Source organism: Oxalobacteraceae sp. CFBP 8761 (assembly GCA_014841595.1).
In the GTDB taxonomy this organism is placed as follows: Bacteria; Pseudomonadota; Gammaproteobacteria; order Burkholderiales; family Burkholderiaceae_D; genus Telluria.
In genome coordinates this window covers 862031-977373 of record JACYUE010000002.1, presented here as the reverse complement: position 1 = coordinate 977373, position 115343 = coordinate 862031, and the positions used below count along the sequence as shown (strand labels likewise).

General features: G+C 64.1%; 101 protein-coding genes, 1 tRNA gene and 1 pseudogene (1 of these 103 cut by a window edge). 55 read left to right on the top strand and 48 right to left on the bottom strand.

Going from position 1 to position 115343, the window contains the following annotated elements; translation table 11 throughout:
- Nucleotides 1–58 precede the first annotated feature (58 nt).
- From IFU00_16675 to IFU00_16645, 7 genes are all read right to left on the bottom strand, one after another.
- On the bottom strand, nucleotides 59–586 hold the full coding sequence (locus tag IFU00_16675; GenBank protein MBD8543920.1) for a GspH/FimT family pseudopilin: 528 nt from the start codon (nucleotides 584–586) through the stop codon (nucleotides 59–61).
- Between the two features lie 62 nt (nucleotides 587–648).
- Complete coding sequence (locus tag IFU00_16670) at nucleotides 649–1137, bottom strand: type IV pilin protein (protein ID MBD8543919.1); 489 nt, start codon at nucleotides 1135–1137, stop codon at nucleotides 649–651.
- 36 nt (nucleotides 1138–1173) lie between these two features.
- Nucleotides 1174–1749 (bottom strand): hypothetical protein, encoded by a 576-nt coding sequence (locus tag IFU00_16665; protein MBD8543918.1) that lies wholly within the window; start codon nucleotides 1747–1749, stop codon nucleotides 1174–1176.
- Between the two features lie 76 nt (nucleotides 1750–1825).
- Nucleotides 1826–2827, bottom strand: coding sequence for a PilW family protein (locus IFU00_16660; GenBank protein MBD8543917.1), 1002 nt, complete (start codon nucleotides 2825–2827; stop codon nucleotides 1826–1828).
- Entirely contained in the window at nucleotides 2824–3351 is a 528-nt protein-coding gene (gene pilV, locus IFU00_16655; protein MBD8543916.1) for a type IV pilus modification protein PilV, read from the bottom strand. Before pilV ends, IFU00_16660 begins: the two co-directional genes overlap by 4 nt.
- Before the next feature lie 103 nt (nucleotides 3352–3454).
- The gene (gene nrdR, locus IFU00_16650; protein ID MBD8543915.1) at nucleotides 3455–3922 is read right to left on the bottom strand and encodes a transcriptional repressor NrdR; all 468 of its coding nucleotides are present in this window, start codon (nucleotides 3920–3922) and stop codon (nucleotides 3455–3457) included.
- A 63-nt stretch (nucleotides 3923–3985) separates the two neighbouring features.
- On the bottom strand, nucleotides 3986–5233 hold the full coding sequence (locus tag IFU00_16645) for a serine hydroxymethyltransferase (GenBank protein ID MBD8543914.1): 1248 nt from the start codon (nucleotides 5231–5233) through the stop codon (nucleotides 3986–3988).
- A 393-nt stretch (nucleotides 5234–5626) separates the two neighbouring features.
- Between IFU00_16645 and IFU00_16640 the strand changes: the two genes are divergently transcribed.
- From IFU00_16640 to IFU00_16595, 10 genes are all read left to right on the top strand, one after another.
- Nucleotides 5627–6373, top strand: a complete 747-nt coding sequence (locus IFU00_16640; GenBank protein ID MBD8543913.1) for an SDR family oxidoreductase — start codon at nucleotides 5627–5629, stop codon at nucleotides 6371–6373.
- Nucleotides 6374–6619: 246 nt separating this feature from the next.
- Nucleotides 6620–7024, top strand: a complete 405-nt coding sequence (gene ybgC / locus IFU00_16635; GenBank protein ID MBD8543912.1) for a tol-pal system-associated acyl-CoA thioesterase — start codon at nucleotides 6620–6622, stop codon at nucleotides 7022–7024.
- Between the two features lie 23 nt (nucleotides 7025–7047).
- Nucleotides 7048–7731, top strand: coding sequence for a protein TolQ (gene tolQ, locus IFU00_16630; GenBank protein MBD8543911.1), 684 nt, complete (start codon nucleotides 7048–7050; stop codon nucleotides 7729–7731).
- 16 nt (nucleotides 7732–7747) lie between these two features.
- Entirely contained in the window at nucleotides 7748–8179 is a 432-nt protein-coding gene (locus tag IFU00_16625) for a biopolymer transporter ExbD (protein MBD8543910.1), read from the top strand.
- A 24-nt stretch (nucleotides 8180–8203) separates the two neighbouring features.
- Entirely contained in the window at nucleotides 8204–9277 is a 1074-nt protein-coding gene (gene tolA / locus IFU00_16620; GenBank protein MBD8543909.1) for a cell envelope integrity protein TolA, read from the top strand.
- Nucleotides 9278–9308: 31 nt separating this feature from the next.
- Nucleotides 9309–10580: a Tol-Pal system protein TolB gene (gene tolB / locus IFU00_16615; protein MBD8543908.1), complete on the top strand. Its 1272-nt coding sequence runs from the start codon at nucleotides 9309–9311 to the stop codon at nucleotides 10578–10580.
- Nucleotides 10581–10613: 33 nt separating this feature from the next.
- On the top strand, nucleotides 10614–11138 hold the full coding sequence (gene pal, locus IFU00_16610; protein MBD8543907.1) for a peptidoglycan-associated lipoprotein Pal: 525 nt from the start codon (nucleotides 10614–10616) through the stop codon (nucleotides 11136–11138).
- 130 nt (nucleotides 11139–11268) lie between these two features.
- Nucleotides 11269–12024, top strand: coding sequence for a tol-pal system protein YbgF (ybgF, locus tag IFU00_16605; GenBank protein MBD8543906.1), 756 nt, complete (start codon nucleotides 11269–11271; stop codon nucleotides 12022–12024).
- 73 nt (nucleotides 12025–12097) lie between these two features.
- Nucleotides 12098–12173, top strand: a tRNA-Lys gene (locus IFU00_16600).
- A gap of 70 nt (nucleotides 12174–12243) precedes the next feature.
- Nucleotides 12244–12501, top strand: coding sequence for a hypothetical protein (locus tag IFU00_16595; GenBank protein MBD8543905.1), 258 nt, complete (start codon nucleotides 12244–12246; stop codon nucleotides 12499–12501).
- 64 nt (nucleotides 12502–12565) lie between these two features.
- On the opposite strand, the gene IFU00_16590 is transcribed toward IFU00_16595, so the two are convergent.
- Genes IFU00_16590 through IFU00_16580 form a run of 3 tightly spaced genes read right to left on the bottom strand, consistent with a single transcriptional unit; the run spans nucleotide 12566 to nucleotide 15492 of the window.
- Nucleotides 12566–13375 carry an ABC transporter ATP-binding protein gene (locus IFU00_16590; protein MBD8543904.1) on the bottom strand — a complete coding sequence of 270 codons (810 nt, stop codon included), beginning with the start codon at nucleotides 13373–13375 and terminating at the stop codon, nucleotides 12566–12568.
- A 13-nt stretch (nucleotides 13376–13388) separates the two neighbouring features.
- Nucleotides 13389–14291 carry a nitrate ABC transporter permease gene (gene ntrB, locus IFU00_16585; GenBank protein MBD8543903.1) on the bottom strand — a complete coding sequence of 301 codons (903 nt, stop codon included), beginning with the start codon at nucleotides 14289–14291 and terminating at the stop codon, nucleotides 13389–13391.
- A 28-nt stretch (nucleotides 14292–14319) separates the two neighbouring features.
- Nucleotides 14320–15492, bottom strand: coding sequence for an ABC transporter substrate-binding protein (locus tag IFU00_16580; GenBank protein MBD8543902.1), 1173 nt, complete (start codon nucleotides 15490–15492; stop codon nucleotides 14320–14322).
- Between the two features lie 526 nt (nucleotides 15493–16018).
- Here IFU00_16580 and IFU00_16575 point away from each other — a divergent pair.
- From IFU00_16575 to IFU00_16555, 5 genes are all read left to right on the top strand, one after another.
- Nucleotides 16019–16213, top strand: coding sequence for a hypothetical protein (locus tag IFU00_16575; protein ID MBD8543901.1), 195 nt, complete (start codon nucleotides 16019–16021; stop codon nucleotides 16211–16213).
- 97 nt (nucleotides 16214–16310) lie between these two features.
- The gene (locus IFU00_16570) at nucleotides 16311–16640 is read left to right on the top strand and encodes a hypothetical protein (GenBank protein MBD8543900.1); all 330 of its coding nucleotides are present in this window, start codon (nucleotides 16311–16313) and stop codon (nucleotides 16638–16640) included.
- Between the two features lie 158 nt (nucleotides 16641–16798).
- A complete protein-coding gene (locus tag IFU00_16565; protein ID MBD8543899.1) occupies nucleotides 16799–17548 on the top strand; it encodes an ABC transporter ATP-binding protein in 750 nt (249 codons plus the stop codon).
- Complete coding sequence (locus IFU00_16560) at nucleotides 17545–18975, top strand: DUF3526 domain-containing protein (GenBank protein MBD8543898.1); 1431 nt, start codon at nucleotides 17545–17547, stop codon at nucleotides 18973–18975. The genes IFU00_16565 and IFU00_16560 overlap by 4 nt, the downstream gene beginning before the upstream one ends.
- Entirely contained in the window at nucleotides 18972–20342 is a 1371-nt protein-coding gene (locus IFU00_16555) for a DUF3526 domain-containing protein (GenBank protein ID MBD8543897.1), read from the top strand. Before IFU00_16560 ends, IFU00_16555 begins: the two co-directional genes overlap by 4 nt.
- A gap of 33 nt (nucleotides 20343–20375) precedes the next feature.
- On the opposite strand, the gene IFU00_16550 is transcribed toward IFU00_16555, so the two are convergent.
- Nucleotides 20376–22181, bottom strand: coding sequence for a Tar ligand binding domain-containing protein (locus IFU00_16550; protein MBD8543896.1), 1806 nt, complete (start codon nucleotides 22179–22181; stop codon nucleotides 20376–20378).
- Between the two features lie 253 nt (nucleotides 22182–22434).
- Here IFU00_16550 and IFU00_16545 point away from each other — a divergent pair, with 253 nt between their 5' ends.
- The 4 genes from IFU00_16545 (at nucleotide 22435) to IFU00_16530 (ending at nucleotide 26364) form a co-directional block, all read left to right on the top strand.
- Entirely contained in the window at nucleotides 22435–23835 is a 1401-nt protein-coding gene (locus IFU00_16545; protein MBD8543895.1) for a cation:dicarboxylase symporter family transporter, read from the top strand.
- Between the two features lie 95 nt (nucleotides 23836–23930).
- A complete protein-coding gene (locus tag IFU00_16540; GenBank protein ID MBD8543894.1) occupies nucleotides 23931–24692 on the top strand; it encodes a histidine phosphatase family protein in 762 nt (253 codons plus the stop codon).
- A gap of 11 nt (nucleotides 24693–24703) precedes the next feature.
- Nucleotides 24704–25681 carry an NAD(P)H-hydrate dehydratase gene (locus tag IFU00_16535; GenBank protein MBD8543893.1) on the top strand — a complete coding sequence of 326 codons (978 nt, stop codon included), beginning with the start codon at nucleotides 24704–24706 and terminating at the stop codon, nucleotides 25679–25681.
- Between the two features lie 281 nt (nucleotides 25682–25962).
- Nucleotides 25963–26364, top strand: coding sequence for a hypothetical protein (locus IFU00_16530; protein MBD8543892.1), 402 nt, complete (start codon nucleotides 25963–25965; stop codon nucleotides 26362–26364).
- A gap of 69 nt (nucleotides 26365–26433) precedes the next feature.
- Here the strand turns inward: IFU00_16530 and IFU00_16525 are convergent, their stop codons facing one another.
- The 4 genes from IFU00_16525 to IFU00_16510 form a co-directional block, all read right to left on the bottom strand.
- On the bottom strand, nucleotides 26434–30636 hold the full coding sequence (locus IFU00_16525; protein MBD8543891.1) for a response regulator: 4203 nt from the start codon (nucleotides 30634–30636) through the stop codon (nucleotides 26434–26436).
- Between the two features lie 304 nt (nucleotides 30637–30940).
- Nucleotides 30941–34147, bottom strand: a complete 3207-nt coding sequence (locus IFU00_16520; protein ID MBD8543890.1) for an efflux RND transporter permease subunit — start codon at nucleotides 34145–34147, stop codon at nucleotides 30941–30943.
- 28 nt (nucleotides 34148–34175) lie between these two features.
- Nucleotides 34176–35321: an efflux RND transporter periplasmic adaptor subunit gene (locus tag IFU00_16515; GenBank protein ID MBD8543889.1), complete on the bottom strand. Its 1146-nt coding sequence runs from the start codon at nucleotides 35319–35321 to the stop codon at nucleotides 34176–34178.
- A gap of 245 nt (nucleotides 35322–35566) precedes the next feature.
- Nucleotides 35567–35989 carry a divergent PAP2 family protein gene (locus IFU00_16510; protein MBD8543888.1) on the bottom strand — a complete coding sequence of 141 codons (423 nt, stop codon included), beginning with the start codon at nucleotides 35987–35989 and terminating at the stop codon, nucleotides 35567–35569.
- Nucleotides 35990–36122: 133 nt separating this feature from the next.
- Here IFU00_16510 and IFU00_16505 point away from each other — a divergent pair, with 133 nt between their 5' ends.
- Complete coding sequence (locus IFU00_16505) at nucleotides 36123–37178, top strand: DUF475 domain-containing protein (protein MBD8543887.1); 1056 nt, start codon at nucleotides 36123–36125, stop codon at nucleotides 37176–37178.
- Between the two features lie 134 nt (nucleotides 37179–37312).
- Nucleotides 37313–37735 carry a hypothetical protein gene (locus IFU00_16500; GenBank protein MBD8543886.1) on the top strand — a complete coding sequence of 141 codons (423 nt, stop codon included), beginning with the start codon at nucleotides 37313–37315 and terminating at the stop codon, nucleotides 37733–37735.
- Between the two features lie 27 nt (nucleotides 37736–37762).
- Here the strand turns inward: IFU00_16500 and IFU00_16495 are convergent, their stop codons facing one another.
- Entirely contained in the window at nucleotides 37763–40222 is a 2460-nt protein-coding gene (locus IFU00_16495) for a hypothetical protein (protein MBD8543885.1), read from the bottom strand.
- 117 nt (nucleotides 40223–40339) lie between these two features.
- A complete protein-coding gene (locus tag IFU00_16490; protein ID MBD8543884.1) occupies nucleotides 40340–41353 on the bottom strand; it encodes a serine/threonine protein kinase in 1014 nt (337 codons plus the stop codon).
- 156 nt (nucleotides 41354–41509) lie between these two features.
- Between IFU00_16490 and IFU00_16485 the strand changes: the two genes are divergently transcribed.
- Both IFU00_16485 and IFU00_16480 read left to right on the top strand, forming a co-directional pair.
- Nucleotides 41510–42550: an alpha/beta hydrolase gene (locus tag IFU00_16485; GenBank protein ID MBD8543883.1), complete on the top strand. Its 1041-nt coding sequence runs from the start codon at nucleotides 41510–41512 to the stop codon at nucleotides 42548–42550.
- A 130-nt stretch (nucleotides 42551–42680) separates the two neighbouring features.
- Nucleotides 42681–43367: a UPF0149 family protein gene (locus IFU00_16480; GenBank protein MBD8543882.1), complete on the top strand. Its 687-nt coding sequence runs from the start codon at nucleotides 42681–42683 to the stop codon at nucleotides 43365–43367.
- Between the two features lie 27 nt (nucleotides 43368–43394).
- Here IFU00_16480 and IFU00_16475 read toward each other — a convergent pair.
- Nucleotides 43395–45854 (bottom strand): annotated as a pseudogene (locus IFU00_16475) (PAS domain-containing protein).
- 142 nt (nucleotides 45855–45996) lie between these two features.
- Nucleotides 45997–46581, bottom strand: coding sequence for an oligoribonuclease (gene orn / locus IFU00_16470; protein MBD8543881.1), 585 nt, complete (start codon nucleotides 46579–46581; stop codon nucleotides 45997–45999).
- Nucleotides 46582–46628: 47 nt separating this feature from the next.
- Here orn and IFU00_16465 point away from each other — a divergent pair, with 47 nt between their 5' ends.
- From IFU00_16465 to IFU00_16440, 6 genes are all read left to right on the top strand, one after another.
- A complete protein-coding gene (locus IFU00_16465; protein MBD8543880.1) occupies nucleotides 46629–47891 on the top strand; it encodes a M48 family metallopeptidase in 1263 nt (420 codons plus the stop codon).
- Nucleotides 47888–48232, top strand: coding sequence for a 4a-hydroxytetrahydrobiopterin dehydratase (locus IFU00_16460; GenBank protein MBD8543879.1), 345 nt, complete (start codon nucleotides 47888–47890; stop codon nucleotides 48230–48232). The genes IFU00_16465 and IFU00_16460 overlap by 4 nt, the downstream gene beginning before the upstream one ends.
- A complete protein-coding gene (gene rsgA / locus IFU00_16455) occupies nucleotides 48229–49143 on the top strand; it encodes a ribosome small subunit-dependent GTPase A (GenBank protein MBD8543878.1) in 915 nt (304 codons plus the stop codon). The genes IFU00_16460 and rsgA overlap by 4 nt, the downstream gene beginning before the upstream one ends.
- Before the next feature lie 84 nt (nucleotides 49144–49227).
- On the top strand, nucleotides 49228–50151 hold the full coding sequence (gene argF, locus IFU00_16450; GenBank protein MBD8543877.1) for an ornithine carbamoyltransferase: 924 nt from the start codon (nucleotides 49228–49230) through the stop codon (nucleotides 50149–50151).
- Nucleotides 50152–50262: 111 nt separating this feature from the next.
- Nucleotides 50263–51495, top strand: coding sequence for an argininosuccinate synthase (locus tag IFU00_16445; GenBank protein ID MBD8543876.1), 1233 nt, complete (start codon nucleotides 50263–50265; stop codon nucleotides 51493–51495).
- Nucleotides 51496–51748: 253 nt separating this feature from the next.
- A complete protein-coding gene (locus tag IFU00_16440) occupies nucleotides 51749–53401 on the top strand; it encodes a DUF4832 domain-containing protein (GenBank protein ID MBD8543875.1) in 1653 nt (550 codons plus the stop codon).
- Nucleotides 53402–53804: 403 nt separating this feature from the next.
- Here IFU00_16440 and blaOXA (IFU00_16435) read toward each other — a convergent pair whose 3' ends face one another.
- From blaOXA (IFU00_16435) to murB, 6 genes are all read right to left on the bottom strand, one after another.
- Nucleotides 53805–54554, bottom strand: coding sequence for a class D beta-lactamase (gene blaOXA, locus IFU00_16435; protein ID MBD8543874.1), 750 nt, complete (start codon nucleotides 54552–54554; stop codon nucleotides 53805–53807).
- Between the two features lie 26 nt (nucleotides 54555–54580).
- Nucleotides 54581–55441, bottom strand: a complete 861-nt coding sequence (gene bla, locus IFU00_16430; GenBank protein ID MBD8543873.1) for a subclass B3 metallo-beta-lactamase — start codon at nucleotides 55439–55441, stop codon at nucleotides 54581–54583.
- Nucleotides 55442–55453: 12 nt separating this feature from the next.
- A complete protein-coding gene (gene blaOXA, locus IFU00_16425; protein ID MBD8543872.1) occupies nucleotides 55454–57178 on the bottom strand; it encodes a class D beta-lactamase in 1725 nt (574 codons plus the stop codon).
- Entirely contained in the window at nucleotides 57175–57558 is a 384-nt protein-coding gene (locus IFU00_16420; protein ID MBD8543871.1) for a BlaI/MecI/CopY family transcriptional regulator, read from the bottom strand. The genes blaOXA (IFU00_16425) and IFU00_16420 overlap by 4 nt, the downstream gene beginning before the upstream one ends.
- A gap of 92 nt (nucleotides 57559–57650) precedes the next feature.
- Entirely contained in the window at nucleotides 57651–58358 is a 708-nt protein-coding gene (locus IFU00_16415) for an SDR family oxidoreductase (GenBank protein MBD8543870.1), read from the bottom strand.
- A 10-nt stretch (nucleotides 58359–58368) separates the two neighbouring features.
- Complete coding sequence (murB, locus tag IFU00_16410; protein MBD8543869.1) at nucleotides 58369–59499, bottom strand: UDP-N-acetylmuramate dehydrogenase; 1131 nt, start codon at nucleotides 59497–59499, stop codon at nucleotides 58369–58371.
- A gap of 29 nt (nucleotides 59500–59528) precedes the next feature.
- Here murB and IFU00_16405 point away from each other — a divergent pair, with 29 nt between their 5' ends.
- The 9 genes from IFU00_16405 (at nucleotide 59529) to IFU00_16365 (ending at nucleotide 72080) form a co-directional block, all read left to right on the top strand.
- Nucleotides 59529–60014, top strand: coding sequence for a YajQ family cyclic di-GMP-binding protein (locus IFU00_16405; GenBank protein MBD8543868.1), 486 nt, complete (start codon nucleotides 59529–59531; stop codon nucleotides 60012–60014).
- 178 nt (nucleotides 60015–60192) lie between these two features.
- On the top strand, nucleotides 60193–61461 hold the full coding sequence (locus tag IFU00_16400; protein ID MBD8543867.1) for a nitronate monooxygenase: 1269 nt from the start codon (nucleotides 60193–60195) through the stop codon (nucleotides 61459–61461).
- Between the two features lie 202 nt (nucleotides 61462–61663).
- Nucleotides 61664–63979, top strand: a complete 2316-nt coding sequence (locus tag IFU00_16395) for an FdhF/YdeP family oxidoreductase (protein MBD8543866.1) — start codon at nucleotides 61664–61666, stop codon at nucleotides 63977–63979.
- Nucleotides 63976–64833 carry a formate dehydrogenase accessory sulfurtransferase FdhD gene (gene fdhD, locus IFU00_16390; protein ID MBD8543865.1) on the top strand — a complete coding sequence of 286 codons (858 nt, stop codon included), beginning with the start codon at nucleotides 63976–63978 and terminating at the stop codon, nucleotides 64831–64833. The genes IFU00_16395 and fdhD overlap by 4 nt, the downstream gene beginning before the upstream one ends.
- Nucleotides 64834–64946: 113 nt before the next feature.
- Nucleotides 64947–67310, top strand: coding sequence for an EAL domain-containing protein (locus IFU00_16385; GenBank protein ID MBD8543864.1), 2364 nt, complete (start codon nucleotides 64947–64949; stop codon nucleotides 67308–67310).
- 206 nt (nucleotides 67311–67516) lie between these two features.
- Entirely contained in the window at nucleotides 67517–68800 is a 1284-nt protein-coding gene (locus IFU00_16380; GenBank protein ID MBD8543863.1) for a histidine kinase, read from the top strand.
- A gap of 103 nt (nucleotides 68801–68903) precedes the next feature.
- A complete protein-coding gene (locus IFU00_16375; protein MBD8543862.1) occupies nucleotides 68904–69665 on the top strand; it encodes a response regulator transcription factor in 762 nt (253 codons plus the stop codon).
- Nucleotides 69666–69782: 117 nt separating this feature from the next.
- Nucleotides 69783–70889, top strand: a complete 1107-nt coding sequence (locus tag IFU00_16370; GenBank protein ID MBD8543861.1) for a PAS domain S-box protein — start codon at nucleotides 69783–69785, stop codon at nucleotides 70887–70889.
- 150 nt (nucleotides 70890–71039) lie between these two features.
- The gene (locus IFU00_16365) at nucleotides 71040–72080 is read left to right on the top strand and encodes a porin (protein ID MBD8543860.1); all 1041 of its coding nucleotides are present in this window, start codon (nucleotides 71040–71042) and stop codon (nucleotides 72078–72080) included.
- Nucleotides 72081–72193: 113 nt separating this feature from the next.
- Here the strand turns inward: IFU00_16365 and IFU00_16360 are convergent, their stop codons facing one another.
- Nucleotides 72194–73162 carry an IS1595 family transposase gene (locus IFU00_16360; GenBank protein MBD8543859.1) on the bottom strand — a complete coding sequence of 323 codons (969 nt, stop codon included), beginning with the start codon at nucleotides 73160–73162 and terminating at the stop codon, nucleotides 72194–72196.
- A 413-nt stretch (nucleotides 73163–73575) separates the two neighbouring features.
- Between IFU00_16360 and IFU00_16355 the strand changes: the two genes are divergently transcribed.
- The 5 genes from IFU00_16355 to IFU00_16335 all read left to right on the top strand — a co-directional run bounded on the left by IFU00_16355 (nucleotide 73576) and on the right by IFU00_16335 (nucleotide 78426).
- Nucleotides 73576–73998, top strand: a complete 423-nt coding sequence (locus tag IFU00_16355; protein MBD8543858.1) for a hypothetical protein — start codon at nucleotides 73576–73578, stop codon at nucleotides 73996–73998.
- A gap of 374 nt (nucleotides 73999–74372) precedes the next feature.
- Nucleotides 74373–74963: a class I SAM-dependent methyltransferase gene (locus tag IFU00_16350; GenBank protein MBD8543857.1), complete on the top strand. Its 591-nt coding sequence runs from the start codon at nucleotides 74373–74375 to the stop codon at nucleotides 74961–74963.
- A 220-nt stretch (nucleotides 74964–75183) separates the two neighbouring features.
- Nucleotides 75184–76455 (top strand): response regulator, encoded by a 1272-nt coding sequence (locus IFU00_16345; GenBank protein ID MBD8543856.1) that lies wholly within the window; start codon nucleotides 75184–75186, stop codon nucleotides 76453–76455.
- A gap of 109 nt (nucleotides 76456–76564) precedes the next feature.
- Nucleotides 76565–76975, top strand: a complete 411-nt coding sequence (locus tag IFU00_16340; protein ID MBD8543855.1) for a hypothetical protein — start codon at nucleotides 76565–76567, stop codon at nucleotides 76973–76975.
- Nucleotides 76972–78426 (top strand): AAA family ATPase, encoded by a 1455-nt coding sequence (locus IFU00_16335; GenBank protein MBD8543854.1) that lies wholly within the window; start codon nucleotides 76972–76974, stop codon nucleotides 78424–78426. The genes IFU00_16340 and IFU00_16335 overlap by 4 nt, the downstream gene beginning before the upstream one ends.
- Before the next feature lie 116 nt (nucleotides 78427–78542).
- On the opposite strand, the gene IFU00_16330 is transcribed toward IFU00_16335, so the two are convergent.
- Nucleotides 78543–78986: a PACE efflux transporter gene (locus IFU00_16330; protein MBD8543853.1), complete on the bottom strand. Its 444-nt coding sequence runs from the start codon at nucleotides 78984–78986 to the stop codon at nucleotides 78543–78545.
- A 138-nt stretch (nucleotides 78987–79124) separates the two neighbouring features.
- Between IFU00_16330 and IFU00_16325 the strand changes: the two genes are divergently transcribed.
- Complete coding sequence (locus IFU00_16325; protein MBD8543852.1) at nucleotides 79125–80018, top strand: LysR family transcriptional regulator; 894 nt, start codon at nucleotides 79125–79127, stop codon at nucleotides 80016–80018.
- A gap of 117 nt (nucleotides 80019–80135) precedes the next feature.
- Here the strand turns inward: IFU00_16325 and IFU00_16320 are convergent, their stop codons facing one another.
- The 6 genes from IFU00_16320 to IFU00_16295 form a co-directional block, all read right to left on the bottom strand.
- Nucleotides 80136–80426 (bottom strand): hypothetical protein, encoded by a 291-nt coding sequence (locus IFU00_16320; protein ID MBD8543851.1) that lies wholly within the window; start codon nucleotides 80424–80426, stop codon nucleotides 80136–80138.
- A gap of 133 nt (nucleotides 80427–80559) precedes the next feature.
- On the bottom strand, nucleotides 80560–81129 hold the full coding sequence (locus tag IFU00_16315) for a hypothetical protein (GenBank protein ID MBD8543850.1): 570 nt from the start codon (nucleotides 81127–81129) through the stop codon (nucleotides 80560–80562).
- Nucleotides 81130–81279: 150 nt separating this feature from the next.
- Nucleotides 81280–81726: a YaiI/YqxD family protein gene (locus IFU00_16310; GenBank protein ID MBD8543849.1), complete on the bottom strand. Its 447-nt coding sequence runs from the start codon at nucleotides 81724–81726 to the stop codon at nucleotides 81280–81282.
- Between the two features lie 30 nt (nucleotides 81727–81756).
- A complete protein-coding gene (locus tag IFU00_16305) occupies nucleotides 81757–82275 on the bottom strand; it encodes a GNAT family N-acetyltransferase (GenBank protein ID MBD8543848.1) in 519 nt (172 codons plus the stop codon).
- A gap of 2 nt (nucleotides 82276–82277) precedes the next feature.
- Entirely contained in the window at nucleotides 82278–82958 is a 681-nt protein-coding gene (locus IFU00_16300) for an L-histidine N(alpha)-methyltransferase (protein ID MBD8543847.1), read from the bottom strand.
- 17 nt (nucleotides 82959–82975) lie between these two features.
- Nucleotides 82976–83914, bottom strand: coding sequence for a CysB family HTH-type transcriptional regulator (locus tag IFU00_16295; protein MBD8543846.1), 939 nt, complete (start codon nucleotides 83912–83914; stop codon nucleotides 82976–82978).
- Between the two features lie 165 nt (nucleotides 83915–84079).
- Between IFU00_16295 and IFU00_16290 the strand changes: the two genes are divergently transcribed.
- Genes IFU00_16290 through cobA form a run of 6 tightly spaced genes read left to right on the top strand, consistent with a single transcriptional unit; the run spans nucleotide 84080 to nucleotide 90056 of the window.
- Nucleotides 84080–85768: a nitrite/sulfite reductase gene (locus IFU00_16290; protein ID MBD8543845.1), complete on the top strand. Its 1689-nt coding sequence runs from the start codon at nucleotides 84080–84082 to the stop codon at nucleotides 85766–85768.
- Nucleotides 85761–86312, top strand: a complete 552-nt coding sequence (locus IFU00_16285; GenBank protein ID MBD8543844.1) for a DUF934 domain-containing protein — start codon at nucleotides 85761–85763, stop codon at nucleotides 86310–86312. The genes IFU00_16290 and IFU00_16285 overlap by 8 nt, the downstream gene beginning before the upstream one ends.
- 9 nt (nucleotides 86313–86321) lie before the next feature.
- Nucleotides 86322–87038, top strand: a complete 717-nt coding sequence (locus tag IFU00_16280) for a phosphoadenylyl-sulfate reductase (protein MBD8543843.1) — start codon at nucleotides 86322–86324, stop codon at nucleotides 87036–87038.
- Nucleotides 87039–87062: 24 nt separating this feature from the next.
- Complete coding sequence (cysD, locus tag IFU00_16275) at nucleotides 87063–87995, top strand: sulfate adenylyltransferase subunit CysD (protein MBD8543842.1); 933 nt, start codon at nucleotides 87063–87065, stop codon at nucleotides 87993–87995.
- Nucleotides 87995–89320: a sulfate adenylyltransferase subunit 1 gene (locus IFU00_16270; protein MBD8543841.1), complete on the top strand. Its 1326-nt coding sequence runs from the start codon at nucleotides 87995–87997 to the stop codon at nucleotides 89318–89320. The genes cysD and IFU00_16270 overlap by 1 nt, the downstream gene beginning before the upstream one ends.
- A 16-nt stretch (nucleotides 89321–89336) precedes the next feature.
- Nucleotides 89337–90056 carry a uroporphyrinogen-III C-methyltransferase gene (gene cobA, locus IFU00_16265; protein MBD8543840.1) on the top strand — a complete coding sequence of 240 codons (720 nt, stop codon included), beginning with the start codon at nucleotides 89337–89339 and terminating at the stop codon, nucleotides 90054–90056.
- A gap of 47 nt (nucleotides 90057–90103) precedes the next feature.
- On the opposite strand, the gene IFU00_16260 is transcribed toward cobA, so the two are convergent.
- From IFU00_16260 to lptF, 3 genes are read right to left on the bottom strand one after another with little or no spacing between them, the layout of a single operon-like run.
- Nucleotides 90104–90493, bottom strand: a complete 390-nt coding sequence (locus tag IFU00_16260) for a CbiX/SirB N-terminal domain-containing protein (protein MBD8543839.1) — start codon at nucleotides 90491–90493, stop codon at nucleotides 90104–90106.
- A 2-nt stretch (nucleotides 90494–90495) separates the two neighbouring features.
- A complete protein-coding gene (gene lptG / locus IFU00_16255; GenBank protein MBD8543838.1) occupies nucleotides 90496–91680 on the bottom strand; it encodes an LPS export ABC transporter permease LptG in 1185 nt (394 codons plus the stop codon).
- On the bottom strand, nucleotides 91677–92831 hold the full coding sequence (lptF, locus tag IFU00_16250) for an LPS export ABC transporter permease LptF (protein MBD8543837.1): 1155 nt from the start codon (nucleotides 92829–92831) through the stop codon (nucleotides 91677–91679). Before lptF ends, lptG begins: the two co-directional genes overlap by 4 nt.
- Nucleotides 92832–92894: 63 nt before the next feature.
- On the opposite strand from lptF, the gene IFU00_16245 reads away from it, so the two are divergent.
- Nucleotides 92895–94388: a leucyl aminopeptidase gene (locus IFU00_16245; protein ID MBD8543836.1), complete on the top strand. Its 1494-nt coding sequence runs from the start codon at nucleotides 92895–92897 to the stop codon at nucleotides 94386–94388.
- A 367-nt stretch (nucleotides 94389–94755) separates the two neighbouring features.
- Here IFU00_16245 and IFU00_16240 read toward each other — a convergent pair whose 3' ends face one another.
- The 3 genes from IFU00_16240 to IFU00_16230 form a co-directional block, all read right to left on the bottom strand.
- On the bottom strand, nucleotides 94756–95142 hold the full coding sequence (locus IFU00_16240; GenBank protein ID MBD8543835.1) for a hypothetical protein: 387 nt from the start codon (nucleotides 95140–95142) through the stop codon (nucleotides 94756–94758).
- 124 nt (nucleotides 95143–95266) lie between these two features.
- Nucleotides 95267–95455 (bottom strand): DUF1653 domain-containing protein, encoded by a 189-nt coding sequence (locus tag IFU00_16235; GenBank protein ID MBD8543834.1) that lies wholly within the window; start codon nucleotides 95453–95455, stop codon nucleotides 95267–95269.
- Between the two features lie 13 nt (nucleotides 95456–95468).
- The gene (locus tag IFU00_16230; GenBank protein ID MBD8543833.1) at nucleotides 95469–95816 is read right to left on the bottom strand and encodes a hypothetical protein; all 348 of its coding nucleotides are present in this window, start codon (nucleotides 95814–95816) and stop codon (nucleotides 95469–95471) included.
- A 457-nt stretch (nucleotides 95817–96273) separates the two neighbouring features.
- On the opposite strand from IFU00_16230, the gene xth reads away from it, so the two are divergent.
- A complete protein-coding gene (gene xth / locus IFU00_16225) occupies nucleotides 96274–97041 on the top strand; it encodes an exodeoxyribonuclease III (protein MBD8543832.1) in 768 nt (255 codons plus the stop codon).
- Here the strand turns inward: xth and IFU00_16220 are convergent.
- From IFU00_16220 to IFU00_16190, 7 genes are all read right to left on the bottom strand, one after another.
- Complete coding sequence (locus tag IFU00_16220) at nucleotides 97038–99638, bottom strand: EAL domain-containing protein (GenBank protein ID MBD8543831.1); 2601 nt, start codon at nucleotides 99636–99638, stop codon at nucleotides 97038–97040. The two genes, xth and IFU00_16220, sit on opposite strands and share 4 nt — an antisense overlap.
- Nucleotides 99639–99760: 122 nt before the next feature.
- The gene (gene prpF, locus IFU00_16215; protein MBD8543830.1) at nucleotides 99761–100951 is read right to left on the bottom strand and encodes a 2-methylaconitate cis-trans isomerase PrpF; all 1191 of its coding nucleotides are present in this window, start codon (nucleotides 100949–100951) and stop codon (nucleotides 99761–99763) included.
- Nucleotides 100951–103551: a Fe/S-dependent 2-methylisocitrate dehydratase AcnD gene (acnD, locus tag IFU00_16210; GenBank protein MBD8543829.1), complete on the bottom strand. Its 2601-nt coding sequence runs from the start codon at nucleotides 103549–103551 to the stop codon at nucleotides 100951–100953. The genes prpF and acnD overlap by 1 nt, the downstream gene beginning before the upstream one ends.
- A 4-nt stretch (nucleotides 103552–103555) precedes the next feature.
- Nucleotides 103556–104716, bottom strand: coding sequence for a 2-methylcitrate synthase (gene prpC, locus IFU00_16205; GenBank protein MBD8543828.1), 1161 nt, complete (start codon nucleotides 104714–104716; stop codon nucleotides 103556–103558).
- Nucleotides 104717–104727: 11 nt separating this feature from the next.
- Entirely contained in the window at nucleotides 104728–105618 is an 891-nt protein-coding gene (gene prpB / locus IFU00_16200; GenBank protein MBD8543827.1) for a methylisocitrate lyase, read from the bottom strand.
- 234 nt (nucleotides 105619–105852) lie between these two features.
- Nucleotides 105853–107520: a cation acetate symporter gene (locus IFU00_16195; protein MBD8543826.1), complete on the bottom strand. Its 1668-nt coding sequence runs from the start codon at nucleotides 107518–107520 to the stop codon at nucleotides 105853–105855.
- Nucleotides 107517–107825, bottom strand: a complete 309-nt coding sequence (locus tag IFU00_16190) for a DUF485 domain-containing protein (GenBank protein MBD8543825.1) — start codon at nucleotides 107823–107825, stop codon at nucleotides 107517–107519. The genes IFU00_16195 and IFU00_16190 overlap by 4 nt, the downstream gene beginning before the upstream one ends.
- A gap of 175 nt (nucleotides 107826–108000) precedes the next feature.
- On the opposite strand from IFU00_16190, the gene prpR reads away from it, so the two are divergent.
- The 3 genes from prpR to IFU00_16175 all read left to right on the top strand — a co-directional run bounded on the left by prpR (nucleotide 108001) and on the right by IFU00_16175 (nucleotide 112362).
- Nucleotides 108001–109623: a propionate catabolism operon regulatory protein PrpR gene (gene prpR, locus IFU00_16185; protein MBD8543824.1), complete on the top strand. Its 1623-nt coding sequence runs from the start codon at nucleotides 108001–108003 to the stop codon at nucleotides 109621–109623.
- A 163-nt stretch (nucleotides 109624–109786) separates the two neighbouring features.
- Nucleotides 109787–111166: a cystathionine beta-synthase gene (locus tag IFU00_16180; GenBank protein MBD8543823.1), complete on the top strand. Its 1380-nt coding sequence runs from the start codon at nucleotides 109787–109789 to the stop codon at nucleotides 111164–111166.
- 23 nt (nucleotides 111167–111189) lie between these two features.
- Nucleotides 111190–112362, top strand: coding sequence for a PLP-dependent transferase (locus IFU00_16175; GenBank protein MBD8543822.1), 1173 nt, complete (start codon nucleotides 111190–111192; stop codon nucleotides 112360–112362).
- Nucleotides 112363–112389: 27 nt separating this feature from the next.
- Here IFU00_16175 and IFU00_16170 read toward each other — a convergent pair whose 3' ends face one another.
- Entirely contained in the window at nucleotides 112390–113955 is a 1566-nt protein-coding gene (locus IFU00_16170) for a HAMP domain-containing protein (GenBank protein ID MBD8543821.1), read from the bottom strand.
- 193 nt (nucleotides 113956–114148) lie between these two features.
- A protein-coding gene (gene clpA, locus IFU00_16165) for an ATP-dependent Clp protease ATP-binding subunit ClpA (GenBank protein MBD8543820.1) crosses the window boundary here: on the bottom strand, nucleotides 114149–115343 show its 3' portion. 1106 nt of this gene lie beyond the right edge of the window; the window shows 1195 of its 2301 coding nt (coding positions 1107–2301); its start codon lies off the right edge, out of view — the gene reads right to left on this strand; its stop codon occupies nucleotides 114149–114151.

Here is a 115343-nt window from a genome sequence, read left to right as displayed (position 1 = left end):
CTTTCATCGGTGCGCATCGTGCAATGCGCTTGTTTTCAAGCTTGTTGTCAGTCTTGTTTCAGGGCGGTGCGGCGACGCCATCGCAGCCGGCGTCATGCGCCGGGTTGCACAGGCGCGGGCGGCCAAGCAGATTGATTTTAATACGGCGTACCCCGCCGCCGTGGAACAGCGACAGCGTGCCCGGCCGTGCCGCGGCGCTGCTCGTATCGCTGCAACTGCGTCCCGCGCCATTGTAGGCGATGTATTGCGGGGCTGCAGGGCTGGCAAAGGAATAGCTCACCTGCACCCCCTGCGGCAGCGTGGCGCGCACGGCCAGAATCTCGTCGCCTGCGCCCGCCTGGCGATTGTTGTCGCGATCGACGTACACGGTCCAGCCGCGTGACCAGTCGATGCCGGCTGCGTCGTTCGCTGTGAGGATCACGGGTTCGTTGCGGGCAATCGCCATCGATCGGGTGAGCTGGACTGCACTGTAGAGGTCGCCTGCGGCCACGCGCAGTTCCTGGCCCTGCACGATCCGGTGCAGGCCGGGCGCCGCCAGCGACGACGTGATTGCCACCATGCCCAGCACGACGGCCAGTTCGGCCATCGACAGGCCGGTGCAGTGGCGGCGCAGGATCGCGCGGGCCAGCGTGGTATCAAGGCGCGTTGTCATGGCCAGCAGCGTGTGGACTGGCCACTTGCGCCAGTTGAGCCGCTCGAACCACCAGCCCCGCTGGCGCCCTGCGCGCCGGTGCTGTCCAGCGTCAGCGTGCCGCATTCCGGATCGGCAAATGCAGCATTGACATTGACCGTGCCGGGCCGCGCACGCAGCACGATGCAGGCCGCAATCGTCTGCTCGGGACAGGCCTCGCCGTCGAGCTCATAAGCGCTGGCGGCGGCGCTGTTGCCGAGCCAGGTGCGGAACTGGCCCGCATCAAAGGCGCCCGTGGCCATCGAGAACGCGACATAGCTGTGATGCTGGGCGCGGTATTGCTCCTGGCGCTGCATCAGGTCGAGCAGCGCCAGCTGGGCTTCGACCCGGCGCGCCTTGACGATCTGGCGCGCATACGACGGATAGGCCACCGATGTCAGGATGCCGACGATCGCCAGCACCATCAGCAGTTCGATCAGCGTGAAGCCATTGCGGTGTCGGGTCATGATGTGCTCCTGTTTACCCCTGTTTGCCCGGGTACGTCATTCGGATGCCGCGGCGACCAGCGCGGACCAGTTGCCGATCTCGCGCCAGCCGACGCGCCGGCCATGCCCGCCGGCGGGTGGCAGGCGGTAATAGGCCTGGACGGCGGCCCCGGCGCCCGGCATGCTGCCGGCGCCGCGCGCGGCGATACGGTAGAGCGGGCCGTCGGCGGACGCCGGCATCAGCTCGATCAGGTAGCGTGGCGTCTCGAGCGGCAAGCCGCCCTCCCCTGTGGGCAGCGTGGCGCCGGTGAAGGTGCCGAACGGGATGGCCGGGCCGTCGGCAAGCGCCAGCCGGGCCAGTTGACCATCGGCGTCGGCGTCGTGCGCGCACAAACCGTTGTACGGCCGGGTGCCCAGGCACGCGCCGACGAAGGCATCCGCACTGCCGCCGCGGATCGCGTTGGCGCGCGCCGAGTTTGGCGCTGCGCCGCCGTCGATATCGTGTTCGGCATCGAGCAAGGCGGCGTGGGCCATGTGCAGGGCCAGCGCGCGCTCGCGTTCGTATGCCGCGGCACGGGTGCTTTGCAGGGCGCCGCGCGCCGAGGCGATGCCTGTCATGAGCACGGCCAGCATCAGCACCAGCGCGGTGATGAGCGCGATGCCGGCCTGGCGCCGTGGGATAGGGAAACGCTGATGGCGCATACGCTGCTCAACGCGCCGCGACCGGCGGCGCAGATGGTGGCACGCCGGGCGGAGCGACAGGCACCGCAATTGGCACCGCGACTGGCACCCCGATGACCGCGCCATACACCTTGTGCATGCGCGCATCGCCGTCGCGATCGAGGTCGGCCGCCGCCAGCCGGACACCTGGATCGGCAGCCGCCAGCGCACCGTCATACCCCGGACCGAACAGCCAATGGACGAGGCCCTCACCGGCATCAGGCGCCTGACGCGGCCCATGCAGCAGCAAGCCGACCCGTACGCTCGCAACGTGCTTCCAGTGGCTGCGCGTACGCAGATCGGCGGCCCGCTCATCTGGAGTCGACCCGGCCAGCACCAGCGCCGCGTCGAGCGCCCGGATCGCGCTGGCGTTCACGTATCGATTGGGCGCGCCATCGCCATCGGTATCGAGTCCGTACAGCACCTGGAAGCTGTCGACGTGGCCTGCCACGGCATCGGACGACCAGTTGCCGGCGCCCCGGTATTTGCAGCGCAGTTCAGCGTCGCCCTGCGCATTGCGCGCTACATAAAAAATGCTCCAGCCTTCCTGATCGCGATGCACGGGAAAGCCGGCGCAATCGAGCGTGCCGCCGTCGCCATGCGGCGGCGCGCCGGTGCCGGCAAAGCGCAGCGCCAGCACATCGCTGCCGTTGACCGTCGCCGATAGCGGCGCATCGATGCCGGCGCCGGCATGGGTCAGCGAGGCAGCATCCAGCCCGGCGATCGCGGCAGGTAGCGCAGGATCGATCACCGGATGCGCCGCCCAGTCGACGTGGCCTGCCAGGCGCACGGCGCGCGCCAGCGCATCGAGCGCGTAGCGACCGGCGTCGTCCATCTCGGCCGCTTCGAGCAGCGCCGCGCGTGCACGTGTGGCGCCGATCAGCAGCGAGCCAGCCGCCAGCAGCACGGCCAGGCCAAGCGTCATCGCGACCATGAATTCGGCGATGGTAAAGCCAGCCTGACGCACACACCGGTACCGATGGATCCTCATCGCGCCACCATCAGCACGAATGCCGGCAGGTCATCGTTGCCGTGCCAGCCGATCTTGATGGCCACGGCCGCATGCGCCCCGCCACTGCACGCCCACCGATAGCGGCGACTGCCGGCATCCCACGGCGCCGCATCGCGGCATACGGCAATGCGCCCGCCGGGAAAACGCCGGTGAACGAGCAGGCGCGTCTCATCGAGATCGAAGGCCGCCAGCGCCAGCGGATCGCATGCGGCAGTGCCGAAGCACGCGGCGACGGCGACAGGCGGGCCGTCGGCAACGGCGTCGTAATCGAGCGACAGATAAGGATTGCCCGCATCGGGCAGGCTGGCCAGCGGCAGATTGGCGCCAATGCGCGCCGCCAGCGAGCTTGCCAGCTGGCCCGCTTCGGCCATCAGCGCTGCCTGCTGTTGCGTGCGCTGCGCCGCCAGCTGGGCCGCCCCGGCGCCGACGATGCCGATGGCGAGCACGAACAAGGCCACCAGCACTTCGATGAGCGTAAAACCGTGGTGTGAATGGTTGCGCACCCAAGCCTCCCGATAACGAGCTACGACGTTATCAGGCCGGCTTTGCACGCCCGTGCGTCGGCGCAAGCGTACGCCGCGCCAATCGGGGAACCTTGAAAAGGGATTAGTTGTCGAGCTTGCGCTGGTGCCCGACTTCGGCCAGCGCTGCCTGGAAAGAATCCAGGTCTTCGAAATTCTTGTAGACCGATGCGAAGCGGATATACGCGATCTTGTCGAGGCCCTTCAGCTCTTGCATCACGAGCTCGCCCACATGGCCGGTATCGACTTCGCGCAGACCGCTGGTGAGCAGCTTTTCTTCGATGGAGGCAACGGCCTTGTCGATCGCTTCGGCTGCCACCGGCCGCTTGCGCAGCGCCAGCATCAGGCTGCCGCGCAGCTTCGAGGAGGCAAACTCGGTGCGGCTGCCGTTCTTCTTGACGATGATCGGCATCGACAGTTCGATGCGCTCATAGGTGGTAAAGCGCTTGTCGCACTTGCCGCAGCGGCGCCGGCGCCGGATGGCGTCCCCCTCCTCCGATACGCGGGTATCGAGGACTTGTGTATCTTCATGCTGGCAAAAGGGACATTTCATGGCGCCGGGGCTGCAATACTACATGGGGTACTTCCGGGCCGGCGAACCGGCCCGGAAGGCAAATCAGGCAGCGTAGACCGGATACTTGCTGGTCAGTTTCTTGACTTCGCCCTTGACACGCTCGATGGTCGCAGCGTCGTGCGGGTTGTCCAGCACGTCGGCGATCAGGTTGCCCACGGTGACAGCGTCTTCTTCGACAAAGCCACGCGTCGTGAAGGCCGGGCTGCCCAGGCGAATACCCGACGTGACGAACGGCTTTTGCGGGTCGTTCGGGATGCCGTTCTTGTTGCAGGTCATGTGCGCCTGGCCCAGGATGGCTTCGGCTTCCTTGCCCGTCAGGTTCTTGGCGCGCAGGTCGACCAGCATCACGTGCGATTCGGTGCGACCCGACACGATGCGCAGGCCACGCGCGGTCAGCGTGTCGGCCAGTGCCTTGGCGTTCTTGACGACCTGCTGCTGGTAGGTCTTGAACTCAGGCGTCAGCGCCTCCTTGAACGCGACGGCCTTGCCGGCGATCACGTGCATCAGCGGGCCGCCCTGAATACCAGGGAAGATGGCCGAATTGATGATCTTCTCGTGCTCGGCCTTCATCAGGATGATGCCGCCGCGCGGGCCGCGCAGCGACTTGTGCGTGGTCGAGGTGACGAAGTCGGCGAACGGCACCGGGTTCGGGTACTCGCCTGCAGCGATCAGGCCGGCGTAGTGGGCCATGTCGACCATGAAGTAGGCGCCGACGGCCTTGGCGACCTTGGCGATGCGCTCGAAGTCGATCTTCAGCGAGAACGCCGATGCGCCGGCGATGATCATCTTCGGCTTGTGCTCGTGCGCCTGGCGCTCGAGCGCCTCGTAGTCGATGTCTTCTTCAGCGGTCAGGCCGTACGAGACGACGTTGAACCACTTGCCCGACATGTTCAGCGGCATGCCGTGGGTCAGGTGGCCGCCTTCGGCCAGCGACATGCCCATGATCGTGTCGCCTGGTTTCAACACAGCGAAGAACACGCCCTGGTTCGCCTGCGAACCCGAGTTCGGCTGCACGTTGGCGGCTTCCGCGCCAAACAGTTGCTTCAGGCGGTCGATTGCCAGCTGCTCGACGATGTCGACGTATTCGCAGCCGCCGTAGTAGCGCTTGCCCGGATAGCCTTCGGCGTACTTGTTGGTCAGTTGCGAGCCCTGCGCTTCCATGACGGCTGGCGAGGTGTAGTTTTCGGACGCGATCAGCTCGATGTGGTCTTGCTGACGGACGTTTTCCTTCTGAATGGCATTCCACAGATCCGGATCGACATTGGCCAGCGTATGGTCTTTAGCAAACATGTAAAACTCCAATCGATAGTAATCCAGGCAACGAGCGGCGCTGTGTGCGGGTGCGGGAGCCAAAGGGCGCGGGCAGCCGCGATCGAACGCGTACCGGTTGATGGCTGCCCAGGCGAACGGCGTATGGCGTCTCACGTTCCCCGGTGGGTACCCACCTTTGCCGCGCCGCGCACCAATCGGTGGCGCTTGTGCGGTGTTTCGCCAGTTACGTGAGACGTAAAGTCCGCAAATTGTACTGAACTCCCCATTGAAGGGCAAGGAAAGCGCCGTCCTGGTGACCCGCCGGGGCGTAATCGCCCGCCCGCCACGGCGTCCTGATCATTTCGGCTACAATTTTGCAACCCTGCATCTGCCTGCGCACTGCTCCCTCACTGCCCTTTTCAAGGATTCATCATGATCGTCCTCATCACCGGCGCATCGGCCGGCTTCGGCGCCGAAATGGCGCGCACCTTCGTCTCGCACGGCCACCGCGTGATTCTGGCAGCCCGCCGCACCGACCGCATCGCCGATCTGGCAGGCGAACTGGGCGACGCCGCCCTGCCGGTAACGCTCGACGTCACCAGCCGCGCGTCGATCGAGGCAGCGCTGGCCGGCTTGCCGGCCGACTGGAAGGGGATCGATGTGCTGATCAACAATGCCGGGCTGGCCCTGAATACGGTGCCAGCGCACGAAGTGCCGCTGGAAGACTGGGAAACCATGATCGCCACCAATTGCAAAGGCCTGGTGACGATGACCCGGCTCGTGCTGCCCGACATGGTCGCGCGCGGCAGCGGACTGGTCATCAATATCGGCTCGACTGCCGGCCACTACCCTTACCCGGGCGGCAATGTGTACGGCGCCACCAAGGCCTTCGTGGAACAGTTCACGCTCAATCTGCGCGCCGATCTCGTCGGCACCGGCGTGCGTGCCACCAATCTGGCGCCGGGTCTGTCCGGCGGTACGGAATTTTCCAACGTACGCTTCAAGGGCGACGATTCGGCCGCAGCCAAAGTGTACGAAGGCACGACGCCGCTGAGCGCAAAGGATATTGCCGACACCGCGTACTGGATTGCGACGCTGCCACCGCACGTCAACGTCAACAGCATCGAACTGATGCCGACCTGCCAGGGCTTTTCGCCATTCACCATCAAGCGCGCCTGACCCGGCGAGTGACCGCGCGGGCGGTTAGGCTGGCACGCTGAATGGCAACCGATAGCGTGCCCGCCATTTGTGAGAAAATGTTACAGTGATTGGTCTTTTTGCCAAGTTTCAAGTCTACTACCGCTCAAAAGCACGATTTTGTGCGAGGGGTACGTAAGTAATTTCCACGCTCGACGGCCGGAAACGGTGATATCGAGAAGGAAACTCGCGTAGAATGTTTCTCATGTTCATGTATCGGCAGTAACAATGTCTTCAGTATTTAACTGGCCAGTCAGGGTGTATTACGAAGATACCGACGCTGGCGGCATTGTTTTCTATGCCAACTATCTGAAATTCTTTGAACGCGCCCGCACCGAATGGCTTCGGTCACTCGGCGTGCAGCAACAATCCCTGCTCGACGCGGACAACACTGCCTTCGTCGTCAAGAACGTGACCCTCGACTATCACGCTGCGGCGCGCCTCGACGACCAGTTGACGATACAAACCAGTGTTGCCAGGCTGGGCCGCGCATCGGTCCAGTTTCTGCAGCAGGCCTGGTGCGGTGAAACCCTGCTCAATACGGCGAGCGTGACCGTGTGTTGTGTCGATATTGCAACAATGCGCCCGCGCCCCTTGCCTGACCACGTGGCTGCTAAAATGCGTGCCGCCTGAATACATACCTAAATAAATAGCCCATGACCGTCACCCCAGACCTTTCATTCGTCGCCCTGATCGGCAATGCCCACGTGCTGGTGCAATTGATTATGGCCTTGCTGTTGCTGCTGTCGATCGTGAGCTGGACGTACATCTTCCGCAAGGTATTCGCGATCCGCGCCGCACGTGCGCAGACCGAGCAGTTCGAGCGCAGCTTCTGGGCCGGCGGCAATCTGCACACGCTGCACCAGAGCGCCAGCAGCCAGCGTGACCAGAGCGGCGCCCTGGCCCGCATCTTCGAATCCGGCATGGGCGAATTCATCAAGGGCAAGCAAGCGTCGCGCGAAACGCTCGACATGAACTCGGTGCTCGACGGCGCCCGTCGCGCCATGCGCGCCTCGTTCCAGCGCGAACTCGATGCACTGGAATCGCACCTGAACTTCCTGGCGTCGGTCGGCTCGGTCTCGCCGTACATCGGCCTGCTCGGTACCGTCTGGGGCATCATGAACGCGTTCCGCGGTCTGGCCAGCGTCGAGCAGGCCACGCTGGCCATCGTCGCACCCGGCATTGCCGAAGCACTGATCGCGACCGCGATCGGCCTGTTTGCCGCGATCCCGGCCGTGGTGGCATACAACCGCTTCACGCACGATATCGACCGCCTGGCCAACCGCTTCGAGAGCTTCGTCGAAGAATTCTCGAACATTCTCCAGCGCCAGTCGCGCTGATCCAGGGAGCCTGACCATGGCCTTTTCCAGCAGCATGCGCGGCGGACGTCGCCGCAAGTTCAAATCCGAGATCAACGTCGTGCCGTACATCGACGTGATGCTGGTGCTGCTCATTATTTTCATGGCAGTGCCAGCCAATCAGGCGCCGAGCGTGGTCAACCTGCCGCGCGCCGAGAAATCGGCGCTGCCGCCGGACACCTATATCCAGATTTCGATCGAACCCGAAAATCGCCTGTCGATCGGCGTGCAGGGCAAGGGCCGCGTGGCCCAGGAAGACGTGGCCGACCGCTCTGCCCTGCTGCAGCGCCTGCGCGCGCTGCATGAAGAACATCCCGATTATCCGGTGCTGATCGCGGGCGACCGCGAGAGCAAGTACGACGACGTCATCCAACTGATCTCGGAAGCCAAGAAGATGGGTATCAACCGGGTTGGCCTGGCCACCCAGTGATGTCGATGCATTGATGCCTAGAATATGCCCGAAATAAAGCCAGACAACGCCGGCGTGCCGTACCACGTGCCGCCAGAACCGAGCCGCCTGCCATCGTTCCTGCTGGCAGTGGCCGTGCACGCCGCGTTGCTGGCGTTTCTGTGGATCGGCGTGAGCTGGACGGCCAAGACGCCGATCACCGTCGAGGCCGAAGTATGGGACATGTCGGTACAGACGGCCGCCGCGCCCGAGCTGCCGCCCGAGCCTACCCCGGAGCCTGAGCCAACCCCTGAACCGGAGCCAGCGCCCGAGCCGACGCCGGAACCCGTGCGCACACCGCCACCGCCACCGCCACCGGTGGTCGAAGAGCCAGCGCCAAAGCCGGCACCGGATATCGCGCTGCAGCGCGAAAAGGAACGCAAGGCCGAGGAAGCCAAGAAGAAGGCGCTGGCCGAGAAGCGCGACGCGGAAAAACGCGAGCGTGACGAAAAGCTCGCCGAGCAAAAGAAGAAGGACGAGGCAGAACGCAAGCAGAAAGAGAAAGAAAAAGAGCTGCTGGCGAAGAAGGAAGCGGACGAGAAGAAGAAAGAAGCTGAAAAGGAAGCCGACAAGAAAGCGGCAGCGCTGGCCGCGGCTGAAAAGAAAAAAGAAGCGGACGAGAAAAAGAAAGCCGAACAGGTCGCGGCGGCGGCCGAGAAGAAGAAGGCGGACGCCGCCAAAGCCAAAGCGGCCGCTGCCGAAGACGCCAAGCTCGCGAAGCTGCGTGCCGACGAACTCAAGCGCATGGCCGGCGCCATGGGCAGCGGCGGCAGCGCCGCCAAGTCGACGGGCCCGAAATCGGACGGCGGTTATATCGCCGCGATCACGGCGGCGATCAAGAGCAGCACGGCCTATCCGGGCAACACCGATGTGTCGGGAAATCCACGCGCCACGTTCCGCGTCGACCAGTTGCCGACCGGTGAAATCATGTCGGTCAGGTTGGTGAAAAGCAGCGGTGTGCCAGAATTTGACAGGGCAGTGGAAAATGGTATCAAGAAAGCATCGCCACTGCCCAAAAAGAAGGACGGGACGGTAGAGCGTACGCTTGACGTGAATTTCTCGATGCGCGATTACGATTGATTCGGTTCGAACCAGTTTTACAAGAGAAACTATGAAAAAAATCCATTTCCTGCTGTTTAGCGCTTCCCTCGCCATGGGATCGGCAGCCAATGCGCAGCTGCAAATCGAAATTGCCGGTGTCGGCAGCAACCAGATTCCGGTCGCCATTGCGGCCTTCGCTGACGAATCCGTCGCACCCGATAAGGTCTCGGCCGTCATCCGCGCCGACCTCGAGCGCAGTGGCGTGTTCAAGGTCATCGACGCTGGCCAGGTCATCAGCGACCGTGACGCCGGCAGCATCAACCTGGCTGCCTTCAAGGCCAGCGGCGCCGACGCGCTCGTGGTCGGCAGCGTATCGAAGCAGCCAGATGGCCGTTTTGCCATCCGCTACAAGCTGATGGACACCGTCAAAGGCGGCGAAATCTCGCAGATGGGCGGCGAAGTGCAGCCCCGCTACACGCGCCTGCAGGCGCACCGCATTGCCGATGACGTCTATGAAAAGCTGACCGGCGTGCGCGGCATCTTCTCGACCCGCATTGCCTACGTGAAGGCCGACAGCGGCGCCAAGCGCTATATCCTGGCCGTCTCGGATGCCGATGGCGAGAACGAAGTCATCGCCACCCAGGGCAAGGAACCGATCATTTCGCCATCCTGGTCGCCGGACGGCTCGAAAGTCGCCTACGTCTCGATGGAAGACCGCAAGCCGGTCGTGTATCTGCAAGACCTGATGACGGGTCGCCGCAACGTGATCTCGAACCAGAAGGGCAACAACTCGGCGCCATCGTGGTCGCCGGACGGCTCGACGCTGGCCGTGGCCCTGTCGAAGGACGGCAATACCGAGATCTACTCGGTCAATTCGGGCGGTACCGGCCACAAGCGCCTGACCAACAACCCGGCGATCGACACCGAGCCGCAGTTCTCGGCCGACGGCCGGACCATTTATTTCACGAGCGACCGCAGCGGTGGCCCGCAAATCTACAAGATGAGCGCAGCCGGCGGCAACGCCACCCGTGTGACGTTCAATGGCAGCTACAACATCAGCCCGCGTGTGTCGTCCGACGGCAAGACGCTGGCCTGGATTTCGCAGCGCGGCGGCGCTTACTCCTTATATGCGATGGACCTGGCCAGCGGCCAGGAACTGCGCTTGGCCGATGGGGCCACCGAACCGAGTTTTTCGCCTAACGGCAAGTACATCATGTATGCAACCAAGGGTGGCGGTCGCACCTCGCTGGCCGTGGTGTCTGTGGATGGACGAGTCAAGCAACGCTTGACGACCAAAGCGGGAAACATTCGGGAGCCCAGCTGGGGTCCCTTCATGAAGTAAGAAGTAAAACCTCAACATAACAGGAGAAAATCCATGCGCAACTTCAAGAGTGTAGCTTTCATCGTTTCCACCGCAGCCCTGCTGGCCGCTTGCTCGTCGCCAACCAAGCTGAACGAAACCCCGGTCGTCGAGAAATCGCCAACCCCGGCAGCGCCAGTTGCTGATCCACGCGACATCAACCCGGTCCAGACCGGCAGCGTCGATCCGCTGAACGACCCACAAGGCGTTCTGGCCAAGCGCAGCATCTACTTCGACTACGACAGCTTCGTCGTGCGCGCTGATGGCCAGCCAGTGGTCCAGAACCACTCGGCGTTCCTGACCAAGAACACGTCGCGTAAAGTCCTGATCCAGGGCAATACCGATGAACGCGGCGGCACCGAGTACAACCTGGCCCTGGGCCAGAAGCGTGCTGAAGCCGTCCGTCGTTCGATGGCGTCGCTGGGCGTGTCGGAAGGCCAGATCGAAGCCGTGTCGCTGGGCGAAGAAAAGCCAAAAGCCACCGGCAGCAACGAAGAATCGTGGGCTGAAAACCGCCGCGCAGACATCGTCTATCAATAATCGATTCGGCTGAACAAGCCGAACAGGTTCGATTGACAGGGGGCGGGACGCAGTGCAGACTGCTACCCGCCCCTTGTTTTATCTCAGCAACCGCCGAAGTCACCGGCTTAGTAGAAAGAACACAACGCTTATGCTCAAACTGTCCAAGTCCCGCCTCGCATGCCTCGTGCTGGCCCTGTCGATGCCGCTGCACGCCGTCGCCGGCCCGTTCGACGACGAAGAAGCGCGCAAGGCCATCCTGGACCTGCGCACCAAGGTCGACAACATCACGCGCGACCTGACCGCACGCATCGACAGCAAATCGGACAAGACGGTGCAGATCGAAATGCTCAACCAGCACGAGCAGACGATGCAGGAAATCGCCCGCCTGCGCGGCCAGATCGAAGTGCTGGCCAATGAAGTCGCCAAGGCGCAGAACAGCCAGAAGCAGCTTTACGCCGACCTCGACGCGCGCCTGAAAAAGGTCGAGCCACGCGCCGAAGTGATCGACGGCCAGGCCGCCGAAGTGCTGCCCACCGAAAAGACCGCGTACGAAGCCGCCACCGCGATGTTCCAGTCGGGCGACTACAAGGGCGCCTCGGTCGCGCTGCAGGAATTCGTGCGGCAGTTCCCGCAGTCGCCGTACGCATCGAACGCGCAGTACTGGCTCGGCAACACCTTCTACGCACTGGGCGACTACAAGAAGGCCATCGCGGCGCAGCAGGTCGTCACCACCACCTACGGCACCAGCCAGAAGGTCCCGGACGCGATGCTCAATATCGCCAGCAGCTACGCCCTGCTCAAGGACAACAAGAACGCGAAGAAGTCGCTCCAGACGCTGGTGTCTAAGTACCCGGATTCGAGCGCCGCGCAGACCGCGCGCGATCGCCTGGCGTCGCTGAAGTAACGACACGGAGATGCGATACGCCGGGCGCGGCATTTGACAGCGCCCGTATCGCCCCCTATAATCTTGCTTCTTCGGGTCGTTAGCTCAGCTGGTAGAGCAGCGGACTTTTAATCCGTTGGTCGCAGGTTCGAATCCCGCACGGCCTACCAAAGATTCAGCAGAAAAGCCAACCTTCGGGTTGGCTTTTTTGTGTTCCGCTCATATTAGGATGATCCCACCATGACTTATGAAGATTTTCTCGACGAGGTGACCACGCTCCTCACGGAGATGTATGACCTCACCGACGAAGCGGCGATCAAGCTGGTGGTCGACGCGCAAGCCAACGATTACTTTGTCGCACATGACGACAAGGAAGAACTACGCACCGCCGAGCAAGCCAAGCTGGACGCCACCGCGCTCCACGAAGGCAAGCAGAACCGCAACCAGACGCAGCGCAAGCAGCAGCAGCGTCAGGTGCAGAAGAAAAAAGCCGTTTAAGCAGACATCGCCGCTCAGTGAAGAACCGTAGGGTGGACGGCTCTGCCGTCCACCCTACCGCGTGTCAAGCCGCTACGGCCGGATGCGCTTGCTTTCGGTACAAGAACTCCAGCACCTGCCGCCGATGCTCGGTATAGCGCGCATCCTGCGCCAACGCCACCCGGTCACGGGGCCGCTCGAGTTCCACGGCGACGATCTCGCCGATCGTGGCTGCCGGCCCGTTGGTCAGCATGACGATCCGGTCGGACAACAGCACTGCCTCGTCCACATCGTGCGTCACCATCACCACGGTGGATTTCGTCGCCGCCACGATCTTGAGCAGCTCGTCCTGCAAGTGCGCGCGCGTGAGCGCGTCGAGCGCGCCAAACGGCTCATCCATCAGCAAGACCTTCGGCTGCATCGCCAGCGCCCGTGCGATGCCGACGCGCTGCTTCATGCCGCCCGAGATTTCATGCGGCCGCTTGGTTTCGGCGCTCGTCAGGCCCACCAACGCCAGCGCATCCATCGTCCGCTCGCGCAACTGCGCCCGGGTTTCAAGTGAGCCAAACACCCGCTCGACACCCAGATGGATGTTCTCGTAGCACGTCAGCCATGGCAGCAGCGAGTGATTCTGGAACACGACCGCGCGCTCCGGTGACGGGCCGCCGATCTCGCGGCCCGCGCAGATCAGCAGGCCTGCGGTTGGCTTGAGCAGCCCAGCGATCAGGTTCAGCAGCGTCGACTTGCCGCAGCCCGAGTGGCCGATCAGCGTGATGAATTCGCCCTTGCTGACCGTGAGGTCGATCCCCTGCAGCGCCGGGAACACGCCCTTCTTGGTGTGAAACGCCATCTCGACACCGGTGATGTCGATGAATTTCTTTTGCAGTTCGTCCATGATCGAAACCCTTTCAGTTAGCCACTTGTTCGTGGGTCAGTGCGCGTGCCAGCGACACCAGCGCCAGCTCGAGCAGCAGGCCGACCACGCCGATGATGGCAATGGCGATGATGATGTGCGCCACGTTCAGGTTGTTCCACTCGTCCCATACCCAGAAGCCGATGCCCACGCCGCCGGTCAGCATTTCGGCTGCCACGATGACGAGCCATGCGGTGCCAATGGCCAGGCGCACGCCGGTCAGGATGTACGGCAGCGCCGATGGCAGCAGGATCTTGGTGAGGATCTTCCATTCCGACAGGTTCAGCACGCGCGCCACGTTCATGTAGTCCTGCGGCACGCGCTGCACACCGACGGCCGTGTTGATGATCATCGGCCAGATCGAGCAGATGAAGATCGACCAGATCGCCGCCGGGTCGGCCGACTTGAAGACCAGGAGGCCAATCGGCAGCCAAGCGAGCGGCGAGACCGGCTTGAGCAGGCTGATGATCGGGCCGAACATGCGGCTGACAAACTGCACGCGCCCGATCACGAAGCCCAGCGGAATCCCGATCAGCGCCGCCAGGCCGAAGCCGATGGCCACGCGCTGCAGCGACGCCAGCACGTTCCAGCCGATGCCCTGGTCGTTGGGGCTGTTGCGGTAGAACGGATCGGCGAACAGTTCGAGCGCTGCCTGCCACGTGACCAGCGGCGACGGAAACGCCTCGTTCTGCGCGGCGATCACTTGCCATATCAGCAGCACGAGCGCGATGCCGGTCAGCGGCGGCGCCACGCGCCGGACTGCCGTGGCAAACGGCTGTGCGCGGCGCGCAGCGACGGCGGCGGCCGGCTTGCGCGGGGGCGCGGCGCGCGCCGGGCCGCTGACAGCCACCGGCACTGGCGCCGGCTCGTTGGGAACGGATTTCAACAGGGCATTCATGACGGCTCCTCGCAGTACGGGTGGATGGTCAAGCCTTGACCTTGAACGACGCGGCGTACGCCTGTGGGTTCTTGCCATCCCACACGGTGCCGTCCATCAGCTTCGATGTGCGCAGCAAGCCCGCCGGGACCGGCGTCTTCGTCATCGTGGCCGCGTCCTTGTACAACTGGACCTGATTGACCGCCGTGGCCACGGCCAGGTAATCCGGATCGCTCTTGAGCAGGCCCCAGCGGCGATGCTGCGTCATGAACCACATGCCATCGGACAGGTACGGGAAGTTGACCAGGCCGTCGTTGTAGAACTTCATGTGGTTCGCGTCGTCCCAGGTCTTGCCCATGCCGTTCTGGTACCGGCCCATGATGCGCTGGTCGATCGCATCCTTGCTGGTGTTGACGTACGACTTGGCGGCGATCACTTCAGCCATCTTGTTCTTGTTGGCCAGCGACGCATCGATCCACTTGCCGGCCTCCAGAATGGCGGCCATCATCGCGCGGCACGTGTTCGGATTGGCCTTGGCAAATTCCAGCGTCGAGCCCAGCACCTTCTCGGGGTGGTCGCGCCAGATGTCCTGGGTCGTCGTGGCGGTGATGCCGATGCCGTCCATGATGGCGCGGTGGCCCCACGGTTCGCCCACGCAGAAGCCGTCCATGTTCCCGATGCGCATATTGGCCACCATCTGCGGCGGCGGCACGGTGATGACCTTGGCATCCTTCATCGGATTGATGCCATTGGCGGCGAGCCAGTAATACAGCCACATCGCGTGGGTGCCGGTCGGGAACGTTTGCGCGAATGTGTAGTCGCGTTTTTCGGTGCGCATCAGCTTGGCGAGCGAGGCGCCGTCGACCGCGCCCTTGGTGGCCAGTTGCTTCGACAGCGTGATGGCCTGACCGTTGTTGTTCAGGCCCATCAGCACGGCCATGTCCTTCTTCTGGCCGCCAATGCCCATCTGCACGCCGTACAGCAGGCCGTACAGCACGTGGGCGGCGTCCAGGTCGCCGTTGGCGAGCTTGTCGCGCACGCCGGCCCACGAGGCCTCTTTGCTCAGCACGAACTTGACGCCATATTTCTTGTCAAAGCCCAGCACCGACGCCATCACGACCGATGCGCAATCGGTCAGTGGAATGAAGCCGATCTTGATCTCGGTCTTTTCGGGCTTGTCCGACCCCGCCGCCCATGCCCCGCCCCCGGCCAGCCCCAGCAGGCCACCGGCCGCTGCCAGCGAGGCACCCTGGATGATGTTCCTGCGCGTCCCATCGACGTTCGTACCGGTGGACGAATTGCCCTGCGCTTGACGCTGTTGATTTTCCATTGCAAATCCCAAAAAGTGATCAGGCAAAAAAAAACGGCTACCCCACATGAACGTGTTCATGCATTGGTAGACGTCGTTGTCCGGGGAGGCGGGGCCAGCGTTGGCATTCACCTCGTGCGCTCCGTTGCGCATTACTCATTACGCAAGCTTCGTGCCAGTGGCCGGCGCAGAGTGAGCGTGAGAATGGCCGCTGCTGCGGTGCACCGCAGCATGGCGCGCGGAGCGCACTACGATTGCGCAGCGCCTCTTTTTGGACGGCGCTGCACGCCGGACAAGCCGGCTGTCCGTACGCGCGCACGGTTGACAACGTGGCCTTCCACAACCCAATGCGTGCATGCTAGGATTGTTTATTGCCTCAAACACAAGCAGAAGCACAGTACTGACCGTGCACCGCCGGGGCCTGCAACTGGAGCCATCAATGCACACCGAACAAGTCCAGCGTCACCGCACGCCGATCCATACGGCGACCGCCGTCGACCGCAGCAATCCGAAGAAGCCGCGCCGTCATATTGCGCAAGACATCGTCTCGAGCAGCCGCCGCCTGCGCCAGCGCATCGGCGTGGTCGCGGTCGTCTGCATCGGCCTGGCCACGCTGCTGGTGGCGTTCGAGTAAGCCGCCGCATTTCGCCCCGCATTACGCCCGCATTGCGCCTTGCCCGCGCCGTAACGGCCGGGCTATACTGCGCCGTCACCCGTTCAGCCAGGATCGCATGTCGCTGTTGCACACGCTACGCATTACGCACACCAGCACGGCCCTGCGCCGGTTGCTCCTGTGCGTGTGCGCGCTGATCCTGGCACTGCAACTCATCGGCAGCTCGTACCACGACCATGACCTGGCCGAGCAGTTGTCCGACTGCGTCAGCTGCCAGGTTGCAGCCCATGCCACGGCCGACCTGCCGGCCGTGTCGCCACAATTGCTGGCCGTCTTCCTGGCGGTCGTCTACCTCCTCGCGCGCCTGCCGCGCCCTGCGCCGTTCTACCGGCGCCAGTACCTGATCCCTTCCCCCCAGGCGCCACCACGCCACCAGTCCGTCCACTGATCCGCTCGTGCGCCGCCGCGGCTACCAACGTGGCCTGACGGCGTAGCGGCGCGAGTCATCTCCGTCCCGTTTGCGGTCGCGGCACCTGTGCGCGTCTGCATCCGGCGCGCACGCTGCATGCGTGCGCCGGCATACCTTGTTTACCTTGAAAGAACACGATGACCATGACCACTCCTGCCATGGAAGCGACCGGCGTGACCGTCGCCTATGGCGCCACGACCGTGCTGCGCGACCTGAACCTGCGCGTTGCGCGCGGTGAAATCTATGCCCTGCTGGGCGGCAATGGCGCCGGCAAATCGACGACGCTCAACGCCTTTCTCGGCTTTCTCGCACCGCAAGCCGGCAGCGTGCGCGTGTGCGGCATCGACGTCGTCGCCGACCCGCTCGCCGCGCGCGGCCAGCTTGCCTACGTGCCGGAAAACGTCGCCCTCTACGAACACCTGAGCGCCCGCGAAAACATCGACTACTTCCTGCGCCTGGCCGGCAGTCACCCCATCGACGCCACCATCGACGATGCGTTGCGCGCGGTGCGGCTCGACCCGGCCGCATGGACGCGTCGCCTGGGCGGCTACTCGAAAGGCATGCGCCAGAAGGTCGCGATTGCGCTCGCCGTGGCGCGCCAGGTGCCGCTGCTGCTGCTCGACGAGCCGACCACGGGCCTGGATCCCCAAGCCACCAGCGAATTCAACACGCTGCTGCAGGACTTGCGCGCGCGGGGCAGCGCCATCTTCATGGTCACGCACGATCTGCTGGGCGCCGCCGAAGTGGCGGACCGCATCGGCTTTCTGGAGCGTGGCCACATCAGCCACGAAGTGGCCGCCAGCGGCGCCGAACGCTATGACGTGCGCGACCTGTACCGGCGCTACGCGGGTGCCACTAACGCTGCCGCCAGACCGGAGGCCGCATGAGCGTATTTCAAGCACTGCCCGCGGTTGCCGTGGGCGAGTGGCGCGCGATGCTGCGCAACCAGGTGGCCGTCGCCGCGGGCATCCTGATGCTGGCGCTCACGCTCGTGGCCATCGTTGTCAGTCATGAGCGCGTGGGCACCGTGAACGCCGAACGGGCGCGCTTCCAGAGCACGGTCGACGCCCAGTGGGCCAACCAGCCGGACCGCCACCCGCACCGTGTCGTCCATTACGGCCACTATGTGTTCCGGCCACTCAGCCCCCTCGCCTTCTTCGATTTCGGTGTCGATCCGTTCACTGGCAGTACGCTGTTTTTGGAGGGTCATCGCCAGAACAGCGCCAACTTCAGCGACGCCGCCCAATCGTCGGTGCTGCTGCGTTTTGGCCAGCTGACCCCGGCCTTCGTGCTGCAGGTGCTCACGCCGCTGCTGATCGTGTTCCTCGCCTTCGGCAGCGTCGCGCGCGAACGCGAGCGTGGTCAGTTGCGGCTGCAGATCGTGCAGGGTGTCCGCGGCGCGACGCTGTTGCTTGGCAAGCTCGCGGCCCACGCCGGTGTAGCGCTGCTGCTGGGTGCGCCGGCCTTCATCGCGCTGGTGGCGATCGCCGTCGTGCACCCGGCCGTCGCGGCCGAGGCGATCGCGCTATTGGCCGGGTATGCGCTGTACCTGCTGGTGTGGGTCGTGGCGGCCGTGCTGGTATCGGCGTCGCTGCCCCGGGCGCGCGATGCGCTGCTGGCGCTGGTGGCCGGCTGGATCGTCACGGCGATTCTGCTGCCGCGCGTGATGCCCGATGTCGCGGCTGGCGACGTGGGTCGCCCGAGCCGCATTGAAACCGAGGTCGCGATCCACGAGCGCCTGGCCGCGATCGGCGACAGCCACAATCCGGACGACCCGTACTTCAATGCGTTCCGGGCGCGCACGCTGCAACACTACGGCGTGACGCGCGTGGAAGACCTGCCGGTCAACTACAGCGGCCTGTTGATGGCCGAGGGCGAGCGCATGACGAGCGCCCTGTTCGATGAATTCATGCGCGCCGATTACGCACGTCAAACTGCGGAAAGCGCGATCGTCCATTCGGCCAGCGTGGCCAGTCCGCTGATCGCGCTGCGCCGCATGTCGACCGCGCTGTCCGGCACCAACCTCGACAGCCATGCGCGCTTCCTGCTCGAAGGTGAACGCTACCGCTACGCCTTCGTCCAGCGGCTCAACGGCCTGCACGTCAACGTCGTCACGCCCACCGGCGCCGGCGACGAGCGCATCGACAAGCACCACTGGGAAGACACGCCGCGCTTCGGCTACGCCCCCGCACTGTTCGCCGAGGTCGCCGCGCGCCATGCCTGGCCCGCGTTTGCCCTGCTGGGCAGCTGGCTGCTGGCGTTATTCGCCATCGGCGGCTGGATCGCCAAACGCCTGGAAAGGAATCCGGCATGAAAACGTACTTTCTTGAACTGCGCCAGATCGCGCACTCGCGCCTGGCTGTCGGCGCCGTCGTGCTGCTGGCGCTGCTGTCCGCGCTGTCGGTCTGGACCGGCCTGCACGCCGTGAACCAGCAGCGCGCCACGCTTGAGCGCATCGCCGCAAGCCACGCACATGACCATGCGGCCATCCTGGCTACGCAGTTACGCGCTGTCAGCAAAACCGGGAGCGCCGAAGCCGGCGCGGTCGGCTACTACCTGCCGCACCTGACCGTCAATCCGCCGTCGCCACTGGCGTTTGCCGCCATCGGCGGGCGCGATCTGCAGCCGTCGGCGCTGCGCGTGCGGATTCTCGGGTTGCAGTCGCAGCTGTATGAATCCGAGTCGATCAATCCCGAGCTGGCCATGCCGGGGCGCTTCGATTTTGCGTTCGTGCTGGTGTACCTGACGCCGCTGTTCGTCATCGCGCTGATGCATGATCTCGTCTCGAGCGAACGCGAAGCCGGCCGCCTGCGCCTGCTGGCGTCCCTGCCCAAAGGCGCGGCCGATACCTGGCGCCGCCGCGTCGGCCTGCGCTATGGATTGCTATGGCTCGCTGCGCTGCTGCCACTGGCCGTGGGCGCGTTCATCGCCGGCGCCGGCGTGACGGGCTTCGGCCAGATTGCGCTGGTCGCGACGCTGTACCTGGCGTTCTGGTTCGGTCTGGCGGCCTGGGTGGCGGCGCGTGCGCGCACGTCGGCCGGCAGCGCCGCGATCCTGCTGGCGAGCCTGGTGGGACTGACGATGATCCTGCCGACACTGGCCGATGCCGGCATCGCGCGCCTGTCGCCGGTGTCGAAGGGGGTCGAGCTGGCGCTGGCGCAACGCCAGGCCGTGCACTCGGCGTGGGACGTGCCCAAGATGGAGACGTTCGAGAAATTCTTCCGCACGCATCCCGAATGGAAGGACACGGCGCCGGTCACCGGGCGCTTCCACTGGAAATGGTATTACGCGATGCACCAGGCGGGCGACGACGCGGTGGCGCCAAGCGTGGCGCAGTACCGCGCCAGCATGATGGCGCGCGAAGACTGGACCGCGCGCGCCGGGCTGCTGCTGGCGTCGGTGAACGTGCAGGTGCTGCTGCACCGGCTGGCCGATACCGACCTGGCCTCGCAACTGGCGTACCACGACCGGATCGGGGCGTATCACACGCAGCTGCGGCAGTTCTTCTATCCGTACCTGTTCGAAGAGCGGCCGTTCACACCAAGCGATGCGGCGAAACTGCCCGTGTATGACGGTAGCGCGATGAAGGGGACGCTGGCGACGGGGCAGTTGCTGGCGCTGGCCGTGCTGGCCTTGCTGCTGCTGGCGGCGGGGCTGCGCACCTTGCGCACGGTACGGTAGGATTGGCGGCCGGGCCGCCAACCCCGGACTGCGTCAGAACTCTTCCCAGCCGTCGCCGGCGCTGGCGTTGGCGGTCTCTGCGTTCGCTGCCTTCGCTGGCTTCACCGGCTTCGCGACTGGCGCGGCGTCGGTGCGGGCTTTTGTCACGACCGGTTTTACCGGCGCCTTCGTAGACAACTTTGCAGGCAACTTCGCAGGCGCCTTCTCCACCGGCTTCGGCGCCGCGTTGGCCACTATCTTCGGCGCACCGGTGACCACGCGCGGCTTGGCCACGACTGCGCGCACGCCTGCCGGCGTAGCAAGCTTGAACGCCCCCACGGTCTGCGCCAGCTTGGCCGCTTCTTCCTGCAGCGACGTCGCCGCTGCCGACGCCTGTTCGACCAGCGCCGCATTTTGCGTCGTCACCTGATCCATCTGCGCCACGGCGCCGTTGATCTGCTCGATGCCGGCCGTCTGTTCCTGGCTGGCCGCGGTGATCTCGGACATGATGTCGGTCACGCGGTTCACGCTTTGCACGATTTCGGCCATCGTCGTACCGGCGCGGTCCACCAGTTCCGAGCCGTGGTGCACTTTCTCGACCGAATCGTCGATCAGCACCTTGATTTCCTTGGCCGCCGCCGCGCTGCGCTGCGCCAGGCTGCGCACCTCGCCCGCCACGACGGCAAAGCCGCGGCCCTGCTCGCCGGCGCGCGCCGCCTCGACGGCCGCGTTCAGGGCCAGGATATTGGTCTGGAACGCGATGCCGTCGATCACGGCGATGATGTCGACGATGCGGGTGGCCGACGTATTGATCGCGCCCATCGTCTGCACCACCTGCGCCACCACGGCGCCGCCCTTGCCCGCTACTTCCGATGCCGACGTGGCCAGTGCATTGGCCTGGCGCGCATTGTCGGCGTTCTGCTTGACGGTCGACGTCAGTTCTTCCATCGACGAAGCGGTTTCTTCCAGCGAGCCGGCCTGCTGCTCGGTGCGCGACGACAGATCCAGATTGCCAGCGGCAATTTCGCTTGAGGCGGTGGCGATATTGTCGGTACCGGTGCGGACCTGGCCGACAATGCGCACGAGCGATTCGTTCATGTCCTTGAGCGCCTGCAGCAGACGGCCGGTTTCGTCAGTCGACGTGACCTCGATGGTCTGGGTCAGGTCGCCCTGGGCGACGGCGCCGGCGATCTTCACGGCCTGCTCGATCGGGCGCACGATCGCGCGCACCAGCAGGTACCCAACCAGCGCGGCCATGATGAGGCCAAAGGCCAGGCCGGCCAGGCACACCGCGCGCACCAGTTCAAAGGTCGCCTGTGAGGCCCGGTATTCGGCCAGCGCCGCAGCCTGCTGCTCGTCGATCAGCCGGATGCCCAGCGTATTGAGCGATGCATAAAGCTGCGTCATCGGCCCGTTCAGCAGCTGGATCGCCTGCGCATTGTCATTGGCGCGGATCGCGGCCACTGCCGGCAACAGGCCGCCATCGAGGAACGCCTTGCGCGCCGCGGCGATCTCCGCGACCAGCGCCCGCTCCTTCTCGCTCATCGGGATTTGCGTGAACTGGCCCCACAGCTGGTTGATGGTGGCGCTCGTCGCTTGGACGGTGTCCATTGCAGCGCTGCGCTGGGCGGCATCGTCCATAGTGACCGCCTTGGCCACGGTCAGCTGGTTTGCCGTGATCAGCTGCGTGACCTCCCCGGCCTGGCTCAATCCGACCAGGCGGCGATCGTACATCTGCTTGAGCTCAGCGTTGGCTGTGCCGAGGTTGTAGATGCCGATGACGGCGCCGGCAATGAGTTCGACCGCAAGGAACGCGATGACGAAAATGAGGCGCGACTTGATGCTGAGATGTTTGAACATGTTCGCTAGGCTGACGTGAGGAGGAATAAGTTGGTGCTTTATTGGATTATAGAAACTTATCCTTATCCATGGGAAGTATCGAACGCGAGATTGACGGGTTCCCTGTACAACACGGGACAGGCGTCGCTGGTCCGCAACAACCTGCTGGCCGCCGGTCCAGGCTGTGCCTTGGCAAAAATGACAAGCGCACTGTGAACAGGCAACTTTGTCGATAAAATGACATGATTGTCCACGCCGTCCCAACGAAGCCCCCATGACACTTCCCGTCCTGCTCAACCTGGCCATTGCCCTGGCCGTCTGCGTCTTCCTGTACCGGTTGCAGGCCAATCACGTCTCGTTCACCAAGCGCGTGTTCGCCGGCCTTGGCCTTGGCGTCGTGCTCGGCGCCGCGTTACAGGTGATGTATGACGTGGGTGGGCCGGAAATCAAGGCCACCAATGAATGGCTGAACGTGATCGGCAGCGGCTATGTCCAGCTGCTGCAGATGATCATCATTCCATTGATCATGGTCTCGATCATCCAGGCGATCCTGAAGCTGCGCGATGCCTCGTCGCTCGGCAAGATCAGCACGCTCACAATCGGCATCCTGCTCATCACGACCATCGTGGCGGCCTCGATCGGCATCCTGATGGCCAAGCTGTTCGGCCTGACTGCGGTCGGCCTGACCTCCACCGCCGCCGAAGTCGCGCGCGGCGAATACATGCAGGGCAATCTCGCTGCGGCCAAGGAACTGTCGCTGCCGTCGCTGCTGCTGTCCTTCATCCCGGCCAACCCGTTCCTCGACATGACCGGCGCGCGCAAGACCTCGACCATCGCCGTGGTGGTGTTCGCGATCTTCATCGGCGTCTCGGCCACCGGCATCGCCGGCAAGAAGCCGGAAGTCTTCACGTCGTTCAGCAGTTTCGTGCACGTGGCGCACGTGATCGTGATGCGCATGGTCACGCTCGTGCTGCGCCTGACCCCCTACGGCGTGTTCGCGCTGATGGCCAAGGTCGTCTCGAGCTCGAGCTGGCAAGACATTCTTGGCCTGCTCAACTTCGTCGTCGCATCGTACGCCGCGCTGGCGCTGATGTTCTGTGTCCACCTGGCGATGGTCGCAGCGGCCGGCCTGAAGCCCTGGCGCTACGTGAAGAAGATCTTCCCGGTGCTGGTCTTCGCGTTCACTTCGCGCACCAGCGCGGGCTCGATCCCGATGAGCGTGGCCACGCAGACCGCGCGCCTGGGCACGCCGGAGGGCACGGCCAACTTTGCCGCGTCGTTTGGCGCCACGATCGGCCAGAACGGCTGCGCCGGCATCTACCCGGCCATGCTGGCGGTGATGATCGCGCCGACGGTGGGCGTCGATCCGTTCACGGCCGCGTTCCTGCTGCCGCTGCTGGCGATCATCGCCTTCGGCTCGATCGGCGTGGCCGGTGTCGGCGGCGGCGCCACCTTCGCGGCGCTGATCGTGCTGTCGGCGATGGACCTGCCGGTGGCGCTCGCTGGTCTGTTGATTTCGGTCGAACCGCTGATCGACATGGGCCGCACGGCGCTGAATGTCAGCGGCTCGATCGCTGCCGGCACCGTCACCAGCCGGGTCATGGGACAGACCGACATGCGGGTGTTTGACGACGATGCCGACATCAACCTGGACAGCGAGGCGCGGGCCGTCTGACGCCGCCTGACGGTTTCCGTGCACGGAACAATCGTGCGCTGAGGCCGTCGTGAAACCTTCTATGATGACGCCAAGATAACTTTTTGGCGGACTTCATGGAACAAAAATGGCCACAGGAAATATGGGTCGTGCGGCACGGACAAAGCGCCGGCAACGTCGCCCGCGACCTGGCTGAAGCAGCAGCAGGACACCGCATCGACATCGCCGAGCGCGACGTCGACGTGCCATTGTCCGACCTTGGCGAGCGCCAGTCCGACGCCCTCGGCGCCTGGTTCGCATCGCTCCCCGCAGCGCAGCGCCCGACCGTCGTGCTGCATTCGCCGTACGTGCGCGCCACCGATACGGCCAACCTCGTGATGCGCCACCTCGACCGCGACGGCCTGTGCGTGCGCGAAGACGAGCGCCTGCGCGAAAAGGAATTTGGCGTCCTTGACCGCCTGACGACGCACGGTATCGCGCACGACTTCCCCGATCTGTACGAGCAGCGCCATCACGTTGGCAAGTTCTATTTCCGCCCTCCTGGCGGCGAAAGCTGGTGCGACGTCATCCTGCGCCTGCGCAGTGTCATGGATACGCTGGAACGGGAATTTGCCGGCGAGCGTGTGCTGATCGTCGCGCACCAGGTCACGGTCAATTGCTTCCGCTACCTGTTCGAGCATCTCACCGAAGCGCAGATCCTCGAGTTCGATCGCAACGGCGATGTCCCGAACTGTTCCGTCACCTCGTACGAATTCGATCCCGAGGCCGGCAAGCGCGGCGATCTGGCGCTGCGCCTGGTCAATTTCGTCGCGCCGCTGGAGGAGACCGGCACACCGGTCACCGTGGCCAGGGACGTCGCATCCGCCCCCAACGCGTAAGGTCATCCGCCATGGACAAGAACCAGGTACACGATGTCGATGCAGGCATGCTGGCCGCCTGGCCGCTGCCGCAGCCGGGCACCGGAGGCGACAAGGAAATGCGCGGCCACATCCTGATCATCGGCGGCTCGCGCGAGATGCCGGGCGCCATCATCCTGGCGGCCACCGCCGCACTGCGCGCCGGGGCCGGCAAGCTCACGATCGCGACCGGCGCCAGTGTCGCCCAGCTGGTCGCGCTGGCAATGCCCGAGGCGCGTGTGATTGGCCTGACCGAGCACGATACCGATGGCTTCAGCCTCGATGCGGTGGCCAGCCTCGATCCGCTGGCCGATCGCGTGAATGCAGTACTGATCGGTCCCGGCATGCGCGACGAAGCGAGCACGGCGCGCCTGGTGCATGCACTGCTGCCCCGCCTGGTTGAAGCGGACGTCGGGCTGGTGCTCGACGCCTGTGCCATGGACATCCTGCTTCATCCACCAGAGGACTGGCCCGCGGGCAAGCCGATGCGCTTCGAGCGTCCCGTGATCATGACGCCGCACTGCGGCGAAATGGCGCACCTGACGGGCATCGACAAGGATTGCATCGCCGGCCTGCCCGATGGGCCGGCCCTGGCCGCGGCGCGCGACTGGAACGCCGTCATCGCACTCAAGGGCGCGCGCACCGTGATCGCCGCGCCGGATGGCACGCTGTGGCAGCACGAAGGCGCCGGCAATATCGGACTGGCCAGTTCGGGCTCGGGCGACGTCCTCGCGGGCATCATCGGCGGCCTGCTGGCGCGCGGCGCGACCGAAGCGCAGGCGGCCTGCTGGGGCGTCGCGCTGCATGCACGCGCCGGCGACCGGCTTGCAGAGCGCCTGGGAACGCTCGGTTATCTGGCCCGGGAACTTGCCGCCGAGGTACCGGTTTTACTGGAACAGCTTGGCCAGAAAGACAAGGCAACAGTGAACGATCCGATGTCCGTGGCGGGCGATGTTCACCTGGGCTCCTAGAACACCGGCGGTCACACGAAGTGTGTAAATAATGTTACCGATTCCCGTGAGTGTGCGGTATCTAACGAACCAGCTGTCGGGCTTGCGGTCTAATTGGCACAGATGCATTGAAGTCGAAACAGATTCACTGAAGTACGCACTGGGGCCGCGTATTGCGTCGGTACCCTCAACGTTTCACAAGCGACCATCGCGTCACAGTGGAACCGATCTGGCGCCGCAATGTCCCAACAAGCAGTCCGGGATCTGCGGCACACAAATAGACGTCAATCGAGGAGTAAAAAATGAATGCAATGACCAAGGCACCAAAAATTCTGCTGACCGCCGCCGTGCTGGCAACCCTGCTGGGCGCATGCAAGAAAGACGAAGCAGCGACCACCACGACCGTTCCAGCCGACACCTCGGCCACCATGCCAAGCGGCACTTCGGGCGCCACTGGCACCATGGGTGACACCGGCACTGGCGCAACGGGCACCGGCACCACCGGTACGGGCGACATGGGCACGGGCGCTGCTGCCGGCACCACCGGCACCACGACCGACACGTCGGGCGCAGCTGGCACCATGGGCACGACTGGCGCCACCGGCACCACGGGGATGACCGGCACCGCAGAAGGCGCCACCAGCCCACAGACCACCGATCCAACCAGCACCACCACGCCGCCAACCGGCACGACCGGCAAGTAATCGCGGTCACCAGCCGAACAGCGCCCTGCAGATCAGGGCGAGTTCGGCGCACCATCGCAGCCCGGCTTTTCAGCCGGGCTGTTTGTTTTGTGACGTTGTCGGACCAGATGCCGGCGTACGCTCCGCCACGTCGCGGATCAGTTGCTCCACAATCAAAAAATCGGCTGGCTTGGTCAGATGGTGATCGAACCCTGCCTGGCTCGAGCGCTTCCGGTCCTGCTCCGCACCCCAGCCCGTGAGCGCGATCAGCGTCGATGTCTCCATGCCGGCGATGCGCCGCATCGCTTCGGCCGCGTCGTAGCCGGTCATGTCGGGCAGCCCGATATCGAGAAACACCACTTGCGGCAACAGCGCCGCCGCCTGCAGCAGCGCCGAGGCGCCATCATGCACGGCCGTCACCGCGTGCCCGTTCATCTCCAGCAGGGCCTGCAGCGTCTGGGCCGCATCGACATTGTCGTCCACCACCAGGATACGCAGCATGCCCGGGTCGGTCTGCGCTGCCTGCAGCACAGTACCGGCCGCAGCGACAGGCGGCGTCGCGCTGTCGGCCGGCAGCGGGAGCCAGACCGTGAACTGGCTGCCCTGCCCGACCCCGGCGCTGGTGGCGGCCACGCGGCCGCCATGCAGCTTCACCAAGCGCTGCACGAGGTTCAGGCCAACACCCAGGCCGCCCTGCGCCATCTCGGCGCCCGCGTGGGCCTGCGCATACATGTCGAACACGCCCTCGAGCGCATCGGCGGCGATGCCGATGCCGTTGTCCAGTACCGAGATGGCCACGTCGTCGCCCTCGATCTGCGCGTGGATTTCCAGCGCACCGCCCGGCGGCGTGTACTTGGCCGCGTTGTTGAGCAGGTTGCTCAGGATCTGGGCCACGCGATGGCGGTCGGCGTGCAGGCCCACGTGCCCATCGGGCAGATGCACGGCCAGCGCGTGGCGGCCACGCTCGACCAGCGGCATGCTCATGTCGACGGCTTCGCGCACCGCGTCGGCCAGCAGCACACGCTCGCAGCGCAGCGTGACCTTGCCTTCGGCCAGGCGCGCCATGTCGAGCAGATCATCGACCAGGTGCACCATGTGATCGACCTGGCGCCGCATGATGGCCTGCACGTCGCCGCTGGCCGCGCCGATGCGCATCAGCTCCAGGCCCGAGCGGATCGGGGCCAGCGGATTGCGCAGTTCGTGCGCGAGCGTAAACAGGAAGTCGCTCTGCGCCCGGTTCTTTGCGCCCAGTTCGCGCGCCAGGCGGTGCAGTTCCTGCTCGGCGTGCTTCTGGCTGTCGATATCGAGCGTGACGCCGTCGAAGCGTTCGGGCTGGCCGTTCTTGTTCAGGCCACACCAGCCAATGGCGCGCAACCAGCGCGGCGTACCATCGCCGCCGTCCGCTGCGGCAACACGGGTGCGGAACTCGAGGTCCAGCGGCGCGCCGGCGCGCACCGCGTGCTCGACGCTCTCGGCCAGCCGCTCGCGGTCTTCCGGCTCCACCGCCGCCAGCAGTTCGCTCACCGACGCGGCGCGGCCCATGTCGACGCCGAAGTGCAGCGCCATCTCGGCATTGATCTGGAAATGCGTGAACGGCACGTCGGCATACCAGACGCCGATATCGCCCGCCTCGGACACGCGCTCGAAGCGCTCCTGCAACAGCTTGCGCGCATGGACGTCGATCACGGTGCCGACATACCCGTCCGGCTCCCCGGCGGCATTCACGCGCGGCAGGCCGGCGTCGATGAACCAGCGGTAGCTGCCGTCATGGCCGCGCAGGCGGTAATCGAACGAGAACGGCTGGCGGGCCGCACTGGCGGCCAGGAAGATCTCGCCCGAACGCGCGGCGTCGTCGGGGTGCACGTTCTCGAGCCAGCCCATGCCCAGGTCCTGCTCGGGCGTGCGGCCCGTGTAGTCGTACCAGCGCCGGCTCAGATAGGTGCACAGGCTGTCGTTGTCGGTGGTCCAGAGCATCGCGGGCGAAGCGTCGATCAGCGCCCGCACATGCGCTTCGCGCGCCTGCGCATCGCGCGCGTTCTGGCGCCGCTCGCGTCCCAGCGCCACCTGGGTGCCGATGCGCGCCAGCAGCTCGTTGGCTGAAAACGGCTTGACCAGGTAGTCGTCGGCGCCGGCCTGCAAGCCTTCGACCTTGGCTTCTTCGCCCGCGCGCGCCGACAGCAGCATGACCGGCAGATGACGCAGCAGTTCGCTGGCGCGCACCTTCGCGATCAGGCCAAAACCGTCCAGGCGCGGCATCATCACGTCCGACAGCACCAGGTCGGGCGGGTCCAGCAGCGCCATCTCGTACGCTGCCTGGCCATCGGCCACCGCGCGCACGTCGGCATGCGGTTCGAGCAGCGATTTCAGGTAGGCGCGCATGTCGTTGTTGTCATCGGCAACCAGGATGCGCGGGCGCGCTTCAGGCTGCGCGGGCGCGCTCGTGTCCATGTCCATATCCGGCGTCGGCTCCGGCGCCGGCGTCGTCGCTGCGCCTTCCAGCGTGTCGGGCAGCCAGCGCAGTGCTTCTTCGACGAACGCCGCGCCCATGCGCTGGCGGTCGGCCATCGTCTCCGGCGCCTGCACGATGCGATCCGCCGGCAGGTGTGCATCGCCGAACGGCAGATCGACGTCGAACCGGGTGCCTTCGCCGAAGGTGCTCGAGACTGCGATTGTCCCGCCATGCAGGCGCACCAGCTCCTGGATCAGCGCCAGGCCGATGCCGGTGCCTTCGTAGGTGCGGCCCGGCGCGCCTTCGATGCGGTGGAAGCGTTCGAACATGCGCGGCAGTTCATGCTCGGGAATGCCGGTGCCGGTGTCCTGCACCGACAGGCGCGCCATGCCGGCATGTTCACGCAACGTCACCGTGACGCCACCGTGCAGCGTGAACTTGAAGGCGTTCGACAGCAGGTTGAAGACGATCTTTTCCCACATGTCGCGGTCGACGAACACCGGCTGGGTCAGCGGCTGCAGATCGACTGTGTACTCCAGCCCCCCCTTGGCCATGGCCGACTCGAACACGCCGGCCAGGTCGACCGTCAGGCGCGTGAGATCGACCGGGACGTAGCTGGCCTGCACGCGGCCGGCCTCGATGCGCGAAAAGTCGAGCAGCGAATTGACCAGCTTGAGCAGGCGCAGCGAGTTGCGGTGGGTGAGCTCGACGCGCTGGCGCTGGATCGCATTCATCGACTCGGGCGCATCGGCCAGCGCATCGTCGAGCGGGCCGAGAATCAGCGTCAGCGGCGTGCGAAATTCATGCGAGACGTTCGAGAAGAACGCCGTCTTGGCGCGGTCGATCTGGGCCAGTTCTTCGGCGCGGTGCTGTTCCTGCTCGTAGGCAATCACATTGCCCACGGCGGTATTGACGGCCGCCCCGAGCAATGCATAAAAGTTGCGGTAGTCGGCATCGAGCGCGCGGCGCACGCTGACCCCGGCCACGACAAAGCCGAACAGCTCCTGCTGGCCGGGCAAGGTCATGGGCAGGACCAGCGCCGAGCGCGGCGCGTCCTCGTAGGGTCCGCAAGCGACACTCCCCAGGCGCGCGGCAACGTCGTCGGCCTGTTCAACCGAATGCGAACTGCTGCTGCGGGCAAATGGCCAGATGCTGTCGTCGAAGGCGGTTGCCAGCGGGGCCAATGGGTTGCCCGGCGCCAGACCAGCGTTGCCACGCAGCGCCAGCGTGCCGGTCTGGGGATCGATCTGGTAGAACAGCACGAACGGCACGTCGGCCGTCATGTGCGCGCAGTGGCTCGCGAGCTGCGTGCCGATGTCATCGATCGAGCGCACGCCCGCCAGGCTCGCGGTCAGGTCACGCAAGCCCTTGCTGCGGCGCGCACTGAGCACCTGTACCGTGGTTTCGGTAATCGGGTGGAATATCCCGCCGATCGCGCCCGACTCGTCGCGGATTGGCGAGAACGAAAACGTCATATTGGCTTCTTCGAGATAGCCACTGCGGTCGAGGAACATCTGCTGGTCGCGGATGTACGCACCGGAGCCCTGGTGCGCAAGTTCGAAGGCCTCACCCACGACCGGCAGGGCCGAGGCCCAGACCACCTTGAATGGCGCGCCCATGGCTGCGGGATGCAGGTCGCCGCAGATCGGGCGGTAGGCGTCGTTGTAGATCTGGATGTCGTCCGGGCCCCAGCAGACCAGGATCGGGAACGTCGACGACAGGCACAGGCTGACCGATGTGCGCAGGCTCTGCGGCCAGCCGGACAGCGGTCCGAGCGGCGTCGCCGACCAGTCCATACTGCGGATCAGTTCGCCCATCTCGCCCCCACCGGCGAGCCAGTTCATGTCGTCGTTCACGAACAAGGCAATGGGCTGGGCTGCGGGCATGGGGCTGGACCTTACGGAGGAAAATGGAGATGCGGCGTGGCGTCATGCGGAGGCACGCCACCGTTGCACAGGCTGCCTGATGGCAAAGTGCATGGCAAAACAGCCGCTATTAGACCATAAGCCGTCGTCCGTTGGTTGCCGGGGTGCTATTTTACAACCCCGGCAAACCAACCATTAGTCACGCATAAAAAAACACGGCCAGTTATCACTGGCCGTGTCCGGAAAATCCGGCAAGGCGCGTGCGGCGCCCTGCCGTGGGGGATCAGACCGGCGCCACCTTGGCACGGCCGCGCCCCGTCACCATCTGCACGAGGCGCATGACCAGTCGATAGACCAGACGCACCAGCGTCAGCGCCAGGATGGCTTCGACGAACGTCATCAGGAACGCCACCAGCGCATTGCGGTGCTCGGCGCGGCGGCCGTACTTGGCCACCATGCGGTCGCGGGCAATCTCGATGCTGTCATAGAACGTTGGCACCACCAGCAGCGTCAGGATGGTCGAGGTGATCGTGCCGCCGATGATCGCAATGGCCAGTGGCTGGTAGAACTCGCCCGAGTCGCCCAGGGCCAGCGCCACCGGCAGCATGCCGGCGATCAGTGCGAAGGTGGTCATCAGGATCGGCCGCAGGCGCTTGCGCCCGGCCGCCATCAGCGCTTCTTCGCGGTCCATTCCTTCGTGCTCGAGCGCCCTGGCCGCGTCGAGCAGCAGGATCGCGTTCTTGGCCACCAGCCCCATCAGCATCAGGATGCCGATCATGCTCATCAGGTTAAGCGTGTTGCCGGTCATGATCAGGGCCAGCACGACGCCGATCAGCGACAGCGGCAACGACAGCATCACGCCGATCGGCGCCGTGAACGAGCCGAACTGCATCACGAGGATCAGGTACATCAGCGCAATGCCCGAGAACAGCGCAATGACCATCTCCTTGAACAGTTCCTGCTGGTCTTCGCCCGAGCCGCCCAGCGCCAGCCCGTAACCCGGCGGGAAGTCGAAGGTGCGCGCCAGTTTCATGGCGTCGGTCGTGACTTCACCGGCCGAACGGCCTTGGGCATTGGCCGACACGGTGATCATGCGCTCGCCATTCTTGTGACGGATCGCCGATGGGCCCTTGCCCATCGTGATCGAGGCGATCTGCTCGAGCGGCACCATCATGCCGGTGCCGGCGACCGGGATCGGCAGGCGCTCGATGCTGTCGGTATTGACGCGGTCGTCGGGATGCAGGCGCACGGCGACGTCGCGGGTTTCGCTGGTCGGATCGACCCAGTCGCCCACTTCGATGCCGGCAAACGCCACGCGCAGCGACTGCGCCGCATCGCCCACCGAAATGCCCAGGGCATTAGCCAGACCCCGGTCGAGCACGATCTGCAGTTCGTTCTTCGGATCCTGCTCGGACAGCGCGACGTCGACCGCGCCCGGCACTTCACGCAGTTTTTCCATGTAGGCGGTGGTCAGCTCCATGAGTTTACGCGAGTCGGGACCGGTAAATTCCACCTGCACCGGCTTGCCGCCGCCGGACAGGTCATCGATGACCGTGTATTCAGCGCCCACCAGGCTCGAGATTTTGGCGCGCAGTTCGACGGCAACTTCGGATGCAGAGCGCTTGCGCTCGCTGCGCTTGCCGATGTCGACGTAGATCGAGCCGCCGCTGGTCTTGACGTTGCTGTTGGTGTCCTTCGTTTCAGGCAGGGTGCGGGCCAGCACGGCGGCCGCTTCGAGCTTGCGGCGCGCATACTCGATCGACGACGAGGCCGGCGTGCGCACCTCGATCTGCAGGTTGCCCGAGTCCTGCTTCGGCAGGAAGCTCGACCCGCCAAAGAAATGGTGCATGGCCAGCGCGCCGATCAGGCTGGCGACTGCCAGGAATGCCATCGCGCGGCGGTGATGCAGCGCCCAGGCGATCACGCGGCCGTAGCGGTCGGCCTGATGGTCGAACCAGTGGTTGAAGCGGTCGAGCACGGCGCCGATGCCGGTCTTCGGGCGGCTGTGGTGATCCGGTGGGTCACCCCAGTAGGCCGACATCATCGGGTCGAGCGTGAACGAGATGAACAGCGAGACGATCACCGAGCAGGTCACGGTCAGCGCAAACGGGCGGAACCACTCACCGGACACACCCGGCATGAAGGCCACCGGCACGAACACGGCCATGATCGAGAAGGTGGTTGCGGCCACTGCCATGCCGATTTCGGCGGTGCCTTCGAGCGCCGCGGTGCGGCGGTCGGAACCCATTTCCATGTGGCGCACGATGTTTTCGCGCACCACGATCGCATCGTCGATCAGCACGCCAATGGCCAGCGACAGGCCCAGCAGCGTCATGAAGTTCAGCGTGAAGCCGCACAGCCAGACCGCGATGAACGCCGCCAGCACCGACGTCGGCAGCGCCAGCGCGGTGATCAGCGTCGAGCGCCATGAATTGAGAAACGCGTAGACGACGAACACGGTCAGGACGGCCCCCAGTACCAGCGCCTCGATCACGTTGTTCAGGCTCGACTGCGCATCCTTGCCGCCGTCAATCACGACCTCGAGTTTGGTGCCGGCCGGCAGCAGTTTGCTCTGCGCTGCCACCACTTCGTGGACGCGCTTGGCCAGCGACACGGTCGAGGCATCACGCGAGCGCGAAATCTGCAGGCCCACATTCGGCCTGCCGCTGCGCACCGACAGCGTGTTCACGTCGGCGAAGCCATCGCGGATCTCGGCCACCTGGCTCAGGCGCACGATCTGGTCGCCATTGCGCTTGACAACGATCTGCGAAAAATCTTCGGGACGCTCGATGCGCCCGACCAGGCGGATGCCTTTTTCGTCCAGTTCGCTACGCAGCTTGCCCACCGGCGCATTGGTATTACCGTTGCGCAGCGCGTTGGTGACATCCGACGCCGAGACATTGAATTCGCTCAGCTTCTCGGCGCGCAGCAGCACCGACAGCTCGCGCCGCAGCGCGCCGTTGACGACCACAGTGGACACGCCATCGATGCCGCGGAATTCGTCAGCCAGCACGTCTTCGGCGTAGCGCGAGATTTCGGCGTGGGTCTGGGTGCTCGACGACAGCGCCAGCGACATGATCGGCTGGGCCGACGGATCGATCCGGCGCAGCACCGGCTCGCGCATCTCGATCGGCAGCTTGTAGCGCACGGCGGCAATCGCATTGCGCACGTCGTCCGATGCTTCGATCAGGTCGCGGTTGAAGTCGAACTCCATCCAGATCGAGGCGCCGCCTTCGTAGGAGTTGGAATTGACGTCCTTGACGCCCTGGATCGCCTGCATCTGCTTTTCGAGGCGGTTGGTGATCTCGCGCTCGGCGGTCTCGGGCGATGCGCCCGGATACGGAATGTCGACCACGATGATCGGAATCTCGACATCCGGGTTCTGGTTGACCTTCAGCTTGGACAGGGCCAGCAGGCCGATGGCCATCATCGCGACGATGATGACGATCGTCGCGACCGGTTTCTTGACACTAAAATTGGACAGGAACATGGTGGGTTTTCCTTAAGGGTTCCTGGATTTACTTGCCCTGGACTGCGCCGGCGCCCGCGCCAGCGCCATTTGCGCTGGCCACACGGGCGTTCGGCATGTCGACCTTCTGGCCGTCCTTCAGGTTCGACGTCGGCGCACGCAGCACCACGTCGCCGGCTGCGAGGCCCTGCTTGATCTCGACATTGCCGGTACGGGCGTCGCGCGCGCCGACCACCAGCTTGACCTTCGACAGCGTCTTGTCCTTGATGCGCCAGGTGTGGCTGGCGTCGCCCACGCGCACCAGCGCGCTCTCTGGCAGCATCAGCGCATCGCTCGCGGCGGCGTCGACACGCCCTTCGGCGTACAGGCCGGCCACGCGCGGCTGCGCATTGTCGACAAAGCCCACCAGCACCTCGACCTGGCGCGTGACCGGATTGGCGGCCGGGTCGATGCGCTTGACGACGCCGGCAAACGTCTGGTCGGCGTAGCCATTGACGCGGAAGTTGACCTTCTGGCCGATCTTGACGGTGCTGACCGAATCGGCCGAGACTGCGCCTTCGAAACGCATGCTGGTCGGGTCGATGACCTTGACGAGTTCCTTGCCGATGGTGGCGGTGTCGCCATTGGACACCTTGCGCTCGGAAACGATGCCGTCGAACGGCGCGCGCACGGTGGTGCGGGCCAGTTGCTGGCGCGCGGTGGCCACGCGGCTGCGCGAGCTCGACAGTTCACTCATCGCGTTGTTGCGCGCCATCTCGGCGTCGTCGAGCGCCTTGGCCGACGTCATGCCCGACGCCGTGAGCGTCTTCAGGCGCTCGAGCTGGCGATTGGCCTGGTCGACCGCCAGCGACGCGGCGCGCTGCATGTCTTCGGCCGACATCAGGGTGTCGCGGATCGAGGTTTCGTCGAGGCGCACCAGCACGTCGCCGCGCTTGACCGGTTCGCCGTTTTCCTTGAGCACCTGCAGCACGATGGCCGAGACTTCGGCGCGCAAATCGGCGCGGCGCTCGGGCTCGATCGAGCCGGTAATCACCGGCCCCGACGACACCGACGCACTCTGGATCGTCAAGACATCCTCCTGCGCCACGGTCAGTTGCGTCGGCTTGTTGTCCTTGCCCTCGGGGGCTTTGGAATCTTTGCCGCAAGCGACTAGGCTTGATGCGATGGCTAGAACGAGGAGTGTTTTGCGCAGCATGGTGGTTCTCCGGAAATGGACTCGGTGTTTTTATAAAAATAAGTTCAGATACATCCAGCGCGCAGTATTCAGGAGGTCTCCAGCAGCGTCAATTGACGATCCTGTGGTTTGCGGAATTGGATGGATGAAGTGCGGAATCTGGCGATGAGCTGCATTCCGTCCGGGATGGAATGCCGTAAAAAACGGACAGACGATGGACGCCCGGACGTCCACGGGATGCGCGGCGCACGCACCCCGTACATACACTAGAACCCGCCCAGCACGGTGTAGATCAGAAAGCCCATGCCGATGCCGGTCAGGATGCCGCCGGCGATCTCGAACCGGGTGTGCCCCATGCGCTCGCGCAGGATCACATAATCCTCTTTGCCGTCATGCAGGCGGTTCAGCGTGACAGCGTGGCGACCGACGTGCTGGCGCAGGCTGTTGGCGTCGATCATGACGATGAAGGCGAGCGTGACGGCCACGCCGAACGCCGGATGGCCCATGCCTTCGCGCAGCGCGATCAGCGTGGCCATGCTGGAAACGACGGCGCTGTGGTTGCTGGGGAAGCCGCCATTGCCGACCAGGTCGAAGGCCCAGCGCCGATAGCGGACACTGGATATGAGGAACTTGATCGGGCCGACTACCATCCAGGTCAGTACCGGTGTGACGAGATAAATGATTTCCATGATTTCTTAGAGTGAAAAATGCTGGGCAGAATTATCTCAGAAGCAAGGCTCGGCGGGCGACTTTCGGTACAGCCCATTTTGGCAGGGACACGGTAATATTGTCCCAACAGATACCTGCACACAAGAGGCGCATATGCGGCATTTCCGGTGGTCGTTCGTCGTAACGGCAGTGCTCATGGTGCTCGCCGGCTGGTGGGGCTATGCGCACCGGGGCTGGCCCGGGCTGCTGCAAGCCTTGTGGATCACGGCCATCCTCGGCGTGCTGGAAGTGTCGCTTTCTTTCGACAATGCGGTGGTCAACGCCTCGGTGCTCAAGCACTGGAACGAATTCTGGCGCAAGTTGTTCCTCACCGTCGGCATCCTGGTGGCGGTATTCGGGATGCGCCTGCTGTTTCCGCTGATGATCGTGGCGGCCGCAACCGGGCTGGGGTTGCCGGACGTCTGGCACATGGCGCTCGACAATCCCGACGAGTATTCGCGCAACCTGACGGCGCACCACGCCGAGGTTGCCGCTTTCGGCGGCGCCTTCCTGATGCTGGTGTTCCTGAATTTTTTGTTCGACGAAGAAAAAGAGCTGCACTGGTTCGACTGGTTCGAGGCGAAGGTCGGCAAGTACGGCACCGAAGGCCTGGCCGTGCTGCTCACGCTGCTGTGCGTGGTTGGCGCCATGCGCCTGATGCCAGAGGCGCGCAAGCTGGCGGTGCTGATCGCCGGCGTCACGGGCGTGCTGATCTATATAGCCGTGAAATGGCTCAGCAACCTGCTGGAAGCGAAGGAACACGATCCGTCGGTGGGCGCGATGATCTCGCAGGGCAGCATCGGGGGCTTCCTGTACCTCGAGGTGCTCGATGCGTCGTTCAGCTTCGATGGCGTCATCGGCGCGTTTGCCATCACCAACGATGTCGTCATCATCATGCTGGGGCTGGCCATCGGCGCCATGTTCGTGCGCTCGATGACCGTGTTCCTGGTCTACAAGGGCACGCTGCAGGAATTCGTGTATCTGGAGCATGGCGCGCACTACGCCATCGGCATTCTGGCGCTGATCATGTTCGCCAGCGTGCACTATCACATCCCCGAATGGTTCACCGGGCTGTCCGGGCTGGCGTTCATTCTCGTGTCGCTGTGGTCGTCGATCCGCTACCGCCGGCGGCTGGCGCATGAGGCGCTGACCGGCCCCGAATCGGCCTGACCCGGCCAGTCGCCGGAATCCCGGTTTGCGATTAAGGCAAGGCATGGCAGAATGGGCGCGCACCGCGTTTGCGCTGCCCGTTTGCCAACCCTGCCCACTTTCTTGATCGACCAGCCCCAACCATGCCGACTACCATGCCCAAGCGCACTTCCGCCATCCTGCTCATCCTCATCGCCGTCGTCGCTGTCCTGGCTGCAGGCTATACCTGGTTCACACTGACCTGGTCGTATTCGGAAGGCGAGCGTGCCGGCTACCTGCAGAAATTCTCCAAGCGCGGCTGGCTGTGCAAAACGTGGGAAGGCGAGATTCTGCTGTCGAGCATGCCGGGCGCGATCCCCGAGCGCTTCGTGTTTACGGTGCGCGACGAAACCGTGGTACCGGCCCTGCTGGCCAGCATGGGCAAGCGTGTGCAGCTGACGTATGACCAGCACAAGGGCGTGCCGACCACCTGCTTTGGCGAGACCGAGTATTTCGTGTCGAAAGTGGCTGGCGGCCCGGACAATCCGTTGTCGCCAAGCCAGGCGCCGGGTTTGCCTGAACAGGCGCCGGCGCAGTAAGCACAGGGGGCGGGCCGCCCGCCCCCGTTACGGTTTGCGATCCGGGTCCAGCTCGCGCTGGGTCGCAATCACTTCTGCCAGCCTGGCGGCCGCCTGCGCCGCCGATGTATCGCCGGCGCGCGCCTGCGACTGCTTGAACCGGCCCAGCACCTCGCGCGTCAGGTCGGCCGAGACCGAGCGCTGCCCTGCTTCGACCTTGCGCTCGCCGATGGCGCGCTGCGTCGCTGCCAGCTCGACCGCGTCGTCGTCCTGACGCCGGCTTTCCAGATTAACCAGTTGCTTGCGTGCGTCGGCCATCTGCTGCGTCGCGTGCGCCGCCTTGCGCTGCATCTCGGCGTGCTCTTGCGCGTGTTCGAGCAGCGCCCGCTGCGCTTCGCGTTTTTCGAGCGCCGCCTGCACCGCCGCCAGCTCGGCCAGCTCGCGCTGGCGCGCCAGTTCGGCCTGCGCCTGCTCGGCGTCGGCACGCGACACGGCCGCCTGCGCCGCTGCCTGTTCGGACGCCAGACGCGCCGCCTGCGCTTCGTTGGCGCGGGTGTCGGCGGCGGCCTGTTCGCGCTGCGCGGCCAGCTTGCGCTCGACCAGCACGAGCGCTTCGCGCGCAGCCCGGGTCGCGTCGCGTTCGGCAGCAATGGCCGCTTCGGTCAATGCCACCTGCTGCTGCTCGACCTCGGCCCGTTCGGCCTGGGCCTGGGCCAGCTCGGCGGCACGGCGCGCGTGGGCCTGCTGGGCGGCGGTTGCCGCCTCGGCCTGGCAGGCTTCTTCGATGGCCGCGTCGGCCTGCGCCTGCTGCGCTTCCCAGGCAGCGCGCTGTGCTTCCTCAATGCGCCGCTCGGCCTCGACCTTCGCCTGCAGGGCCGCTGCTGCTGCCGCTTCGGCCTCGCCCCGTGCCTGGGCTGCCAGCATCAGCTCGTGCTCGGCCGCGATTTTCTGTTCCAGTGCCGCCAGCGCTTGCGCCTCGGCGGTCTTGCGTTCTTGCTCGGCCTGCACCAGGTGTTCAGCCTGTTCACGGCGCTGCGCCGCCAGCTGCGCGGCCTCTTGTTGCAACTGCACCTGCGACGCTTCAAGCGCCAGGGCCGACGCGTCGTCGTCGTTCAATGCTGCCTGCGCGTCGGCTGCCGCCTGTGCCAGTGCAGCGCGCTCGTCGGCCAGCGCGCGCTCGCGCCGGTGTTCTTCGGCTTCGCGCTGCGCTGCAGCCGTAGCCGCTTCGTCGGCCGCCATGCGGGCCCGCGCGTCGAGCGCGGCCTGGGCTTCGGCTTCCAGCCGCGCCTGCACCTGCTCGCCCGCTTCTTCTTCGGCGCGGGCGCGGTCTTCGGCCACCAGGCGAAGCTTGCGGTCGGCTTCGATGCGCGCTTCGGTCGCGGCCAGGATGCGCGTTTCGGCGTCACGCCGCGCGGCGGCGCTCGAGGCCGCCATCTGTTCTTGGCGCTCGCGGTGCACGGCGGCGTCGCGGATGTCTTTTTCGGTTTGCAGGCGCATGCGCAGCGACTGGCCTGCCACGCGTTCGGACTCGGCCTGGGCCAGCGCGATCGCCTCGCGCTCCTGCTCGATGTGGGCGTAGGCGCGTGCTTCTTCGAGTGCGCGCGCTTCGGCCGCCGCGCGGGCAAAGGCCGACGTCAGCGCGATCTGGTCGGCGCGCTCGCGCTGCTGGGTCAGTTCAAGGGCTTCGGCTTCGGCGTCGGCCAGTTTCTCGGCGGTCTGGCGCGCGGAGCGTTCGGCCCGTTCGCGCTCGCGTGCCAGGATGGCGATACGGGCGTCGGCGCTGGCGTTGTGCTGCACTTCTTCGCGCGCCGCCTCGACGGCGGCCATGCGCTCGACCGCCTGCAGGCGCGCCTGCTCGGTATGCACGACCAGTTCGTCGGCCGCGCGGGCGGCCTTGGCAGCCAGTTCGGCCTCGGCTTCGATCTGGGCCGTCGCGCGGCGGCGCGCTTCTTCTTCGAGGCGGGCACGCGCTTCGGTGGCAACCCGCACTTCGGTATCGCTTTTCACGCGCGCGCGCAGTTCGGCAGTCTCCTGGCGGATCGCCTCCAGACGTTCGCTCGAGGCTTGGGCAGCGGCGCGCAGCGAGTCGAGGCGTTCGCGGTTGGCGGCGATGGCGTCTTCGGAGGCCTGGGAATTGGCTTGCGCCGCCGCGGCGGCAGCGGCGTCGATGGACGCACGCTCATCGGCCAGCGAACGGGCGCGTGCTTCGGCGTGGTGGCGGCTCTCGGCCGCCATATTGGCCTTGGCTTCCGCCTCGACACGCGCGATCGCTTCCTGGATTTCGCGCATTTCGAGTGGTTTGCGACCCGGACCGGCAAATTCGGCAGGTTCCGCCGCAGCGGGCAGCACCGGCGTGACAGGCACGACAGACTGCGCAAATGCAGCAGCCGCCGGCGTTGACACTGGTATTGGCATTGACGCCACATCGGTCGGCGCCAGCGCGCCGGCGGCCGGCGACAGGTCGATCGTGAAGTCGGTGTCGTCTTGTTGGGCTGGGTTCGGTTCCATGCGGAGTCTCTGTGGCGGCAGTCCTGTTGATTATCCGGTAAATCCGGTTCTCGTGCTATGCCGAACTGGGTGGCAATCGTGCATCAGCTTGGCGCTTTGCCACACCCATCTACATTCTTACATCTGCCACAGCGGCGGCTCATCCATCAACGCGACCTGCTCGCGCAGTTCAAGGATGCGATCTTGCCAGTAGCGCTGGGTATTGAACCAGGGGAAAGCTGCCGGGAACGCCGGATCGGTCCAGCGCATTGCCAGCCATGCCGAGTAATGGATCAGGCGCAGCGTGCGCAATGCTTCGACCAGATACAGCTGGCGCGGGTGGAAATCGCAGAAATCCTCGTAGCCGGCCAACACGTCGGCCATCTGGCCCACCATCTCCTGCCGCTCGCCTGACAGCAGCATCCACAGATCCTGCACTGCCGGGCCCATGCGGCTGTCGTCGAAGTCGACGAAGTGCGGCCCGTCGGGCGTCCACAGCACGTTGCCGCCATGGCAATCACCATGCAGGCGCACGAGCGGCAACTCGCCGGCGCGCTCGTAGCAGCGCGCGACGCCTTCAAGCGCCTGTTCCATCACGCTCGACCAGGCCGGCATCAGTTCGGGTGGCACGAAGTCGTGGCTGCGTAGCCAGTCGAACGGTTCGCGGCCGAACGTGACCGGGTCGAGCGCCGGGCGCAGCAAAAATGGCTTGACGGCGCCCTGCGCATGGATGCGGCCGATGAAGCGCCCAATCCATTCCAGTACGGCGGGGTCACCCAGCTCCGGGGCGCGCCCGCCGCGGCTCTCGAATACCGCAAACCGGAAACCGTCGAACGTGTGCAGCGTACACCCGTCGATCTCGATGGCCGGCACGACAGGGACCTCCTGCGCCACCAGCTCGGCAACGAAGCCGTGTTCTTCCAGGATAGCCTCGTCGCTCCAGCGTTCAGGCCGGTAAAACTTGACCACCACCGGCTCGCCTTCTTCACGGCCCACACGGTAGACGCGGTTTTCGTAGCTGTTCAGCGCCAGCAGGCGCCCGTCGCCATGCAGGCCGACACTGTCGAGCGCATCGAGCACGGTCGCGGGATCGAGGCGCGCGTACGGGTGATCTGGCGCGGCGTCGGCGGTGGCGGGGTTCAGGTTATCCATGCACCATTGTACGGCGGCGCACGGCCGCGTGGTGATTGCGAACATTTCACTATTGCTGTGTTCGTTCTCGCACAGAGCGTGACAATCTAACAAGGTCTCATGTCATGTATGTATTCGCGCATTGTGCTGCGAACAAATAACCGCATAGGACTGACCATGAAAAAACTGACTTTGACCGTCATCGCTCTCGCCGCTGGCCTGCTGGCCGGCACCGCCATCGCACAAACTGCCGCCCAGCCGCCGAAGGCCGAGCCGAACATGCAAAAAGTGCTGGACGCGATGGCGGCCCTGAAGCCAAAGCCGATCGAAACCCTGAGCCCGGAAGAAGCGCGCAAGCAGCCAACCCCGAGCGACGCTGTCAAGAAAGTACTGACCGACGCCGGCAAGAGCACGGCACCGGAACCAGGCGTCACGATGAAGACGCAATCGATCCAGGGCAAGGACGGCAGCTTCCCGATCCACATCTTCACGCCTGAAGGCACGGGCCCGTTCCCGGTCGTCGTGTACTTCCACGGTGGCGGTTTCGTGATTGCCGACACCAAGGTGTATGAAGCATCGGTGCGCGGGCTGGCCAAGAAAGCCAAGGCGATCGTGATCTCGGCCGACTACCGCCGTGCACCAGAGCACAAGTTCCCGACCCAGACCGAAGACGCATTCGCGGCCTACCAGTGGGCGCTGGCCAATGCCAAGAACATCAATGGCGATCCGATGCGTGTCGCAGTGGCGGGCGAGTCGGCCGGCGGCAACCTGGCAACCGTCGTGTCGATGATGGCGATGGAAAAGAAAATCCAGATGCCGGTGCATCAGCTGCTGGTCTATCCGGTCGTGAACGACGACATGAACAACGAGTCGTACAAGAAGAACGCCAACGCCAAGCCGCTGAACAAGGCGATGATGACGTGGTTCTTCAAGCACTATGGCGCCGATCCGAAGAGCCCGCACGCACTGCCGATGAAGGCCGCCTCGCTCAAGGGCCTGCCACCGGCAACCGTGATCACCGCGGAAATCGATCCGCTCATGACCGAGGGTAAGGCTTACGCCGACCGCCTCAAGAAGGAAGGCGTGACCGTCAACTATCGCCACTTCACCGGCGTGACCCACGAGTTCTTCGGCATGGACGCCGTGGTGCCAAAGGCCAAGGAAGCCCAGCAGTTCGCAGCTGACGAGCTGACCAAGGCATTCAACGCCAAGCGTTAATCATTTTTCACTGAAGTAAACGTTGCAAGCAGCGCCTCGCCGGCAGGTTTTTCGTGCCCGGCGACGGCGCAGGCGTTACACTGGCGCCTTTGACGCAACAGGCGCGCCCGCGCCACAGACCACCTACCCCATGCACCTCGAACAGCCCCTCTCCGAAAAAGAATTCGACGAACTCGACCAGTTCCTGCTCTCCGACCGTTGCTCCGACGACGCGATGACGATGGACACCCTGCACGGCTACCTGACCGCCATTGCGATCGGCCCGGAATCGATCATGCCGGCCGAATGGCTGCCGATGGTCTGGGGCGAAGACGAGGCCGCGGCGCCGAAATGGAAGAACAAGCGCGACGAAGAGCGCATCGTCAACCTGATCATGCGCTTCATGAACGAAGTGCTGATCACGTTCGAGGTCGCGCCGAAGGATTTCGAGCCGCTGTTCTGCGAGCACGAGGTCGATGGCAAGGTGCTGATCGATCCGGAAGCCTGGTGCTGGGGCTTCTGGGAAGGCGTCGAACTGCGCGCCGGCTCGTGGGATGCGATCTGGGACAGCGATGTCGCCGAACTGATCCGCCCGATCTACCTGCTGGGCGCGGACGAAATCGAAGAAGCCGAACTGGCCGAGGTCGACGATCCGGTCAAGGTGCATGCCTTGGCGCTGCAGATCGAGGCGAACGTGCCGGCGATCTACCGTCACTGGCTGCCACTGCGCAAGCCGGCGGTGGAAACGATCGTGCGCGACGAGCCGAAGGTTGGCCGCAACGACGACTGCACCTGCGGCAGCGGCAAGAAATTCAAGAAGTGCTGCGGCGCTGAATGATAAGCCGCAGGATTGACGGCCTGGCTGTCAATCCTGCCCGACCTGTTCCCAGACGTTTTCGCGAACCTGCTGCCCGGGCACCCTGCCCGGCACGCCAGCCAGCACCTCCAGCAATACCTCCACATCGAGCGGCTTGACCAGGTGGTGCGCAAACCCCGCCGCCAATGCCGCATCGCGGTCCTGCGGCTGCCCGTAGCCCGTTACCGCCACCAGCACCGAATGGGCCATTTCCGGATCCTGCTGTAGGCGCCGCGCCAGTTCATGGCCGTCGATGTCAGGCAAACCGATATCGAGCAGGCAGACATCGGGCCGCATGCTGCGCGCCCGCGCCAGTGCGCCCAGCGCCCCGTGCTCGATCGCCACGTCATGCCCCTGGGCCGCCAGCAGCAAACCAAGCATTTCGGCCGCATCCGTGTTGTCATCGACCACCAGCACTTTCAAACGCATGACGGCAACTGGCGCATTGACCTGCGGCGCTGGCAGGTCCGGCGCCTCTTCGAGCAGCAGCGGCAGCGTGATGACGAACGTGCTGCCCTTGCCCAGTCCCGGGCTGGAACAACCCACCGTACCCCCGTGCAGCTCGACCAGGTGCTTGACCAGCGCCAGCCCAAGCCCCAGGCCGCCCTGGGCGCGGTCCGATGAGCGCTCGGCCTGCGTAAACAGGTCGAACACGCGCCCGGTCAGTTCGACATCCATGCCGATGCCCTCGTCGCGCACGCTCAGCACCAGACGTGTGCCGTGCAGGTCGGCGCGCAGGTCGATGCTGCGCCCGGCCGGCGTGTACTTGGCCGCATTGGCCAGCACATTGGCCACCACCTGCACCAGGCGCGCCTTGTCGCCGAGCACCGCGACGCCGGCCGACGGCAGGCGCACGGTGAGCGTCTGCGCGCGCGTGTCGATGGTCGGGCGCACCTGTTCGATGGCTTCTTCGATGACGGTGCGCGCCGCCACGCGCGCCTGGCCCAGCGTGATCAGGCCGCGCGTCACGCGCGAGACGTCGAGCAGATCGTCCACCAGCCGCGTCATGTGGCGCACCTGGCGGCTGATGATGGTGCTGCTCTGGTGCACCCGGCGCGCATCGACGTTGCCGAGCCGGAGCAGCTCGGCCGCGGCGCTGATCGGCGCGAGCGGATTGCGCAGTTCGTGCGCGAGCATCGCCAGGAATTCATCCTTGCGGCGGTCGGCCTCCACCAGTTTTTCTTCGGCCAGCTTGCGGTCAGTGATGTCGCGGAAGAACGTGGCGATGCCGCCGTCCTGGGTCGGATAGGCACGCAGATCGATCCAGACGCGGCGGCCATCGGGAAACACGCGGCACTGTTCGGCGCTGCCCGCCTTGCGGCTGGCCATCACGCTCTGGTACATGCGCCCGGCTTCGCACTCGAGCATGGCCGGGAACACATCCCAGTGATTGCGGCCGATGACCTCGTCGCTCGTGACGGCGCAGATGCGCAGGCCTTCGGTGTTCATGTGCTGCATCACCCAGTTGCGGTCGAACAGCGCGAAGCCTTCGGAGATATTGGCGAAGATCTCGCGGCCCCGGTCGCGCTCCTCGCGCAGCATCGCATGCGCACGCGCCGTGCCGGCCGCGGCCCAGGTGCGCTCGGCCACGTCGCGCGCCAGCCGGATATCGTGTTCGGTCCACGCGCGCGGTGCTGGCGCATCGACACACAGGCACGCGGCCAGGCGGCCCGCCGCCATCAACGGCACCACCAGCATGGCACCCACGCGCTCGCCAAACGGCGACTGCAGCGCGCGCGGATCGTTGGCGGCGTCGTGGATGCTCACCACGGCGCCCTGCTGCAGCGCGGCCATCATTGCCGGACCGAAGCGGTCTGGCTGCGCCTGCTGCGCGCTGTCCGCCAGGGCCGACAGGCAGGGTGCGGCCAAGGTTCCGCTGAGCGGATCGATCTCGGCATACCGCGCGCGTGTCGTGGTCGAGTCTGCACTTAATTCTGCACCCAGCAGCGCACTGGCGGTGGCAATCACGTCACCCGGATCGGCCAGCACTGCCAGCGCGTCGGACAGCATGAGCCGGAACGCCGCGCGGCGCTCGCCCAGCATGCGAGCCGTGGTTTCCATCGCGGTGCAGAACAGGCCGCCGACACTGCCGCCATCGGCATGCAACGGGGCGTACGAGAAAGTGAACCAGGCGCGCTCGGGGTAGCCGTTCCGCAGCAGGCACAGCCCGTAATCTTCGAAAAAGACCGGCTTGCCCGCCATCGTGCGTTCGATCTGCGGCTGCAGCTCGGGCCAGACCTCGGGCCACACGGCCGTGAACGGCTGACCGAGCGCATCTGGGTGGCGCTCGCCGAGGATCGGGATATAGGCATCGTTGTACAGGACGATGTGCTGTGGTCCCCACGCAACGAACATCGGGAAGGCCGAATGCAGCAACATGTCGACGGCCGTCCGGAGGGACGGCGGCCAGGTGTCGGGTGCGCCGAGCGGGCACTGGCGCTAGTCGTGGCTGCGCATCTGCGCAGCCATCACACTGTCACCCGAAAAAGCGGTAGCGGAGAGCGAGGCCATGCCAAGGATTGTCGCATAACTTGCTTGCCGGATTGCAGCTTTTTCCGGTTTGACAGTGACCCTTGCGCAACTTTACAACTCTCGCATTACCGTTAAAGCATCACAGTTTGATGAAGTGCTCACGGTAGTAGCGCAGCTCTTCGATCGACTCGACGATGTCGGCCAGCGCCGTGTGCTTCTGGTGCTTCTTGAAGCCGGACGCCAGCTCGGGCTTCCAGCGGCGGCACAGTTCCTTCAGCGTCGACACGTCGAGATTACGGTAATGGAAGAACGCCTCGAGCTTCGGCATGCCACGGGCCATGAAGCGGCGGTCCTGGCAGATCGAATTGCCGCACATCGGCGACTTGTTCTTGGGGACGTACTGCTTGAGAAATTCGATCAGTTCGACTTCGGCCTGGGCTTCCGTCACGGTTGACGCCTTGACCCGGTCAATCAGGCCCGACTTGCCATGGGTGCCCTTGTTCCAGTTGTCCATCTTATCGAGTGTTTCATCCGACTGGTGGATCGCGAACACCGGGCCTTCGGCGATGATGTTCAGGTCGGGATCGGTGACGACGACGGCGACCTCGATGATGCGGTCGTTATCCGGGTCGAGGCCCGTCATTTCCATGTCGAGCCAGACGAGGTTGAATTCATTGGGCCGCTGGGGCGTGCCCGGCACTGCGGAAGGTGTCGCTTGTGACATAATTCTCTCTTTGCCTAATCAATCCTGCATTTTCTCACAGGCACAGAATGTCTTCATTCGCGTTTTCGGTTTTGTTCGTCGTTTTCCTGCTGCTCACCTTGTCGCTGCGCACCTGGCTGGCCGCGCGCCATATCCGGCATATCGCGCGCCACCGCGCCAGCGTGCCGGCCGAGTTTGCGCCGAAAGTGCCGCTCGCGGCGCACCAGAAAGCGGCCGACTACACCGTCGCCAAGACCCGGCTCGGCCTGATCGGCACGCTGTGGGGCGCCATCGTCCTGATCGGCTTCACGCTGATGGGCGGCCTGCAATTGCTGTCGCTGGCGATCCTGCCATTTACCGGCCCCGGCCTGATGCACCAGCTGGTGCTCGTCGTTGCGTTTGCCGTGATTGCCAGTGTGCTCGATCTGCCGCTCGACTGGTACCGCCAGTTCGTCCTTGAGCAGCGCTTCGGCTTCAACAAGATGACGCCCGGCCTGTGGTGGGGCGACCTGATCAAGAGCACGTTCGTGGGCGCGCTGATCGGCCTGCCGCTGCTGTGGGTCGTACTCAAGCTGATGGAAGCTAGCGGCTCGCTGTGGTGGCTGTACACGTGGTTCGTCTGGAGCGGGTTCCAGCTCCTGATGATTGCGTTCTACCCGACCGTCATCGCGCCGCTGTTCAACAAATTCACGCCACTGGCCGATGTCAGCCTCAAAGCGCGCATCGATGGCCTGATGACGCGCGTGGGCTTTGCGTCGCGCGGCTTGTTCGTCATGGACGGCAGCAAGCGCAGCGCCCACGGCAACGCGTATTTCTCGGGCTTTGGCCGGGCCAAGCGCATCGTGTTCTTCGACACGCTGCTGTCGCGCCTGGAGCCACAGGAAATCGAAGCGGTGCTGGCGCACGAACTGGGTCACTTCAAGCTGCGCCACATCGTCAAGCGCGTGGCCACGATGTTCGCGATCTCGCTGGCCTTCCTTGCCCTGCTCGGCTACCTGAAAGGCCAGGCCTGGTTCTACACGGGCCTGGGCGTGCTGCCGTTCATGAACGCGTCGAACGATGGCATGGCGCTGATCCTGTTCATCCTCGTGCTGCCGGTGTTCACGTTCGTGCTCGCGCCGCTGAGCTCGATCACGTCGCGCAAGCATGAATTCGAGGCTGACGCTTTTGCTGCGCAGCACACCGACCACCGCGACCTGGTGTCGGCGCTGGTGAAGATGTACGAAGACAATGCGTCGACGCTGACGCCCGATCCGCTGCACTCGGCGTTCTACGATTCGCATCCGCCGGCGTCGGTTCGGGTCAAGCGCCTGACGATGGCGGCCGCATGAACCTGACGCCACCACTCACGTCGCGCCATTGCACGCGCGAGACAGCCGCGCTCGACGTAGCTGCCATCGCCACGCTGCTGCACGAAGTGCCCGGCTGGGAAGTGGCCGATAACGTCCTGGCGCGCACCTTCACGCTGCCCGACTACCGCGCCACGATTGCATTCGTCAACGCGGTGGCAACGCTGGCCGAGCACGAAGACCATCACCCCGAGATGACGGTGGGCTACACCACCTGCCGCGTCAGCTGGACCACCCATTCCGCGGGCAGCGCGCTGTCCGACAACGACTTTATCTGCGCCGCGAAAGCCAATGCGCTGTACCTCAACCAGGAAAACGCATGAGCGCATCCCCCACTGAACTGACCGGCACCATCATCGCGGCCCACGGCCGCCACTACCTGGCCGACATCGACGGCGAAAAACTGCAGTGCGTCACGCGCGGCAAGAAGACCAATGTGGCCGTGGGCGACGTCGTGCACGTGGTCAGGACGTCCGAGAACCAGGCCGTGATCGAGCGCATCGCCGAGCGCACCACGCTGCTGTACCGCTCCGACCAGTACAAATCCAAGCTGCTGGCAGCGAACATCTCGCGCCTGTTCGTCGTGATCGCCACCGAGCCCGGCTTTGCCGACGACCTGGTGTCACGCTCGCTGGTGGCATGCGAAGCGGCCGGCATCGAAGCGCACCTGATCCTCAACAAGACCGACGTGACCGACCTGCTGCCCCGCGCACGGGAGCGCGCTGCGCAGTACGCCCGGCTCGGCTACCCGGTGCACGAGGTCTCGGCCCAGGCGCATCCTGAAGAAACCGTGGCGATCCTCAAGCCGCTGCTGGCCGGCCAGTCGTCGATCTTCATCGGCCAGTCGGGCATGGGCAAATCGTCGCTGATCAACCTGTTGATCCCGGACGCCGATATCGCCGTGCGCGAAATCTCGGCCGCGCTCGATACCGGCAAGCACACGACCACCTTCACACGCCTGTACTGGCTGCCCGAAGTCGATGGCAAGGCCGGGGCGATCATCGATTCGCCGGGCTTCCAGGAATTTGGCCTGTACCACCTGAGCGAAGGTATGCTGGAGCGCGCCTTCGTCGAGTTCAAGCCGTACCTGGGTGGCTGCAAGTACTACAACTGCCGCCACCTGGCCGAGCCGTTCTGCGCCATTCTCGATGCCGTGGCAGCGGGCAAAATCTGGAAGCACCGCCATGAACTGTACGGGCAATTACTGCACGAATCGGCGCAGACCCTGTACTAAGGCCCTGACTACTTTCCCTAACGGAAAGAAATTCCCCTTATAATTCAAGGGACAAACATCGCAGCAGACACGAGCAGACTTATGATGACGAGCACCCCACCGATCAAGCACTTCCTGCAGTTTTCCGACTTCACGCGCGACGAGTTCGAATACGTCATCAAGCGCGCGGCGATCATCAAGCGCAAGTTCAAGGCCTACGAGGTGTATCACCCGCTGGTCGACCGCACGCTGGTGATGGTGTTCGAGAAAAGCTCGACGCGCACGCGCCTCTCATTCGAAGCCGGCATGCACCAGCTGGGCGGCGCCGCCATCTACCTGAACACGCGCGACAGCCAGCTCGGCCGTGGCGAACCGGTGGAAGACGCCGGCCAGGTGATCAGCCGCATGTGCGACATCATCATGATCCGTACCTTCGGCCAGGACATCATCGACCGCTTCGCCGCCAATTCGCGCGTGCCGGTCATCAATGGCCTGACCAATGAACACCACCCGTGCCAGGTGCTGGCGGACGTGTTCACGTTCCACGAACACCGCGGTTCGATCGCCGGCAAGACGGTCGCCTGGATCGGCGACGCCAACAATATGCTGTACTCGTGGCTGCAGGCAGCTGAAGTCTTCGGCTTCCACCTGAACGTCGCCACGCCAGCGGGTTACGAGATGGACCCGAGCCTGGTCTCGACCACGCGCTACACGCGGTTCGACAACCCGTCGGACGCGTGCGAAGGCGCGCACCTGGTCAATACCGACGTCTGGACCAGCATGGGCTACGAGAAAGAAAACGCCGAGCGCATGAAAGCGTTTGACGGCTTCATCGTCGACGAGGCCAAGATGGCCCGCGCCGCGAGCGACGCACTGTTCATGCACTGCCTGCCGGCGCACCGCGGCGAAGAAGTGGCTGCCGAGGTCATCGACGGCCCGCAATCGGTCGTCTGGGACGAAGCCGAAAACCGCCTGCATGTGCAAAAAGCCCTGATCGAGTACCTGCTGCTCGGCCGCATCGAAGATTGATTTTTACCCCTGAAGCTTGATCGTTGGCCGTCCATCCCGGTGCTTACCGGGCTGGATTTGCGAGCCAGCTGACCATTACTCCTCTACCATCCCTCCATCACTGGAACTCCCATGAGCGACATCAAGAAAGTAGTACTGGCCTATTCCGGCGGCCTCGACACCTCCGTCATCCTGAAATGGCTGCAAGACAATTACGGCTGCGAAATCGTCACCTTCACCGCCGACCTCGGCCAGGGTGAAGAACTGGAACCGGCACGCGCCAAGGCCATCAAGTTCGGCATCAAGCCAGAGAATATCTATATCGACGACGTGCGCGAAGAATTCGTGCGCGACTTCGTCTTCCCGATGTTCCGCGCGAACACCGTGTACGAAGGCGAATACCTGCTGGGCACCTCGATCGCGCGGCCGCTGATTGCCAAGCGCCTGATTGAGATCGCCAACGAAACCGGCGCCGACGCTGTCTCGCACGGCGCGACCGGCAAGGGCAACGACCAGGTGCGTTTCGAGCTGGGTGCGTACGCGCTCAAGCCGGACGTCAAGATCATCGCGCCATGGCGTGAATGGGATCTGCTGTCGCGCGAAAAACTGCTGAAGTACGCGGAAGACGCGGGCATCGCGGTGGACATGAAGCACAAGAACGGCGGCGCGCCGTACTCGATGGACGCCAACCTGCTGCACATCAGCTTTGAAGGCCGTCACCTGGAAAACCCGAGCGCCGAAGCCGAGGAATCGATGTGGCGCTGGACGGTCTCGCCAGAAGCGGCGCCGGACGAAGCGGAATACCTGGACGTCGAATTCGAGCGCGGCGACATCGTCGGCCTGAACGGCAAGCGCCTGTCGCCAGCCGCCGTGCTGACCGAGCTGAACCGCCTGGGCGGCAAGCACGGCATCGGCCGCCTGGACCTGGTGGAAAACCGCTACGTCGGCATGAAGTCGCGCGGCTGCTACGAAACCCCGGGCGGCACGATCATGCTGCGCGCGCACCGCGCCATCGAATCGATCACGCTCGACCGCGAAGTGGCGCACCTGAAGGACGACCTGATGCCACGCTACGCGTCGCTGATCTATAACGGCTACTGGTGGGCGCCGGAACGCGTCGCACTGCAGACGCTGATCGACCACACGCAAGCCACGGTCAACGGCTGGGTGCGCATCAAGCTGTACAAGGGCAATGTGATCGTCGTTTCGCGCGATTCGAAGACCGATTCGCTGTTCGACATGAACATCGCAACGTTCGATGAAGATGGCGGCGCGTACAACCAGGCCGACGCGGGCGGCTTCATCAAGCTCAACGCGCTGCGCATGCGCATTGCGGCGAAGGCACGCGCCAAGCGCGGGCAGTAAGCTGGTTCGTGAATGAGAAAGCCGCCTGAGGGCGGCTTTTTTGTTGGGGTATCGGAAATGGCATCTGGATTCGACCATTGCTTCGTTCTGCCCGAACTACCCTGCGTTTCATTCTTGATTAAATTATTGGTTACGTGCATAGTACCGACGCTCTGTATTATTGCCCATGTGCAATCAAGTCGATCCTGTACGCTGACGCCTTCCCTTCATCGGTGCATGTCCACTCACCATTGTTCTACAGAAAAATTCATATATGGCATTGAGCAACCTGTCATTCTCGAACCTCACGGTGTCGATTGCGCTCTGCGCCAGCATTGTGCTTCTGAGCGGCTGCGGCGGTGGCGCTGAGGAAAGCAAGCAATCTGGCGACAGCGCCAGCAGCCCTGTTTCTTCTCCGGCGCCCATCGTGATTCCGGCACCGAATCCGGCACCGAATCCGGCGCTAAATCCGGCGCTAAATCCGGCACCAGATCCGACACCTGATCCAGCGCCGGTTTCGACACCGATCCCGGCACCGGTGCCGACGCCGACGTTGGTCGCAGCACCCGCTCCAACGCCGACCCCGCCGTCCGTCTCCGCACCACTCGTCTTCACGCAATTTGGTGGCACCGATGCCGAGATCCCCAACCCCGAGCGGGGCTTCTATCGCTGGGCATGGACTGATCTGGATCAGTTCAGCAAGAGCGACGGCGCTGATGCGTACAAGAATGGAATCCGGATTGTCTATGCCATGGTCCGGCTCGACGGTTACAAGAGCAGCGCGCTGCCAGCCAGTCTGTTGTCCAGGTTGCGCACGGCATTGTCAAATGCGCGGCAATCGGGCGTGAAAGTCATTCCGCGATTCGTCTACAACTATCCGGCCAGCGAAACCGAGTACCGGGATGTCACCGATGCATCGCTGAGCCGGGTGCTGGCGCATATCGCCCAGCTCAAGCCGGTTTTGCAGGAAAACAGCGACGTCATTGCCTACCTGCAGGCCGGCTTCATCGGGGCCTGGGGCGAGTGGCATACCTCATCCAATGGCCTGGCCAGCAGTACCAACCGCACGGCCATCCGGGACGCCCTCCTCGATGCCATGCCAAAGGACCAGTTCGTCCAGTTCCGCTATCCGCCCCATTTGATGGCATGGTTTGCCAGCGCGCCCGGTGAATCGAGTGCATTGAACGGCTCTGCGGCATCGCGCTCCGGCGTGCACAACGACTGCTTCCTGGCCAGTGCGACCGACGTCGGCACCTATAGCGACAACGCCAGCACGAGGACCGAGCAGCGCAACTACACGATTGCCTTGTCCAAGGTAAGCCCGTTCGGTGGCGAAACCTGCGATCCGGCAGATGAGGATGGCGCACAGCCCCGCACGAGCTGCGCGGCGATCCTGGGCGAAGGTAAACAGTTTTCGCTGACGTACTTGAACAGCGAGTACCATACCGAGGCGTTCCACAGCCGCTGGAAGAAGGACGGTTGCTATGCCGAAGTGCAGCGCTCGATGGGCTACCGGCTGGAGTTCCTCTCCACCGAGCATGGCGCTACCGCAGCGGCTGGCGCAGCGTGGCCAATTCGTATCACCGTGCGCAACGTCGGCTGGGCGCGGCCGTACAAACCTCGACAGCTCAGTGTCTTCCTGAAGCATCGCGTCAGCGGCAATGTCCTCAAGCTCGTGACCTCAGTGGATCCAAGAACTTGGACTGCCGGCAATACGTTCGCGCACGATATCTCAATCGTCATCCCCTCGACAGCCCAGTCCGGTGAATACGATATCTACCTTGCCCTTCCGGATGGCGCAGCGCAGATCAACGGCGATCCACGATTCGCAGTACGACCGGCCAACGCAGACAATGCCGGCAACCGGCAGGCATGGAATACTGCGCTCGGTGCATTCAGCACTGGCACGATCGTCACGCTGAAATAGGCATCTCAACGCACAGCTGGGGTCAGGTCTGACATTCGGACACGACCTCAGCTTTAGCAGCTGCGCACAGCTGGGGTCAGGTCTGACATTCGGACACGACCTCAGCCTTAGCAGCTGGGGTCAGGTCTGACATTCGTAGCAGCTGGGGTCAGGTCTGACATTCGGACACGACCTCAGCTTTAGCCACTTCCGATGGTGTCATTCTCGGTATTAGCATGGCGCTGTACTAGCTCGTCCCGACCACTCGACTGTCGAGATCGTGTCCGAATGTCAGACCTGACCCCCGCTGTTCTTCACGACTGTCGAGATCGTGTCCGAATGTCAGACCTGACCCCCGCTGTTCGAATGTCAGACCTGACCCCCGCTGTTCTTGCCCCTCGCTGTTCTTCAGCCGGACGTGGTGCTATAACAGCTCCATTGACTGCAGCGCCGCTTTCGCCAGGGACACGCGCTTGTCGGGCGCCCCGTCCGGGATGTCGATGTTCAGCGCGAACGTGTAGAGCTTGCCGTCCTTCTTGATCCAGCCGACCCACCAGCCGATATCGGGCTGGCCGGGCCGCTTGCCCCAGCCAGTCTTCGCATACAGTTCGGCCGGGCCATCCTGGCGCGCGATCGCGCGCACTGCGTCCACGTGCACGTTCTCGAACGGCAGTTGGCCTTGCGCGAGCCGGGCCAGGAACAACGTCTGCTCGAGCGCGCTGATTTCGAGCGGGCCATCGAGCCAGAAACGGTCCACCACCGTGCCGGTGTCCATGTTCCCGTAATTCATCCGCACGAGCGCGCCGCGCATGCGTTCCAGTCCGATGCGCCGCGCCATTTCCTGATAGACGGGCACGTTAGAGATTTTGATCGCTTCGCGCAGACTCATGTCCCGGGCCCATTCGGGTCGCGCGACCGGCTTGCCGCCGTACGGCACGATCTCGTCGACCGAGGCGACGGCGCCCGTACTCAGCGCGATCAGCGAGTTCGGGAGTTTGAAGGTCGACGCCGGGATGAACCGTTTGGCGGCGCGCTGGCGGTCGTGGCCCGTGTTGGTGTCCTGGGCCACGTCGTGCACGACGAACGTGCCCGTCACGCCCTCTTTCTTGAACAGCTGCGTGATGGCCGGGCTGTCACGCCATTCAGTGGCCTGGGCGACGGCGCCGAATGCCATCAGGGTGAGTGCAACAACATGCTTGATCATTGGTCTGTTTCCTTGGCCAGTTGGGCGGCCAGACGCGCTCTAGCCTTGTCGGCATACGTGCGGCAGGCGGTGGTGTCGATGAAGGCGGCGTTGCCCCGCGCAGCGCGCCGGGCGTAGCGCTGCCACAGGTCGCTGCCTTCCGGATGCGCCGAGACCAGCACGTCGCACGGCAGGCCGGCCACCGTCGCGATCGAGCGTTCGAGGTCCGCGCGCGCCGTCGGATAGGCCCGATGGCCACGGTAGCGAAATGGCCCCGCCGCGATGGCGTTCAGGCTGTCGGCGTACACCATGTGCGCCGTCCGGCCGCCCTCGACGGCGTTCCAGGTCCAGCTCGCGCCGCCCTGCGTGTGGCCGGGCGTGGCGTGCATCGTCACTGCCAGCGGGCCGAGCTTGACGACGTCGCCGTCGGCCACGGCCCGCACGCGGGCAGTTGGCGCCATCGGCTGAAGGTCGGTGTATTGCGGGTCACCCTTGTCGGCCTGGCCGCTCGCCAGCACCGGTACGGCAGCGCTGCCGACCAGGACCTCGGCGCCCGACAGGCGCTGCAGCTCGGCGATGCCGCCTGCGTGATCGAAGTGTGCATGCGAGTTCAGGATGAAGCGGATATCTTCGACCTTGAAGCCGAGCCGGCGCATATTGCGCACGATCTGCGGGGCCGATTTCTCGCTGCCGCCGTCGATCAGAATGTGGCCCTGTGGCGATGTGATCAGGACCGCCGACAGGCCATGCGTGCCGACATAGTAGGTGTTGCCGTACAGGGCGAACGGTTCCTGCGGCGTGTTCCAGTCGTTGGCGGCGGCTGGTTGCAGGCACGTGACAAGGCCGGCCGTGGCAAGTGCCAGGCGTGTGTGTTTCATCATGACGATTCCTTATGTGGACGGTGACAGCGTTGCGAGTCTTCCCGGCAGCGCGCGCAGGAAATGTTCTTTCACGAGCGGCCCGGCCGCGCGGTCCGGATCGCGTGGGCCAAGGTTCTGGCGTGCGAAGACGACGGTACGGCCGTCCTTGGTGGCCCAGCCGACGAACCAGCCGAGCGCGCGGCCCGTGTCCTCATTGCCATCGGGCGACTTGCCTGACGCGGTGCCGGTCTTGCCGTACACCTGCCAGCCATCCGCCAGCGTGGGCAAGCGCAGCAGCTGCGCCGTCATGTCGAATGCGTGCGCGCTGACGGGCAGTTCGCGGTGGGCGACCTTGCGCAGAAATGCGACCTGTTCACGTGGCGAGACCTGCAGCGATGACGAGATCCAGGCGATGTCGACGCCGCCGGTCAGGTCCTGGTTGCCGTAGTCGAAGCGGCCCACGTAGTCCTGCACGCGGCGCTCGCCCAGCCGGCTGGTGACCTGCTGCGCGTACCAGACCGTCGAATTGCGGATCCAGCTCGTCGGATCGGTGGTGGCGCGCCACGATGGCTGCCAGTCAACATAGCCGTCCTTGAACGGCAGCGCCGGCGCGTGGGTGTCCTTCAGGATGCCGGCGTCGAATCCCATCAGGCTCACGGCGATATTGAAGATCGACGCCGGCGTGGTGCGCACGTCGCAGCGCCCTTCCTCGACCAGCACCGCTCCCGTGGCAGCATCGAGCATCAGGGTGCAGTCGAGCGCCTCCGGCGCAGCGTCCCATGCCAGCGCCGGCTGCAGCGCGAGGTTGGCGCCGAACACCAGCGCCAGTGCCGCCAGGCCGGCGCAGCGGGCACGGCCTGCATGAAGCGCGAGGCCCGGTGAGCGGATCAGCGCGACACGCGCGGCCAGCGTGTCCGGCGCGACCCCACCGAAGGCCAGCGCATTGGCTGGCGCGGTTCCATACTGGAAGCGCAGCTGCGCGACCAGCGCGGCAGCATAGGCCTTGCGCTGGACCTGCGGCCGGCCGCGCAGCACGTCGCGGTCGCAGCCCAGCTCCTGGGCCCAGACGAGGCGTGCGCGCAGCAGGCGCATCGCCGGATTGAACCAGCACAGTGCCTGGAGCAGCGCGCAGGCGGCGAGCCACCACAGATCGCCCCGGCGCCAGTGCGTCAGTTCGTGGGCGACGATCAGGTCGCGCTGCAGTGGATCGATCGTTCGCAGGGCCAGCGGCAACAGCAGGCGCGGTCGGAACGGGCCGACCAGCATCGGGGAAATGGGGGCATCGACTTCCATCATGACAGGCAGTGCCGCGCCCGAGGGCAGGTGCGCACCGGCACGCAGCAACCGCGCCAGCGCGCGCTGGCCATGGACTAGGCGCGCAAGCATCCACAGCAAACCGCCCGTATAAGCCAACACCCATGCACACGCGGTCCAGCTCAGCCACGAGCGGGATTGGGCAAACGTGCTGGCAGCACCGGCCGCCTGAGCGGGCCTGGCGACTGTGCCGGCCGTCATGGGCGACAGATCGACATCGAACACGGGCAGCATGTGAAGCTGCTGCGCCTGCGGCAGCATCAGGATGATGAAGGTGGCCGCAAGCGCGACCTGCCCCAGCATCCACGGCGTGCGCTGCATGCCAAGCGCCGGCAGGTACCGCCGTGCCAGCGCCAGCACACCCCACACGGCCACGCCAGCGGCCAGGCAGCCGATGCTGGCAAACAGGAAGCGGATAAGCGTCGCGTCGAGCATGGTCATGGCGCAGGGTCCTTGTCGACCGGCCAGTCGTTCAGCAGCTGCTCCAGGCGCGCGAGCTCATCGTCATCCACCAGCTTGCTGCCGGTGAACATATTAACCGGCAGCGGCGTGTCGATCTCCATCACGCGCTTGCCGAAATCGTGGGCAAACGCAGCCAGCGTATCGACCTTGTCGCTGGCCGCCGCATACACTTGCACGCCGTGGCGAAGCGCCTGGCGCACCATGCCTTTGTCGAGCATGCGCTCGAGCGTCTTGCGGGTGGAGGAATACGACCAGCCCAGCTCGGCCTCGACCGCATCGTGGATTTCACGCGCGCTCATCGGCTGCTGGCGCCACAGCGCCTTGAGGAGGGTCAGTTCAGAAATCGAGGGTACGGCCATGGCAACAGTCCTTGACGTGACGTCTTATGTGACGCTTGCCGCAATGATGCGACAACTGTCACACGGACGTCAACAAGAACTTGTTATTGCCGTCAGTTGCGCAGATCGTCGACCGCTTCGCGGCCAAAGCCAGGCGCGAGCAGATAGTCGGCCAGGTTACGCGCGCAATCCTCGGGCGAGGTCAAGCCGCCCGTGTCCTTCAGCTCGACGAAGCGTTCGCGCAGCGGGAAGTTGGCGTCCGGCGTGGCGCGGATCGCCGCCTGCATGTCGGTGTCGATGACGCCCGGCGCCAGGCTGACCGCCAGCACCTGCGGATCGTCGTCAAGCTGGACCGCCCGCGCATGCTGGTCGAGCGCGGCCTTCGTCGCGCAGTACACGGCCCAGCCAGGATAGGCATTGCGCCCTGCCCCGCTGGAAATGTGCAGGATGCGCCGCGTCGCCCCGGGCGCGGCTTGCACGAACGCGGCGGCCAGCGCCAGCGGCGCGCCAACGTTGAGCATCACCGCCTGCAGCACGGCCGCTGGCTCCTGCGCGGCAAGCGGGCCCACTGGCGTGACGACCCCGGCATTGTTGACGAGGTACACGGCGTCGGCGCCCGCGAGAAAATCGCGCAGCGCCGGGCCGGCGAGCCAGGCCTGCAACGCGGCCGGATCGGCCATATCGACTTCGGCCTGTTCAATGCCGGCCAGCGCAGAACGCCCGCGCGCCAGGCCCAGCACGGCCAGGCCGCGCGACTGCAGTTCGGCCGCGATGGCGGCCCCGAGGCCACGGGTGTGGCCGGTGACGATGACTTTTTTCATGAGGCGTTCCTTAGATGAAGACGGGTTCGGGTTCCAGCATCACGCCATAGCGCGCCGCGACATCGGCCTGGATCGCTGCAGCCAGTTGAGCGACTTCCTGCCCCGTGGCCCCGCCCAGATTGACGAGCACCAGCGCCTGCTTGTGGTACACGCCGGCCGCGCCCAGGTGGCGCCCTTTCCAGCCGCACTGGTCGATCAGCCAGCCCGCGGCCAGCTTGAACGTGCCGTCCGGCTGGGCGTGGTGCACCAGGGTCGGGAACTGCGCGAGCAGCCTTGCGCATTCCGCGCTTGACACCACCGGGTTCTTGAAGAAGCTGCCGGCATTGCCGATCTCGCGCGGATCGGGCAGCTTGCGGCGCCGGATTGCTTCGACCATCAGGCCAATGTCGTTCGGCGTGGGCGCCGTCAGTCCGGCATCGCGCACCGCATTACCCAGTTCGGCATAGCGCAGGTTTGGCTGCCATGCGCGCGGCAAGGCAAAGGTCACGTCCAGCACGACGAGATTGGCGCCGTCGGGATGCTTGAAGATGCTGTCGCGGTAGCCGAAGCGGCAGGCGGCCGCGTCCAGCGTGCGCGTGGCGCCGCTGGCCATGTCGTAGGCGGTGAGGCTATGGAATACGTCCTTGGTTTCGACGCCATACGCCCCCACATTCTGGATAGGCGCGGCCCCCACGGTGCCGGGTATCAGCGACAGGTTTTCCAGCCCGCCGATGCCCTGCTCGAGCGTGAAGCGCACGAAGCCGTGCCAGTGTTCGCCGGCCTGGGCGCATACGAGGATCTTGCCGGCCTCTTCGCCCAGCACCTCGCGGCCCTGCCCCGTCATGTGCAGCACCAGGCCCTCGACGTCGCGCGTGAACAGCAGATTGCTGCCGCCGCCAAGCACCAGCCGCGGCAAGGCCGCCAGTGCCGGATCGGCACGCACCGCGGCCAGTTGCTCGGCGCCATCCACGCGCAGGTAGTGGCGCGCGCGGGCGGGAATGCGGAAGGTATTGAACGTGTCGAGCGGCTGGTCGTGAATGAGAGGCATGATGTAACGGCGTAAAAGTGTCGTTTCATTATAGTGGTTCGTGCATTCCCGGCTTTCCACACGGGTGAAACGGTCGCGATTCGGGCCGCCGTCCGCTAAAATAGAGGGATTCATCTACATGCAAGACAAAAAAAGGACACCCCATGCCATCATTTGATGTCGTCTGCGAAGCAGACATGGTCGAAGTAAAGAACGCGGTTGAACAATCGAACAAAGAAATCACGACCCGTTTCGATTTCAAGGGCAGCTCGGCCAATGTCGAGCAAAAGGACAAGGAACTGACGCTGTTTGCCGATTCCGATTTCCAGTTGACCCAGGTAAAGGACGTCCTGATCAACAAGATGGCCAAGCGCAAGGTCGACGTGCGGTTCCTGGACGAAGGCAAGGTCGAGAAAATCGGCGGCGACAAGGTCAAGCTGGTGATCAAGGTGCGCAACGGTATCGAAACCGACGACGCGAAAAAAATCACCAAGCTGGTCAAGGAAAGCAAGATGAAGGTGCAAGCCAGCATCCAGGGCGAATCGGTGCGCATCACCGGCGCCAAGCGCGACGACCTGCAGACGGCCATGGCCATGCTGCGCAAGGACGTGCAAGACCTGCCGCTGGCCTTCAACAACTTCCGCGACTGATCGGTATCAGCGCGTTGCAACGGGCCGGCTTGACCGGCGCTGGCACGGGGCGCTACGTGGACAATGTGTCCGCTGAAGCCTTGTAACGCTTGGAGTAAAATGGCGCCGTGTGCCGACCCAGGGTCGACTCTCGCACACCGCAGCCACTCCGGGCAGATTAGGTAGTCTAAGGATAGCAATGAAACGTGTTGATGATTTCCGCCTGCGCATGGGCAACAAGGAATACGTGCCCATCATGATCGGCGGAATGGGTGTGGACATTTCGACGTCCGAACTGGCGCTGGAAGCAGCCCGCCTGGGCGGGATCGGCCATATCTCCGATGCAATGTCGCAAGACGTGTCCGACCGCAAGTTCGACACCACGTACGTCAAGGAAAAAACCAAGACCTACAAGTTCAACATCAACAACATGAACAAGGCGGTGGTCCAGTTCGATCTGGATCACCTGGCCGAGGCCACGCGCCGTCATGTCAGCTCGACCATGGAAGCGAAGAAAGGCGATGGCCTGATCTACGTGAACTGCATGGAAAAGCTGACCATGAACGCGCCGAAGGAAACGCTGCGCGTGCGCCTGGCGTCGGCCCTGGACGGCGGCATCGATGGCATCACGCTGTCGGCCGGTCTGCATCTGGGCTCGTTCGAGCTGATCAAGGATCACCCGCGTTTCCGCGATGCGCACCTGGGCATCATCGTGTCGTCCGTGCGCGCGCTGCAACTGTTCCTGCGCAAAGTCTCGCGCCTGGACCGCAAGCCCGACTTCATCATCGTCGAAGGCCCGCTGGCCGGTGGCCACCTGGGCTTCGGCATGGATGACTGGAAGCAATACGACCTGCACACGATCATGGACGAGGTCCATGCATTCGTGAAGGCCGAGCAACTGGGGATCCCGGTCATTGCCGCCGGTGGCGTGTTCACCGGTTCGGATGCCGTCAGCTTCCTCGAAAAAGGCGCAGGCGCCGTTCAGGTCGCCACGCGCTTTACCGTGACCACCGAATGCGGCCTGCCAGACGACGTCAAGCAGGAATACTTCCGCGCCAGCGAAGAAGACATCGAAGTCAACGGCATTTCGCCGACCGGCTATCCGATGCGCATGCTCAAGAATACGCCGGCCATTGGCTCGGGCATTCGCCCGGGCTGCGAATCGTACGGCTATCTGCTCGATGCAACGGGCAACTGCTCGTACATCAATGCCTACAACCGCGAGGTGCAGGCGCATCCGGAACTGAAAAAAGTCACGGTGATGGACAAGACCTGCCTGTGCACGCACATGCGCAACTTCAATTGCTGGACCTGCGGCCATTACACGTACCGCCTGAAGGACACGTCGCATCTGCTGGCCGATGGCAACTACCAGATCCTGAGCGCCGAGCACGTGTTCAAGGATTACCAGTTCAGCGTCAACAACGAGATCGCCCTGCCAGAAAAGCAGGAGATCGTCGCGGCATAAGCCCGACTTTCGCTGTTGCCGCACCGTGCAACGGCCATGAAAACGTCATTCCTGTCGGCGCGGGAATGACGTTTTTGCGTTTATGCCCGAATGAACCGCCTTGTCCCGCCCCTGCCCCGTGATCGCCGCTGAATGTGCGCAGGCGCACCGAAGCCGTCTTGCATGAACGTTACGGTAATCACTCCATCAGCGGGAGTGAGCAATGAGCGAAGAGAAAAAGCAGGTCCGTATTACCAAAGCCACGATGCCAGCCGGCGGCTGGGGCTCGGTCGGTGACGTCAGCACGATCCTGACCGACCAGAACGTCGTCGTCAAAGACACGGGCTTGCTGCTCAAGCAAAACAAGACCGATGGCTTCGCCTGCGTCAGCTGCGCCTGGGCCAAGCCGGCCAATCCGCACCCGTTCGAATTCTGCGCCAGCGGCGCCAAGGCCACTGCCTGGGAAACCACGAGCAAGTCCATCGGCGCTGACTTCTTCCAGCGCCACACGCTGACCGAGCTCGAAGACTGGAGCGATCATGCGCTGGAAGACCACGGCCGGCTGACCACACCGCTGCGCTACGACGCCGCCAGCGACAAATACCTGCCGGTCGACTGGGACGTGGCCTTCAACGAGATCGGCGCTGCGCTGCGCAGTTTCGATCCCAAGCAGGTCGTGTTCTACGCTTCGGGCCGCGCTTCGCTGGAAACGTCATACATGTACCAATTGCTCGCTCGCATGTATGGCAACAACAACCTGCCGGACAGCTCGAACATGTGCCACGAAAGCACGTCGGTCGGCCTGCAGAAGACGATCGGCATCGCGGTGGGCACGGTCAAGCTGAGCGACTTCGAGGATACCGACTGCATCCTGTTCTTCGGCCAGAACGTGGGCGTGAACAGCCCGCGCATGCTGCACCAGCTGCAAGAGGCGCGCAAGCGTGACGTGCCGATCATCACCTTCAACCCGCTGCGTGAACGGGGGCTGGTGAGCTTCACCAATCCACAGTCGCCGCTCGAAATGCTGACCAGGCAAGAGACGGCCATTTCGACCCAGTACCACCAGGTCAAGCCGGGTGGCGACACGGCCGTCATCATGGGCATGTGCAAGGCGATCTTGGCCCTTGACGATGCAGCGCTGGCCGCCGGTGAACAGCGCGTCATCGACATCGCATTCATCCAGGAACACACCAACGGCTACGGCGACTTCGAACAGGCCGTGCGCGCCTGCTCATGGGAAGCCATCGAGCGCGAAGCGGGCCTGTCGCAAGCGGCGCTCGAAGAAGCAGCGGGCGTGTATGCCAGGTCGAGCGCGGTGCTGGGCGTGTACGGCATGGGCCTGACCCAGCACCGCAATGGCGTGCAGAACGTGACGATGATGGTCAACCTGCTGCTCCTGCGCGGCAATATCGGCAAGCCGGGCGCTGGTATCTGCCCGGTGCGCGGCCACTCGAACGTGCAGGGCCAGCGCACGGTCGGCATCACCGAAAAGCCCGAACTGGCGCCGCTCGACAAGCTCAAGGAGCAGTTCAACTTCGAGCCGCCACGCGACATGGGCCTGACGACGGTCGATGCCTGCGAAGCCATCATCAAGCGCGACCTGCAGGGTTTCATTGGCCTGGGCGGCAATTTCCTGCGCGCCGTACCGGAAACGGTGCTGATGGAAGCGGCCTGGCGCGAACTGCCGCTGACGGTGCAGATTGCTACCAAGCTTAACCGTAATCACGTCATTCACGGCAAGGCAGCTTACCTGCTGCCTTGCCTGGGCCGGATCGAGATTGACCGCCAGGGCTCGGGCGACCAGTCCGTGTCGGTCGAGGACAGCACGTCGCACATGCATGGTTCGCGCGGGATGACCGAGCCGGCCGCGCCCGGCCTGCTGTCCGAGCCGGCGATCGTGGCCGGCATCGCCAAGGCGACGCTGGCGCCCAACCCCAACGTCAACTGGGATGCCTGGGTGGCCGACTACCGCGTCATCCGCAAGGCGATGGGCGTCACGTTCCCCGAAATCTTCAAGGATCTGAACGAGCGCATGTGGACACCGGGCGGCTACCGCAAGCCGCTGGCCGCCGCCGAGCGTATCTGGAAGACCGAGAGTGGCAAGGCCGAATTCACGGTGCCCGAAGAGCTGCCGGGCAATCCGAACATGCCGGGCGGCCCCGATATCCTGCGCCTGTTCACGATCCGCAGCGACGGCCAGTTCAACACAACGATTTACAGCAACGACGACCGCTTCCGCGGCGTGCACGGCAGCCGCATGGTGCTGTTCATGAATGCGGCCGACATGGAACGCTATGGCCTCGGCAAGGGTGACGTCGTGGCGCTGCGCACGCATGCGGACGATGGCGTGAATCGCCGCGTCGAAGGCTTGCAGATCGTGCCTTACGATGTGCCAACGGGTTGCATCGCCGGTTATTACCCGGAATGCAATCCGCTGATTCCGCTGTGGCACCACGCGAAGGAGAGCAAGGTGCCGGCGGCCAAGGCCATCGATGTGCTGCTCGAGCGCAGTCATTCCGTAGCACCGAGCGTGGCATGAACGCGCGCACGTCCTTCCCCGGTGACGGCGGGCCGGACTATCCTGTTGCCAGCAGCGTGCCAGCAGCCTGCTGGCAGGCCGGCGCGAGCGAGGCGCTGGCCGAAGTGCTGGCCGAGGAAGTGCCGGTGGCGCTCGTCTACAACGGCATCAGCCACGCGGTGATGCTGGCCTCTCCCCAAGACCTGGAAGACTTCGCACTGGGATTTTCGCTGTCCGAGCGCATCGTGCGCCAGGCGGCAGATATCCGCGACATTGCCATCGAGACGGGCCCGCACGGCATCACGCTGTCGATGGAGATTGCCCCTGGCGCCATGGCGCGCCTGAAGGAAACGCGGCGTGCACGCACCGGCAAGACCGGTTGCGGCCTGTGCGGCGTGGACAGCCTGGCCTGGTTCGAGCGCGAAACGGGCCTGATCGATGCACGCGATGGCGGCGCACATGGTGTGACGGCGCAGTGTGCGCCCGATGCGCTGCACCGCGCGATGGCCGCGATGGCGGCGCGCCAGCATCTGCACCTGGCGACCGGCGCCGTCCACGCGGCGGGCTGGGCCGATCGAGATGGCGTGCTGCTTACCGTGCGCGAAGACGTCGGCCGTCACAATGCGCTCGACAAACTGATCGGCGCGCTGGCGCACGATGGCGTGCCCGCCGACAGCGGGTTCGTCGTCGTGACCAGCCGCGCCAGTTTCGAAATGGTGCAAAAGACTGCGCGCGCCGGGATCGCCGTGCTGGCGGCCATCTCGGCGCCAACAGCCATGGCCGTGCGCCTGGCCGATGCAGCGGGCGTGACGCTGGCCGGCTTCGTGCGCGCCGGTCGCCACGTCGTCTACAGCCATCCGCAGCGCCTGACCTGAGCGCAGACGCCAGCGCACGCCGCACGCGCGGCGCGCGACAACGATGTTGAACGGGTATAAGCTGAAAGCATGCGCGCAACCAACGCGGCGCGATGCGAGAGAGGCGGCCCGACATGTCAACGTTTGCCCCTGCCGAGCAGGTCAGCTTTCTGGCTGATCAAGCGGGCACCATCACCAGTTGGAACCCGGCGTGCGCCGCGCTGTTCGGTCGTGCTGCAGCCGACATCATCGGCCAGCCGGTCGCCAGCCTGCTCGACGGCGCCAGCTGGCTGGCCCTGCAAGGCGCCGACCAGAGCCAGGCCACATTGGCGACAAGCGCCGGCCCCCGCCCTGCCAGTCTCCACCTCATGTTGCAGTCCGGCCGCGATGGCGCCCCGCTCGGCTACAGCATCACCATCGCCCCGGCCGTGATCGGCGTATCGGAAGGCGAGCGGCTTGGCGCGACACCACTGTCCGCCGTCGTCGACCTGCTGCCGGGCACCTTCTACATCATGAACCGCGAAGGCCGCGTCCTGCTGTGGAACCATAATCTCGAACGGTTGTGCGAGATGATGCCGGACGAAATCGCCGCCGCCAACGGTATCACCATGCTCGATCCGCGCGACCGGCCTGGCGCGCTCAGGCAGGTCGAGGCCATGTTCGACAACAACACCGAGATCGCCCTGGAGACCGACTATGTTTCGCGCAGTGGCCGCGAAACACCGATGCTGCTGCGTGGCGCGCGCATCGATTGCAATGGGGGCCAGTACATCTTTGGCATGGGCATCGACATTTCCCGCCAGCGCGCACGCGAGCGCCAGCTGGCCCTGTACCGGCGTGCGCTCAATGCCGCCCGCAATGGCGTGATCATCGCCCACGATACGGGGCCCGACCACCTGATCGAGTACGTCAATCCCGCGTTCGAACGCATTACCGGCTACAGCGCCGAAGAAGTCATCGGGCGCGATTCGCGTTTCATGGCAGCGCCCGGCCTCGACGCCGACGAGCGCAGCCGCATGCGGCGGGCGCTGCGCGAGCATCGGTCGGTGCACGTCGTGCTGCGTAATCTGCGCAAGAATGGCGAACTGTTCTGGAACGACCTGCACATCACGCCCGTGCACGACGACAATGGCAAGGTTACGCACTTTATCGGCATCATCAATGACGTCACGGCCAGCAAGCAGCGTGCCGAGCATGTCGAGACCGACGTCAACCACGACAGCCTGACGGGCCTTGCCAGCCGCACGCTGTTGCGGGACCGGCTCGACCATGCCCTGCACCTGGCCCAGCGCCACCAGACGCTGGTGGCGACAGTCCTGATCGACCTGGACGGTTTCAAGGCGATCAACGATACCTTTGGCCACGATGCCGGCGACGCCGTGCTCAAGGTCGTCGCGCGGCGCCTGCAGGCAGCCGTGCGCGACAGCGACACGGTGGCGCGCATGGCGGGCGATGAATTCGTCCTGGTGCTGGTCGACCAGCCGACCCTGCGCTTCACGCTGCGCATGGTCGAACGGTTGCGCCGCGCATTGATCATGCCGGTCTCGTTTGGCGGCAACGACATCGACGTGGGCGCGAGCCTGGGCGTGGCGGCCTACCCGCACGATGGGGCGACATCGGCCGACCTGATCCGCGCCGCCGACATGGCGATGCACCGCGCCAAGCGCCATGGCGGCGGCGTGCATTTTCATTCCCGCGAAATGCACGACGTCAGCGAAGCGCGCGTCGCACTGGCCAACAGCATGCGCAGCGCGCTCGACGACAATCAGTTATTTTTGTTGTTCCAGCCCCGGATGGAAGCACGCAGTGGCAAGGTGCGGGGGTTCGAGGCCCTGCTGCGCTGGCGGCATCCCGAGCACGGCGTGATGCTGCCGGCGTCCTTTCTGGCCGAAGCCGAAGAAAGCGGACAAATTGTCGAGATCGGCGGCTGGGTGCTGGACCAGGCCTGTGCCTTCGCACGCGACCTGCGCAGCGCCGGTTACGCGGGCCTGCCGGTGGCCGTGAACGTGACGCACCGCGAATACAGCCGGCCCGACTTCATCGCCGGCATCGCCCGCCGCATGCAGGAGGCCGGGTTACCGCCCGGCAGCCTCGAAATCGAAATCCCCGAAGCTGACCTGATCCGCAACCCGGGCCTGGGGCGCGACCTCTCGGTGCAACTGCGCGCCACAGGCGCAATGCTGTCGGTCGATCAGTTCGGGCAAGGCATGTCCGATCTGGCGTTCCTGCAGCAGTTATCGGTGCGCCAGGTGAAACTGTCACGCAAGGCCGTACACGACATCGCCGATCATGGCCGCAACGGCGCGCTCGCCCGGACCCTGATCGACATCGGCCACAACCTCGACATCACGGTGGTGGGCGAAGCGGTGGAAACCGAGGCACAGGTCGACTTCCTGCGCAGCCACGGGTGCGACCAGATGCAGGGACAATGGTTCAGCGCGCCATTGTCAGCCGCCGCCGCGCGCGCTTTCCTCAAGGATCGCCAACATGCATTGTAGGGTGGACGGGTTCCCCGTCCACGCGTTCAACGAACGTCGGCGCCGCCACATGGTCAACGTGATGCGAACACCCGCCCCGTCCATTCCCCGATTTGTGCAGGCTGTCGCAGGAAACTGGCCCTGACGCGCCCGGCGCGTTAAAGTTGCATCATTCCAACGGCCGCCCTTTTGGGCCGATGCAACATCCTCCGACGATCGACGACGCCATGCAAGCACGCAGCACGACACAGCACCATCTGGCCGGCACCCTGTCCTGGCTCTACCGCGCCTTCGATGGCGTGGCGACCTGGGTCACCCAGCTGTCATGGTGGAAGTTTCTTCTTTTTGCCGGCCTGACGCTGACCGCCGCCGGCATCCTGCAGGAAGAACTGTTCAACGGCCCGGCCGAAGAAGAAATTGCCCGCGCCGAGCGCGAATCCGGCCGCCGCAGCGACGCCAGCATCCTGATCGACGAGAGCGGTATCCGCTTCAATCCCCGAACCCGAACGCGCACGGCCGAACCGCCCCCGGCAACGACACCGGAAACGCCCGAGGTACCCGCCGTACCGGACACGCCCGACGCACCACCGGGCCCGCCGGTAACCGTGACAGCGCCCTCCTCCAGCACTGGCGCCGTAAATATCTCGCCAGGCAGCGACTCGGTCCACATCGAACTGCCGCCGCAAATCGGCGAAGAATTGTCGAACGCCATCGAGGCCGCCGTCGAAGACGCCGCCGAGCAAAAAGTGTCGCGCTATCACAAGCAGGCGTCTACTTGGTTCATGAACTTCGTCGTGCTGTTGCTGCTGGCGCTGTTTGGTACCAAGGCGCTGGTCGGTGGCAAGAAGCGCGCCGATGCCGAAGCCCAGGTGGCCAACGCGGCCGCCGAGCGCGAAGCAATGCAGCGCCAGCTGATGGAAACGAAAATGCAGATGATGCAGGCGCAGGTCGAGCCCCACTTTTTATTCAACACGCTGGCGTCCGTCGAGCACCTGATCCGCGTCGACCCGCCACGCGCGTCGGCCATGCAGCGCAGCCTGATCCAGTATCTGCGCGCGGTGCTGCCGCAGATGCGCGACAACGCCGTCGTGACGGGCCTGGGGCGCGAGGTCGACATGGTCAATGCCTACCTGGACTTGCTCAAAATGCGGATGGAAGAACGCCTGACGGTCAACCTGCGTGTGCCGGACGGCCTGCGCAGTGCGGCCTTTCCGCCGATGATGCTGCAATCGATGGTTGAAAACGCCATCAAGCACGGGCTGGAGTGCAAGCCCGAAGGCGGCACGCTGAACATCGTCGCCGAGGTCGTCGACAGCCGCCTGCGCGTGACCGTGGCCGACGACGGCGTGGGCTTTGGCGTGATGCCGAGCGACGGCACCGGCCTGGGCCTGCAGACGATCCGCGAACGCCTGAAACTGCTGCATGGCGAGGCCGGCTGGCTGCACATCGGCGCCAACAGCCCGAGCGGCGTGATCGCGACGATCGAAGTGCCGTACCAGTTGTCCAAGTAATCATTTGGCCAACGGGCAATGGCGATCGACGACTTGCCTGTTGGTCATTTTCATTGAATAATCATTCAATCACTTTTCATAACAACCTTGTCAAGAGACCACCATGCCCACCGCGATTATTGCCGATGACGAAAGACTGATGCGCGACCAGCTGCGCATGCGCCTGCAGGATGCCTGGCCAGAGCTGCAGATCGTCGGCGAAGCGAAGAATGGTGACGAGGCAGTCCAGCTGGTGGGCGAGCTCAAGCCCGACCTGACCTTCCTGGACATTCGCATGCCGGGCAAGACCGGCATGGAAGCGGCGCGCGACATCGGCGACAAGAGCCTGATCGTGTTCGTCACCGCTTATGACCAGTACGCGGTGGAAGCGTTCGAACGCGGCGCCATCGACTATGTGCTCAAGCCGACCGAGCCGGACCGCTTGCGGGTGACGGTCGACCGCCTGAAGGAGCGCCTCGAGCGGCCGCCGGCCAATGTGAACGACAGCGTCAGCGCCATGCTGAGCCAGCTGGCCGAAAAGATCGCCTCGCCCAAGCCGAAGCATCTGCAATGGATCCAGGCCAGCATCGGCCAGGACCTGCGCATGATTCCCGTCGAAGACATCCTGTTCTTCCGCTCGGACGAAAAATACACCAGCGTGCAGACGAGCAGCTTCGAGGCGCTGATCCGCAAGCCGGTGCGTGACCTTGCCGATGAGCTCGACCCGTCGCTGTTCTGGCAAATCCACCGCGCGACACTGGTCAACGTCAATGCTATCGAAGGCGTGACGCGCGATATCCGTGGCCGCCATCTGGTGATGGTCAAGGGCCGGCCCGAAAAACTCGAAGTCAGCCGCAGTTTTTTGCACCTGTTCAAGCAGATGTGACAGCGTTGCGGGACGCGCGTGCCAGTGCGCGCCTTGTGACCTCTCAAGGCCCCGGCGGGGCGTACGCGTAGTGTAGAACGTCCGGCCCTCGCCCGTGGCCTTCTCGTCCCTGCCCGCATGAAACTTCAGCGCACGATGCACCTGCGGCGCAACCGCAGCCTCGACCAGCGCGCCGCGCGCGCCTGCGACAGCCGGCGCATCCTGCACAGCGCCAGCGACGCCATCCTGTCGGTCGGCCACGACACCACGATCCTGCTGGCCAATCCGGCGGCGGCGCGCATGTTCGATACGGGCGTGGCCAGCCTGCAGGGCAGTCCGCTGGCGCGCTTCATCCTCGCACCCGGCGCCGATGCGCGCACCCCGCCCGACTATTTTCCGGCCGGTCTCGGGCGCGCCGGCCGGCGTGCCACCGACTACGCCGTCACCGGCATCCGCAGCGATGGCGAACGCTTTCCCATCGAAGGGTCGATCTCGAACGTGGAGCACGAAGGCCGGCCGATCTACACGGTGATCCTGCGCGATGTGTCCGAGCGCCACCTGGTCCAGCAAACGCTGGCGCGCTCGCATGACCAGTTGCGCCAACTGTCGTCGGCACTGCAAAGCATTCGCGAAGAGGAGCGCACGCATATCGCGCGCGAGTTGCATGACGATCTCGGGCAACTGCTTGCGTCGCTGCGCATGGACCTGACGCTACTGGCGCGTGTCGAGCACTTGCCCGAGGCCAGCACACCGCTGCTTGCCGGCATGGAAAGCAATCTGCTCACGGCCATCGCGTCGCTGCGGCGGATCGCCACCAATCTGCGCCCGCGCGCCCTCGACGAAGGCGGCCTGTATTTTGCACTGCAGGGCTTGCGCGACGACTTCACCGAACGTCACGGCATTGCCTGCACTGTCCTCGCAGATGAGGCCGAATTGCGGCTGGACGATGCGGCCAGCACCGCCATCTTTCGCATCGTGCAAGAGGCACTGACCAATATCGCGCGCCATGCCGGCGCGCAGCACGTGTGCGTGAATCTGTACCGCACCAACGGCGACCTGCTGCTGACGGTCCAGGACGACGGCCGGGGCATCCGCGCACAAGACATGGGCAAGGCCGAATCGCTGGGCCTGATCGGGATGCGCGAGCGGGTCTGGGCGATGCAGGGCGACATCACAATCGGGGCCGACGAGCCGCCGGGGACGCGCATCGATATCGTGCTGCCCATTGCAGGCCATGTGGTCTGACGCCCGAAAAATCAGCATCCTGAGCATCCTATTGCATAAAAACAACAGTGCCAAGGTGTCATGAACTCGACACATAGTGTCGATAAGATCGCTGTCGATCTGAGTTGATTACAAACTCAACATCTTGTCGAAACCAAACTGGAGATCTTCATGAAGTATAAGTTCCTGGCCGCCGCCGTGCTGTCATCCCTGCCACTGTTCGCATCCGCCCAAACCAACGTCCAGATCTATGGCGTGATGGACGCGGCCGTCGCTCTCGAAGACACCGACGTGCCGGGTGAAGACCGTCGTACCACCGTCAGCTCGGGCAACCAGTCCAGCAGCCGTCTGGGCTTCCGCGGTACCGAAGATCTCGGCAATGGCCTGAAAGCCATGTTCAACATCGAAGCCGGTGTCGCGCTGGACACCGGTGCCACCGACACGCAAACCTTCGGCCGCCGCGCCGTGGTCGGCCTGCAAGGCAACTTCGGTACCGTGACCCTGGGCCGCGAGTACTCGCCAATCGCTGCTGTCGCCGCCGCATCGGACATCAACGGTCAGGGCATGTACGGCAGCAACCTGTCGGCCTTCGGCACCAACCGTCTGACCCGTCGCCTGTCGAACTCGATCAACTACAAATCGAACGACCTGTCGGGCTTCGTCGTCAACGCCGCTTACTCGACCGCCGAAAAAACCGTCGACCCATCGGGCGACCTGCTGGGCATCGCGCTGGAATACAAGATCGGCGGGCTGTACCTGGGCGCCGGTTACCACACCATCGAGCGCCTGGCTTCGGGTGACGACAAGGAAATGGCCTTTGGCGCTGGCTACAAATTCGGCGACTTCGAAATCAAGGGTAACTACCTGGAAGCCGAACTGGAAGGCACCACCGCCAGCAACGGCGTCGAGTACAAGAACGCCAACATCGGTGCATCGTATGCAATGGGCGCGAACAAGTTCTTCCTGAACTTCCAGCAGCAAAAGCTGAACAACGGCGCCAAGGGCAACACCGTGGCCGTGTCGTACACCTACACGCTGTCGAAGCGCACCAACTTCTACGGCACCTACGCCCAGCTGAGCAACAACAACCGCGCTGCCTTCGGCATCAACGCGTCGTCGAACAACGTGACCCCGGTCTCGAGCGTGCCGGCCATCAGCGCCCTGAGCGCCGATCCATCGGTCCTGACCGTCGGTATCCGTCACGCGTTCTAAGTATGGCGCCGCACACGCCGCCAACGGCGGCGTGTGACGGTCGCTCTCAGTTCCTGCGTTCGTGGGAATTTTTAATGCCGGCGCTGCCGGCATTTTTCATGGCTCAGTCAGCGTTATCTGTTGATGACACTGATGGCAATGCAAAGCAATTGCGCCGACAAAATAACTCGCTTTCCATCCAGCGCCCAGCGCCAGCCCAGGTAATTGGTCAGGTAGCGCGACGCCACGCCGCGAAAGCCCTGTAGCCAGGCCTTGAAGCGCTGGTGGTAAGCGTTCACGTTCTGCACGTGAATGGCAAGGCTGCCCAGACGCCTTGCACGCACACCGGCGCGCACATTGACCGCTTCGTGCGCGATCCTGTGCTTGCGGGCAAAGGCGCGGTAAGCGGGGTGGCCGTCACTGACCAGCAAGGCCTGCCTGTCGAGCCTGGGTAGCAAGTCACGCTCGAGTTGGGCAGTCTTGAGGGCACCGCGCCCAGTGACGGCATCGATGGTGCGCCCTTCGCGGTCGCGCGCGACCAGAATGCAATCGAGTTCACCGGAAATGCCCCGTTTGGCAGCATGGCCGCCACGGTGGCGCGGTGGCCGATCGAGTGTGCGCGAACCTTTTTGTGACTCAAGCAGAAATGTTTCGTCAGCCTCGACGATGCCATTCAGGCGCGCGGGCCGGTCGAGCTTGACCCAATGCAGGAAGCGGTGGCGCCAGCGAAAGGCAGTGTTGCGGTGTACGCCGACCCGGTCTGCGGCCTTACGCACGGGGAGTGAATCGAGCAGCACCTGCGAATACGCGAGCCATTTGGCCTTGAGCCTCAACCGCGCCAGCGGCGTGCCGGTCAGGTCGTTAAAGGTGCGGCCACAGGAGCAGCAACGATAGCGTTGTAAATCGTTGGCGAAACCATGCCGGTAGCAGTGCTCGTTGCCGCACCTGGGGCAGCAGCGGCCTGGTGTTCTGACCTCACTGATGAGTGCAACCACCTGATCGAGTCCGGCTGCAGGATGCAGGGCATCCAGCACTTGCCGGCGCTGCGGCTGGTTCAGCGAAGGCAGTTTTGCGAACCAGCCCTTGAAACGTGGCGCTTTCATGGTCGACTCCTGACGCTGGGGACAGGGGTTGGACCATCGGACTACTCATCAGTTCAAAGCTAGTCTCTATTTAACGTTGACTGCGCCTTTTTCATGGCTGCGAGCCTGATTGGATATACACCGGCTGCCTCGCCTCTGCGGAATATTACCGCTCAGCTTTTTGGATTTGATACGAATCTGAAAACGACCAGACCAATCGCGTGTCATGTCGTTTGCATCTGACTTTTTGAGCCAATAGTCAATTTAGTCAGGATCATGGTTTTACGCTTGCCGTTCAACCCACCCGACCTAAACTCAATTCTGACTCACGACAGCCTCGGACGTGGTCAATGTTTTCCCGACGACAAGGCATCACGCCCTTCTTGCGCAACGCCAGAACAGGCGCCTCTGCCTATATTTCCTAAGGAGATATCATGCGCATTTCATCTGTTTTGCTTCCCGCAACCCTATTTCTTCTCGCCCCGACTTCTGGCGCGCAGAGTTGGCCGTATCCACAAAGTGACACGGCGCCAGTCACGTCCGTGATTGTCAGCGCAGCAGCAAAGCCGGTTCGGATTCAGGAAGAACAAGCACGGCAAATTGCCGGAACCTACGATCTGGCGAATGGCTGGCGCCTCAAGGTACGACCAGGCACCCGCACGATCGACACTAAAATCGATAAACAGCAACCGATGCGTCTTCTTGCTGTCGCCCCTTATAAATTTGCGTCGGGAGATGGTCGAGTCACCATGGAATTCAATCTTGGTGAATTCGGTGACGACATGCTCATGACCTACGCGCCAGATCCGCGCTTCGCTGATATGGTGGTGATCTCATCGACCGTTGCGCAGCGTTAGCGAAGGACAATGACTGGCCACTCCCCAGCCAGGGCCTCTCTGCGGATCAATCACAATGCGGCCTCTCAATGCAGCGGGTTGCCGCGTTATTCCGGCTTGATTGGCCACCAGCTTCTCCAGTAAGGCGCAACGATCTCGCGTACTTTGAAAACACAACGCCCATGCGTTGTGTTTTCGCTGTAAACGACGGCGGCAAGTGGCCCGTCTTGATGGCACGCGACAATCCCAATTTGAGCACGGCCCAGGTAAACTGGTCGTCAAATCAGGCCAGACCGCGCGACCTGACAGCGTTTTACGACTGATGCGCCGGGTCGAACGCTGCCAAGCTGCCGCTACTGGTCAAGGTTAACCCATCATCTGACCGGAGATTCGTGGTGATCAACAATCAGGACAATGGCTGGGAACATATCGCTTCAGCGTTTGCCGCGGTTCGTTCTGACACCGGTCGCGATGTCATCCGGCGCTGGGCAAGTGCTTTGCCGCCGGGCGGCGAGGTCCTGGATGTCGGCTGCGGATCGGGCTTCCCGGTTTCCTCAACACTCGCCGAAGAGGGTTTGACGGTGTTTGGCATCGACGCCTCTCCGACGCTGGCGTCCATGTTTGCACGGCGATTTGGGGATGCTCATGCAGCGTGTGAGACCGTGCAGGACAGTACCTTTTTCGGTCGAACCTTCGACGGTCTCGTGGCAATCGGACTGATATTTCTGCTGTCGGAAGACGACCAGCGAAAGCTGATCGAAAAAATAGCAGAAGCACTCGAACCAGGTGGCCGTTTCTTGTTTACTGCTCCACATCAGAAGTGCGAGTGGGAGGACGTGCTGACCGGACAGCGTTCTGTGTCGCTTGGTAAAGCGCACTACGAGCGATTGCTCGATGGGGCCGGCCTGCAACTCAACAACACGTGCACGGACGAGGGTGACAATTACTACTTCGACGCAGTACGACGATCGGCTCGCACCGATTGAGTAAGGTGGCAAGTCGCCTCCACGACAATTTGCCGCGAGGGAGGCCCGGATTGATTTTTGATTCCCCAGCGTGCCATCGATTGCATTGAAATCACGGCAAAAGTCATCATTCAGCCAATATCTGTTCCCAACGTGCTGTTAGGTTGTATGATGGCCGTTTATTGCGACCAATAGTAGCCGATGGTTAACATAACCAGGAATCAATAGCCTACCTATGCCGATGACCACGCCAGCGCCGCTGCACGACGCCGACGGCGTGCACGATGCGCTGATGGAGCAAAATGCCATCCTGTGCAGCGCCAACCAGCATCTACTGCTGGCAACGTTCGATGCTGAAGACTTGCGCGCGCAAGCGGAAGCCGCAAACCGGCGCCAGAACGAATTTCTTGCAATGCTGGCCCATGAGTTGCGCAATCCACTCGCGCCGATCAGCATGGCCAGCGCGATGCTGGGCAGGATGCCCGCCCCATCGACCGAGCTGATGCACATCAAAGCCATCATTGACCGCCAGGTAGGACAACTCTCCCGCTTACTGGACGACTTGCTCGACGCAGCGCGCATCAGCAGCGGCAAGATCGAATTGCACAAGCAGGCGCTGCTGGTTGCCGAGCAGCTAGCCAATGCGGTGGACACCGTGCAGGCGCGTGTCAATGAGCGCAGGCAGCAGTTGATCATCGAGGTACCCGATCGCGCTATTCAGGTGTTCGGCGATGGTGTCAGGCTGGCGCAAGTGTTCTCGAACTTGCTGGTCAACGCGTCGAAATTCACGCCGATTGGCGGCAGCATTTGTCTTCGGGCTTGCGTGATCGGTAGTGACGTGGTCGTGACGGTCGGTGATGACGGCGACGGCATCGCTGCCGACGTCTTGCCCACTGTCTTCACGCTGTTCGCACAGGGCCCCAGGACACTGGCCCGCTCCCAGGGTGGCCTGGGGATCGGCTTGAATATCGTCCGCAATGTCGTCGAGATGCATGGCGGCAGCGTCAGCGCAGCCAGTCCCGGATTAGGCCAAGGCACGGTCTTCACGGTCAGGCTGCCGCTGCTCGAGGTGACCGATGCGCCCCTTGTCGTGGTGCCTGTCACCCCGCCGCCCGCATTGCGCCACCACATTCTGCTGGTCGAAGACAACCGGGATGCCAGCGCGATGCTGGAGATGGTGTTGTGTTCGGAGAACCACACCGTGATCAAGGCGTTCGATGGCATTGCCGGACTCACACTGGCATGCACCGGCGCATTCGATGTGATCCTGTGCGATATCGGCCTGCCAGGAATGACTGGCTACGATCTGGTCCGGAGCTTGCGCGCTACTCTGGCCCAAGCTGCGCCTTTCTGCGTCGCCATATCGGGTTACGGCCAGCTCGAAGACCGGTCGCGCGCGCTGGCGTCCGGATTCGACGAGCATCTGGTGAAGCCGATTAATATTGATAACCTGTTAGAGTTAGTCGCTGCCGTGCCTCTCAAGACAGCGCATGCACCGCAGCCCTCCGTGTGATCGTCTCGCGTAGTTTCATCAACGTCCAGCCTGAAGCCCTGCCCCGAACGCATCGGAGAATCATTCTCGCTGTGTCACCATCAGGCCGAATTATTTCCAGGAAATGTCCATGACGGCTCCCCTCACCCTCCAGCGACACGCGCTGATCGAGCGCGCCGTGCTGGTGCTTGCACAACGTGGTGAATCCAGCGTGACATTGTGGACGAGCATCGCCACAGCGCTCGGCACGATCATTGGTGACCAGGGCTTCGCGTCGCTGCTGGTCAGATGCATGCACGAACTCGTACCACGCCATCCATGGCTGGCTGAAGTGCAACACCCCGGCACCGGCGCGCTCACCCATCTGGCGACCCTGCTCGCCAGCCGTGACATCGAAGAATCGGAACATGCCAGCGCCGCATTGCTGCATATTTTCGCCGACACCCTGATCCTGCTGGTCGGCGAACTCGTAACCAATCGCATCCTCCTTTCGGCCTGGAAGACGCTCGCTGTAGAAGATGTACCGGAGCCATCAAAATGAACAAAGTAACTATCCGCCTGCTGGCGACCGGTGTACCCGGACTCGATGATTTGCTGGGTGGCGGCGTGCCCGAGTTTTCGTTCAACCTGCTTGCAGGAACGCCCGGCAGCGGCAAGACGACGATGGCACACCAGATCATGTTCTCACTGGCCAATCCGACACGGCGTGCAATTTTCTTCACCGTGCTGGGCGAACCCGCACTCAAGATGCTTCGCTATCAGCAACAGTTTCCGTTCTTCGATCCCGAAAAAATCGATGACTCGATCAGGTTCGTCAACCTCTCGGCCGATCTGCTTGAGGGAAATTTCGATGCCGTGCTCGCCCGCATCACGGAAGAAGTCCGCGCCTTTGGCGCGAGCCTCGTGTTTGTCGATTCGTTCCGCTCCGTCGTGCAGACTGCGCGCGGCCTTGACGACGGTCCGGCAGGCTTGCAGCATTTTGTCCAGCAGCTGGGCATGCAGATGACGAGCTGGCTGGCGACGACCTTCCTGATTGGCGAATACCTGGTGCCCGAAGAAGAGTCGAGTCCCGTGTTCACGGTTGCCGATGGCATCATCTGGCTGTCCCAGCTGGTACACCGCGATGCACTGGTACGCAAGATCCAGGTCGTCAAATTGCGCGGCCACGCGCAAAGCCTGGGCATGCACACGTTTCGCATCGACGACCAGGGCCTGCGCATCTTCCCGCGCGCAATGGTCCGGCAAGCCCTTGGCGCACCAGTGCGCTTCAAGCCGACACAGCGGCTGTCGATGGGGGTACCCGCGATCGATACCATGCTCGGCGGTGGACTACCGGCCGGGTATTCGATGCTGGTCGTTGGCCCGTCGGGTTCCGGCAAGACGGTATTGGCCACCCAGTTTCTCGAAGAAGGCGCCCGTGTCGGCGAACCGGGAATCATCGCCGCCTTTGAAAAAAGTCCCAATCAACTGATGAGCCAGCGGCTCGATGCGCTGGTCGAGAGCGGCAGCGCCGGCGTGATCAACACACGCACGCTCGATCTGTCGCTCGACGAAGTGCTGCATGACCTGATCGACATGATCGTCAAGATGAAGGCGAAGCGGGTCGTCATCGATTCGCTGTCCGGCTTTGAAATGGCGCTGGCCTCGGTCTTTCGCGAAGACTTCCGCGAGTCCCTCTACCGGCTGGTGGCATCGCTGACGCAGCTGGGTGTGACGGTATTGATGACCGCCGAGACCGAAGACCGCTATACCGATCTGCGCTTTTCTTCGTATGGCAACGCCTTCCTGGCCGATGCGATTTTGATGCAGCGCTATATCGAACTGCACGGCCGTCTGCGCCGGGTGCTGTCGGTGGTCAAAGTACGTGCCAGCGCACATAGCGATCACCTGCATTTCTACGACATCCGCGACGGCGACATCCACGTCGGCGACACGCTGGAAAACTACGAAGGCATCCTGACGGGGCAACCGCGCCCGCATGAGCGAAGCTGACGAGCGACCCATTGAGAGCAGGCGATCGTGCGGGTGGCAGATTGCGGCGATCGGCTTCCACGCAGACGCGCATCGTCAGTTGCCGCGCGATTGATCCTGTTCGTGTATTCGAATACTCAGCAGGGCTGCGCGGGCGCCGCCACACTGGCGACCGGGAACAAGCGATCATATGCAAGATTGAACAAAAAGCCGTAAACCAGATAAAACGTCACGATAGCGATATCCATCAGTAGCGCAGCCCACAAGCCAATCCCCAGATACCAGGCGATCAGCGGGATCAGCATGGCAACCAGACCGGCTTCGAACAGAAAGGTATGCGTGACACGAATCGCCATCGTCTTTTCGACGCTGCCGCGCAGACGCAGCATGGCGCGGTCAAATCCAACGTTGAACACGAAATTCCAGAATGTGGCGATGGTGGCCGAGAAAATGCCGATGACGCCCATGTCCTGCACGGGCTGGTCGAACAGGACGGCAGATCCTGGGATAAAGATGGCCAGCGCCACCGCCTCGAAAAGAAGCGCGTGCCGCACGCGATCGGCGAATGTACGCATGTAGATCCTTGTTATTGTTGGGGACTTGCGGCAAGCAGATGTTGAGCAGTACGTTCAAACGCTGGACCGGCAAAGCAAGGCAAGATCATCCCATAGTCTATAAATGCACACATAGCCAAGAAACTGAGGCATCATAGTGCAAATATGAAACACTTGAACTGGGACGACCTGCGCTTGCTGGCACTCATCGCGCAAGAAGGCACCTTGCGCGGTGCGGCGCGCAGGGCGGGATTGAGCCCTGCCACACTGTCGCGAAGGCTCGACCAGCTCGAAGAAGCGGTCGGCCAGAAGCTTGTCGAGCGCCATCAAGGTGGTTGCGTTCCAACGACGTTTGGCGTGGACATGTTCGCACTGGCCGAACAGATGAGCGATATTGCCCTGGAAGTCGAGCATGCACAGGCGCGACAGAATGCAAGTTCTGCGTCGGGCGTGGTACGCATCAATACCGACGAATGGCTCTCGTACTTCCTCACTACCCGCTTCGCACCGTTCCATGACGCCTATCCCGATGTGGAGGTCGAGATCGTTACCTCCCACCGGCCCTATAACCTGGCGCGGCGCGAAGCCGATATTGCAATTCGGCCTTACCGGCCCGAACAGCTCGACCTCGTGGCGCGCCAGGTCGGCACGCTGTCGTTTGGACTATATGGCAGTCAGGCGATCGCAACGCGTTATGCCGAGGCCATAGCAAACCAGAACTGGACCGGCGTGCCATTCGTGGGCTTCGACGAGCCACGGGCCGAGTTCCAGTCCGACCAGTGGTTACGGGCGCTGCCCGGTGCGCCTGCGCCCTGGATGCGCTGCAGCTATGGCCTTGGCATCCTAGATGGTGTGACGCATGGCGCCGGGCTGGGTGTGCTGGCCTCGTTTCTGGCAAGCGAAGCCCATGGTCTCGTCCCGGCAATTGCGCATATTCCCGAGTTGGATCAGGCCATCTGGCTCTCGATGCATCGTACGGTGCGAACGACTGCGCGCGTCAGGGCGGTCGTCGATTTCGTGGGGCTGCTGTTCGCGCAGTACCACGAGGGCGAAGATTGATGCGTAAAAAAACCCGCGACACTCGCGGGTTTTTTCATGCGGCCAGACGATGATCCGTTCTTGCCGCCTCTAATACAGGTGTTCTGTGGGTCCCGGTTTCCACCGCTCCCCGCGCCCTTACTTTGCCTTGACGTCGCCCTTGCTCTCGGCTTTTGCCGTCGCCTTGGCTTCCTTGTCGGCTTGCGCTACCGCTTTCGCATCGTCCTTGCTGACCTTCTTGACCAGCTTGCCGTCGGTTTGCGTGCTGCCCTTCAGATTCTCGTTAGGGACGAATGCAGCTTTCGGGGTCTTGGTATCCGTCGTGGCGTGTGCTTCTGACGTTGCTGAAGACGAATGCGTGGCTGGCGTCTGGGCGAAGGCAGCGGTGGCAAACAGACCTGCAATCAGGGTAACAGTCAATTTTTTCATGGTGCAGCTCCTTGGATGATGGTTTGGAAGTGCATGTTTTCCATGCTACTGACCAATCAACGATGAGCTCGCCAAGTTGTTGACCGACTTAACAAATGCTTACATTTATTGGATGGGGCGATGATCTGGTCAGTCATGCCAGACCGCGCCTGGCGCGGACCTTGCGCCACAGCACGCGCCACGCGGTATGCACCGTCCATGAAAACAGCGCGACCATGGCGCCGAATAGCGCTGGCAAAACCGGCCCGATCACGAACCCCATGCCGAAAACGAATCCAAGCAGATACTCGCCATGCCACAGGCGCAGCACCAGGGCCACGGCCAGGAGACCGAAGAAAGCATAGTCGACCAGCATACTGCCGTGCGAGAACAGGAGCGACAATGCGAGGCCATACACCAGGGCGCACACGAATGCGGCCAGTGCTGCAAGCCCCTTCGCGTTGTACTGAGCGCTGCTTTCAATGCGGCGGCGCAACTGGGTCATGGTCCACCACGTCAACAGCGGAATCAGGAGCAGTCCCCACCAGTTCGAGACGGCGGGCAGATCCGGATTGGCCAGCAGGTGGTGGGACCGAACGCCACCGTTCAGATATTCCCATGCCAGGATGCCGGCTTCGGCACCAAACGCGAGCAACGTAAGCAGGATGCGGCGACCGCTGACTGAAACGGCTGGCATGATTCCCCCGGATGGCAAGTCGATCAAGTGGACGACGCTCCGCCACTGGCGCAGATTGCAGGTACAAGCGGACTACCCTACCAGAAGCCACGACCGGAATCTACGGCCCGGATTGATTCCATGCCGCTGTCATACTGTGCATATACATCCAGGCCAACCTGAATGGCAAAACAGGATTTATTTCCGCTTCGCCAGCGCGCGATCAAGGGCATTGGCGAAATGGCGGCTGTCGGCCTGGCTGAACGCCGCCGGCCCACCCGTATCGACGCCGCTGCCACGCAGTTCTTCCATGAAGGCGCGCATCGTCAGTTGCTGCGCGATCGTGTCCTTCGTGTACCAGTCGCCGCGCGGATTGAGCGGCAGGCCGCCCTTCTCCAGCACCAGCGCCGCCAGCGGAATGTCGCCGGTGACGACGATGTCGCCCGGACTCACGCGCTCGACGATCTCGGCATCGGCCACATCGGCGCCTGCGGGCACCTGCAGCGCGCGGATGAAGCGCGAGCCCGGCACGCGCATCAACTGATTCGCCACCAGCGTGACGGGCAACTGGGTGCGTTCCGCTACCCGGAACAGGATGTCCTTGATGACGCCAGGACAGGCATCGGCATCGACCCAGATGTGCATGATAAGAATGAAGTAAGTGGTTCTGAAAGATCAGCCGGACACATCACCATTGATGATGAACTGGTGAAAAAGCGCATAGTGTGGCCCGAGCTGGACCGACCTGAACGGCAGCCGCGCAAAGGCGCCCTGCCAGTAACGCAGCGCACGTTCATCCTTGCGAAACACCGACAACAACCACGGCCCTTCGTGACCCGGCACGATCTTGCGCGTAGCCGCCTCGGCCAGGCCGAGACGGCGGTACTTCGGCATGACAAACAGGTCGGCCAATTCCCGGATCTGTCCACCTTCGAACGGGATCGTTTCGACCAACACGACACCGGCCGGGTGGCCGTCTACCTTCAACAGCCAGGCTACGTCCGCGCCGTCCGGCTCGCAGTAGCTTGCCACGCCAGCTGCATCGGACTCGTACAGCCCATCTTCCAGCAAGTCTTCGCCGCTCCACTGGGTCGCCTCGAAGTAATAGAACTGCAGCATGCGGAACAACAGCGCCTGATCCTCGCGTGTCGCACGCTCGACCGTGAAGCGGCTGTCGGCTGGCTGCAAAGACACGGTCATTTCAAGCGGCAGGTCAGCACCCAGTAAAACTCCCAGCGCGCCACGCGGATCTCGCGTCCCGCCACCCCAACGCGCTTGCGCAGCGCGCTGTCGGTCGGGTAGTTCTTGACGAGTTCATGCTGCTTGCCGTCGGCATCGAGCTGGAATTCGTGAGTATTGCCCAGCAAATCGGTGCGCACGGTGACGGCGCTCTCGCCTTCGACGTAGTTGTCGTCGAACAGCACCAGCAGCACATCCTTGCCCAGACGCTTTTTCAGTGATTGCAGCAGATCGTCCTGCTGCTTGCGGGTCAGGTGCGCCCACAGGCCGCCCAGGAACACGGCCGTGAACTTGTCTTCGCCCGTGCCCAGATCGTCTGGCAGCGCGAGGGCATCCATCAGGCGGTATTCGACATTGTCCAGGTCTTCGCCATGCATCTGCGCGAGCTCGAGCATCGCGGCGCTGGCGTCGGTGGCGACGATCGACTCGGCGGTCTCGGCCAGCACCTCGGTCCAGGCGCCGCTGCCGCAGCCCAGCTCCAGGATGCGGTGGCCAGCCAGCAGCGTGGAAATTTGCTCGCGCGCTTCGTCCAGGTCTTCCAGCTGCTCGTCGGCCACCTCGGCGGCGGCGTTGTCATAGTGAGCGGCAATGCTGTCGTAGTAGGCGATAACCGGATTCTTGTCCATCGGTGTTTCCATTGAAATGTCGTTGTGCATCAAAGTTCGTAATTGTCCCCACCGCGCATGGCCGATTCGACCATCTTGCGATTCAGTGTCGGCGTCAGCAGTTCGATGAAGGTGTACACATAGCTGCGCAGGTAGGCGCCCTGCTTGATCGCCACGCGCGACGTGTTCATGCCGAACAGGTGGCCGACCGGGATTGCGCGCAGGCCGCGGTCGCGCTCGGCATCGAACGCCATGCCGGCGATGATGCCGATGCCCATGCCCAGTTCGACATAGGTCTTGATCACGTCGGCGTCGATCGCCTCCAGCAGGACGTCCGGGCTCAGGGCGCGCAGGCCGAAAGCGTGATCGATCTTGCTGCGCCCGGCGAAGGCGGCATCATACGTGATGATCGGGTAGCTGGCGATTTCTTCGAGCGAGATCGCCCGCGACTTGAACAGCGGGTGCTCGGGCGGGGCCACCACCACGTGCTCCCACTGGTAGGCCGGCAGCGTGATCAGGCCATCGATCGTCGTGATCGCTTCGGTGGCGATGGCCAGGTCGGCCTGGTCGCTCTTGACCATGTCGGCGATCTGCTTCGGATTACCCTGCAGCAACGACAGGCGCACCTTCGGGTACTTCTGCATGAACGCCTGCACCACTTTCGGCAGCATGTAGCGCGCCTGCGTGTGCGTGGTGGCAATCGTGAAGCTGCCGCTGTCGTGGGCGGCGTATTCCTTGCCGATGCGCTTGAGGCTTTCGATCTCCTGCATGATCAGCTCGACCGACTGCAGTACCAGCCGGCCCGGCTCGGTCAGGCCGCGAATGCGCTTGCCGTGGCGCGTGAAGATGTCGACGCCCAGCTCTTCTTCCAGCTCGATGATCGCCTTCGAGACCCCCGGCTGCGATGTAAACAGCGATTTGGCGGCGTCGGTCAGGTTGTAGTTCTGGCGCACGGCCTCGCGCACGAAGCGCAGCTGATGGAGGTTCATTCTGGAAATATTCTTGTTGGATCTGCGAACAGCATTTTAAGATGCTTATTCAGGTTACGTATATAAGCAAATAAATTATCCGTAGTTTGGAATATAAGCCGATCTCCGTATCATCGGAACATTATTGAATGGGCGTGCACTATCCGCCCTTACCGGAACAAGCCCATGTATCGTTACGACCAGTACGACCATCTCATCGTGCGCGAGCGCATCGCCCAGTATCGCGACCAGGTGGCGCGCCGCCTGAGCGGTGAGTTGCTCGAAGAAGAATTCATCCCGCTGCGCCTGCAGAATGGCCTGTACATGCAGCGCCACGCCTACATGCTGCGCGTCGCCGTGCCGTACGGCCTGCTGTCGAGCGCCCAGGTGCGCATGTTTGGCCACATAGCCCGCACCTACGACCGCGGCTACGGCCACTTCACCACGCGCCAGAACATCCAGTACAACTGGATCGAGCTGGAGCAGACCCCGGACATCCTGACCGACCTGGCCTCCGTCGAGATGCACGCCATCCAGACCTCGGGCAATTGCATCCGCAACATCACCACCGACGAATTCGCCGGTGTGGCGGCCGATGAGATCATCGATCCGCGCCCGTTTGCCGAGATCCTGCGCCAGTGGAGCACCTTCCACCCGGAATTTGCCGCCCTGCCCCGCAAGTTCAAGGTCGCCATCAATGGCGCAGTCGAAGACCGCGCGGCCATTGCCGTGCACGATATCGGTCTGACGGTTGTGCACAATGAAGCAGGCGAAGTCGGCTTCAAGTTCATGGCCGGTGGCGGCATGGGCCGCACGCCGATCCTGGGTAGCGTCATCCGCGATTTCCTGCCGTGGCAGCACCTGCTGACCTACACCGAAGCCGTGATGCGCGTGTACAACCAGAACGGTCGCCGCGACAACAAGTACAAGGCACGTATCAAGATTTTGCTTAAAGCCATGGGCGTCGAGGAATTCACGCGTCAGGTCGAAGCCGAATGGGCCGACCTGAAGGATGGCCCTGAAACGCTGACGCAGGAAGAATTCGACCGCGTTGCCAAGTGGTTCCAGCCGCACGCCTATCGCACGCTCGAGACGATCGACGTGGCTGCGTCGCAGCCGGACAACAAGCCGTTCGCCAACTGGTTAGACCGCAACGTCAAGCCACACAAGGTGCCGGGTTACGCGGCCGTGCTGCTGTCGCTGAAAAAAACCGGCGTGCCGCCGGGCGACGCCACCGACGGGCAACTCGATTTCGTGGCCGACCTGGCCGACCAGTTCAGCTTTGGCGAAGTGCGCGTGACGCACGAGCAGAATCTGGTGCTGGCCGATGTCGAGCAAAGCCAGTTGTTCGCGCTGTGGCAATTGCTCAAATCGCAGGGCCTGGCCACGCCGAACATTGGCCTCCTGACCGACATCATTGCCTGCCCGGGCGGCGACTATTGCTCGCTGGCCAATGCCAAGTCCTTGCCGATTGCCGCGGCGATTGCCGAACGCTTCGACGACCTCGACTTCCAGCACGACATCGGCGACATCGAACTGAATATCTCGGGCTGCATCAATGCCTGCGGCCACCACCACGTCGGCAATATCGGAATCCTGGGCGTGGACAAGGATGGCAGCGAGTGGTACCAGGTGTCGGTCGGCGGTGCGCAGGGCAACACGTCAGCCATCGGCAAGATCATCGGCCCGTCGTTCTCGGCGCCGCAAATGCCGGAAGTCATCGGGCGCCTGCTCGAGACGTATGTCCAGTGTCGGATCGAGGGTGAGCGCTTCGTCGACACCGTAGGCCGCCTGGGCATCGCCCCGTTCAAGGAACATGTGTATGCCACGCCGATTCCGGCCGGCGAACCAGCGAAGGAAGATCAGTATGCTTGACGCTCACCCACAGATCATCAAGGGCCGCGAAGTCGTCGCCGACGACTGGAGCGTGCTGCGTCTTGCAGAAACCGATGCAGCCGAGACAATCGAGGTCCCGGCCGGCAAGATCATCGTGCCGCTGACCGTCTGGCTGGCCCAGCGCGCTGCGCTGGAGACGCGCGCCGAGCTCGGCATATGGCTGGCGCCGGACGAACGCGCGGAGAGCATCAAGGACGATCTGGGCCGCTTTGCGGTCATCGCGATCGACTTCCCGAAGTTCACCGATGGCCGTGGCTACTCGACGGCCTTCAACCTGCGCCGCCGCCTGGGCTGGACAGGCGAACTGCGCGCCATCGGCGACGTGCTGCGCGACCAGCTGTTCCAGATGCAGCGCTGCGGCTTCGACGCGTTTGCCACCCGCCAGGATCGCAGCATCCACGATGCGCTCAAGGGCTTGTCGGTGTTTTCGGAAACCTACCAGGCGTCGATCGACAATCCGGTGCCGTTGTTCCGCCGCGTGCCGCGGGAAACCCCGGCGCCGCCCGCCGACGTTGCCAGCTAGGAGTAACCCATGAGCGATCTGCATCGTCGCGTGGCCGAGACCAGCGCGATCCTGGAACGTATTGCCCGTGATTTCACGCCAGCGGTGTTTGCATCGAGCCTGGCGGCGGAAGACATGGTGCTGACCGACCTGATCCTGAAGGCAAATTTGCCGATTGCGATCTTTTCGCTCGAGACGGGCCGTCTGCATGCCGAGACGCTGGCGATGATCGATCGCGTCAAGGAAACGTACGACTACGATATCGCCCTGTTCCGTCCCGACCCGCTGGCGGTCGAGCGCTACGTCACGCAGAGCGGCCTGAACGCGTTCTACGAGAGCGTGGACATGCGTAAGGAATGCTGCCGCATCCGCAAGGTCGAGCCGCTCGGCCGCGCGCTGGCCGGCAAGCGCGCCTGGATCACGGGCCAGCGCCGCGCGCAATCGGCCACCCGCGCCGAACTGGCGGTGCAGGAAGACGATCTGAGCCACGCCATGCAAAAGTTCAATCCGTTGACGGACTGGAGCGAAGAGAACGTCTGGGACTATCTGCGCTCGAACAATGTGCCGTACAACGCGCTGCACGATCGGGGTTTTCCGTCGATCGGTTGCGAACCGTGCACCCGCGCTGTCCAGCCCGGTGAAGATGTGCGCGCCGGCCGCTGGTGGTGGGAAAACCCGGAATCGAAGGAATGCGGGTTGCACGTGGTCGACGGCAAACTTATTCGCATTAAATCCGTGGCTGCCTAAGCCACAACAACAACAGGCACCGCCATGACATCTGTTACCGAGAATATCTTTAATGAAGTAAACGCCGCCCACCTGGACGCGCTGGAATCGGAAGCGATCCACATCCTGCGCGAAGTGGCCGCCGAATGCAGCAATCCCGCCCTGCTGTTCTCGGGCGGCAAGGACTCGGTTGTCCTGCTGCGCCTGGCCGAAAAAGCCTTCCGCCCGGGCAGCTTCCCGTTCCCGCTCGTGCACATCGACACCGGCCACAACTTCGACGAAGTGATTTCCTTCCGCGACGCCCGCGCCGCTGAACTGGGCGAACGCCTGATCGTCGGCAGCGTCGAAGAATCGATCCGCCGCGGCACGGTGCGCCTGCGCAATCCGGCCACCGATTCGCGCAACGCGGCCCAGGCCGTCACGCTGCTGGAAACTATCGCCGAACACGGCTTCGACGCCTGCATCGGCGGCGCGCGCCGCGACGAAGAAAAAGCCCGCGCCAAAGAACGCATCTTTTCGTTCCGCGACGAATTCGGCCAGTGGGACCCGAAAGCCCAGCGCCCTGAACTGTGGGACCTGTATAACACCCGCGTCCATCCGGGCGAAAACATGCGCGTGTTCCCGATCTCGAACTGGACCGAGCTCGATGTGTGGCAATACATCGCCCGCGAGAAACTGGCGCTGCCGTCGATCTATTTCGCGCACCAGCGCGACGTCATCGAACGCAATGGTCTGCTGGTGCCGCTGACGCCCCTGACCCCGGCGCGCGAGGGCGAAGCGGTCGAGAACCGCACCGTGCGCTTCCGGACCGTGGGCGACATCTCGTGCACCTGCCCGGTGGCTTCCAGCGCCGATTCGCTGGCCGACATCATTGCCGAAACGGCGATTACCGACATCACCGAACGGGGCGCCACGCGCATGGATGACCAGACCTCCGAAGCCTCGATGGAAAAACGCAAGAAAGCAGGATACTTCTGATGAACGCCATGACTGATCTCAACGCCAACGGCGACACCAAGGCCAACCGCTCCTTGCTGCGCTTCATCACCGCCGGCTCGGTCGACGATGGCAAGAGCACGCTGATCGGCCGCCTGCTGTTTGACAGCAAGGGCATCTTCGCCGACCAGCTGGCCGCCGTCTCGCGCGCCAAGCACAAGCGTACCGTGGGCGACACGATCGACCTGTCGCTGCTGACCGACGGCCTCGAAGCCGAGCGCGAACAGGGCATCACGATCGACGTGGCCTACCGCTACTTCGCCACGCCCAAGCGCAAGTTCATCATCGCCGACACGCCGGGCCACGAGCAGTACACGCGCAATATGGTCACGGGCGCATCGACCGCCGACGCCGTCATCATCCTGATCGACGTCTCGAAGGTCACGCTGCGCGAAGACGGCGGCGTTGACCTGCTCACGCAGACCAAACGCCACTCGACCATCGCGAAACTGCTGCAGATCGAGCACGTCGTGGTGGCCGTCAACAAGATGGACCTGATCGGGTACGACCAGGCGATCTACGACCGCATCGTGGCCGAATACCAGAAGTTTGCGACGTCGCTGGGCCTGAAGGACATCACGGCGATCCCCCTGTCGGCGCTCACCGGTGACAACGTGGTCGAGAAATCGACGAACACGCCGTGGTACAGCGGCCCGACGCTGATCGACCTGCTCGAATCGCTGTCGGTCTACGACGAAGCGCACAGCGCGCCCTTCCGCTTCCCGGTGCAGCTGGTGGCACGCCACAACGGCCACGCGGCCAAGGACTTCCGTGGCTATATGGGCCGCATCGAATCGGGCGTCGTGAACGTGGGCGATACGCTGGTCGTTCAGCCGTCCGGCCAGAGCGCGACGGTCAAGGAGATCGTCACGTTCGACGGCGCGCTGCAGTCGGCCACGGCCGGCCAGTCGGTCACGCTGGTGTTGAACGAATACGTGGACGTCTCACGCGGCGACATGCTGGCCGGTAGCACGCAGCCGGCGACCTTGCTCAAGCAGGTTACCGCCGACGTGTGCTGGATGGCCGATGAGCCGCTCGACCTGCGCCGCAAGTATTGGCTCAAGCACGGCACGCGCCAGACGGCGGCCAAGTTCGCGCGCATCGACACGCTGCTGGACGTGAACACGCAACAGCGCCATCCGGCCGAGGGGCTCAAGCTCAACGACATCGCACGTGTGCAACTGACCGTCCAGCAGCCGCTGGCGGCCGATGCCTACGACGCGATCCGCGCGACGGGCGCCTTCATCCTGATCGACGAAGTCACCCACCAGACCGTGGCCGCAGGTATGATCCGCATCGACGCATAAACAACGAAGGGACGGTATGGCGGCACTGGGCAAAGTCTATCTGGTGGGAGCAGGCCCCGGCGCAGCTGACCTGATCACGGTGCGCGGTGCGCGCCTGCTGGCAGCCGCCGACGTGGTGCTGTACGACGCGCTGGTCACGCCCGAGATGCTGGCGTTGTGCGAGCGGGCCGACAAAATCTCGGTCGGCAAGCGCTCGGGCCAGCGGTCGATGGCGCAGACGGTGATCAACGGCCAGATCGTCGAGTGCGCACACAAGTATGCGCTGGTCGTGCGCCTCAAAGGCGGTGACCCGATGCTGTTTGGCCGCGCCGATGAAGAATTGCGGGCACTCGAAGCCGAAGGGATCGAGGTCGAAGTCGTACCGGGGATTACCACCGCCGTCGCTGCCGCGGCAGCCACCAAGCAACCGCTGACCAAGCGTGGTGTGGCGCGTAGCGTGGCGTTCTTCACGTCCAGCACGGCGCCGGATGAACCGGACCATCCTGCTTTGCCCGAAACCGATACGCTGGTTCAGTACATGGGTGGGCGTGAAGCGGCGGCCACCGCAGAACGGTTACTGGCCGAGGGACGGCGTGCCGATCTGCCGGTGGTCGTGGTGGAAAATTGCAGCCGCGTCGATCAACGCATTCTGCGTTTGACGCTGACCGACCTGGCACGTGGGCTGGAACCGGGCCACGGGCCGGTGCTGGTCATGATGGGTGAAGCGCTGGCGCGGCGCGAGCACCAGCCGGATTGATTGCGGGTCGTTGAACGCGTGGACGGGATACCCGTCCACCCTACCTGCTACATTGACACCGTACCCAACGAATTGACGCAATAATCGGTCATCGCCCGCTGCACGCCCGGATCCTCACCGATGGCGCCGGCGACATTGAGCGTCAACGCCGGATGCGCCGCGCGCACCTCGTCGCACAGCGCGGGCAAATCACGCAGCAAGTGACCACCCTTCCCCAAAAACACCGGCACTACCGTGATGTCGTCGATGCCCTGCGCGCGCATGGCGTCGATGGTATCGGGCAGGCTTGGCGTCATCAGTTCCAGGAATGCCAGCTCCACGACCGCACCGGCGACACGCTCGCGCGTCTGGTCGCGCAAGCGCTCGAAGGGAACCGCCCATGACGCGGCGCGCGCGCCGTGGGCAAACAGGATCAGGCCACGTTTCATTGTCGTCATGCTTAATGTCGCTCCACCCACCACAGCGCACCAAGCGCCATGAGCAGGAATAACAGGCTGGGCGCCAGCGCCGTGAAGAACGCAGGCAGGATGGTCAGCACACCGAGGTGCGAGAACAGGGAATTGATCAGCAGGAAGCTCACGCCGATCATGATCCCGATGAAGATCTTCAGGCTCACGCCGCCGCTGCGCGTGTGCAGGTAGGCGAACGGCAGCGCCAGCGCCATCAGCACGAAAATCGAAAACGGATCGATGACCTTTTTCCAGAACGCGACCTTGAAGCGCTCGGTCTCCTGCTTGTTCTCGGCCAGGTGGCGCGTGTACACCGCCAGTTCGGCCGCCGACATGCGCTCGGGATCCGAGCGCGATACCGACAGGATCTTCGGCGTGATCTCGGACGCCAGCGTGTAGGTAGCCAGCTTGCGCGTCGCGATGGCCGCGGTTTCCTGGCCATACGTGCTCTGGATCGTCTGCCCTTCCGGCACGGCCGAACCGGGCGCCGGCAACTCGCGGCTGTTGGTGAACATCGTTTCCGTCACGTCCGTCAGGCGCCACGTGTTGTTGCCGCCATAGGTGCCGCGCGCCGCCGTCACGAGCGAGCGCATGCGCATATTGTTGTCGAACTCGTAGAGCCGCACGTCTTCCAGCTGGCCGTCGGCCGCGATGCGGCGCACGTTGAAGAAGCGCGAGCCGGTGATGGTGCCGCGCACGCCGTTTTCATGGACGCTGTCCTTGGTCCACATCCCCGAGCGGAACTCGGCCGAGACCGAGCCGCCCTTGGCGGTCAGGCGCATGCGCTCGGCAATGGGCGCCGTGCGCGGGGTGATCAGCTCCCCGAAAATGAACGTCACCACGACGAAGATGGCGCCAATCTTGAACAGCATCCAGGCCGCATGCCGGGTCGACATCGACGAGGCACGCATGATGGTAAACTCGGAGCTCGAGGCAAATTGCGCCATCGTGTAGATGGTACCGATCAGCGCGGCCACAGGCATCACCTGGTAGACATTGCCCGGCACGAGCAGCAGCACATACAGAAACGCGTGCTGCATGCCGAAGTCGTTCTTGCCGACCGATGGCAGGATGCTGGTCAGGTCCATGAAGGCGACGAGCGCCAGGAAGGCGGCCAGCACGAAGGCCACCGCCTGGAAGATATTGATTGCGAAGTAGCGCTGGAGGATTTTCATTCGACGGCCGCCTCGTCACGCTTGTGCAAGGGCTGCGGCTTGCGCAGGCGGCGCTTGAAGGCGCTCAGCATGACCAGCGGGTGGTACGGGTGGTTCACGTTCAGGCGCCAGGCAAACAGGCCCGCCACGCACAGCAGCGCGAACAGGTGCAGCGGCCACCAGCCCATGGCAAACGCCAGCTTGCCCTGCTTGACGCTGGCTTCGGACAACCGCACCAGATTGTTATAGGTGAAGAAGATCAGCAGCGCCAGGATCATGTTGGCCGACGACCCGGCGCGCGGGTTGACGAAGCCGAGCGGGATCGCCAGCAGCATCAGGATCAGGCAGGTGATCGGCGCGGCGATGCGCGCCAGCAGTTCGGCCTGCGTAAAGCGGTTGGGCGCAAGCAGCAGCGCAGGCGTGGACAGCGCCGCCACCGGAATGTCGGCGCCGAGCATCGGGGCCTGCGTGGCCACGCGCATGCTGTAGCGCTCGAACTCCATCGTCTGGAAGTTGGCCTGGCCGGGAATGCCTTCGTAGCGGCGCCCGTTGCTCAGCACGAGGAACTGGCCGCCCTTGCCGTCCGATTCGATCACGCCCTGCTTGGCCACCACGACCGAGTGCGTGTTGCCATCGACGCTGTTGACGAACACGTTCTGCACGACGGTCGTGCCTTCGGCGCTGCGCTCGACAAAGAACACGCGGTCGTTCGAACTCGATTCGCGGAACTGGCCCGGCGCAACGCGCTGCAGGTCTTCGCGCTTCTGGAAACGCTCGACGAATTCCGCGCTCTTCATCTTGGCCCATGGCGTGACGACGAGCGACAGCGCGGCCACGACGAACACCATCGGCAGGCCCAGCGTGAGCACGGGCCGGATCCACGCCAGCAGCGACTGGCCGGATGCGAACCAGACCACCATTTCGGAATCGCGGTAACTGCGCGTGACAGCGGCGACAACGGCGATGAAGCACGTGAGGATCAGGATGATCGGCAGCAGCTCGGCGCTGCGGAACACGATCAGCGACAGCACGTCGCCGGACGCGACCTTGCCGCCCGCCGCGCGGCCAAGGATGGCGATCAGCGTCCAGGTCACAAGAATGGAAAACAGCACCGTGAAGGTCGCGCCAGCGGCGCTTGCCAACTCACGTTGCAGGGAACGTCGGAAGATCATTCAATAGAGTCGTTATAATTGCAGATTAGGCAGTCCGCCGCGAACAACGAATCGGAGAACCAAATGGACTTTAGCATAAAAGCATTCGACACAAAAAACACCCTGGCAGCGGCGAAGACCGGCTGTGTAGCAGTGGCGGTGTTCGAAAATAAAAAATTGTCGGCTGCAGCAAAAGCACTCGACGTGAATGGCGAGATCAGCGCGGCGGTCAAGTCCGGCGACATCAGCGGCAAGCCTGGTTCGACCCTGCTGCTGCGCGGCGTTGCGGGCGTGACTGCGGCGCGCGTGCTGCTCGTCGGCCTGGGCGCTGACGAGATCGTTTCCCAGAAAAGCTTCACCACGGGCGCAACCGCCGCCCTGAAAATGTTCGCCACGCTGGGTTCCACGGACGCCATTATCGCATTCCCGCTCGACAGCGTGAAAGAACGCGACGCGAACTGGGCGCTGCAGGCGCTGGTGCTCGCTTCGAGCGACGCCGAATACCGTACCGACGCACAAAAAAGCAAGAAAGAACCGGCACTGACCGGCGTGCGCAAGGTCGTCATCGCCACGCCGGACGCAGGTAGTGCCAAGGCCGCCCTGGCGCAGGCCGCGGCGATTGCCAACGGCATGAAGCTCACGCGCGACCTGGGCAACCTGTCGCCGAACATCTGCACCCCGACCTACCTGGCACAAACGGCGCGCAAGCTGGCCGACGACTTCGGCTTCGGCCTCGAGGTCCTGGAACGCAAGCAGCTCGAAGCGCTCAAGATGGGCAGCTTCCTGGCCGTCGCGCGCGGCAGCGAAGAAGCGCCGAAGTTCATCGTCCTGCGCCACAACGGCGGCAAGCCAAACGACGCGCCGGTCGTCCTGGTCGGCAAGGGCATCACGTTCGACTCGGGCGGTATCTCGATCAAGCCGGGTCCGAGCATGGACGAGATGAAATACGATATGTGCGGCGCCGGTTCGGTGCTGGGCACCTTCCGCGCCATCGGCGAGATGGGCCTGAAGCTCAATGTGATCGGCATCGTCGTCGCCTGCGAAAACATGCCATCGGGTCGCGCGGCCAAGCCGGGCGACATCGTCACCGCAATGAACGGCACCACGATTGAAATCCTCAACACCGACGCCGAAGGCCGCCTGGTGCTGTGCGACGCGCTGTCGTACGCCGAGCGCTTCAACCCTGCTGTCGTGGTCGACATCGCCACGCTGACGGGCGCCTGCATCGTGGCCCTGGGCCACCACACGAGCGGCCTGTTCACCCGCGACGACGCCGCGCACGACGCGCTGGCCGACGAGCTGCTCACGGCCGGCAAGCAGGCTGGCGACGTGGCCTGGCGCTTCCCGCTGGGCGAGATCTACAACGACCAGCTCAAGTCGAACTTCGCCGACCTGGCCAATATCGGCACCCCGGGCGCCGCATCGATCACGGCCGCGTGCTTCCTGGAGAACTTCACCCGCAAGTACACCTGGGCCCACCTCGACATCGCCGGCACCGCCTGGAAGTCGGGCGCCGCCAAGGGCGCCACCGGCCGCCCGGTACCGCTCTTGACCACGTTCCTGATGAATCGCGTGTAAGCACCCCACGCATCGCACAAAAGCCCCGCATGCGGGGCTTTTTTTCGTCTCGACGCTGAGTACACAGCCGGGGTCAGGTCTGACATTCGGACACGACCTCAGCACAGCGGGGGTCATACAGCGGGGGTCAGGTCTGACATTCGGACACGAGCTCGGTCACACAGCGGGGGTCAGGTCTGACATTCGGACACGAGCTCAGCCGTAGACATTTCAGATGGTGCCTTGCCCAGTATTAGGATAGCGCTGTACCAGCTCGTCCCGCCTACCCGATTGTCGAGATCGTGTCCGAATGTCAGACCTGACCCCGGCTTTATTGTTGAGATCGTGTCCGAATGTCAGACCTGACCCCGGCTTTGCTCAAATCGGGTCAGAACATCCTTGTTGCTACCGGTTCGGCGCCTGCGGCGGCGGGGGAATTTTCTGCTGGCTGCATCAGTACGGTCAGCGTGGAGGGGTAGCCATAACCGGCGCCCGAGTAGCGGTCGACGTAGTGGCCGATGCCGGCGGTCGTGACCAGGTTGCCCACGAGGTTGCTGGTATTGAGCTGCGCCTGGACGGTCTCGGCGGCGATGGCCACGCCCTGCTTCTTGCAGCTGATCGCCAGCGGTCCCTTGTTGCGCGTGACCGTCACGCGTCCTGGGGCGATCACGTACCAGCGGCCGGCATCATTGCTCAGGATACAGCCGACCCCGCCGATCTCGCGGTAGTCGAGCACCGTGCGCACTTCGAGCTGCTGCGTCGGGGAATCGGACATGGTCGCGCAGCCGCCCAAGAGGGCAAGCGCGGACAGAACGAGTGGGCGGAGAAAAGGCAACATGGCGACCGTCGAGAAGCAGATGCTTCTTTAACGGCAGCAGCGCGAAAATACTGAGGAAGGATCAGTCCAGCGGCGCGAAACGCGGTTGCGTGGCGCCGCCGACCGTGACGGTATCGAAGAAAGCGTCGCGGGGGCGCACCCAGACGGCGCCGTCCTCAGCCCGGTACACGATGACCGGGGTGTGGTCGGATTCCAGCAGCGCCTCGCACACCAGCTCGTAGATGCCGCCTTTGTAGTGGCGGTAATGCATCCGGCAGACCGGGTCAGACCTTTTCGGCCTCGGCCTTCTGCTTTTTCTTCAGGCCCTGGATGACCTTGAGCACGCCTTCCATGCCGGCGGTCTCGTCCAGTTCGCTGAAAGCGTCCAGGACTTCGTTCAGCACGCTGTTGCGCACTGCCGCTTCGTCGGGCGCGATGGCTGGCACAGGGCTGCCATCCTTGCCGAACTTCGATGGCGAATCGGCCGCGGTCTTGGCGCCATGCGCCAGAGCAGCTTGCCAGATCACCCAACGACGCTGGGTCTCGAAAACGAGGTATTCCTCGGGCTTGTCTTCGCGGCGGCGAACGATGTGGCCTTCACGCTGGGCCCATGCTTCAAATGCACTGCGCATTTCTGTCCTTTTCAATTCTGCGCCAGGATGATGAACTCCTGAACGCAATATTTCACAATAGTACCACTAGCGCACGTCGATGGCTTGAAACAACTGTGTGAGCTGTCGACCAACGCTGCATCGCGACCCGCCAATGGTACAATGAAAGTTGCACCTACGCAATTTTATTATTACCAAAAAGCAATCCCTCGATGCTGTCGCTTTTTGCGACAAGTACCGGACCCGACTAGTTATAGTCTTGACGGGCGAATCGGGCAATACTTTTTGGAAAGCTACCAATGAATAGTGTCATCAGGTGTTGTAATTATACCAACCCGACATGGATAACCCTATCGTTATTTCATGCATGACACGGAATCAATCCGGTAATTTCGTTAATAATAGCCGGTTGGCAAGCAATTCGCCTAGACACACTTGAGCTATCAGCAACTTCACAACGTTAACTGTAGATAAACCGATGAAAATTGTCACCTGGAATGTGAATTCTTTGAAAGTTCGCCTTGCACATTTGTTGCAATGGCTGGCCACCAATCCTGTTGACGTGCTCTGCATTCAAGAGACGAAGCTGACCGACGACAAGTTCCCGGTCGCCGAACTCAATGCCGCCGGCTACCAGGTCGCGTTCTCGGGTCAGAAGACGTACAACGGCGTGGCGATCTTGTCCCGCTTGCCGATTGAAGATGTCGTGCGCAACAATCCGCATTTTGACGATCCACAGCAGCGCCTGCTGGCCGCGACGATCGGTGGCGTGCGTTTCATCTGCGCGTACGTACCCAACGGGCAGGAAGTCGGCTCAGACAAGTACGCCTACAAGCTGGCCTGGCTGGCGGCGCTGCAGACCTGGGTGGCGGCCGAGATGGCCGCGCATCCGCAGTTCGCGATCCTCGGCGACTACAATATCGCGCCCGAAGCGCGCGATGTGCACGACGTGGCCGAATGGGAAGGCCGGATTCACTTCTCGCTGCCCGAGCGCGACGCGCTGCAGGCGCTCATCGCCCTGGGCCTGGCCGACGCCTTCCGCCTGTTCGAGCAGCCCGAGAAGCAGTACAGCTGGTGGGACTATCGCCAGATGGCGTTTCGCCGCAACCGCGGGCTGCGCATCGATCACATCCTGCTGTCCAAGGCACTGGCCGAGCGCTGCACCGCATGCCACATCGATCGCGAAACCCGTAAATGGGAGCAGCCGTCGGACCACGCCCCCGTGGTAGCGACGCTGGCCGACTAACCGGCCAGCAGTCTGCCGATCTGCGCGGCCGGCAACGGTCGCGCGAACAGATAACCCTGCGCGAAACCGCAGCCGAACGAGCGCAGCAGCGCATACTGCCCTTCCGTCTCCACGCCTTCGGCCACTACCGCCAGCTGCAGGCTGTTTGCCAGCGCCATCACGGCCGCCACGATTGCACGATCCTCGGCGCTCACTTCCAGCTCGCGCACGAAGGCGCGGTCGATCTTGATCTTGCGGACCGGGAAACGCTTGAGGTACGCCAGGCTCGAATACCCCGTGCCGAAGTCGTCGATCGACAGGCACATCCCCATCGCATTCATCTGATGCAGCGTCTCGAGCGTCTGGCCGCCATGCTGCATCAGGGCCGTCTCGGTGATCTCGAATTCCACCAGGCCCGCGTCGATGCCGGTTTCCTGCACGATGCCGCGGATCGAATCGACCAGGCCGTGGTGCGTGAACTGGCGCGCCGACAGGTTGATCGCGAGCGGCACCACGTCCAGCCCTTCGCTGCGCCACAACTGGTTCTGCGCGCATGCGGTGCGGATCACCCATTCGCCCACCGCCATGATCATGCCGCTCTCTTCGAGGATCGGAATGAATTCGTCCGGCCCCACCAGCTCATTGCCCCCGCGCCGCCAGCGCAGCAGCACTTCCAGCCCATGCACGCGGCGCGTGGCGGTGCACATGATCGGCTGGTAGTGCAGCTCGAATTCGTCGCGCGCCAGCGCGCCGCGCAGGCTCGATTCGAGCTCGAAGTGGCGCGCCGCGGCCTGGTTCATGCGCTCGGTGAAAAACTGATAATTGTTGCGGCCCGCCGCCTTGGCCTGGTACATCGCCGCGTCCGCGTGGCGCATCAGCGTATCGACGTCGCCACCGTCCTGCGGATACAGGCAGATGCCGATCGACGGCGAGATATGCAGGCTGCGGCCTTCGATGGCGCATGGCGAGGCCAGCGCCGCGATGATCGCGTCGCCGACGGCAGCAGCGGCAGCGCCCTCCTCGACCCCGGGCAGCAGCACGACAAATTCATCGCCACCGAGCCGGGCCACCAGGTCGCCCGGGCGCACCGAGCGCACCAGCCGGCGCGCGACTTCGCACAGCAGCAGGTCGCCGACTAGGTGACCGAGCGAATCGTTGATCGTCTTGAACCGGTCCAAGTCGAGGAAGATCAGCGCCAGGCCCGCGCCCTTGTGCGCTTCGTCGCCGCTGGCCACGCTGCGCATCGCCGCATCGAGCCGGTCCGACAGCATGGCGCGATTGGGCAGGCCCGTCAGGCTGTCGTGGTACGCCATGTGGTGCACGCGCGCCTCGGCCTGGCGCCGCTCGTTGATTTCTTCCTGCAGCAGCGCATTGGCGCCGGCCAGTTCGGCCGTGCGTTCGGCCACGCGCACTTCGAGTTCGTCGCGCGCGCGCCGCACCGCGTCAGCCGCTTCGCGCTGGGCCGTCACGTCGTCCACCAGCCAGACGCTGCGCCCGCGCGTGAGTGCGGCGTCGAACAGGCGCCCGGACAGGCGCGCCCAGAAGCGCGTACCGTCACGGCGTACCATTTCATGCTCGGCCATATGGGCCTGGCCTGTGGCGAACTGCGTCTCGGACACGGCGCGCGCCGCCAGCCAGCTGCCCTGGTCCGGATACAGCGCGCGTACCGGCGCGCCATCCATGCCGCCCGGCGGCGCGCCGAACAGCTCTTCCATCTTGCGGTTGCAATGCAGTGTGCGGCCGTTCTCGACGACGGCGATGCCCAGCACTGCATTATTCAGGATCGCGCGGTTTTCCATCAGCGCATCGCGCAGCGACTGCTCGTCGCCCTTTTCGCGGGTGCGGTCTTCGAGCATCCAGATCGTGCCCTTGTCCGGGTCGAGCGGATTAACCTGGTAGCCGATCATCAGGACCCAGGCCGGCGCGCCGTCCTTGCGCACGAGGATGCGTTCGGTGCGAAACGGCCGGCCATCCGCCAGTTGCGGATACGCCTCGGCGCCCAGCGCGCGGTACGCTTCTTCGTCCGGGTACAGCACGCGCGTGGAGACGCCGATCGGCTCATCGCCGGCATAGCCGAACATCGTGCAGAAGGCGGGATTGGCGCGCCGGATCACGCGGTTACGGGTGAACATGACGCCGATCGACGCATTGGTCATGATCGCCTGCATTTCACTGGCCGCCTGGCGCGCCTCGGTCACATCCTCGACGATCCAGATCGTGCCCGCGCTGCGGTTGCCCGGTTCGACCGAGCAGCCGCGCAGGCGCGCCCAGAAGGGCGAACCGTCGCGGCGCCGGAACTGCTGCTCGCTCTTTTCGAACATGTCGCCCCGCCCCAGCACGGTGAACGCTTCGGTGGCCAGGGCCTGATACGCCTCGGGCGACACGCACACGTCCGGCAGCGAAATGGTATCGAGTTCGTGCTGCGCATAGCCGAACATTTCACCCAGGCGCGGGTTGAATGAACGGATCTGGTCGGGCTGGGTGACCGCAATGCCAACCGGTGCGTGCTCAAAGATCGCGCGCTGTTCGCGCACCGTGCGGCGCACGCCCTCTAAGCCACGCGCAAGCGCGCCGGGGGCCGGTACATCAGGAACGTACGGGGTCGAAAATCCATCCATCGTCGAGGCAGGCAAGCTGTTGGTTATGATGATCCGGCGAGTTGCCATTTAGCAACCACTGAAGGTCAATCATAACCCGGAAACCGCTCGTTCTTCCAGCCTCGCGCGACGAGAAAGCGACACTAGCCGGGCACCCGCACCCAGCCTTCCATCAGGATGCGCGCGCTGCGGCTCATGCTGGCTTTCGCCACGCGCCACTGCCCGTCTTCCAGGACCGCTTCGGCGCCTACGCGCAGCGTGCCGGACGGATGGCCGAACCGCACCGCCGAACGCTCGCCGCCGCCGGCCGCCAGGTTCACCAGCGTGCCCGGAATGGCCGCCGCCGTGCCGATCGCCACTGCCGCGGTGCCCATCATCGCATGGTGCAGCTTGCCCATCGACAGCGCGCGCACCAACAGGTCGATCTCGCCCGCCTCCACTTGCCGGCCACTCGACGACACATACCCGGCCGCCTTGGCCACGAACGCGACCTTCGGCGTGTGCTGGCGTTTGCCTGCCTCGTCGATACTGGCGATGAGGCCCATGCGCAGTGCGCCGTGGGCGCGGATCGTCTCGAACACGGCCAGCGCACGCGGGTCGCCATTGATCGCATCCTGCAGCTCGGCGCCATCGTAGCCCAGCGCGCTGGCCTCGATGAAGATGGTCGGGATGCCCGCGTTGATCAGCGTGGCGCGCAGCACGCCCACACCCGGCACATCGAGTTCATCGACCAGATTCCCGGTCGGGAACATGGCGCCCCCACCGCCCTCTTCCTCGGCGGCCGGATCCATGAACTCCAGCTGCACCTCGGCCGCCGGGAAGGTGACGCCATCGAGCTCGAAGCCCCCAGTTTCCTGGACCTGGCCAGCGACGATCGGCACGTGCGCGAGGATGGTCTTGCCGATGTTGGCTTGCCAGATGCGCACCACGGCCACGCCATCGTGCGGCACACGCGCCGGATCGACCAGGCCTGCGGCAATCGCGAACGGCCCCACCGCGGCCGACAGGTTGCCGCAATTGCCGCTCCAGTCGACGAACGGCTTGTCGATCGCCACCTGGCCAAACAGATAGTCGACGTCGTGCTCAGCGCGCGCGGACGCCGCGACGATGACGGCCTTGCTGGTGCTGGATGTGGCGCCGCCCATGCCGTCGATCTGCTTGCCGTACGGGTCGGGGCTGCCGATCACGCGCAGCAGCAGCGCGTCGCGCGCGGCGCCGGCCACGCGGGCGTCGTCCGGCAGGTCGTCCAGCTTGAAGAACACGCCCTTGCTGGTGCCGCCGCGCATATAGGTGGCGGCGATCCGGCGCTGGGGAGAATACGTGGTTGAATCCATCATGCCGCCTTCACCGTCGATTCAAGGAAATCCTGCGCGAAGCGTTGCAACACGCCGCCGGCCTCGTAAATGGCTACCTCTTCGGCCGTATCGAGCCGGCACGTCACTGCCACCTCGACCCGCTCGCCGCTCGCGCGGTTGATGACCAGCGTGAGCTCGGCGCGCGGCGTACGCGCACCGATCACGTCGAACGTCTCGGTGCCGTCGATGGCCAGGGTGATGCGGTTCTCGCCCGGCTTGAATTCGAGCGGCAGCACGCCCATGCCCACCAGGTTGGTGCGGTGGATGCGCTCGAAGCCTTCGGCGGCAATCGCCTCGACGCCCGCCAGGCGCACGCCCTTGGCCGCCCAGTCGCGCGACGAACCCTGGCCGTAGTCGGCGCCGGCAATGATGATCAACGGCTGCTTGCGCGCCATGTAATGCTCGATCGCTTCCCACATGCGGGTGACTTCACCCTCCGGCTCGATACGCGCGAGCGAACCGGCCATCACCGTGCCGTGGCTATCCTTGACCATCTCGTTCTTGAGCGTCGGATTGGCGAACGTCGCGCGCTGCGCCGTCAGGTGGTCGCCCCGGTGCGTGGCGTACGAATTGAAGTCTTCTTCGGGCAGGCCCATCTTGGCCAGGTATTCGCCGGCGGCCGAGTCCAGCAGGATCGCGTTTGACGGCGACAGGTGGTCGGTGGTGATGTTGTCGCCCAATACCGCCAGTGGCCGCATTCCCGCCAGCGGCCGGCTGCCTGCCAGCGCGCCTTCCCAGTACGGTGGCCGGCGGATATAGGTGCTCTGCGCCCGCCAGTCATACAGCGGGCTGACGGCGGCGCCATCGTCGGCCACGCGCGCGAACATCGGCGTGTAGACCTTGCGGAACTGTTCCGGCTTGACACTTGCGGCGACCACGGCGTCGATTTCTTCCTCCGATGGCCACAGGTCGGCCAGGCGGATTTCGCGCCCTGCGTTGTCCAGCCCCAGCACGTCCTTCTCGATATCGAAGCGGATCGTGCCGGCAATCGCGTACGCCACCACCAGCGGCGGCGACGCCAGGAAGGCCTGCTTCGCGTACGGGTGGATGCGGCCGTCGAAATTGCGGTTGCCCGACAGGACCGCCGTTGCGTACAGGTCGCGCTTGATGATCTCGTCCTGGATCACCGGATCGAGCGCGCCGCTCATGCCGTTGCAGGTGGTACAGGCAAAGGCGACGACACCAAAGCCCAGCTGATCCAGCTCCTGACTCAGGCCCGCTTCGTCGAGGTACAGCGCGACGGCCTTCGAGCCGGGCGCCAGTGAACTTTTCACCCACGGCTTGCGAGTCAAACCGGCGCGGTTGGCATTGCGCGCCAACAGACCCGCCGTGACCATATTGCGCGGGTTGCTGGTGTTGGTGCAGCTGGTGATCGCGGCGATGATGACGGCGCCATCGGGCATCTGGCCCGGCGTGTTTTCCACCACGCCCGAGATGCCGCGCGCGGCCAGTTCGGACGTCGGTACACGCTTGTGCGGATTGGACGGGCCGGCGATATTACGCACCACGCTCGACAGGTCGAACGACAGCGTGCGTTCGTATTCGGCGCTCTGCAGACTGTCAGCCCACAGGCCGGCATGTTTCGCATACGTCTCGACCAGATGCACGGTCGCGTCGTCACGCCCCGTCAGGCGCAGGTACTTGATGGTTTGCTCGTCGATGTAGAACATCGCGGCGGTGGCGCCGAATTCGGGCGCCATGTTCGCGATCGTCGCGCGGTCGCCCAGCGTCAGCGCGGCTGCCCCGGCGCCGAAGAATTCCAGGTAGGTCGAGACGACTTTGGCATTGCGCAGGAACTCGGTCAGCGCCAGCACGACGTCGGTCGCGGTGATGCCCGGCTGCGGCTTGCCGGTCAGTTCCACGCCGACGATGTCGGGCAGGCGCATCCACGAGGCGCGGCCCAGCATCACGCTCTCCGCTTCCAGCCCGCCGACACCGATGGCGAGCACGCCAAGCGCGTCGACCATCGGCGTGTGCGAGTCGGTGCCCACCAGCGTGTCCGGATAGGCCACACCGCGCTCCGCCTGGATCACGGGCGACATGCGCTCAAGATTGATCTGGTGCAGGATGCCGTTCCCGGGCGGGATCACGTCGACATTCTTGAAGGCCTTCTTGGTCCAGTCGATGAAGTGGAAGCGGTCTTCGTTGCGACGGTCTTCGATGGCGCGGTTCTTGGTGAACGCATCCGGGTCGAACCCGCCGCATTCGACCGCCAGCGAATGGTCGACCACGAGCTGCGTCGGCACCACCGGATTGACCAGCGCCGGGTCGCCCCCTTGCAGCGCGATGGCGTCGCGCAGGCCCGCCAGGTCGACCAGCGCGGTCTGGCCGAGGATGTCGTGGCAGACCACGCGCGCCGGGAACCACGGAAAATCGAGGTCGCGCTTGCGCTCGATGAGCTGCTTCAGCGAATCGCGCAGGGTCGCGGGCGCGCAGCGGCGCACGAGGTTTTCGGCCAGCACGCGCGACGTGTAGGGCAGCGTCGCGTAGGCACCCGGCGCGATCGCGTCGACGGCGGCGCGGGTATCGAAGTAATCGAGGTCCGTGCCCGGCAGGGATGTACGGTAATCGGTATTCATGGCGTTACTTGCGCTCTGCCAGCGGCACGAACTGCAGATCCTCCGGCCCCACGTAGTTGGCGCTCGGACGGATGATCTTGTTGTCGATGCGCTGCTCGATGACGTGCGCCGCCCAGCCCGACGTGCGCGCGATGACGAACAGCGGCGTGAACATCGCCGTCGGCACGCCCATCATGTGGTACGACACGGCCGAGAACCAGTCCAGGTTCGGGAACATCTTTTTCACGTCCCACATCACGGTCTCGAGGCGCTCGGCGATGTCGAACATCTTCATTGAGCCGCCCTCCTCCGACAAGGTGCGCGCCACTTCCTTGATCACCTTGTTGCGCGGGTCCGAGATCGTGTAGACCGGATGGCCGAAGCCGATCACGACTTCCTTGTTGGCCACGCGGTTGCGGATATCGGCTTCGGCTTCGTCCGGGTTGTCATAGCGCTTCTGGATGTCGTGCGCGACTTCGTTGGCGCCGCCGTGCTTCGGTCCGCGCAGCGCGCCGATCGCGCCGGTGATGGCCGAGTGGATGTCCGAGCCGGTACCGGCAATCACGCGGGCGGTGAAGGTCGACGCATTGAATTCGTGTTCGGCGTACAGGATCAGCGACGTGTGCATCGCGCGCACCCACGACTCTTTTGGCGCGAAGCCGTGCAGCAGGTGCAGGAAGTGGCCGCCGATCGAATCGTCGTCAGTGTTCACGTCGATACGTTTGCCGCTGTGGCTGAAGTGGTACCAGTACAGCAGCATCGAGCCGAACGATGCCATCAGGCGGTCAGCAATGTCGCGCGCGCCGTTGATGTGGTGATCGTCCTTCTCGGGCAGCGTGCAGCCCAGGACCGACACGCCGGTGCGCATCACGTCCATCGGATGGGCGTTGGCCGGCAAGGCTTCGAGCGCGCTTTTCAGCGCCTGCGGCAGGCCGCGCAGCGAGCGCAGCTTGGCCTTGTAGCCGCGCAGTTCGCCGTCGTTCGGCAGCTTGCCGTGCACCAGCAGGTAAGCGATTTCCTCGAATTCGCTGGTGGTAGCGATATCGAGGATATCGTAGCCGCGGTAATGCAGGTCGTTGCCCGATTTGCCGACCGAGCACAGGGCGGTATTACCAGCGGCGACGCCGGACAGGGCGACGGATTTCTTCGGCTTGAAGGTCGGGGTTTCCTGGTTCTGCGTATTCATGTGAGGTCTCCTTACTTGACTTTGTTCTGGGCAAACAGCGCGTCGAGCTTCTGCTCGTAGCTGTGGTAATCGATGCGGTCATACAGTTCGGCGCGCGTCTGCATCGTGTCGATCACGTGCTGCTGCGTGCCGTCGCGGCGGATCGCGGTGTAGACGTTTTCGGCGGCCTTGTTCATCGCGCGAAACGCCGACAGCGGATACAGCACCAGGCCGACGCCAGCGCCAGCCAGTTCGTCGACGGTAAACAGCGGCGTGGCGCCGAACTCGGTGATATTGGCCAGCACCGGCACTTTGACGGCGTCGGCGAAGCGCTTGTACATGTCGAGCGTCGTCATCGCTTCCGGGAAAATCATGTCGGCGCCCGCTTCGACGCAGGCCACGGCGCGCTCGATTGCCGCGTCCAGGCCCTCGACGGCCAGCGCATCGGTGCGTGCCATGATCACGAAGTCGTCATCCAGGCGGGCGTCGGCAGCAGCGCGGATGCGGTCGACCATTTCTTCCTTGCTGACGATTTCCTTGCCCGGCCGGTGGCCGCAGCGCTTGGCGCCGACCTGGTCTTCGATGTGGCAGGCAGCGGCACCGGCTTTGGACAGCGAACGCACGGTGCGCGCGACATTGAAGGCCGAGGCGCCAAAGCCGGTGTCGACGTCGACCAGCAGTGGCAGGTCGCAGACGTCGGTAATGCGGCGCACGTCGACCAGCACGTCGTCGAGGTTCGAGATGCCCAGGTCGGGCAGGCCGAGGGAGCCGGCAGCGACGCCGCCGCCGGACAGGTAGATGGCCTTGAAGCCGGCCCGCTTGGCCAGCAGTGCGTGGTTGGCGTTGATCGCGCCCACGACTTGCAGCGGGGATTCATCGAGGATCGCCTGGCGGAAGGCGGCGCCTGCGGAAAGTTTGCTCATGCTGTTCCTTGTCATCACGGTGAAGAAGTTGTGTAGTTCATTGCAAGCACCGTGCCAGCATTCGCCGATCCTCCATATCAAGCACTTGCGTGCAGATTCTACCCAGATACCTCTTTAAGAGACGTGGTGTTGTTTCATGCTGAAACAACAGCATGAAACATGAAACGTTCAGGCGTAAAAAACCGAGTGGCGCCTTGCGGCGCACACCCGGTTTATTGGATAGCTGAGCCGGTCTTAGTGACCCGACGCGCCCGCAGCACCGATACCGGTTTCGGCACGCACTTGCTGCGCCTCGAAGCCTGCACGGTCGATCCGGGCACGAGGACCCTTGTCGGTGATCGAGAACAGCCAGATACCGATGAAGCCCACTGCCATCGAGAAGATCGCTGGCGAGGCGTACGGGAAGATTGCGGCCGGATGATGCAGCACATCGACCCACACCGATTTCGACACGATCGTCAGGCCCACTGCCGTGGCCAGACCCAGGAAGCCGCCGATCGTGGCACCGCGGGTGGTGCAATCCTTCCACAGCACCGACATGAACAGCACCGGGAAGTTGGCCGATGCGGCAATCGCGAAGGCCAGCGACACCATGAAGGCGACGTTCTGCTTCTCAAAAGCGATACCCAGCACCACGGCCACGATACCCAGGGCGATGGTGGTGATCTTCGACACGCGCAGCTCGTTTTCGCTGGTGGCATTGCCCTTCTTGAACACGGTCGCATACAGATCATGCGACACGGCCGAAGCACCCGACAGCGTCAAGCCCGCCACCACAGCCAGGATGGTCGCGAACGCTACCGCCGAGATGAAGCCCAGAAACACGTCGCCGCCCACGGCCTTGGCCAGGTGGACCGCCGCCATATTGTTACCGCCCAGCAGAGCACCGGCGGCATCCTTGAAGGCCGGGTTGGTACCCACCAGCACGATCGCGCCGAAGCCGATGATGAAGGTCAGGATGTAGAAGTAGCCGATCCAGGTGGTTGCCCACAGCACCGACTTGCGCGCTTCCTTGGCACTCGGGACAGTGAAGAAGCGCATCAGGATGTGCGGCAGGCCGGCGGTACCGAACATCAGCGCCATGCCGAACGAGATGGCCGAGATCGGATCCTTGATGAAGCTGCCCGGGCCCATGATGGCGGTGCCCTTGGCGTGCACTTCGGTCGCGGTCTGGAACAGCAGGGCCGGGCTGAAGTTGTATTGCGCCAGCACCGAGAACGCCATGAACGACGCGCCCGACAGCAGCAGCACGGCCTTGATGATCTGGACCCAGGTGGTGGCCGTCATGCCGCCGAACAGCACGTAGACCATCATCAGGATACCGACCAGCACGACAGCGATCCAGTACTCCAGACCGAACAGCAGCTTGATCAGCTGACCTGCGCCGACCATCTGCGCGATCAGGTAGAACGCGACGACGACCAGCGTGCCGGAGGCCGCGAACACGCGGATCGGCTTTTGCGCAAAGCGGTACGACGCCACGTCGGCAAACGTGAAGCGGCCCAGGTTGCGCAGGCGCTCGGCCATCAGGAACGTGATGACAGGCCAGCCGACCAGGAAGCCGATGGCGTAGATCAGGCCATCGTAACCGTCGAGGAACACGGCGGCCGAGATACCGAGGAACGACGCCGCCGACATGAAGTCGCCCGCAATCGCCAGGCCGTTCTGGAAGCCCGTGATGCCACCACCAGCGGTGTAGAAGTCGGACGCCGACTTGGTCTTGGCGGCGGCCCACTTGGTGATGAACAGCGTGCCCACGACGAACAGCGCGAACATGCTGATCGCGGTCCAGTTGGTCGGCTGGCGAACGGCCTGGCCCATGTCGGGCGCAGCGTAAGCAATGCCGGAGACAGCCAGCAGCACGAATGCCAGCAGTGAGGAGGTGCGAGCGCCGGCCATCATGCGCCCACCTTTGCACGGATGGCGTCGCTCAACTCGTCGTATTCGCGGTTGGCGCGGCGCACATAGATGCCGGTAATCAGCACAGTGAACAGGATGACGAACAGGCCCAGGGGAATGCCCCAGGTGATGACACTGTTGCCGATCGGGGTGCCCATGAACTCCTTGTTGAACGCGACCAGCAGCGTGAAGCCGTAGTACACGATCATCATGGCCCAGGTCAGCGTCCAGCCGAAGCGGGAACGGATGCGTTTGAGTTTCTGGTAATTGGGGTCATTCTTGACCCGTTCTACGATGTCTTGATCCACTTTGTCTCCTGATTCTTTTGATAGTGCCGTGGTTCGGCTGCCTTTTTGGCTGCGACCCATCCTACGGGCATGCCCTTACCGGATTCTTACGCCGGATGCCTAATTTCGACCGGTCGTTCGCCGATTAGGTGTTTCAGGCTGAAACATTGGCCATCTTTTGCACTACACTTGAAACATGGATTCCCCACGTTCTTCTTCCGCTGGCGACAAGCCCATCATCTGGACGGTGTCGGTCTCGCGTCTGTCCGCCCTGTTTCGCGACATCACGGTCGAATACGATCACCTGGCCTCGATCGAGCCCCTGCACATCGGGTTCGACGAGGCCGCAACGCACATCCGCGAGCGGCTCGCAACGGAACACTGCGATGTCGTGATCGCCGCCGGCTCGAACGCGGCCTGGCTCAAGAGCCGCGTCTCGGTGCCGGTGGTGGCGGCCCGGGCCAGTGGCTTCGACGTGCTGCAGGCGCTCACGCGCGCGCGCAAGCTCGCCGGCAACGCCCCCGGCGCCATCGGCGTCGTCAGTTACGGCGCCCTGCTCCCGGAACTGGCCGAGTTCGCGGCCGGCTTCGGCCTGGACCTGGTCCAGCGCAGCTATGTGACGCAGGAAGATGCGCGCGCCGCCGTCGACGAACTCAAGGCGCTGGGCGTGGCCGTCATCGTCGGTGCCGGTTCGGTGACCGACCTGGCCGAAGAAGCGGGCCTGCGCGCCGTGTTCCTGTATTCCGCGGCGTCGATCCGGCAAGCGTTCGACGATGCACTTGAACTGGCGCGCCTGACACGGCTCGAGGTCGACCGCAGCCGTGGCCGTGGCCGAACCGGCAGCACGCCGCCCGACAGGCAGCGGCTGCGGCGCGGCCTGAACGACCTGCGCGGCGACTCGCCCGCGATGCAGCAGCTGCGCCAGACGGTCGTGCTGTACGCGCGCTCGCCCAGCACCGTGCTGATCGAAGGCGAAACCGGCAGCGGCAAGGAACTCGTGGCGCAGGCCATCCACCGCGAAAGCCCGCGTCGGGATGCGAACCGCCCTTTCGTGGCCGTCAATTGCGGCGCCATTGCCGAGTCGCTGCTCGAATCGGAACTGTTCGGCCATGAAGACGGCGCCTTCACCGGCGCGCGCCGTGGCGGGCACGCGGGCCTGTTCGAAGCGGCCAATGGCGGTACGCTGTTTCTCGACGAGATCGGCGAAATGCCGCTGAGCCTGCAAACGCGCCTGCTGCGCGTGCTGGAGGAGCGCGAAGTGATGCGCGTGGGTGGCACGCGGCCGGTGCCGATCGATGTGCGCGTGATCAGCGCCACCCACTGCGACCTGGAGGCGCGCGTGCGCGACGGACGCTTCCGGGCCGACCTGTTCTATCGCCTGGCCGTGCTGCGCCTGGCCCTGCCGCCGCTGCGGGCACGGGTGCAGGACATCGCGCCGCTGCTCGAGTGGTCGCTCAAGGGCGCACTGGCCGCGCTCGATGCGCGCCCGCACCCGAACCTGCTGGCCGAACTGAAAGCCTGCACGCCGCTGCTCACCGGCTACGCCTGGCCCGGCAACGTGCGCGAGCTGCGCAACCTGACCGAGCGCCTGGCGCTGTTTTTGGCGGCCGAGCCGCTGCAGGCGCTGACACCGGGCTTCATGCTGTCGGTGGCGCCGGAGCTGGCGCGTGGTGCAGCCCCTGCCGATGCCGCGGCCGGGCCAACCCGGGAATCGGCAGCCGCGGTGCTGGCGCGCTTTGGCGGGCAGCGCGACCTGGCGGCCGATCATCTGGGGATCAGCCGCACGACGCTGTGGCGGCGGCTGAAGGCGGAGGGCTAAGCTCTGATCTTCGCCCCTTAAGACGCTCCAAAGCAACATGTATCGAAAACTCGTATCATGATTCTTTGATATGGCCTGGCGCCAATCCGCGCCAGGTCGTCATGGCATGCCGGCCGCGGCGCCCCTATCCGCGGCGCCGCATCCGACCCCAACGGAGGCAACTATGCAACATGCGTCGCAAGCGGCTCTGTTTTCCCTGATTGGCGATACCCCGATGGTCGAAGTGACCCGCATCGATACGGGGCCCTGCCAGCTGTTCCTGAAGCTCGAATCGCAAAACCCGGGCGGCTCCATCAAGGACCGTATCGGCAAGACGATGATCGAACAGGCCGAGCATGACGGCCTGCTCAATCCCGGCGGCACGGTCGTCGAAGCCACTGCCGGCAACACGGGCCTGGGCCTGGCGCTGGTGGCGCGCATCAAGGGGTATCGCGTCGTGCTCGTCGTGCCCGACAAAATGGCGCCCGAAAAAATCCTGCACCTCAAGGCGCTCGGCGCCGAAATCCACCTGACCCGCTCCGACGTCGGCAAGGGCCACCCGGAGTACTACCAGGATCTCGCCGCGCGGCTGGCCAAGCAGATTCCCGGCGCCTGGTTCGCCGACCAGTTCAACAACCCGGCCAATCCGCGCGCCCATGAAACCACGACCGGGCCCGAGATCTGGGACCAGGCCAAGCACAAGCTGGACGCGATCGTTCTCGGGGTCGGCTCGTCCGGCACGCTCACCGGCTTGTCGCGCTACTTCAAGAAAGCCGCGCCCCTGCTCGAATTCATCCTGGCCGATCCGAAAGGTTCGATCCTGGCCGAATACGTCGAGACCGGCCACGTGTCGCAGCATGCCGGCTCATGGGCCGTGGAAGGCATCGGCGAAGATTTCATTCCCGGCATCGCCGACCTCACCCGCGTCAAGAAGGCCTACACGATCACCGACGAAGAAAGCTTCGCCACTGCCCGCCTGCTGCTGCAGCAGGAAGGCATCCTGGGCGGCTCGTCCACCGGCACGCTGCTGGCGGCAGCGCTCAAATACTGCCGCGCGCAGACGCGCCCCAAGCGCGTCGTCACGTTCGTCTGCGACACCGGAACCCGCTATCTCAGCAAGGTGTACAGCGATGGCTGGATGGTCGACCAGGGCCTGATCACACGGCCGAAAACGGGCGACCTGCGCGACCTGATCGGGCGCCGCCACGACGCCGGCGAAGTCATCACGCTGGCGCCATCCGACACGCTGCTCACTGCCTTCAACCGCATGCGCTCGAGCGACCTGCAGCAACTGCCCGTGATGGACGCCGAAGGACGCCTGTCGGGCCTGATCGATGAATCCGACCTGCTGCTGAAGGTCACGCAATCGAACGACCATTTCAGCGCGCCGGTGTCGTCCACGATGACGGCCGACCTGCAAACCCTGCCCCCTGGCGCGAGCATGGCGCAACTGCGCGACATTCTCGACCGGGGCCTCACTGCCGTGATCGCCGACGGGCCGCAGTTCTTTGGCCTGATCACGCGCTACGACCTGCTCAATCACCTGCGAAGGACACTCTCGTGACCCATCCGGACACCAAACACACCATCGAATTCAAACGCCACCTGGCCACCCGCGTCATCCACGGCGGCCAGTCGCCCGAACCCGCGACCGGCGCCGTGATGCCGCCGATCTTCGCCACCTCGACCTATCGCCAGGAAAGCCCGGGCGTGCACCAGGGCTTCGACTACGGCCGCTCGCACAACCCGACGCGCTTTGCGCTCGAACGCTCGCTGGCCGACATCGAGGGCGGCCGCGCCGCCTTCGCCTTTGCGTCGGGCCTGGCGGCGATTGCCGCCGTCCTGGAACTGCTTCCCAGCGGCTCGCACGTCGTCGCGGGTGACGACATGTACGGCGGCACCTATCGCCTGTTCGAACGCGTGCGCCGCGACAGCGCCGGGCACACGTTCAGCTACGTCGATTTGTCCGACCCGGAGGCCCTGGCCGCGGCCATCACGCCGGCCACGCGCATGGTGTGGGTCGAAACGCCCACCAACCCGATGCTCAAGCTGGCCGACCTGACCGCCATTGCGAGCCTGTGCCATGCGCGCGGCATCCTGTGCGTGTGCGACAACACGTTCGCCAGCCCGATCATCCAGCGCCCGCTCGAACACGGGGTCGACATCGTCGTGCACTCGACCACCAAGTACATCAACGGCCACTCGGACGTGATCGGCGGCGTGGCCATCGTCGGCGCCAATGATCACCAGACGGGCCTGGCCGAGAAGCTCGGCTTCATCCAGAACTCGGTGGGCGCGATCCAGGGGCCGTTCGACAGCTTCCTCGTGCTGCGCGGGATCAAGACGCTGGCCCTGCGCGTGGAACGCAGCAGCGGCAACGCGCTATTGCTGGCGAACTGGCTCGAGCAGCAGCCGCAGGTCCGCAAGGTGCACTATCCGGGGCTGGAATCGCATCCGCAGCATGCACTGGCGCGCAACCAGATGCATGGCGGTTACGGCGGCATCGTCTCGATCGACCTGGACACCGACATCGACGGCGCGCGGCGTTTTCTCGAAGCGTGCGAAGTGTTCACGCTGGCCGAGAGCCTGGGCGGCGTCGAGAGCCTGATCGAGCATCCGGCGCTGATGACGCATGCGAGCATTCCGCCGGAGCGGCGTGCCGAACTGGGGATCGGCGACGGGCTGATCCGGCTGTCGGTCGGGATCGAGCATATTGATGATCAGCGTGAGGATTTGCGGCGGGCGCTGGCGGCGATTTGATTGGGTGAATTGCCGCCAGCGTGCACCCTACGCCAGCAACAGAGGCTCTTGACGTAATTTGAACGTCGCCACCAGCGCCGACAACTCCGCGGCCTGCTGGCGCATCGAGGCGGCCGCTGCGGCCGCTTCTTCCACCATCGCCGCATTCTGCTGGGTCGAGAGGTCCATCTCGGCAATCGCGCGGCTCACTTGCGACACGCCGTTGGCCTGACCAGCGCTGGCGGTGTGGATTTCGCCCAGGATGCCCGCCACGTCGTGCACGTGCTGCAGCATGGTGCGCATCGTGGAGCCGGCCGCTTCGGCAATGCCGGTGCCAGCCTCGATCTCGCGCGACGACTCGCCGATCAGCTTCTTGATTTCTTTCGCGGCGCCGGCCGAGTGCTGCGCCAGGTTGCGCACTTCGGACGCCACCACGGCAAAGCCCCGCCCCTCGCTGCCGGCCCGTGCCGCTTCTACCGCCGCGTTCAGGGCCAGGATATTCGTCTGGAAGGCAATGCTGTCGATCATGCCGGTGATGTCCACGATGCGCGCGGCCGACGCCTTGATCGCGCCCATGCGCACGACCAGCTGACCCACGGCCTGCGCGCCCTCGGCGGCCACGCCGGATGCGGTCTGGGCCAGCGCATTGGCCTGCTGCGCGTTGGCGTTGTTGCTGGCGATCGCGCCCGACAATTCGTCCATCGCCGTCACCGTCTCGCGCAGCGATTCAGCCTGGCGCTCGGTGCGGATCGACAGGTCTTGGTTGCCTTCGGCGATTTCGCTGGACGCGGCATCGATTGCCTGCGCTCCTTGCAGCACTTGCGCAACAGTGCCCGACACGCCGTGCGTCATGCCGTTGAGCGCATCGAAGAGGCGGCCGATTTCATCGGTGCGGGTGTGGCTGATGGTCGGGCGCAGATCGCCATGGGCCACCTGCTCGGCCAGCGTGGCGGCTTGCCTGAGCGGCCCCACCAGATTGCGGGTCAGGAGCCAGGCCAGGCCACCGGCCACGGCCAGCGCTGCTGCGCCCAGCGCCAGCAGCAGCACCTTGCTGAAGCTCGATTCCGCTGCCGACGCGTCGGCCAGGCGGTGCGCTTCGGTGCTCTCGTGGGTGAGCAGCCCCTCGAGCGCGGCCACTTCCGCCCGATAGGCAGGCTCCCAGCGCTTGGTGAGGATGTCTTCGACCAGACCCGTCTGGCCCAGGTCCTTGGCTTTGAACAGGTCGGCCTGGATCGCGGCCAGCGCGGCTTTGTTTGCGCTCGCCCCGGCGATCAGCGTGCGTTCCTGTGGCGTGGCCGGCAGCTTGCCCAGCTTCGCCTCGATGTCGCTGGCGAGCTTGCGGCCCTCGGCGAGTTGTGCGCCGAAGTAATCGCCCAGTTCCAGGCTGTCGCTGCGCGCAATCGACACGGCGCGCGAGCCGTTCAGGCGCGCGATGCCCAGCAGCTCGGACGTCAGTTGCTGTTTGGCCAGCTTGTCGTCCACCAGGTTCGACGTGATGACATCGGCCGCATGCATGCGCCAGACGGCAACGGCGGCAATGAGAACGATGACGAGGGACAGGATGCCAAAGGCGCCGATAAGCTTGGTAAACGTATTGCGCGGTGCGAGTCGCATTGGGGATCTTCGTGAGAGTGAAACAGCGCGTGCGCACAGTGTAGGAAGCTTCGATGACAAGCATGTGAAATAGCCTCTAAGTAACTCATATTGCATCGAAGAAATCATCAATCAACGTTAGGTGTGGGTTCTGCTGGGCATAAAAAAAGCCCGCGGCACTTGCGTGCGCGGGCTTTTGCGGGAGCGAACCTGCTTACTCGATTTCGACCGTCTCGGCCGGAGCCGGTGGCGGGCTGACATCGCCCTCGGGGAATTCGAGGACAACCTCGTCCTTCTCGTTCAGGTCGACCGTGACGCGGCCACCGTTGGTCAGGCGACCAAACAGCAGTTCGTCGGCCAGGGCCTTGCGGATCATGTCCTGGATCAGGCGCGACATCGGTCGTGCACCCATCGACGGATCGAACCCTTTCTGGCCGAGGAACTTGCGCAGCTTCTCGGTGAAGATGGCTTCGACTTTTTTCTCGTGCAGCTGCTCTTCCAGCTGCATCAGGAACTTGTCGACCACGCGCAGGATGATGTCTTCGTCCAGCGCGCGGAAGCTGATGATCGCATCCAGACGGTTACGGAATTCCGGCGTGAACATGCGCTTGATATCGCCCATCTCGTCGCCCGCTTCACGCGAGTTGACGAAGCCCACCGAACGCTTGGTCAGGCTTTCGGCGCCCGCGTTCGTGGTCATGACGATGATCACGTTGCGGAAGTCGGCCTTGCGACCGTTGTTGTCGGTCAGCGTGCCATGGTCCATCACCTGCAGCAGGATGTTGAAAATGTCCGGGTGGGCTTTTTCAATCTCGTCCAGCAGCAGCACGGTGTGCGGCTTCTTGGTGATCGCTTCGGTCAGCAGGCCGCCCTGGTCGAAACCAACGTAACCCGGTGGCGCGCCGATCAGGCGCGAGACAGCGTGCCGCTCCATGTACTCGGACATGTCGAAGCGCACCAGCTCGATGCCCAGGATGAAGGCGAGCTGCTTGGCGACTTCGGTCTTGCCGACACCGGTCGGACCCGAGAACAGGAACGAACCGATTGGCTTGTCCGTCTTGCCCAGGCCAGCACGCGCCATCTTGATCGCGGCCGACAGCGCCTCGATCGCCGGGTCTTGCCCGAACACGACGTTGCGCAGATCGCGGTCGATCGTCTGCAGCTTGCTGCGGTCGTCCTGATTGACCGACTGCGGCGGGATACGCGCGATCTTGGCGATGATGTCCTCGATCTCGGTCTTGCCGATCGTTTTTTTCTGCTTCGACTTCGGCAGCACGCGCTGTGCGGCGCCGGCTTCGTCGATCACGTCGATGGCCTTGTCAGGCAGGTGACGATCATTGATGAAGCGCGCAGCCAGTTCGGCGGCGGTGGTCAGGGCCGAGGCCGAGTACTTCACGCCATGGTGCTCT

What these genes read in the sequence shown, in the direction of transcription:
- IFU00_16310 (MBD8543849.1), bottom strand. Translation starts at nt 81,726, where the DNA reads ATGCACATCTGGGTCGATGCCGATGCCTGTCCTGGCGTCATCAAGGAC.
- prpR (MBD8543824.1), top strand. Translation starts at nt 108,001, where the DNA reads ATGGATTCCCCACGTTCTTCTTCCGCTGGCGACAAGCCCATCATCTGG.
- IFU00_16420 (MBD8543871.1), bottom strand. Translation starts at nt 57,558, where the DNA reads ATGGCCGTACCCTCGATTTCTGAACTGACCCTCCTCAAGGCGCTGTGG.
- argF (MBD8543877.1), top strand. Translation starts at nt 49,228, where the DNA reads ATGACGAGCACCCCACCGATCAAGCACTTCCTGCAGTTTTCCGACTTC.
- IFU00_16220 (MBD8543831.1), bottom strand. Translation starts at nt 99,638, where the DNA reads ATGGATGGATTTTCGACCCCGTACGTTCCTGATGTACCGGCCCCCGGC.
- IFU00_16515 (MBD8543889.1), bottom strand. Translation starts at nt 35,321, where the DNA reads ATGCTGCGCAAAACACTCCTCGTTCTAGCCATCGCATCAAGCCTAGTC.
- nrdR (MBD8543915.1), bottom strand. Translation starts at nt 3,922, where the DNA reads ATGAAATGTCCCTTTTGCCAGCATGAAGATACACAAGTCCTCGATACC.
- IFU00_16665 (MBD8543918.1), bottom strand. Translation starts at nt 1,749, where the DNA reads ATGCTGGCCGTGCTCATGACAGGCATCGCCTCGGCGCGCGGCGCCCTG.
- IFU00_16530 (MBD8543892.1), top strand. Translation starts at nt 25,963, where the DNA reads ATGAATGCAATGACCAAGGCACCAAAAATTCTGCTGACCGCCGCCGTG.
- IFU00_16490 (MBD8543884.1), bottom strand. Translation starts at nt 41,353, where the DNA reads ATGGATAACCTGAACCCCGCCACCGCCGACGCCGCGCCAGATCACCCG.
- IFU00_16405 (MBD8543868.1), top strand. Translation starts at nt 59,529, where the DNA reads ATGCCATCATTTGATGTCGTCTGCGAAGCAGACATGGTCGAAGTAAAG.
- bla (MBD8543873.1), bottom strand. Translation starts at nt 55,441, where the DNA reads ATGAAACACACACGCCTGGCACTTGCCACGGCCGGCCTTGTCACGTGC.
- IFU00_16320 (MBD8543851.1), bottom strand. Translation starts at nt 80,426, where the DNA reads ATGAAAAAATTGACTGTTACCCTGATTGCAGGTCTGTTTGCCACCGCT.
- IFU00_16270 (MBD8543841.1), top strand. Translation starts at nt 87,995, where the DNA reads ATGAACGCCATGACTGATCTCAACGCCAACGGCGACACCAAGGCCAAC.
- IFU00_16335 (MBD8543854.1), top strand. Translation starts at nt 76,972, where the DNA reads ATGAACAAAGTAACTATCCGCCTGCTGGCGACCGGTGTACCCGGACTC.
- IFU00_16625 (MBD8543910.1), top strand. Translation starts at nt 7,748, where the DNA reads ATGGCCTTTTCCAGCAGCATGCGCGGCGGACGTCGCCGCAAGTTCAAA.
- IFU00_16570 (MBD8543900.1), top strand. Translation starts at nt 16,311, where the DNA reads ATGTCGCTGTTGCACACGCTACGCATTACGCACACCAGCACGGCCCTG.
- IFU00_16395 (MBD8543866.1), top strand. Translation starts at nt 61,664, where the DNA reads ATGAGCGAAGAGAAAAAGCAGGTCCGTATTACCAAAGCCACGATGCCA.
- IFU00_16465 (MBD8543880.1), top strand. Translation starts at nt 46,629, where the DNA reads ATGTCTTCATTCGCGTTTTCGGTTTTGTTCGTCGTTTTCCTGCTGCTC.
- prpB (MBD8543827.1), bottom strand. Translation starts at nt 105,618, where the DNA reads ATGAGCAAACTTTCCGCAGGCGCCGCCTTCCGCCAGGCGATCCTCGAT.
- IFU00_16295 (MBD8543846.1), bottom strand. Translation starts at nt 83,914, where the DNA reads ATGAACCTCCATCAGCTGCGCTTCGTGCGCGAGGCCGTGCGCCAGAAC.
- IFU00_16575 (MBD8543901.1), top strand. Translation starts at nt 16,019, where the DNA reads ATGCACACCGAACAAGTCCAGCGTCACCGCACGCCGATCCATACGGCG.
- IFU00_16445 (MBD8543876.1), top strand. Translation starts at nt 50,263, where the DNA reads ATGAGCGACATCAAGAAAGTAGTACTGGCCTATTCCGGCGGCCTCGAC.
- IFU00_16195 (MBD8543826.1), bottom strand. Translation starts at nt 107,520, where the DNA reads ATGATGGCCGGCGCTCGCACCTCCTCACTGCTGGCATTCGTGCTGCTG.
- IFU00_16240 (MBD8543835.1), bottom strand. Translation starts at nt 95,142, where the DNA reads ATGTCCGATTCCCCGACGCAGCAGCTCGAAGTGCGCACGGTGCTCGAC.
- IFU00_16460 (MBD8543879.1), top strand. Translation starts at nt 47,888, where the DNA reads ATGAACCTGACGCCACCACTCACGTCGCGCCATTGCACGCGCGAGACA.
- IFU00_16540 (MBD8543894.1), top strand. Translation starts at nt 23,931, where the DNA reads ATGGAACAAAAATGGCCACAGGAAATATGGGTCGTGCGGCACGGACAA.
- ybgC (MBD8543912.1), top strand. Translation starts at nt 6,620, where the DNA reads ATGTCTTCAGTATTTAACTGGCCAGTCAGGGTGTATTACGAAGATACC.
- pal (MBD8543907.1), top strand. Translation starts at nt 10,614, where the DNA reads ATGCGCAACTTCAAGAGTGTAGCTTTCATCGTTTCCACCGCAGCCCTG.
- IFU00_16230 (MBD8543833.1), bottom strand. Translation starts at nt 95,816, where the DNA reads ATGCGCAGTGCATTTGAAGCATGGGCCCAGCGTGAAGGCCACATCGTT.
- IFU00_16385 (MBD8543864.1), top strand. Translation starts at nt 64,947, where the DNA reads ATGTCAACGTTTGCCCCTGCCGAGCAGGTCAGCTTTCTGGCTGATCAA.
- IFU00_16535 (MBD8543893.1), top strand. Translation starts at nt 24,704, where the DNA reads ATGGACAAGAACCAGGTACACGATGTCGATGCAGGCATGCTGGCCGCC.
- IFU00_16375 (MBD8543862.1), top strand. Translation starts at nt 68,904, where the DNA reads ATGCCCACCGCGATTATTGCCGATGACGAAAGACTGATGCGCGACCAG.
- IFU00_16485 (MBD8543883.1), top strand. Translation starts at nt 41,510, where the DNA reads ATGAAAAAACTGACTTTGACCGTCATCGCTCTCGCCGCTGGCCTGCTG.
- tolA (MBD8543909.1), top strand. Translation starts at nt 8,204, where the DNA reads ATGCCCGAAATAAAGCCAGACAACGCCGGCGTGCCGTACCACGTGCCG.
- IFU00_16670 (MBD8543919.1), bottom strand. Translation starts at nt 1,137, where the DNA reads ATGACCCGACACCGCAATGGCTTCACGCTGATCGAACTGCTGATGGTG.
- IFU00_16645 (MBD8543914.1), bottom strand. Translation starts at nt 5,233, where the DNA reads ATGTTTGCTAAAGACCATACGCTGGCCAATGTCGATCCGGATCTGTGG.
- IFU00_16360 (MBD8543859.1), bottom strand. Translation starts at nt 73,162, where the DNA reads ATGAAAGCGCCACGTTTCAAGGGCTGGTTCGCAAAACTGCCTTCGCTG.
- IFU00_16590 (MBD8543904.1), bottom strand. Translation starts at nt 13,375, where the DNA reads ATGGACGAACTGCAAAAGAAATTCATCGACATCACCGGTGTCGAGATG.
- blaOXA (MBD8543874.1), bottom strand. Translation starts at nt 54,554, where the DNA reads ATGGCATTCGGCGCCGTCGCCCAGGCCACTGAATGGCGTGACAGCCCG.
- IFU00_16380 (MBD8543863.1), top strand. Translation starts at nt 67,517, where the DNA reads ATGCAAGCACGCAGCACGACACAGCACCATCTGGCCGGCACCCTGTCC.
- IFU00_16260 (MBD8543839.1), bottom strand. Translation starts at nt 90,493, where the DNA reads ATGACGACAATGAAACGTGGCCTGATCCTGTTTGCCCACGGCGCGCGC.
- tolQ (MBD8543911.1), top strand. Translation starts at nt 7,048, where the DNA reads ATGACCGTCACCCCAGACCTTTCATTCGTCGCCCTGATCGGCAATGCC.
- tolB (MBD8543908.1), top strand. Translation starts at nt 9,309, where the DNA reads ATGAAAAAAATCCATTTCCTGCTGTTTAGCGCTTCCCTCGCCATGGGA.
- IFU00_16325 (MBD8543852.1), top strand. Translation starts at nt 79,125, where the DNA reads ATGAAACACTTGAACTGGGACGACCTGCGCTTGCTGGCACTCATCGCG.
- IFU00_16640 (MBD8543913.1), top strand. Translation starts at nt 5,627, where the DNA reads ATGATCGTCCTCATCACCGGCGCATCGGCCGGCTTCGGCGCCGAAATG.
- IFU00_16345 (MBD8543856.1), top strand. Translation starts at nt 75,184, where the DNA reads ATGACCACGCCAGCGCCGCTGCACGACGCCGACGGCGTGCACGATGCG.
- IFU00_16510 (MBD8543888.1), bottom strand. Translation starts at nt 35,989, where the DNA reads ATGGAAATCATTTATCTCGTCACACCGGTACTGACCTGGATGGTAGTC.
- IFU00_16280 (MBD8543843.1), top strand. Translation starts at nt 86,322, where the DNA reads ATGAGCGATCTGCATCGTCGCGTGGCCGAGACCAGCGCGATCCTGGAA.
- prpF (MBD8543830.1), bottom strand. Translation starts at nt 100,951, where the DNA reads ATGGATTCAACCACGTATTCTCCCCAGCGCCGGATCGCCGCCACCTAT.
- cobA (MBD8543840.1), top strand. Translation starts at nt 89,337, where the DNA reads ATGGCGGCACTGGGCAAAGTCTATCTGGTGGGAGCAGGCCCCGGCGCA.
- IFU00_16370 (MBD8543861.1), top strand. Translation starts at nt 69,783, where the DNA reads ATGAAACTTCAGCGCACGATGCACCTGCGGCGCAACCGCAGCCTCGAC.
- lptG (MBD8543838.1), bottom strand. Translation starts at nt 91,680, where the DNA reads ATGAAAATCCTCCAGCGCTACTTCGCAATCAATATCTTCCAGGCGGTG.
- ntrB (MBD8543903.1), bottom strand. Translation starts at nt 14,291, where the DNA reads ATGAATGCCCTGTTGAAATCCGTTCCCAACGAGCCGGCGCCAGTGCCG.
- IFU00_16675 (MBD8543920.1), bottom strand. Translation starts at nt 586, where the DNA reads ATGGCCGAACTGGCCGTCGTGCTGGGCATGGTGGCAATCACGTCGTCG.
- lptF (MBD8543837.1), bottom strand. Translation starts at nt 92,831, where the DNA reads ATGATCTTCCGACGTTCCCTGCAACGTGAGTTGGCAAGCGCCGCTGGC.
- IFU00_16495 (MBD8543885.1), bottom strand. Translation starts at nt 40,222, where the DNA reads ATGGAACCGAACCCAGCCCAACAAGACGACACCGACTTCACGATCGAC.
- IFU00_16365 (MBD8543860.1), top strand. Translation starts at nt 71,040, where the DNA reads ATGAAGTATAAGTTCCTGGCCGCCGCCGTGCTGTCATCCCTGCCACTG.
- IFU00_16340 (MBD8543855.1), top strand. Translation starts at nt 76,565, where the DNA reads ATGACGGCTCCCCTCACCCTCCAGCGACACGCGCTGATCGAGCGCGCC.
- IFU00_16550 (MBD8543896.1), bottom strand. Translation starts at nt 22,181, where the DNA reads ATGTTCAAACATCTCAGCATCAAGTCGCGCCTCATTTTCGTCATCGCG.
- IFU00_16565 (MBD8543899.1), top strand. Translation starts at nt 16,799, where the DNA reads ATGACCATGACCACTCCTGCCATGGAAGCGACCGGCGTGACCGTCGCC.
- IFU00_16660 (MBD8543917.1), bottom strand. Translation starts at nt 2,827, where the DNA reads ATGAGGATCCATCGGTACCGGTGTGTGCGTCAGGCTGGCTTTACCATC.
- IFU00_16290 (MBD8543845.1), top strand. Translation starts at nt 84,080, where the DNA reads ATGTATCGTTACGACCAGTACGACCATCTCATCGTGCGCGAGCGCATC.
- prpC (MBD8543828.1), bottom strand. Translation starts at nt 104,716, where the DNA reads ATGAATACGCAGAACCAGGAAACCCCGACCTTCAAGCCGAAGAAATCC.
- rsgA (MBD8543878.1), top strand. Translation starts at nt 48,229, where the DNA reads ATGAGCGCATCCCCCACTGAACTGACCGGCACCATCATCGCGGCCCAC.
- xth (MBD8543832.1), top strand. Translation starts at nt 96,274, where the DNA reads ATGAAAATTGTCACCTGGAATGTGAATTCTTTGAAAGTTCGCCTTGCA.
- IFU00_16300 (MBD8543847.1), bottom strand. Translation starts at nt 82,958, where the DNA reads ATGGAAACACCGATGGACAAGAATCCGGTTATCGCCTACTACGACAGC.
- acnD (MBD8543829.1), bottom strand. Translation starts at nt 103,551, where the DNA reads ATGAATACCGATTACCGTACATCCCTGCCGGGCACGGACCTCGATTAC.
- IFU00_16505 (MBD8543887.1), top strand. Translation starts at nt 36,123, where the DNA reads ATGCGGCATTTCCGGTGGTCGTTCGTCGTAACGGCAGTGCTCATGGTG.
- orn (MBD8543881.1), bottom strand. Translation starts at nt 46,581, where the DNA reads ATGTCACAAGCGACACCTTCCGCAGTGCCGGGCACGCCCCAGCGGCCC.
- IFU00_16525 (MBD8543891.1), bottom strand. Translation starts at nt 30,636, where the DNA reads ATGAACTGGCTCGCCGGTGGGGGCGAGATGGGCGAACTGATCCGCAGT.
- IFU00_16545 (MBD8543895.1), top strand. Translation starts at nt 22,435, where the DNA reads ATGACACTTCCCGTCCTGCTCAACCTGGCCATTGCCCTGGCCGTCTGC.
- IFU00_16170 (MBD8543821.1), bottom strand. Translation starts at nt 113,955, where the DNA reads ATGCGACTCGCACCGCGCAATACGTTTACCAAGCTTATCGGCGCCTTT.
- IFU00_16440 (MBD8543875.1), top strand. Translation starts at nt 51,749, where the DNA reads ATGGCATTGAGCAACCTGTCATTCTCGAACCTCACGGTGTCGATTGCG.
- IFU00_16480 (MBD8543882.1), top strand. Translation starts at nt 42,681, where the DNA reads ATGCACCTCGAACAGCCCCTCTCCGAAAAAGAATTCGACGAACTCGAC.
- cysD (MBD8543842.1), top strand. Translation starts at nt 87,063, where the DNA reads ATGACATCTGTTACCGAGAATATCTTTAATGAAGTAAACGCCGCCCAC.
- ybgF (MBD8543906.1), top strand. Translation starts at nt 11,269, where the DNA reads ATGCTCAAACTGTCCAAGTCCCGCCTCGCATGCCTCGTGCTGGCCCTG.
- IFU00_16355 (MBD8543858.1), top strand. Translation starts at nt 73,576, where the DNA reads ATGCGCATTTCATCTGTTTTGCTTCCCGCAACCCTATTTCTTCTCGCC.
- IFU00_16520 (MBD8543890.1), bottom strand. Translation starts at nt 34,147, where the DNA reads ATGTTCCTGTCCAATTTTAGTGTCAAGAAACCGGTCGCGACGATCGTC.
- IFU00_16595 (MBD8543905.1), top strand. Translation starts at nt 12,244, where the DNA reads ATGACTTATGAAGATTTTCTCGACGAGGTGACCACGCTCCTCACGGAG.
- IFU00_16500 (MBD8543886.1), top strand. Translation starts at nt 37,313, where the DNA reads ATGCCCAAGCGCACTTCCGCCATCCTGCTCATCCTCATCGCCGTCGTC.
- IFU00_16415 (MBD8543870.1), bottom strand. Translation starts at nt 58,358, where the DNA reads ATGAAAAAAGTCATCGTCACCGGCCACACCCGTGGCCTCGGGGCCGCC.
- murB (MBD8543869.1), bottom strand. Translation starts at nt 59,499, where the DNA reads ATGAATCCCTCTATTTTAGCGGACGGCGGCCCGAATCGCGACCGTTTC.
- IFU00_16180 (MBD8543823.1), top strand. Translation starts at nt 109,787, where the DNA reads ATGCAACATGCGTCGCAAGCGGCTCTGTTTTCCCTGATTGGCGATACC.
- IFU00_16560 (MBD8543898.1), top strand. Translation starts at nt 17,545, where the DNA reads ATGAGCGTATTTCAAGCACTGCCCGCGGTTGCCGTGGGCGAGTGGCGC.
- IFU00_16245 (MBD8543836.1), top strand. Translation starts at nt 92,895, where the DNA reads ATGGACTTTAGCATAAAAGCATTCGACACAAAAAACACCCTGGCAGCG.
- IFU00_16285 (MBD8543844.1), top strand. Translation starts at nt 85,761, where the DNA reads ATGCTTGACGCTCACCCACAGATCATCAAGGGCCGCGAAGTCGTCGCC.
- IFU00_16400 (MBD8543867.1), top strand. Translation starts at nt 60,193, where the DNA reads ATGAAACGTGTTGATGATTTCCGCCTGCGCATGGGCAACAAGGAATAC.
- fdhD (MBD8543865.1), top strand. Translation starts at nt 63,976, where the DNA reads ATGAACGCGCGCACGTCCTTCCCCGGTGACGGCGGGCCGGACTATCCT.
- IFU00_16555 (MBD8543897.1), top strand. Translation starts at nt 18,972, where the DNA reads ATGAAAACGTACTTTCTTGAACTGCGCCAGATCGCGCACTCGCGCCTG.
- IFU00_16235 (MBD8543834.1), bottom strand. Translation starts at nt 95,455, where the DNA reads ATGCATTACCGCCACTACAAAGGCGGCATCTACGAGCTGGTGTGCGAG.
- blaOXA (MBD8543872.1), bottom strand. Translation starts at nt 57,178, where the DNA reads ATGACCATGCTCGACGCGACGCTTATCCGCTTCCTGTTTGCCAGCATC.